This window comes from Acidobacterium sp. FHG110202_01 (assembly GCF_059115305.1).
The window spans coordinates 230,686-346,028 of the sequence record NZ_JBZYWJ010000005.1 but is presented as its reverse complement, the minus strand read 5'-3'; the positions used below and the strand labels follow the sequence as shown (position 1 = coordinate 346,028).

100 protein-coding genes, 1 tRNA gene and 1 pseudogene (1 of these 102 running past the window's edge) are annotated in these 115,343 nt (G+C 56.3%); 58 read left to right on the top strand and 44 right to left on the bottom strand.

All coding sequences use genetic code 11. From position 1 onward, the window contains the following. Window positions 1-189: 189 nt before the first annotated feature. Window positions 190-765: an RNA polymerase sigma factor gene (locus AC5S16_RS12980; RefSeq protein WP_493930495.1), complete on the bottom strand. Its 576-nt coding sequence runs from the start codon at window positions 763-765 to the stop codon at window positions 190-192. Window positions 766-983: 218 nt separating this feature from the next. Here AC5S16_RS12980 and ppk1 point away from each other — a divergent pair, with 218 nt between their 5' ends. Next, a complete protein-coding gene (gene ppk1, locus AC5S16_RS12975) occupies window positions 984-3,128 on the top strand; it encodes a polyphosphate kinase 1 (protein WP_493930494.1) in 2,145 nt (714 codons plus the stop codon). 1 nt (window position 3,129) lies between these two features. Here the strand turns inward: ppk1 and AC5S16_RS12970 are convergent, their stop codons facing one another. Together AC5S16_RS12970 and AC5S16_RS12965 are read right to left on the bottom strand one after the other, a co-directional pair. After that, window positions 3,130-3,540 carry a type II toxin-antitoxin system VapC family toxin gene (locus AC5S16_RS12970; RefSeq protein ID WP_493930493.1) on the bottom strand — a complete coding sequence of 137 codons (411 nt, stop codon included), beginning with the start codon at window positions 3,538-3,540 and terminating at the stop codon, window positions 3,130-3,132. Next, entirely contained in the window at window positions 3,540-3,794 is a 255-nt protein-coding gene (locus AC5S16_RS12965; protein ID WP_493930492.1) for a type II toxin-antitoxin system Phd/YefM family antitoxin, read from the bottom strand. Before AC5S16_RS12965 ends, AC5S16_RS12970 begins: the two co-directional genes overlap by 1 nt. A gap of 60 nt (window positions 3,795-3,854) precedes the next feature. Between AC5S16_RS12965 and AC5S16_RS12960 the strand changes: the two genes are divergently transcribed. The 10 genes from AC5S16_RS12960 to AC5S16_RS12915 all read left to right on the top strand — a co-directional run bounded on the left by AC5S16_RS12960 (window position 3,855) and on the right by AC5S16_RS12915 (window position 11,410). Beyond that, window positions 3,855-4,742 carry a hypothetical protein gene (locus AC5S16_RS12960; RefSeq protein ID WP_493930491.1) on the top strand — a complete coding sequence of 296 codons (888 nt, stop codon included), beginning with the start codon at window positions 3,855-3,857 and terminating at the stop codon, window positions 4,740-4,742. Next, a complete protein-coding gene (locus AC5S16_RS12955) occupies window positions 4,730-5,392 on the top strand; it encodes a class I SAM-dependent methyltransferase (RefSeq protein ID WP_493930490.1) in 663 nt (220 codons plus the stop codon). Before AC5S16_RS12960 ends, AC5S16_RS12955 begins: the two co-directional genes overlap by 13 nt. Window positions 5,393-5,441: 49 nt before the next feature. Further along, complete coding sequence (locus AC5S16_RS12950) at window positions 5,442-5,672, top strand: hypothetical protein (RefSeq protein ID WP_493930489.1); 231 nt, start codon at window positions 5,442-5,444, stop codon at window positions 5,670-5,672. A gap of 3 nt (window positions 5,673-5,675) precedes the next feature. Beyond that, window positions 5,676-6,101, top strand: a complete 426-nt coding sequence (locus tag AC5S16_RS12945; protein ID WP_493930488.1) for a type II toxin-antitoxin system VapC family toxin — start codon at window positions 5,676-5,678, stop codon at window positions 6,099-6,101. A 48-nt stretch (window positions 6,102-6,149) separates the two neighbouring features. Then, entirely contained in the window at window positions 6,150-6,920 is a 771-nt protein-coding gene (locus AC5S16_RS12940) for an electron transfer flavoprotein subunit beta/FixA family protein (RefSeq protein ID WP_493930487.1), read from the top strand. 60 nt (window positions 6,921-6,980) lie between these two features. Beyond that, window positions 6,981-7,265 carry a hypothetical protein gene (locus AC5S16_RS12935; RefSeq protein ID WP_493930486.1) on the top strand — a complete coding sequence of 95 codons (285 nt, stop codon included), beginning with the start codon at window positions 6,981-6,983 and terminating at the stop codon, window positions 7,263-7,265. 150 nt (window positions 7,266-7,415) lie between these two features. Further along, window positions 7,416-8,393 (top strand): electron transfer flavoprotein subunit alpha/FixB family protein, encoded by a 978-nt coding sequence (locus AC5S16_RS12930; RefSeq protein ID WP_493930485.1) that lies wholly within the window; start codon window positions 7,416-7,418, stop codon window positions 8,391-8,393. 2 nt (window positions 8,394-8,395) lie between these two features. Further along, entirely contained in the window at window positions 8,396-8,785 is a 390-nt protein-coding gene (locus AC5S16_RS12925; protein ID WP_493930484.1) for a DUF4288 domain-containing protein, read from the top strand. A gap of 131 nt (window positions 8,786-8,916) precedes the next feature. Further along, window positions 8,917-10,656, top strand: a complete 1,740-nt coding sequence (locus tag AC5S16_RS12920; RefSeq protein ID WP_493930483.1) for an electron transfer flavoprotein-ubiquinone oxidoreductase — start codon at window positions 8,917-8,919, stop codon at window positions 10,654-10,656. 202 nt (window positions 10,657-10,858) lie between these two features. Then, the gene (locus AC5S16_RS12915; RefSeq protein ID WP_493930482.1) at window positions 10,859-11,410 is read left to right on the top strand and encodes a GNAT family N-acetyltransferase; all 552 of its coding nucleotides are present in this window, start codon (window positions 10,859-10,861) and stop codon (window positions 11,408-11,410) included. A 237-nt stretch (window positions 11,411-11,647) separates the two neighbouring features. Here AC5S16_RS12915 and moaA read toward each other — a convergent pair whose 3' ends face one another. Continuing rightward, on the bottom strand, window positions 11,648-12,676 hold the full coding sequence (gene moaA / locus AC5S16_RS12910; protein ID WP_493930481.1) for a GTP 3',8-cyclase MoaA: 1,029 nt from the start codon (window positions 12,674-12,676) through the stop codon (window positions 11,648-11,650). An 87-nt stretch (window positions 12,677-12,763) separates the two neighbouring features. Further along, on the bottom strand, window positions 12,764-13,795 hold the full coding sequence (locus AC5S16_RS12905) for a hypothetical protein (RefSeq protein WP_493930480.1): 1,032 nt from the start codon (window positions 13,793-13,795) through the stop codon (window positions 12,764-12,766). A 145-nt stretch (window positions 13,796-13,940) separates the two neighbouring features. Between AC5S16_RS12905 and pyrG the strand changes: the two genes are divergently transcribed. Next, window positions 13,941-15,590: a CTP synthase gene (gene pyrG, locus AC5S16_RS12900; RefSeq protein ID WP_493930479.1), complete on the top strand. Its 1,650-nt coding sequence runs from the start codon at window positions 13,941-13,943 to the stop codon at window positions 15,588-15,590. Here the strand turns inward: pyrG and AC5S16_RS12895 are convergent, their stop codons facing one another. Continuing rightward, a complete protein-coding gene (locus AC5S16_RS12895) occupies window positions 15,591-16,046 on the bottom strand; it encodes a TA system VapC family ribonuclease toxin (RefSeq protein WP_493930478.1) in 456 nt (151 codons plus the stop codon). 242 nt (window positions 16,047-16,288) lie between these two features. Between AC5S16_RS12895 and AC5S16_RS12890 the strand changes: the two genes are divergently transcribed. The 3 genes from AC5S16_RS12890 to AC5S16_RS12880 all read left to right on the top strand — a co-directional run bounded on the left by AC5S16_RS12890 (window position 16,289) and on the right by AC5S16_RS12880 (window position 19,127). Further along, on the top strand, window positions 16,289-16,945 hold the full coding sequence (locus AC5S16_RS12890) for a DUF4230 domain-containing protein (protein WP_493930477.1): 657 nt from the start codon (window positions 16,289-16,291) through the stop codon (window positions 16,943-16,945). A gap of 69 nt (window positions 16,946-17,014) precedes the next feature. Next, a complete protein-coding gene (gene ffh, locus AC5S16_RS12885) occupies window positions 17,015-18,391 on the top strand; it encodes a signal recognition particle protein (RefSeq protein ID WP_493930476.1) in 1,377 nt (458 codons plus the stop codon). A 76-nt stretch (window positions 18,392-18,467) separates the two neighbouring features. Next, window positions 18,468-19,127: a peroxiredoxin family protein gene (locus AC5S16_RS12880; protein WP_493930475.1), complete on the top strand. Its 660-nt coding sequence runs from the start codon at window positions 18,468-18,470 to the stop codon at window positions 19,125-19,127. A 389-nt stretch (window positions 19,128-19,516) separates the two neighbouring features. Here the strand turns inward: AC5S16_RS12880 and AC5S16_RS12875 are convergent, their stop codons facing one another. From AC5S16_RS12875 to AC5S16_RS12855, 5 genes are read right to left on the bottom strand one after another with little or no spacing between them, the layout of a single operon-like run. Continuing rightward, on the bottom strand, window positions 19,517-20,311 hold the full coding sequence (locus AC5S16_RS12875; RefSeq protein ID WP_493930474.1) for a DUF899 domain-containing protein: 795 nt from the start codon (window positions 20,309-20,311) through the stop codon (window positions 19,517-19,519). Between the two features lie 22 nt (window positions 20,312-20,333). After that, window positions 20,334-21,062 carry a DUF899 domain-containing protein gene (locus tag AC5S16_RS12870; RefSeq protein WP_493930473.1) on the bottom strand — a complete coding sequence of 243 codons (729 nt, stop codon included), beginning with the start codon at window positions 21,060-21,062 and terminating at the stop codon, window positions 20,334-20,336. Continuing rightward, complete coding sequence (locus AC5S16_RS12865; protein WP_493930472.1) at window positions 21,059-21,526, bottom strand: SRPBCC family protein; 468 nt, start codon at window positions 21,524-21,526, stop codon at window positions 21,059-21,061. The genes AC5S16_RS12870 and AC5S16_RS12865 overlap by 4 nt, the downstream gene beginning before the upstream one ends. Window positions 21,527-21,530: 4 nt before the next feature. Then, window positions 21,531-22,001: an SRPBCC family protein gene (locus tag AC5S16_RS12860; protein ID WP_493930471.1), complete on the bottom strand. Its 471-nt coding sequence runs from the start codon at window positions 21,999-22,001 to the stop codon at window positions 21,531-21,533. Further along, window positions 21,998-22,372, bottom strand: a complete 375-nt coding sequence (locus AC5S16_RS12855) for an ArsR/SmtB family transcription factor (RefSeq protein ID WP_493930470.1) — start codon at window positions 22,370-22,372, stop codon at window positions 21,998-22,000. Before AC5S16_RS12855 ends, AC5S16_RS12860 begins: the two co-directional genes overlap by 4 nt. Before the next feature lie 180 nt (window positions 22,373-22,552). On the opposite strand from AC5S16_RS12855, the gene AC5S16_RS12850 reads away from it, so the two are divergent. Then, complete coding sequence (locus AC5S16_RS12850) at window positions 22,553-24,976, top strand: ABC transporter permease (protein ID WP_493930469.1); 2,424 nt, start codon at window positions 22,553-22,555, stop codon at window positions 24,974-24,976. A 3-nt stretch (window positions 24,977-24,979) separates the two neighbouring features. Here AC5S16_RS12850 and AC5S16_RS12845 read toward each other — a convergent pair whose 3' ends face one another. Next, window positions 24,980-25,783 (bottom strand): IclR family transcriptional regulator, encoded by an 804-nt coding sequence (locus AC5S16_RS12845; protein ID WP_493930468.1) that lies wholly within the window; start codon window positions 25,781-25,783, stop codon window positions 24,980-24,982. A 128-nt stretch (window positions 25,784-25,911) separates the two neighbouring features. Here AC5S16_RS12845 and AC5S16_RS12840 point away from each other — a divergent pair, with 128 nt between their 5' ends. The 8 genes from AC5S16_RS12840 to AC5S16_RS12805 all read left to right on the top strand — a co-directional run bounded on the left by AC5S16_RS12840 (window position 25,912) and on the right by AC5S16_RS12805 (window position 35,525). Further along, on the top strand, window positions 25,912-27,510 hold the full coding sequence (locus AC5S16_RS12840; RefSeq protein WP_493930467.1) for an alpha-L-fucosidase: 1,599 nt from the start codon (window positions 25,912-25,914) through the stop codon (window positions 27,508-27,510). Between the two features lie 112 nt (window positions 27,511-27,622). Continuing rightward, window positions 27,623-28,708, top strand: a complete 1,086-nt coding sequence (locus AC5S16_RS12835) for a Gfo/Idh/MocA family protein (protein ID WP_493930466.1) — start codon at window positions 27,623-27,625, stop codon at window positions 28,706-28,708. 3 nt (window positions 28,709-28,711) lie between these two features. Beyond that, on the top strand, window positions 28,712-29,947 hold the full coding sequence (locus AC5S16_RS12830) for an ABC transporter substrate-binding protein (protein WP_493930465.1): 1,236 nt from the start codon (window positions 28,712-28,714) through the stop codon (window positions 29,945-29,947). Continuing rightward, window positions 29,944-30,702 carry an SDR family NAD(P)-dependent oxidoreductase gene (locus tag AC5S16_RS12825; RefSeq protein ID WP_493930464.1) on the top strand — a complete coding sequence of 253 codons (759 nt, stop codon included), beginning with the start codon at window positions 29,944-29,946 and terminating at the stop codon, window positions 30,700-30,702. Before AC5S16_RS12830 ends, AC5S16_RS12825 begins: the two co-directional genes overlap by 4 nt. A gap of 20 nt (window positions 30,703-30,722) precedes the next feature. Further along, complete coding sequence (locus AC5S16_RS12820) at window positions 30,723-32,024, top strand: enolase C-terminal domain-like protein (RefSeq protein WP_493930463.1); 1,302 nt, start codon at window positions 30,723-30,725, stop codon at window positions 32,022-32,024. Further along, window positions 32,021-32,869 (top strand): fumarylacetoacetate hydrolase family protein, encoded by an 849-nt coding sequence (locus tag AC5S16_RS12815; protein WP_493930462.1) that lies wholly within the window; start codon window positions 32,021-32,023, stop codon window positions 32,867-32,869. Before AC5S16_RS12820 ends, AC5S16_RS12815 begins: the two co-directional genes overlap by 4 nt. A 9-nt stretch (window positions 32,870-32,878) precedes the next feature. Then, window positions 32,879-34,138: an L-fucose:H+ symporter permease gene (fucP, locus tag AC5S16_RS12810; RefSeq protein ID WP_493930461.1), complete on the top strand. Its 1,260-nt coding sequence runs from the start codon at window positions 32,879-32,881 to the stop codon at window positions 34,136-34,138. A 43-nt stretch (window positions 34,139-34,181) separates the two neighbouring features. Further along, window positions 34,182-35,525 (top strand): M20/M25/M40 family metallo-hydrolase, encoded by a 1,344-nt coding sequence (locus tag AC5S16_RS12805; protein ID WP_493930460.1) that lies wholly within the window; start codon window positions 34,182-34,184, stop codon window positions 35,523-35,525. On the opposite strand, the gene AC5S16_RS12800 is transcribed toward AC5S16_RS12805, so the two are convergent. Next, window positions 35,526-38,258, bottom strand: a complete 2,733-nt coding sequence (locus tag AC5S16_RS12800) for a glycosyl hydrolase (RefSeq protein ID WP_493930459.1) — start codon at window positions 38,256-38,258, stop codon at window positions 35,526-35,528. 38 nt (window positions 38,259-38,296) lie between these two features. After that, on the bottom strand, window positions 38,297-38,578 hold the full coding sequence (locus AC5S16_RS12795) for a hypothetical protein (RefSeq protein WP_493930458.1): 282 nt from the start codon (window positions 38,576-38,578) through the stop codon (window positions 38,297-38,299). Between the two features lie 56 nt (window positions 38,579-38,634). On the opposite strand from AC5S16_RS12795, the gene AC5S16_RS12790 reads away from it, so the two are divergent. Next, window positions 38,635-38,808 (top strand): hypothetical protein, encoded by a 174-nt coding sequence (locus AC5S16_RS12790; protein WP_493930457.1) that lies wholly within the window; start codon window positions 38,635-38,637, stop codon window positions 38,806-38,808. Between the two features lie 76 nt (window positions 38,809-38,884). After that, entirely contained in the window at window positions 38,885-39,700 is an 816-nt protein-coding gene (locus AC5S16_RS12785) for a phosphatase PAP2 family protein (RefSeq protein ID WP_493930456.1), read from the top strand. Window positions 39,701-39,939: 239 nt separating this feature from the next. Here AC5S16_RS12785 and AC5S16_RS12780 read toward each other — a convergent pair whose 3' ends face one another. Further along, on the bottom strand, window positions 39,940-40,617 hold the full coding sequence (locus AC5S16_RS12780) for an ankyrin repeat domain-containing protein (RefSeq protein ID WP_493930455.1): 678 nt from the start codon (window positions 40,615-40,617) through the stop codon (window positions 39,940-39,942). Between the two features lie 93 nt (window positions 40,618-40,710). On the opposite strand from AC5S16_RS12780, the gene AC5S16_RS12775 reads away from it, so the two are divergent. The 4 genes from AC5S16_RS12775 to AC5S16_RS12760 all read left to right on the top strand — a co-directional run bounded on the left by AC5S16_RS12775 (window position 40,711) and on the right by AC5S16_RS12760 (window position 47,875). After that, a complete protein-coding gene (locus tag AC5S16_RS12775) occupies window positions 40,711-41,724 on the top strand; it encodes an alcohol dehydrogenase (RefSeq protein ID WP_493930454.1) in 1,014 nt (337 codons plus the stop codon). 206 nt (window positions 41,725-41,930) lie between these two features. Next, window positions 41,931-42,632, top strand: a complete 702-nt coding sequence (gene pyrH, locus AC5S16_RS12770; protein ID WP_493930595.1) for a UMP kinase — start codon at window positions 41,931-41,933, stop codon at window positions 42,630-42,632. A 35-nt stretch (window positions 42,633-42,667) separates the two neighbouring features. Next, a complete protein-coding gene (locus AC5S16_RS12765; protein WP_493930453.1) occupies window positions 42,668-43,804 on the top strand; it encodes an acyltransferase family protein in 1,137 nt (378 codons plus the stop codon). Between the two features lie 519 nt (window positions 43,805-44,323). Then, window positions 44,324-47,875, top strand: coding sequence for a TonB-dependent receptor (locus tag AC5S16_RS12760; RefSeq protein ID WP_493930452.1), 3,552 nt, complete (start codon window positions 44,324-44,326; stop codon window positions 47,873-47,875). A 78-nt stretch (window positions 47,876-47,953) separates the two neighbouring features. Here AC5S16_RS12760 and AC5S16_RS12755 read toward each other — a convergent pair whose 3' ends face one another. Continuing rightward, complete coding sequence (locus AC5S16_RS12755) at window positions 47,954-49,648, bottom strand: diguanylate cyclase (protein WP_493930451.1); 1,695 nt, start codon at window positions 49,646-49,648, stop codon at window positions 47,954-47,956. Between the two features lie 167 nt (window positions 49,649-49,815). On the opposite strand from AC5S16_RS12755, the gene cysK reads away from it, so the two are divergent. From cysK to AC5S16_RS12740, 3 genes are all read left to right on the top strand, one after another. Continuing rightward, on the top strand, window positions 49,816-50,775 hold the full coding sequence (gene cysK / locus AC5S16_RS12750) for a cysteine synthase A (protein ID WP_493930450.1): 960 nt from the start codon (window positions 49,816-49,818) through the stop codon (window positions 50,773-50,775). A gap of 124 nt (window positions 50,776-50,899) precedes the next feature. Beyond that, window positions 50,900-52,054 carry a trans-sulfuration enzyme family protein gene (locus tag AC5S16_RS12745; RefSeq protein ID WP_493930449.1) on the top strand — a complete coding sequence of 385 codons (1,155 nt, stop codon included), beginning with the start codon at window positions 50,900-50,902 and terminating at the stop codon, window positions 52,052-52,054. Next, the gene (locus AC5S16_RS12740) at window positions 52,051-52,767 is read left to right on the top strand and encodes a Dph6-related ATP pyrophosphatase (protein WP_493930448.1); all 717 of its coding nucleotides are present in this window, start codon (window positions 52,051-52,053) and stop codon (window positions 52,765-52,767) included. Before AC5S16_RS12745 ends, AC5S16_RS12740 begins: the two co-directional genes overlap by 4 nt. Here AC5S16_RS12740 and AC5S16_RS12735 read toward each other — a convergent pair. Continuing rightward, window positions 52,752-53,096: a hypothetical protein gene (locus AC5S16_RS12735; protein ID WP_493930447.1), complete on the bottom strand. Its 345-nt coding sequence runs from the start codon at window positions 53,094-53,096 to the stop codon at window positions 52,752-52,754. The genes AC5S16_RS12740 and AC5S16_RS12735 overlap by 16 nt on opposite strands. A gap of 182 nt (window positions 53,097-53,278) precedes the next feature. On the opposite strand from AC5S16_RS12735, the gene murC reads away from it, so the two are divergent. Next, window positions 53,279-54,652: a UDP-N-acetylmuramate--L-alanine ligase gene (murC, locus tag AC5S16_RS12730; RefSeq protein WP_493930446.1), complete on the top strand. Its 1,374-nt coding sequence runs from the start codon at window positions 53,279-53,281 to the stop codon at window positions 54,650-54,652. Between the two features lie 265 nt (window positions 54,653-54,917). Further along, window positions 54,918-56,138 (top strand): bacteriohopanetetrol glucosamine biosynthesis glycosyltransferase HpnI, encoded by a 1,221-nt coding sequence (hpnI, locus tag AC5S16_RS12725; RefSeq protein WP_493930445.1) that lies wholly within the window; start codon window positions 54,918-54,920, stop codon window positions 56,136-56,138. 244 nt (window positions 56,139-56,382) lie between these two features. On the opposite strand, the gene AC5S16_RS12720 is transcribed toward hpnI, so the two are convergent. After that, a complete protein-coding gene (locus AC5S16_RS12720; protein ID WP_493930444.1) occupies window positions 56,383-58,344 on the bottom strand; it encodes an ArnT family glycosyltransferase in 1,962 nt (653 codons plus the stop codon). Window positions 58,345-58,407: 63 nt separating this feature from the next. Here AC5S16_RS12720 and AC5S16_RS12715 point away from each other — a divergent pair, with 63 nt between their 5' ends. Both AC5S16_RS12715 and AC5S16_RS12710 read left to right on the top strand, forming a co-directional pair. Then, complete coding sequence (locus AC5S16_RS12715) at window positions 58,408-59,346, top strand: CHAD domain-containing protein (RefSeq protein ID WP_493930443.1); 939 nt, start codon at window positions 58,408-58,410, stop codon at window positions 59,344-59,346. Between the two features lie 262 nt (window positions 59,347-59,608). Continuing rightward, window positions 59,609-61,138, top strand: coding sequence for a Ppx/GppA phosphatase family protein (locus AC5S16_RS12710; RefSeq protein ID WP_493930442.1), 1,530 nt, complete (start codon window positions 59,609-59,611; stop codon window positions 61,136-61,138). Here the strand turns inward: AC5S16_RS12710 and sixA are convergent. Continuing rightward, complete coding sequence (sixA, locus tag AC5S16_RS12705; protein WP_493930441.1) at window positions 61,090-61,617, bottom strand: phosphohistidine phosphatase SixA; 528 nt, start codon at window positions 61,615-61,617, stop codon at window positions 61,090-61,092. The two genes, AC5S16_RS12710 and sixA, sit on opposite strands and share 49 nt — an antisense overlap. 182 nt (window positions 61,618-61,799) lie before the next feature. On the opposite strand from sixA, the gene AC5S16_RS12700 reads away from it, so the two are divergent. Further along, window positions 61,800-62,645 (top strand): VOC family protein, encoded by an 846-nt coding sequence (locus AC5S16_RS12700; protein ID WP_493930440.1) that lies wholly within the window; start codon window positions 61,800-61,802, stop codon window positions 62,643-62,645. Next, entirely contained in the window at window positions 62,642-62,992 is a 351-nt protein-coding gene (locus AC5S16_RS12695; RefSeq protein WP_493930439.1) for a hypothetical protein, read from the top strand. The genes AC5S16_RS12700 and AC5S16_RS12695 overlap by 4 nt, the downstream gene beginning before the upstream one ends. On the opposite strand, the gene ggt is transcribed toward AC5S16_RS12695, so the two are convergent. From ggt to AC5S16_RS12675, 4 genes are all read right to left on the bottom strand, one after another. After that, the gene (gene ggt, locus AC5S16_RS12690; protein WP_493930438.1) at window positions 62,982-64,676 is read right to left on the bottom strand and encodes a gamma-glutamyltransferase; all 1,695 of its coding nucleotides are present in this window, start codon (window positions 64,674-64,676) and stop codon (window positions 62,982-62,984) included. The two genes, AC5S16_RS12695 and ggt, sit on opposite strands and share 11 nt — an antisense overlap. Before the next feature lie 157 nt (window positions 64,677-64,833). Beyond that, on the bottom strand, window positions 64,834-65,451 hold the full coding sequence (locus tag AC5S16_RS12685; RefSeq protein ID WP_493930437.1) for a LutC/YkgG family protein: 618 nt from the start codon (window positions 65,449-65,451) through the stop codon (window positions 64,834-64,836). Window positions 65,452-65,585: 134 nt separating this feature from the next. Continuing rightward, on the bottom strand, window positions 65,586-67,028 hold the full coding sequence (locus AC5S16_RS12680; protein ID WP_493930436.1) for a LutB/LldF family L-lactate oxidation iron-sulfur protein: 1,443 nt from the start codon (window positions 67,026-67,028) through the stop codon (window positions 65,586-65,588). After that, complete coding sequence (locus AC5S16_RS12675) at window positions 67,025-67,768, bottom strand: (Fe-S)-binding protein (RefSeq protein WP_493930435.1); 744 nt, start codon at window positions 67,766-67,768, stop codon at window positions 67,025-67,027. Before AC5S16_RS12675 ends, AC5S16_RS12680 begins: the two co-directional genes overlap by 4 nt. Window positions 67,769-67,875: 107 nt before the next feature. On the opposite strand from AC5S16_RS12675, the gene AC5S16_RS12670 reads away from it, so the two are divergent. The 9 genes from AC5S16_RS12670 to AC5S16_RS12630 all read left to right on the top strand — a co-directional run bounded on the left by AC5S16_RS12670 (window position 67,876) and on the right by AC5S16_RS12630 (window position 74,268). Beyond that, window positions 67,876-70,557, top strand: coding sequence for a glycoside hydrolase family 3 C-terminal domain-containing protein (locus AC5S16_RS12670; RefSeq protein ID WP_493930434.1), 2,682 nt, complete (start codon window positions 67,876-67,878; stop codon window positions 70,555-70,557). A 147-nt stretch (window positions 70,558-70,704) separates the two neighbouring features. Beyond that, window positions 70,705-70,781: transfer RNA gene (locus tag AC5S16_RS12665), tRNA-Met, on the top strand. A gap of 110 nt (window positions 70,782-70,891) precedes the next feature. Further along, complete coding sequence (locus AC5S16_RS12660; RefSeq protein WP_493930433.1) at window positions 70,892-72,034, top strand: RHS repeat-associated core domain-containing protein; 1,143 nt, start codon at window positions 70,892-70,894, stop codon at window positions 72,032-72,034. A gap of 194 nt (window positions 72,035-72,228) precedes the next feature. Beyond that, a complete protein-coding gene (locus AC5S16_RS12655) occupies window positions 72,229-72,528 on the top strand; it encodes a hypothetical protein (RefSeq protein ID WP_493930432.1) in 300 nt (99 codons plus the stop codon). 70 nt (window positions 72,529-72,598) lie between these two features. Then, entirely contained in the window at window positions 72,599-72,970 is a 372-nt protein-coding gene (locus tag AC5S16_RS12650) for a hypothetical protein (protein ID WP_493930431.1), read from the top strand. Further along, window positions 72,967-73,338 carry a hypothetical protein gene (locus AC5S16_RS12645; protein ID WP_493930430.1) on the top strand — a complete coding sequence of 124 codons (372 nt, stop codon included), beginning with the start codon at window positions 72,967-72,969 and terminating at the stop codon, window positions 73,336-73,338. The genes AC5S16_RS12650 and AC5S16_RS12645 overlap by 4 nt, the downstream gene beginning before the upstream one ends. An 86-nt stretch (window positions 73,339-73,424) precedes the next feature. After that, window positions 73,425-73,580, top strand: a complete 156-nt coding sequence (locus AC5S16_RS12640) for a hypothetical protein (protein ID WP_493930429.1) — start codon at window positions 73,425-73,427, stop codon at window positions 73,578-73,580. Window positions 73,581-73,651: 71 nt separating this feature from the next. Then, entirely contained in the window at window positions 73,652-73,909 is a 258-nt protein-coding gene (locus AC5S16_RS12635; protein ID WP_493930428.1) for a hypothetical protein, read from the top strand. Further along, window positions 73,906-74,268, top strand: coding sequence for a hypothetical protein (locus AC5S16_RS12630; protein WP_493930427.1), 363 nt, complete (start codon window positions 73,906-73,908; stop codon window positions 74,266-74,268). The genes AC5S16_RS12635 and AC5S16_RS12630 overlap by 4 nt, the downstream gene beginning before the upstream one ends. A 538-nt stretch (window positions 74,269-74,806) precedes the next feature. Here AC5S16_RS12630 and AC5S16_RS12625 read toward each other — a convergent pair. Next, window positions 74,807-74,995 (bottom strand): hypothetical protein, encoded by a 189-nt coding sequence (locus AC5S16_RS12625; RefSeq protein ID WP_493930599.1) that lies wholly within the window; start codon window positions 74,993-74,995, stop codon window positions 74,807-74,809. Between AC5S16_RS12625 and AC5S16_RS12620 the strand changes: the two are divergent. Beyond that, window positions 74,942-75,511, top strand: a pseudogene (locus tag AC5S16_RS12620) (RNA polymerase sigma factor); the annotation flags it as partial. The gene AC5S16_RS12625 and the pseudogene AC5S16_RS12620 sit on opposite strands and share 54 nt — an antisense overlap. 87 nt (window positions 75,512-75,598) lie before the next feature. On the opposite strand, the gene AC5S16_RS12615 reads toward AC5S16_RS12620, so the two are convergent. Together AC5S16_RS12615 and AC5S16_RS12610 are read right to left on the bottom strand one after the other, a co-directional pair. After that, window positions 75,599-76,162, bottom strand: a complete 564-nt coding sequence (locus AC5S16_RS12615) for a hypothetical protein (protein ID WP_493930426.1) — start codon at window positions 76,160-76,162, stop codon at window positions 75,599-75,601. Between the two features lie 282 nt (window positions 76,163-76,444). Beyond that, window positions 76,445-77,245, bottom strand: a complete 801-nt coding sequence (locus AC5S16_RS12610; RefSeq protein ID WP_493930425.1) for a hypothetical protein — start codon at window positions 77,243-77,245, stop codon at window positions 76,445-76,447. A gap of 116 nt (window positions 77,246-77,361) precedes the next feature. On the opposite strand from AC5S16_RS12610, the gene AC5S16_RS12605 reads away from it, so the two are divergent. The 3 genes from AC5S16_RS12605 (at window position 77,362) to AC5S16_RS12595 (ending at window position 80,681) form a co-directional block, all read left to right on the top strand. Continuing rightward, complete coding sequence (locus AC5S16_RS12605; protein ID WP_493930424.1) at window positions 77,362-78,621, top strand: sensor histidine kinase; 1,260 nt, start codon at window positions 77,362-77,364, stop codon at window positions 78,619-78,621. Further along, window positions 78,618-79,379, top strand: a complete 762-nt coding sequence (locus tag AC5S16_RS12600; protein ID WP_493930423.1) for a LytR/AlgR family response regulator transcription factor — start codon at window positions 78,618-78,620, stop codon at window positions 79,377-79,379. Before AC5S16_RS12605 ends, AC5S16_RS12600 begins: the two co-directional genes overlap by 4 nt. Before the next feature lie 432 nt (window positions 79,380-79,811). Continuing rightward, entirely contained in the window at window positions 79,812-80,681 is an 870-nt protein-coding gene (locus AC5S16_RS12595; protein ID WP_493930422.1) for a rhamnogalacturonan acetylesterase, read from the top strand. Window positions 80,682-80,703: 22 nt separating this feature from the next. Here the strand turns inward: AC5S16_RS12595 and AC5S16_RS12590 are convergent, their stop codons facing one another. From AC5S16_RS12590 to AC5S16_RS12570, 5 genes are all read right to left on the bottom strand, one after another. Further along, entirely contained in the window at window positions 80,704-81,885 is a 1,182-nt protein-coding gene (locus AC5S16_RS12590; protein ID WP_493930421.1) for a glycoside hydrolase family 88/105 protein, read from the bottom strand. Beyond that, window positions 81,875-83,101 (bottom strand): oligogalacturonate lyase family protein, encoded by a 1,227-nt coding sequence (locus AC5S16_RS12585; RefSeq protein WP_493930420.1) that lies wholly within the window; start codon window positions 83,099-83,101, stop codon window positions 81,875-81,877. Before AC5S16_RS12585 ends, AC5S16_RS12590 begins: the two co-directional genes overlap by 11 nt. 67 nt (window positions 83,102-83,168) lie before the next feature. Beyond that, window positions 83,169-87,020 (bottom strand): carboxypeptidase-like regulatory domain-containing protein, encoded by a 3,852-nt coding sequence (locus tag AC5S16_RS12580; protein ID WP_493930594.1) that lies wholly within the window; start codon window positions 87,018-87,020, stop codon window positions 83,169-83,171. 350 nt (window positions 87,021-87,370) lie between these two features. Continuing rightward, window positions 87,371-88,933, bottom strand: coding sequence for a M81 family metallopeptidase (locus AC5S16_RS12575; protein ID WP_493930419.1), 1,563 nt, complete (start codon window positions 88,931-88,933; stop codon window positions 87,371-87,373). Window positions 88,934-88,941: 8 nt separating this feature from the next. Next, entirely contained in the window at window positions 88,942-90,471 is a 1,530-nt protein-coding gene (locus AC5S16_RS12570; protein ID WP_493930418.1) for an outer membrane beta-barrel protein, read from the bottom strand. On the opposite strand from AC5S16_RS12570, the gene AC5S16_RS12565 reads away from it, so the two are divergent. After that, window positions 90,367-91,578, top strand: a complete 1,212-nt coding sequence (locus AC5S16_RS12565) for a TCR/Tet family MFS transporter (RefSeq protein ID WP_493930417.1) — start codon at window positions 90,367-90,369, stop codon at window positions 91,576-91,578. The two genes, AC5S16_RS12570 and AC5S16_RS12565, sit on opposite strands and share 105 nt — an antisense overlap. 34 nt (window positions 91,579-91,612) lie before the next feature. On the opposite strand, the gene AC5S16_RS12560 is transcribed toward AC5S16_RS12565, so the two are convergent. The 3 genes from AC5S16_RS12560 to AC5S16_RS12550 all read right to left on the bottom strand — a co-directional run bounded on the left by AC5S16_RS12560 (window position 91,613) and on the right by AC5S16_RS12550 (window position 98,596). Next, entirely contained in the window at window positions 91,613-92,950 is a 1,338-nt protein-coding gene (locus AC5S16_RS12560) for a ComEC/Rec2 family competence protein (RefSeq protein ID WP_493930416.1), read from the bottom strand. A 52-nt stretch (window positions 92,951-93,002) separates the two neighbouring features. Next, a complete protein-coding gene (locus tag AC5S16_RS12555; protein ID WP_493930415.1) occupies window positions 93,003-95,105 on the bottom strand; it encodes a prenyltransferase/squalene oxidase repeat-containing protein in 2,103 nt (700 codons plus the stop codon). Window positions 95,106-95,236: 131 nt separating this feature from the next. Further along, on the bottom strand, window positions 95,237-98,596 hold the full coding sequence (locus AC5S16_RS12550; RefSeq protein WP_493930414.1) for a TonB-dependent receptor: 3,360 nt from the start codon (window positions 98,594-98,596) through the stop codon (window positions 95,237-95,239). Window positions 98,597-98,970: 374 nt separating this feature from the next. On the opposite strand from AC5S16_RS12550, the gene AC5S16_RS12545 reads away from it, so the two are divergent. Beyond that, window positions 98,971-101,184 carry a TolB family protein gene (locus AC5S16_RS12545; protein WP_493930413.1) on the top strand — a complete coding sequence of 738 codons (2,214 nt, stop codon included), beginning with the start codon at window positions 98,971-98,973 and terminating at the stop codon, window positions 101,182-101,184. Window positions 101,185-101,210: 26 nt separating this feature from the next. Here the strand turns inward: AC5S16_RS12545 and AC5S16_RS12540 are convergent, their stop codons facing one another. From AC5S16_RS12540 to AC5S16_RS12510, 7 genes are all read right to left on the bottom strand, one after another. After that, window positions 101,211-103,604, bottom strand: a complete 2,394-nt coding sequence (locus AC5S16_RS12540) for a TonB-dependent receptor (RefSeq protein ID WP_493930412.1) — start codon at window positions 103,602-103,604, stop codon at window positions 101,211-101,213. Between the two features lie 195 nt (window positions 103,605-103,799). Further along, complete coding sequence (gene nikR / locus AC5S16_RS12535; RefSeq protein ID WP_493930411.1) at window positions 103,800-104,258, bottom strand: nickel-responsive transcriptional regulator NikR; 459 nt, start codon at window positions 104,256-104,258, stop codon at window positions 103,800-103,802. A gap of 11 nt (window positions 104,259-104,269) precedes the next feature. Next, window positions 104,270-105,667: a PepSY-associated TM helix domain-containing protein gene (locus AC5S16_RS12530; RefSeq protein ID WP_493930410.1), complete on the bottom strand. Its 1,398-nt coding sequence runs from the start codon at window positions 105,665-105,667 to the stop codon at window positions 104,270-104,272. An 82-nt stretch (window positions 105,668-105,749) separates the two neighbouring features. Beyond that, window positions 105,750-108,278, bottom strand: coding sequence for a TonB-dependent receptor domain-containing protein (locus AC5S16_RS12525; RefSeq protein ID WP_493930409.1), 2,529 nt, complete (start codon window positions 108,276-108,278; stop codon window positions 105,750-105,752). A gap of 56 nt (window positions 108,279-108,334) precedes the next feature. Further along, window positions 108,335-108,727 carry a DUF2946 family protein gene (locus AC5S16_RS12520; protein WP_493930408.1) on the bottom strand — a complete coding sequence of 131 codons (393 nt, stop codon included), beginning with the start codon at window positions 108,725-108,727 and terminating at the stop codon, window positions 108,335-108,337. Between the two features lie 191 nt (window positions 108,728-108,918). After that, a complete protein-coding gene (locus AC5S16_RS12515; protein ID WP_493930407.1) occupies window positions 108,919-109,305 on the bottom strand; it encodes a hypothetical protein in 387 nt (128 codons plus the stop codon). A 487-nt stretch (window positions 109,306-109,792) separates the two neighbouring features. Then, window positions 109,793-109,972, bottom strand: a complete 180-nt coding sequence (locus AC5S16_RS12510) for a hypothetical protein (protein WP_493930406.1) — start codon at window positions 109,970-109,972, stop codon at window positions 109,793-109,795. Between the two features lie 77 nt (window positions 109,973-110,049). On the opposite strand from AC5S16_RS12510, the gene AC5S16_RS12505 reads away from it, so the two are divergent. Next, complete coding sequence (locus tag AC5S16_RS12505; protein WP_493930405.1) at window positions 110,050-110,274, top strand: hypothetical protein; 225 nt, start codon at window positions 110,050-110,052, stop codon at window positions 110,272-110,274. A 214-nt stretch (window positions 110,275-110,488) separates the two neighbouring features. Here the strand turns inward: AC5S16_RS12505 and AC5S16_RS12500 are convergent, their stop codons facing one another. The 3 genes from AC5S16_RS12500 to AC5S16_RS12490 all read right to left on the bottom strand — a co-directional run bounded on the left by AC5S16_RS12500 (window position 110,489) and on the right by AC5S16_RS12490 (window position 112,149). After that, window positions 110,489-110,770 (bottom strand): dihydrofolate reductase family protein, encoded by a 282-nt coding sequence (locus AC5S16_RS12500; RefSeq protein WP_493930404.1) that lies wholly within the window; start codon window positions 110,768-110,770, stop codon window positions 110,489-110,491. Window positions 110,771-110,785: 15 nt separating this feature from the next. Continuing rightward, window positions 110,786-111,142, bottom strand: coding sequence for a YciI family protein (locus tag AC5S16_RS12495; protein ID WP_493930403.1), 357 nt, complete (start codon window positions 111,140-111,142; stop codon window positions 110,786-110,788). 149 nt (window positions 111,143-111,291) lie between these two features. Next, window positions 111,292-112,149, bottom strand: coding sequence for an alpha/beta fold hydrolase (locus AC5S16_RS12490; protein WP_493930402.1), 858 nt, complete (start codon window positions 112,147-112,149; stop codon window positions 111,292-111,294). A 61-nt stretch (window positions 112,150-112,210) separates the two neighbouring features. On the opposite strand from AC5S16_RS12490, the gene AC5S16_RS12485 reads away from it, so the two are divergent. The 3 genes from AC5S16_RS12485 to AC5S16_RS12475 all read left to right on the top strand — a co-directional run. Continuing rightward, window positions 112,211-112,684, top strand: a complete 474-nt coding sequence (locus AC5S16_RS12485; RefSeq protein WP_493930401.1) for a MarR family winged helix-turn-helix transcriptional regulator — start codon at window positions 112,211-112,213, stop codon at window positions 112,682-112,684. Between the two features lie 2 nt (window positions 112,685-112,686). Beyond that, window positions 112,687-114,324, top strand: a complete 1,638-nt coding sequence (locus AC5S16_RS12480) for a chloride channel protein (protein WP_493930400.1) — start codon at window positions 112,687-112,689, stop codon at window positions 114,322-114,324. 114 nt (window positions 114,325-114,438) lie between these two features. Beyond that, window positions 114,439-115,343: the beginning of a glycoside hydrolase family 31 protein gene (locus AC5S16_RS12475; RefSeq protein ID WP_493930399.1), read on the top strand. Its footprint extends 1,465 nt past the window's final position; 905 of the gene's 2,370 nt are visible here — the first part of the coding sequence; it begins with the start codon at window positions 114,439-114,441; the stop codon falls past the right edge of the window.

The following is a 115,343-nucleotide window of genomic DNA, read 5'->3' as shown; positions in this document are numbered from 1 at the left end:
TATGCCAGGAACAACATTATCCAAGTTATGAATTTTGATGCCTCGGTAGCAGAAAAAATTCAGAATATTGCAGGGAACAAAGAGTTTATAGAAGAAAGGATCATTGTATACTCCGGGCGGTTCCGGATCATGCGCACAACCGCCATGTCCGCCGCAGTGGAAAACAGCGGACAGACGACGAGGCACGTCTCAGGCCGGCTGAACAGCGCCTGCGTGAACGAGTGAAGTTGCCAGTGAGCAAAGAGCCTGGCGGAAGACCTCGCTGACCTTCTCCGGCGTCCAACCGGCGGCACCTTCTCCTGCTCCGGCGCGGAGGCTTCCGGCAATCGCGGCATTGTCCTGCCCAAGCATGGCGCGCTCTACGAAAACGGCACGCTGGGCGGCGGGCAGGTGCTCCAGCCAGTTGCGCAGCTGACCACGCCCTTCGCCTTCGAGCAGCCAGGTCAGCTGCTCCGGAGAAAGCCCGGCAGCGGAGATGTCGTCGTCCTGAATACAGCCGGCGGGGGTGCTCCCGGAAGCTGTAGAAACAGTGAAAGATTCAGGATCACGTTCGCTGAGCTTGCGAATGGCCGCGTGAACCAGCTGGTCTTGAACTACGGTCTTGGCACGGTCGCCATCAGCACAGGGATCGACTTCTGTCCCTGCGATGGCCTCTTCCACCAGGCTGACGGCTTCGGACTCGTTGCCCAGTAAAAGCGCTGCGGTCTGGAAAAGCCTGGCTGCGGTGTCCTGCACCAGCAGCTCACTACAACCCTGATCACCCATGGTTTTACCCCCGGCGGTTATTTTTATCCTCGTTGAGGAGCTGTATCTGCGTCAAATGCCGACCAGTACAGGCTGTTTTTGCAGCCTGTTCACAACATGGAACCCTGCCCTGGTGTATAGCAATTTGTGTACACTTTCCGGTCTGAGGCCGAACGAAACTTATGAATGCACGCGCAACACAGCCGCAAAGTCTTTTGATTGGGCGAGACGAGTCCTGGATGCAATTTAACCGGCGCGTGCTGGAAGAAGCCCAGGACGCGACGAATCCTCTGCTCGAACGGGTGAAGTTTCTGGCAATCACGGCGAGCAATCTCGACGAGTTTGTGGAAATTCGCGTGGCCGGCCTTTTGCAGCGCATTGAGGATGGCTATACAGAGGTTGGGCCCGAAGGACACACGCCGCAGCAGACGCTCGATGCCCTGAACGAGGATATGCACAGTTTTGTCGTCGAGCAGTATGGCTGCTGGAACCAGCAACTGCTGCCGGCGCTGCGCCAGGCCGGGGTACGCGTTCTGGGCTGGGACGAGATGGATCCCGCCGCACAGGCGTCGGCAACCGCTTTCTATCAGCGCGAAGTGGACCCGCTGTTGACGCCAATCACTATCGATCCTGCTCATCCTTTTCCGCGCGTGCTCAATAAGGCACTCTGCATTGCCCTGCTGCTCAGGCGCAAACGCAAGGGCACTCCGGGGCCGGTACTGGGCGTAGTAACGGTGCCGCGCGCTCTACCGCGGCTGGTGCATCTGCCTTCAAGCGAGGGCACGCACGACTTCATCTTTCTTCACGACCTGATCGAACGCCACGCCGCCGGAATGTACCGCGGCTACGAGATCCTTTCAAAAGCCGCCTTCCGCGTAACCCGCAACAGCAACCTCTACTTCCAGGAAGAAGAAGCGCGCTCGCTGCTCGAAACCGTGCGCTCAGAGCTGCACAACCGGCGCAAGGGCGATGCCGTGCGCCTGGAGATTGAACAGCGTGCCGATCCCGAGATTGTCGACCGGCTGCGCATCAATTTTGAGCTCGATGAATCGCAGGTCTTCCGCACGGACGGGCCTGTAAACCTGTCGCGCCTGATGAACCTCTACGGCGACACACCGCGGGCTGATCTGAAATATGCGTCCTTTGTGCCGCATGAGCTGCGGCTGAATCGCAAGTCAGTGGACCTGTTCGATGAACTGCGCCACCGGGATATCCTGCTGCATCATCCTTACGACTCCTATGATGCCGTGGTGGGCTTTATCGAGTCGGGGGCGAAAGACCCGAACGTTATCTCGATGAAGCAGACGCTCTACCGCACGAGCTCGGATTCGCCGATGTTCCGCGCGCTGACCGAGGCGGCGCAGAGCAAGGAAGTCACGGTGGTCGTTGAGCTGATGGCGCGCTTTGACGAAGCGTCGAACATCCGCTGGGCGCGCGAGATGGAAGATGCCGGGGTGCAGGTTTTCCACGGCATCGTAGGACTGAAAACGCACTGCAAACTGGCTCTGCTGGTTCGACGCGATCCCGATGGAGCGATCCGCCGCTATGCCCACCTGGGTACAGGCAATTACAACCCGAACACGGCGCGCTTCTATACCGACCTCAGCCTGCTGACCTCAGACCCCGCGATCACTGCGGGCGTGCACAGCGTCTTCAATTACCTTACGGCGCATTCGGAATCTGACGACTATGCTCCGCTGCTGGTCGCGCCGCTGACGCTGGCTGAGAGCTTCATCCGCATGATTGCGCGTGAGACCGAGCACGCAAAGGCCGGCCGCCCGGCCAGGATCATTGCCAAGATGAACTCTCTGCTTGAAGAGAGCGTCATCAACGCGCTCTATGAGGCCTCCAAGGCCGGCGTCGAAGTCGATATGATCGTGCGCGGCATTTGCGCGCTACGGCCCGGGTTGAAAGGCGTGAGCGAGAACATCCGCGTGCAGTCGATCGTCGGGCGGTTCCTCGAACACAGCCGCATCTTCTACTTCGAAAATGGCGGCGACGAGGAGTTCTACTGCGGCAGCGCCGACTGGATGCCGCGCAACCTCTTCGAGCGCTGCGAAGTGGTCTTCCCAGTAAAAGACCCACAGCTTCGTGGGCGCATACGCAATGAAATCCTGGCCGCATTTCTGGCGGATACCGCCAAGACCCGCATTCTGCTGGGCGATGGCAACTTCATGCGCGCATACGATACTCTGGCCGGCAAGTCGCAGCCGGGCTTCAGCTCACAGGACTTCTTTATGCAGGTGGCCGAAGGCAAGGCGACGGCGGATGATATTCCGAAACCGGAGGAGTCAGGCGATAAAGAGAAGGGTGTGGAGAAGGACAAGACTACAACTACCGTGAAGAAGGCGGTCTCGCGGAAGAAGATTGTAGCGGCTGACTGAATCAGGTCCGGGACTGGAAGGGATTCAGGGTCTCCACGCCGAGGTGCTGGAAGTCTTTGATGTTGCGTGTTACCACGATGAGCCGGTGAACGCGGGCTGTGGCGGCGATCATGGCGTCGCGGGAAATCTGATCGGATTTTTTGTTCATTAATCTTGTCCACTCACGAAACTCAACCGACTGCATCGGGATGACTTCAAAAGCTTCCTCCAGCTCGTTGATCCAACTCTCAATCTCCAAAGCTTTCCGAAGGTCCTGTTTCCTGATCTTTTCCACCCCTACTTGCAATTCACCAAAGACCACTGCGGACAAGTAGACTTTTTCATCTCTCTTGCTACGAAACCACGCCAGGACTCCGCCGTGCGGCTTCATTTTCCGTGTTTCAGAAATAACGTTGGTATCGAGCAGGTACATTATTCGAATTCCACATCCCTGCGCAAACGGAAGGCTTTACCCGACACCGGCTCCAATTCGAACCTCGGCTCAAGCGCAAGCAGCACGTCGCTCCAATGACGTCTGGGCTTCGCATGAAGCCGCTTCCATTCCTCGATAGGCACCAGAACAGCCGTCTCGACACCGCGGCGCGTGACGATCTGCGGACCCTTTTTCAGCGTGGCATCCAGAAATTCACTGAACCGGGCTTTGGCTTCCTGTACCTGCCATTTCATTCGTACACCTCATCAGACTAGTCAGCTGACTAGTCCGATCATAGCAAATTACACTGAACTGTGGCAGTCGTCGTTTCGCCCTCTTCTGAAATTACCCATAAAGCCAGCCTTCCGGCGTGGATTGGCGTTTATTGGCACCTGCTCAGCCTGGATGCGCCGACCGTTGCCGCTCTCTGGGCGTGGAGTTTTTCGCGGGCCGCGCATGTGAATCTACCTTTGCTTGCGCCGCTGCTGCTCGCTGTCGGGACATGGCTGGTTTATGTCGCCGACCGTATCCTCGATGGCCTAAATAGAACGAGGCATGAGGCCCTGCAGCAACGGCACTACTTCTATTCGCAACACAGAAGGGTCTTTCTGTGGGCAGCGGCAGCGGTCTGTCCGGTATTTGCCTGGGCGGTGCTGACGCGCATGTCTCCAACTGCGCGGATGGAAGATACGGCGGTCTTTGCCTTCGCTGCGCTTTATTTCATCCTTGTCCATCTGCGCAACCCTCGCACAGAGCAGTGGCTGCCGAAGGAACTCGCGGTCGGGGTGCTGTTTGCTGCGGCTACAACTGTTCCTACATGGTCGCGGGCTTCGTGGAGCACCAGGGTTTCACTGGTTCCGCTGTTAGCGATGTTTGCGCTCCTGTGCTGGCTGAATTGCGTGGCCATTGAGGTCTGGGAACGGCCTTCCGCCGCGCCGAAAGAATCCATCCATCGAACGACTTCCTGGGCTGGGTGGAATTTTCACTTTCTCTCCAAAGCAGCGGCATTCTTTGCACTCGTTCTCGCAGTGGCGTTCCACCGAGATACAGCACAATGCTGCCTGTATCTCGCTTCGGGATTCGCAGCTCTGCTGCTCGAAAGGCTCGCACGCTTCCGTCACTCTCTGACTACAATGCAGTTTCGGATTGCAGTAGATGCGGCGCTGCTGACGCCATTTCTTTTTCTCGCATGGATGCGGTGAACTTCGACCGGCTGGCGCGGCCGTACCGCTGGCTGGAGTATCTGACCTTCGGTAAGGCTCTGGAGCGCTGCCGCTTCCATTTCCTGCCTGCATTGGCCGAAGTGCGCAATGTCCTGGTGTTCGGTGATGGGGACGGACGATTTCTGTCGCGGCTTCTGCGGGCAAATCGAAATTTGATTGCTGATGTGGTGGATGTCAGCCCGGCCATGCTCCGTGTTCTGGATGAGCGGCTTTCCTCTGACGAACGTGCGCGTGTAATGCAGCATTGCGTGGATGCACGTGAGTTTGTCATTCCTGCCAGGACATACGACCTTGTGGTGACGCACTTCTTTCTCGACTGCTTGTTTGAGCCCGAGATTTCAGCTCTGGTGGATCGCATCAGGCCGCATCTTGAGCCGGGTGCGCTGTGGGTGGTGTCGGAATTTTCCCTTCCCCGTGGTCGCGCTGGATCGTTGCTGGGGAAGGCTATTATTTCCGGGCTCTATTGGGCCTTTGACTTGCTGACAGGATTAAAAGCGCGCACATTGCCAGATCATGCAGCGGTATTGAGAAAAGCAGGATTAGAGTTGGCGCAGGAACAGCCGCATCTTGGCGGATTGCTAATCAGCCAGCTCTGGCAGGTTCATCCTCAAATCCGTCGATGTTCATAAATCTAATTTTTGTACACATCATGCTAAACTGAACTTCGAGGTCCCTGCCATGGCAACCACCAAGACCCGTATCATCCATAAGCATTTCCGCCTTGATTCGGTGAAGCTCAAACGCGCGCAGAAAGTGCTCGAAGCCTCGACAGAAACTGAGACAGTAGAACGTGCCCTTGATCTGGCGATCTCAGAACACGAGCGCACCAAGCTGACAGCGGAAGCCAATCAGAAATTTCTGAGAAGCGGCGTCGTCATCCGCGATGTTTACGGAACGCTGGCAGAGTAGCGGATGCCGATCCTTTTTGATTCATCCATCTACATCGCGGCTTTGCGGGTGGGCGGCAATGCGACCTTGCTGGTGCAGCGCTGGGCGCAGGAGTCTCCGCTCTGGCTTAGTTCCGTAGTGCTGGAAGAACTGTACGCAGGAGCTGATCCGCACAGTCACCGGATTTTGGACAAACTGGAACGCGATTTCGAAAAAGCGAAAAGACTCCTTGTTCCCAATCTAAGCGACTGGATTCTGGCCGGAAAAATACTTGCCCGGCTGGGCCGAAAGTATGGCTACGAACAGATTGGCCGGGCGCGATTGACGAACGATGCTCTCATAGCAACAAGCGCAGCTCGCGCGGGCATCACTGTGCTTACGGCAAACCAGCGGGATTTCGTTCGTTTGGCAGAGTTTTGTCCTTTGCAGTGGCAAATGCGCGTGCTTTAGCGGCACAGCAAGGCATTAGCAAAATCCGATATACTGGCGCGTTCGCTTATGAAGATTCTGGTTTGCATCAAGCAGGTACCGCAAAAGGACGCTCCGCTCAAGCTGAATGAAGCTGGGACGTGGATTCGCGAAGACGTCTCCTACGAAGTCAATGAGCCGGACGCCTATGCTCTGGAAGAAGGGCTTCGCCAGAAGGAGAAACATGGCGGCGAAGTAGTCGTCATCACGGCGGGCCCGGCGCGCGCGCAGCAGGTTTTGCGCGAGGCCCTGGCCAAGGGTGCGGACCGCGCTATTCATCTGGAAGACGACAAGTTCGTTCATCTTGATTCGACTAACACGGCTCGCGCCATTGCCGCGGCAATTGCCGATGAGAATTTCGACCTGATCGTTACGGGTCTGCAATCGGATGATTTCGGCGCGGCGCAGACCGGTGTTCTATTGGCTGAGATTCTCGGGCTGCCGCATGCCACCATCATCATTGGTATTGAGAAGACCGATTCCGGCCTCCACCTGAAGCGCGAACTTGAAGCCGGGCACTACCAGTTCATCGATATGCCAACGCCTGCGGTGCTCACCATTCAGAGCGGCATCAACAAGCTGCGCTATGCCTCGCTTATCGGGATCAAGCAGGCTAAGAACAAGCCGCTGCGCAAGGTGACGTGGGCCGAAGTCGAACCCAAGTTGAGCAAAAACCTTCAGCAGATCGAACGGCTCTACATCCCGGTCAAGCAGAAGAAGACGGAAATGATTGATGGCCCGGCGGCGGAAGCGGCGCGCAGGGTAACTGAATATCTCAAAAACACCGCGCGCGTGATTTAATGTTGGCGTACGGATTTTCGGTGGTTTTTCCGCCGCGAAATTTTTGGAGACTGGAGCACGATGCCCAACCTGAACATTCCTGAAGAGGAACGCAACCTGACCCCTGACGATATCGAAGCGCTCGACAAGCGCCGCCAGTGGGGATTTACCTTCCAGATCATTGCCGGGCAGTTCGCAGTTTTCGCCGTGCTGCTTACGCTGTGGTCCGGGCAGGACGTGACCTATTCGCCCGGCTGGGTGCATCCGATGTTCTATTACAACGTCCTTGCCGTAGTGCTGGCGCTGGTGTTCGGCGGTTACGGGAGCTATCTGAAGCGCGGCCGGCCTGAGTTTTCGAGTCTGTAACTGCGGTGGTAGTGGAAGAAATTCCCTCAGCGGCTAAAGCCGCAAAAATAGTGATGTTTGCGGCACGGCTAAAAGCCGTGCCCTTTCAAAACAATTTCTTTTGTACAGTTTTGAACCAACAAGGGGAGCTGCGGCTCCCCTGAGGTGTGTATGGCAGACACCATTCTTGTTGTCGCAGAACAACGCGAAGGCAAACTCAATCGCGTCTCCTTTGAAACCATCGCTGCCGCGCAGGCCATTGGGAAAGAAACCGGCTGGCCGGTCGAAGTTGTTCTTGCGGGAAGCGGCATCGCCGCGCTTGCGCAGGAGCTCGCCGGAAAAGCCGTGGCCCGTGTCTATGCTCTCGAAGGCGCAGCACTTGCTGCATACACCTCCGACACTTATGTCTTTGCGCTGAAGCAGTTCATTCAGGAAAAGCAGCCGAAGCTGGTGCTCTTTCCGCATACTTATCAGGTGCGCGACTTCGCTCCACGCCTGGCTCTGGCGCTTGACCGCACGCTGATCTCGGATGCTATCGGCTATAAGTACGAGAATGGAAAGCTGCTCTTTACGCGGCAGATGTTTCAGGGAAAATTTGCTGCGGATGTTTCGTTTGCCGGAGATTCGCCGTGGCTGGCCACCTTCCAGATTGGCGCATTCCGGGGTGATCAGGCTGAAGCGGGTTCCGCTCCGGTAGAAAATGTTGCTGCGGCTGAGACCGCGCCGCGCATTACCCCGCATGAAGTCTTCCAGGAAGCGAAGCAGGCCGTTGATCTTTCGCAGGCTGAGGTCATCGTCGCTGTGGGGCGCGGCATCAAGGAGCAGAAGAACCTTGCGCTGGCTGAAGAACTGGCCAAAACGCTCGGCGGCGAGGTCGCGGCATCGCGTCCTATCTGTGACAATGGCTGGCTACCACTTGAACGGCAGATCGGCAGCTCCGGGCAGACGGTTGCGCCGAAGCTCTATTTCGCGCTGGGCATCAGCGGGGCCATTCAGCACATTGTCGGCATGAAGGGCTCACGCACGATCGTCGCTATCAATAAGGACCCTGAGGCTCCTATCTTTGAGATTGCGGATGTGGGCGTCGTCGGGAATTTATTCGATATTGTGCCTGCGCTGACGGAGGAGATTAAGAAGGCGAAAGTATAGCAATGGCACGGCTTCCTACGAGTACTGAGCGGTTTATCGCTATTCTTGTTCAGGAGTTACGAGTAATAGAAACCAGCAACAATGTTGTCTGGAAAAATTTTTACTTAATTCACGCAGACAGTCCTGAAACTGCTTACCAAAAAGCACTACAGATTGGTAATAACCTTCGGAGCGAATATAAGAATTCAGATGATCAAACGGTGAAATCTCTGTTTCGTGGCGTCGCAGAACTTCTGCCAATCTATGAAGAATTAGAAGGTGGAGCAGAAATCTTATTTGAATCCGAAGAAAACCTATCTGAGGAACGAATATTGAAAATGGTTAAATACAAAGAAGAACTAGCTGCATTTTCACCTTCAGAGGACAGCGATATTGCACCCAGTTTGGGCTAGTACTCGGCTTGGTTCGCACAGCGAACTGTTTGGATGATTTTGTAGCTGCCGAAACGAAAAGCAGATCCTTCGCTCCGCTCAGGATGACAGCATGAAACTGTTCCCTGCCTCTAGTAAGATGGTCGGTCGCTATGAGCATTCATTTCCGCAAACCACTTGAAGGAATCGACCGTCCGCAGATGGAAGCCGATGTTGTCATCGTCGGCGGAGGACCTGCCGGTATGGCCTGTGCGCTGCGGCTCTCGCAGCTGATCGATGAGCACAACCAGAGCCATCCTGATGCGCAGCTTTCAAAGGAGAACATCTACGTTCTTGAAAAAGCACGTGAGGTGGGCCAGCACTGTTTATCTGGAGCGCTGCTCGATCCGCGATCCATGCGCGAGCTTTTGCCAGGATTTGAAAGTGAAGCGCCGCTCGATGCAGAGGTTACGAAGGAATCTGTCTATTTCTTCACCAATGACAAGGCACGCAGACTGCCTATCGTTCCTCCGCCGTTGCGCGACCATGGAAACTACGTCATCTCGATCAACAAATTCGTGAAGTGGCTGGGCGAGAAGGTCGAAGCTGCGGGCATCACTGTTTTTACCGGATTTGCAGGGTCTGAATTGCTGTTTGAAGATGAAAGCCGCAATGTAGAAACTGCGTGTGTCGCGGGCGTTCGCACCGATGACAAGGGCGTCGATAAAAACGGCCAGCAGAAAGCAAATTTCGAGCCGGGATATGACCTGCGCGCGAAGATCACGATTCTCGCCGAGGGCACGCGCGGCAGTTGTGCGAAACAGCTTATTCAACAGCTCAATCTGGAAGACCCTGATCATGCGCAGACCTACGGTGTCGGCATCAAGGAGCTCTGGGAAATTCCCGCGGGCCGCGTCGCCAAAGGCGAAGTTATCTATACGCTGGGTTATCCGCTGACGGCGAAGGAATACGGCGGCGCCTGGATTTACGGTATTTCAGATACGGAAATCTCGATTGGCTACGTTACCGGGCTCGACTACGAAGACCCGCGCACTGATCCGCACCACGTTTTCCAGACCTACAAAGAGCATCGTTTTACGCGCAGCCTGCTTGAGGGCGGAAAGATGGTCCGCTATGGCGCGAAATCGCTGCCCTATGGCGGATGGCTCACGATGCCGCGCATCTATGGCAATGGTTGGATGATTCTTGGCGACTCGGCCAGCTTTCTTAACTCGCAGCGCCTTAAAGGCATTCATCTTGCGATCAAGAGCGGCATGCTGGCAGCGGAGACGGCATTTGATGCGCTGCTCTCCGGCGACACTTCTGCTGATACGTTGAGCGAATACAAGGCCTCGGTCGATACGAGCTGGATCCGTGAAGAACTTTATCCTGTGCGGAATTTTCATCAGGCCTTTGAGCATGGCCGGACGGAAGGCCTTCTCAAAGCCGGCATCCAGTTTTTCCTGCGCGGCAGCAATCTTGGGCCAGACGCGAAGAACCATGCGGGTTATCTGCGCATGAAGCAGCTCGATGAGCTGGGCCAGTGGGCGGGCGAGCGCGAGCCGTTTCTTGGCAATGCGAAGGGCGACGGCAAGCTGACCTTTGACCGCCTGACGGATGTCTACCACTCGGGCACGCGGCATGATGACGACCAGCCGACGCACCTCGTTGTCGAGGACCTGAACATCTGCAGCACTCGCTGCGTGAAGGAGTTCGGCAATCCCTGTCAATATTTCTGTCCGGCGGCGGTGTATGAGATGGTTGAGTCGGGCGAATCGCCTTCAGGCAAAGAGCTGCACATCAATTTTGCCAACTGCGTGCACTGCAAGACCTGCGACATCATGGACCCTTATCAGATCATCAACTGGGTGCCTCCGGAGGGTGGCGGTGGACCGAACTACGACAGAATGTAAATTGGTCGATGGTATTGCTCTCCCACCCTTTCGCAAAAGCGCGAAAGGATGGGGCACCCAGATTTCAAGCCACTCTTAGTAGGGGGCAGTTGGAATTTTCCCTCAGGGGCTGAAGCCCCATTTTCATGGCACGGCTGAAGCCGTGCCCCTTCAAAACAGATCAAACTGATCCACTACCCCACTCTGCGGTAGATTGAATTTCATGGCTGCCATCTACATTCGTATTGCAACTCGTGATGATATTTCGGCGCTCAAGGAGCTGATTGAGCGCTCGGTGCGCGAGCTGCAGTCGGGGTGGTACACGCAGCAGCAGATTGAGGCTGCGGTGCATTCTGTCTTCGGGGTGGATACGCAGCTCATTGATGATGGCACGTATTATGTCGCCGAGATTGATGGAAAGATGGCCGGGTGCGGTGGATGGAGCAAGCGCAACACGCTCTATGGGGCCAGCCATTTCGATCACTCCCGCAACGATGTTCTGCTCAATCCGGAATATGAGCCTGCCCGCATTCGCGCCTTCTTCACGCATCCGGAATTTGCGCGCCATGGAGTCGGCACTGCCCTGCTCAAACATTGCGAAAAAGCAGCGCTTCAGGCTGGGTTCCAGAGCATGGAAATGGCAGCGACGCTTCCCGGAGTCCCTTTGTACCGGGCTTATGGTTATGAGGTCCAGGGAGAGTTCGACGTGCCGCTTCCGGAGGGCGAGTCCATCCAGGTAAAGCGCATGGCGAAGCAGCTTTGCGAGCCTACATAATCAATATGTTGGCAAAACGGTTGCGTAACCGTCCGACTCGTGAGAAAGTACCAGCACAGTTCCAGTGTCAAACGTTCGATACCAGAGTTTTCTATGGCTCAACTTCTGTGTCCCTGGTGCAACGAGGCAACGACCGTCCGACGGTCGCATATGCGCTGGTACGACCTGCCTTTATTCCTGATCGGGAAGAAGCCTTATCGCTGCCGGACGTGCAACCGCCGCTTCTATTTCCGGTAACTATCCGCCGATGTGGACCATGCTGCGCGAAGGCTTGAGGAAGCCGGGTTCGCCGATGTGATGGCGGGCTTCTTTCTGATCGACTGTCAGACGGATGAAGTCGGCCATCTCTTCGTCGGTGGCTCCGCGCTGCATTCTGCCGTACAGGTCGTGGTCAAACTGCGAAAAGAGGCAGGTGCGAATCTTGCCGTCGGAAGTGAGGCGAACGCGGCTGCAGTGCCCGCAGAAGGCCTGTGAGACGGGCGCGATAATGCCTAGCTCTCCGATGCCGTCATCGAAGGTGTAGCGCCTGGCCGTTTCGCTGGGCGCGTTAGCTTCGAGCGGCACTACCGGACGGAAGGTCTTCAGCTTGTCCAGCAATTCCCGGGCAGAGATTACAACTTCGGGCGTCCAGAGGCGGTCTTCCTCGAGCGGCATGAATTCGATGAAGCGGACGATGACACCTTCATCACGGGCAAATTTTGCGAAAGGGATGATCTGGTCTTCGTTAAATCCGCGGAGGAGGACGCAGTTGACCTTTACCGGGCCGAGTCCGACGCGCTGCGCTGCGCGAATGCCTGCCAGCACTTTGTGGAAGCTTCCGGGAACGCGAGTGATGCGCGCAAAGGTCTCGGGATCGACCGCATCCATGCTGACGGTCACGCGGCTCAGGCCGGCATCCTTGAGCGGCTGCGCCATTTCTTCGAGCAAGTGGCCGTTGGTAGTCAACGCAAGATCGAGAGGCTCGCCTTCGACTGTACGTAATTTTGCCAGTTGCGTGATCAGCCCCGTCAGGCCCTTGCGCAGCAGCGGCTCTCCACCAGTCAGGCGGACCTTTTCAATGCCCAGGCTCACGAAGACTCGCACGATGCGCAGATAATCGGGCAGCGGAAGATCGGCGTATTGCGCGCCGTCATTGCCGGTGCGGCAATACACGCATTTGTAGTTACAGCGGTCAGTAACGGAGACACGCAGATCGGTGATAGCCCGGCCATGCTTGTCGATCAGGCGCAATTGGGTTTCGCCCGGAATGGTCAACGATACCGCCATGTTCTCCTTCTACTTTATTTGATGTGGGCGCAGCAGGATAGGTGCAATGGCAAGCGACCAACGGAGGCGGCGGGGACCATGCAAAACCTACTGTGGCTGGGATGGCGTCGCAGACGCGGCTGCTCCATGCAATGGCTGAATGGGGGTGAGGGCGTTCTTGTTCTCGGGAGAGGTCGGATCGACGCCAAAATCCCACACGTCGAGGTTCACTTCCTGCGGGGAAAGCACTTCCATCAACGCATATTCACCGAAACTCAGCGGCTCTTTGGGAACTACCTTCATCCAGTGGCCGCCGGGCAGGATTTGAGTCGTGGTTTCAACCGTGTCTTCAGAGTGCGACATTTTGCCTACCATGCTGATGTTCATGGCAGCCACCACGCGCAGGTTGCGGCGCGACTGCACGCGCACGATGACATAGCGGCTGGTGGGCGAGCTGTAGTTGTTCTTGTCTTTGGTGGAACTGGCGCCGTGGGTATCGACCTTTAATGCGTTATCAGGAGCTTCCTGGTCATCGCTGGCATCGAGGCTGACGTAGAGCTCCGGCTGGTTGACGTGAAGCTGGACCTTCGAGCGCGCGCCTTCGATCTGGATGAGCTGCTTTGTGCCTCCCAGAGGATTGATGGTGGCCCTGAGCACGTTGTGGCCAAGGTTCTTGTTCAGGTCGCCGTTACTCTGCTGCATCTTGACCAGCTCCGGAGTTCCCTGAAAAGTATCGAGCACCCATACGCCGCTCTCATCCGGTACCCGCAGCCCCGGAGAAACTGTGGGCATGCGCGACTTCTCGGCCTCGCGTTCGGCTGCGGCTTCTTTATCGATTTCCGCGGCTTCGTTCTGCTCCTGTTTTTCGCGGGCTGCCTCAGCAGCGGCGAGAGCTCCGGGGGCGTGTTCCTTGTTCCACTTGTCGGTTGCCGGCCAGTCGATCAGGTCTTTGGGGATTTCTTCCCATTCACCTCCGCGCTCGGCGCTTTTGTAGCGGACGCGGTCGCCCTTGATCTGGTAATCCGTAATGACCTGATAGGAGCCGTCTTTAAGAATGAGACGCTTGTTGCCCGACTGGCCCAGCGCAGGCAGGGTGCAGGCAAGGATCACAGCAATCAGGGCACAGACAAAGCGTTTCATAGACCGTTGTTTAGACGGATTCGTCTCCGGTTACGTCTCGGGAGAGCGTTCCTCTCCTGTCTTTTATTTTCGCTCGATTTCGGATAGAATCAATTGTGCCTACCTGGTACGCCAATCAAAACCACAAGAAAAAGGTGAAGCAGCGATGTCCGCAAAGTACATCTTTGTGACCGGCGGAGTTGTATCCAGCTTAGGAAAGGGGTTAGCCGCCGCATCGATCGGCTGCCTGCTGGAAGCACGGGGCCTGAAGGTCAACCTGATGAAGTTTGACCCTTACCTCAACGTCGATCCCGGAACCATGTCCCCCTTCCAGCATGGCGAGGTCTTTGTCACCGACGACGGCGCCGAAACCGATCTCGATCTTGGCCACTACGAACGCTTCACCCACGCCCGACTTACCCGCGACAATAATCTCACCACCGGACGCATCTACGAACAGATCATCACCAAGGAACGCCGCGGCGACTATCTTGGAAAGACCGTCCAGGTTATCCCTCACGTCACCAATGAAATCAAGAATGCCATGCGCAAGGTCGCGACTGACTCCGATGTAACTATCGTTGAGATCGGCGGCACGGTGGGCGATATTGAATCGCTTCCCTTTCTTGAAGCCATTCGCCAGATGCGCCAGGAGCTTGGCCGCGAGAACACGGTTTTTGTTCATGTCACGCTCGTTCCCTGGATCAGCGCAGCTCAGGAGCTGAAGACCAAGCCGACGCAGCATTCGGTCAAGGAGATGCTTTCTATTGGAATTCAGCCCGATATCCTGCTTTGCCGCAGCGACCGCGCGCTTTCGCGCGAGATCAAGGGCAAGATTGCGCTCTTCTGCAACCTCGAAGAGCAGGCTGTGATTACGGCCAAGGATGTTGATTCCATTTACGAAGTACCTCTGTGCTTTGCGCAGGAAGGCGTCGATGCGCTGGCTCTCAAGTACCTGCATCTTGAAACGCGCCAGCCTGACCTCAGCCGATGGAAGGACCTTGTCGATCGCTGCTACAACCCGAAGGACGAAGTTTCGATCGCGATTGTCGGCAAGTACGTTGAGTATGAGGACAGCTACAAGTCACTCAAGGAAGCGCTGGTGCATGGCTCGCTCGCGCACAATCTGAAGCTGCGCGTCACCTGGATTGAAGCTGAAGGCCTCGAAACACCGAACTACGAAGAGCAGCTCAAGGGCTTTGACGGAATTCTCGTTCCCGGAGGCTTCGGTAAGCGCGGCATTGAAGGCATGCTGAACGCCATCCGTTATGCGCGCGAAAATAAGATTCCCTACTTCGGCATCTGCCTGGGCATGCAGACCGCCTGCATTGAGTTTGCTCGCAACGTCTGCGGTTTGAATGGCGCGAACTCAAGCGAGTTCGATCCGGCAACGCCGCACCGCGTTATCTACAAGCTGCGCGAACTGACTGGCGTTGAGGAAATGGGCGGCACGATGCGCCTGGGCGCATGGACCTGCATCCTGCAGCCTGATTCGCTGGCTTACAAGAGCTACAAGTCAACCGAGATCAGCGAGCGCCATCGCCATCGCTACGAATTCAACCGCGAATATGAGGCGCTGCTGACCGGCGGCGGATTGCGCATCACGGGAACCACACCCGACGCGACGTACGTCGAGATTGTCGAGATTCCTGAACATCCATTTTTTCTGGGCTGCCAGTTCCATCCCGAATTCAAGTCGAAGCCACTCGAGCCGCATCCGCTGTTCAGCTCGTTTATCAAGGCGAGTTACAAGAACCGGACTGGGAGTGACGAACTCAGCACATTGACAGAAGAAAAAGTTTCGCAGGCTTCATAATTAGTTCGCAATCTGAGGCAATAGAATCAGTCCGTGAAGTCTCCCGCGAAAGCCGTGATCGAATGTAACCAAGCTCATCCCTGAAGCAAGGGCAAATGCAGCAAGATAAGCATCGGCCCAAGACTTGGCCGAGGGATGTGCAGATTGGGCAAATTTGCGGAATACGGGTTCAACGCCTGCTGGTTCCTCTGCCAGAAATATCCGTTGGTCCGCAAGCCATTTATCATAAATATCCCAAGCTTGTTTCTGGTTCATCACATCGCGCTTCATGACTGCTTGCGTAGTCAGAAGCCTCAGCAGGCCAAGCTGTGTAAAGCGTGAAAAACAGATAGCATCAAAGTCACTTAGACCATCAAACCATGACCGGGCTGCATTGTAGTGCTCATGCCGCTCATAGCTCAATGCAAGCCATACATTCACATCAGGGAAAAGGAATGATCTTGTAGATGGTTTCATTGTCTAGCTTGAGAGTTCCTGGCTCTTTCGACGGAATCAGCGGTAGCTTTATCTTCTTTTTCACTCGTCGGGACTGGCTATGAAGCTCCGCCTCGACTCCACGAAGGATAATCTCCTTTACAGTGCTGCCTTCTCTGGCGGCTTTGCTTTTCAGCTCTCGATAAAGTTGATCGGGAATGTCGACGGTCGTCCTCATATCCCTCAGGCTACCATATTTATGGCAGCCTGAATCTCATAAAACTATGGATACACAGTCGCTGACTCCAGCTTCGAAGCGCACTCGCATTCCAACCATCTTGCTCGCGCTTTTTCTCGGCCTTATTGTCGGGGTCATTGCGCTCGCGCTCTTTGTTCGCAATGCTACGCAAGGCGTCTGGAACGAAATTGCGGCCAAGGTCACCGGGCGCAGCCTTTCGATCGAAACTTCCCTGCCGACGGTCGTCAACAAGATCCAGCAGCTTCAGCGTCTTGAAACCGTTGTCTACACCATGGACAAAGTCGTTGAAGGCTCACGCGAAAATGCCTACCTGCCCAATTTCCTTACCGGCGACAAGCTCCTGCTGGTCGTCCATGGACAGGCTATCGCGGGCATTGATCTGAGCCACCTGCAAACCAGTGACATAAGGATTCAGGGACGCATGATTCAGGTCCATCTGCCGAAGCCTGAAATCTTTACCACCACGCTCGATAATTCCAAGACCCGCGTCTATTCGCGCGAGACGGGTCTGTTTGTCGCTGCTGATCCGAACCTCGAAAGCGAAGTCCGCGCCAAAGCCCAGCAGGATTTGCAGCAGGCGGCTCTCAAAGACGGCATCCTCGAAACGGCACGCAAAAATGCTGCCGCTACCGTCACCACGATGCTGCTCGGGCTTGGGTTTGAGCAGGTCGAAGTCAAGTAAGTTTTAACCGCAGAGAATTTCTTCCCGAACCGAACGGCCTGCTCCGGCTGGTAAACTTGAAGAGCAACCATGTTTGAAAACCTCTCAGAAAAGCTGCAGCGGGCGTTTAAGAATCTCCGCGGACAGGGCACGATCTCCGAAGAAAACATCGGCGAGGCCCTGCGTGAAATTCGCGTCGCCCTGCTCGAAGCCGACGTCAATCTCAACGTCGTCAAGGAACTGATCGAACACATCCGCGCCAAGGCCGTTGGGCAGGAAGTGATGACGGCGCTGTCGCCCACTGAACAGGTCATCAAGATCGTCCGCGATGAGCTGGTCACGCTGCTGGGCAAAGATACGGCTCGCTTCAACTTCGCCTCGCGTCCCCCGACGGTCATCCTGATGGCCGGACTGCAGGGCTCCGGTAAAACGACCACCTCGGGCAAGCTGGCCGCGTGGCTGCAGAAGGGCGGGCATCGCCCCATGCTGGTCTCGGTCGACGTCTACCGCCCGGCGGCGCGCGAACAGCTGAAGGTTGTCGCCAAATCGATCAAGGCCAATATCTATGAAGGCGACACCAAAGGCGAAGCTGCAGGCACGGCGCTTGTCGAGCGGCTGGCCAAGGAAGCGAAACGCGAGGCTGTCATTACGGGCTGCGATACGCTGATCGTGGACACTGCAGGCCGCCTGCACATTGACGAAGACCTGATGGGCGAGATGGAGTCGCTCAAGAAGCTGCTCACGCCGCAGGAGATTCTCTTCGTCGCCGACTCGATGACCGGGCAGGACGCCGTCAATTCCGCGGACCAGTTCCACAAGCGGCTTGGGCTGACGGGCATCATTCTCACCAAGATGGACGGCGATGCCCGCGGCGGTGCGGCGCTTTCGATCCGCCATGTCACAGGGCAGCCGGTGAAGTTCATCGGCGTGGGTGAAAAGCCGGACGCCTTCGAGCCTTTTCATCCGGACCGCATCGTGAGCCGCATTCTCGGCATGGGCGACATCATGACGCTCATCGAGAAGGCGGAAGAAAAGCTTGACCGCAAAAAGTCCGAAGAGTTCGCGCGCAAGGCGCTCTCGGGCGACGGCTTCTCGCTTGAAGACTTCCGGGATCAGCTGCGCCAGATTCGCAAGCTCGGATCGCTGCAGAGCATCATGAAGATGCTGCCCTCGGTTGGGCCGATGGCCGGGATCCAGCAGATGGCCGACCAGGTGGATGAAAAACAGTTCGTCCGCGTTGAGGCGATCATCAATTCCATGACGCAGAAGGAACGCAATCACCACGAGATCATCTCCGGCAGCAGGCGCAAGCGCATCGCTTCCGGCTCAGGAACGACGGTGCAGGAAGTCAACCAGCTCCTGCGCCAGTATGCGCAGATGCGGAAGATGTTCAAGAATGTCGGCAAAGGCGGAATGCTGCAGCGCCGTGCCATGGGGATGCTGGGCGGTATGCGCGGCGGACGGTAAATCTACCGCCAAGACGCTAAGGACGCCAAGTTTCGCAAAGACTTTTTAGCAAGAGGCAATAGAGTTCTCCTTTCCTATGATCGATCTCGACCATCGCCTGCAGGACCAGCTTGACGACATCACTGCGAACACGCGCAAACTGGTGCAGCCGGAGAGACTGGCCATCAGCGAGCAGGCGGTGGCTGATCTTTTTGCGAGCGGGATCGAGCAGAAGATTCTTCCCGTAGGCGCAAAGGCACCTGAGTTTACTCTGCCCGATGCTTCAGGACGAGTGGTTCGCTCGTCAGACCTGCTGGCTCTTGCGCCTCTCGTCGTCAACTTTTTCCGAGGGCGCTGGTGTCCTTACTGCGTCACGGAACTCGAAGCATGGCGCGATCTTTATGAGGTTGTTCGCGAAATGGGGGCCTTGCTGGTTGGCGTTTCGCCGCAGACTGTCAGGCAGAGCGACTTCGCCGCTGGTCAGCACAAAATTCCCTTCCCTCTGCTGCATGATTCGCATTGCGATGTGGCGCAGCAGTTCGGACTGGCTTACAAGGTTCCGCCTTTTCACCAGAACTACTATCGCAGCATCCTGGTGAATATTCCCTTCGTAAACGGCGATGAGAGCTGGATGCTGCCGCTGCCTGCAACATATGTTCTTGCTCAGGATGGAACGGTGCTCTTTGCTGAAGCCTATGCTGATTTCAGAGTGCGTCCCGAGCCCGGCGAGGTCTTAAAGTATCTGCCGAAGCGGTAGCGGCACTCCCCCTAGAATTATCATCCTGAGCGAAGTGACCGAAGGGAACACAGTCGAAGGATCTGCTTTTCTCTGTTTCACCCTCGAGAACAGTAAGAGAAACATCCCCAGGTTAGCTTCGCGAACCTGGGGCACCCGTTATCTTGCAAACCGGAAAGTATATTTCGCTATTAAGCAGAGCAGCGATATGGAACAAAAAATTATCAGCGACTCGCGCAAATATGTTGCTGTCGAAACGGAAATTCCCAGTCCTGTCGCAACGGCAATATAACCGACCAGACATGCGGGGCACTTCGGGAGCAGCACCAGAATTGTTCCTGGGACCGCTCCCTCCGTTGCTTTGCGCAGCCAGTGTGATTTGCGAGTTACACTGCAGCACTGATGCGCGTTCATGAGTGGCTCTCGCATCCGCAGGGAGATTTCGTCGTCGCCACATATCGTCCCTGTTCGTTCACTGTGCCGCTGGCCTCGTAACGGTCGTGGTGACGCACCCAGTCGGTCAGGTTGTGGCGCGGACCAGTCTCATTGCGGCCCTTGGGCGTGATGTCGAGATACATGTAGGTCGCGACGAACTGCTCATCGCCGCGTCCGTGCGTCGAATAGGTGTGGAAGATGTCGCCGTTCGCGTCTTTGTAGAAGACGCTGTCGCCGGAAAGCTCTTCGCTTACGAAGTCCTGCATGGCATAGTTGTAGAACACTTTGCCGTCTTTCATGTCTTCCGGGCGGTACGAGACGTGGAAGTCATAGTTGAAGTCGCTGTTGTAGGACGACACCCAACTGAACTTCCATCCCATGCGCTTTTTGAAGGCTTCGATCTCTTCCAGCGGCGCGCGCGATACTGACACGAGCGACACATCGTGATGCTCCAGATGCGCCAGTGTTCCGTCGATGTGGTCGGACTTGAAGGAGCAGCCCACGCAGCCTTCCTTCCAGCCCGGGCCAAGCATGAAATGCTGCACGATGAGCTGGCTGCGTCCGTCGAAGAGATCGGACAGCGTTACCTTGCCTTCGGGCGCGTCGAAGGCATAGTTCTTTTCGATCTTGATCCATGGCAGTTCGCGCCGCTGGCGGTTCAGTTCATCCCGCAGACGGGTTAGTTCCTTCTCTCTGGCCAGAAGCGCTTTGCGCGCTTCCAGCCACTGCTTAGCTGAGACTACTTCATGATTCACGGTTGCTGTGCTCATGATTCTTCTCCAGAGTATGTATTTACTTGCTGTAGCGGTCGTGGTGCCGCACCCATGCCATGGCATCAGGTCCAAACTCTTCTTCATTGCGGCCTTTTGGCGCCATGTCGAGGAAGTGGTAGGGTAACAGCATCCCTTCCCCGCCGCGAGCGTAAGACGAATAGGTATGAAAGACGTTGTTATCCGAGTCCTTGTAAAAAGCGCTCGTGCCGGTCGCTTCTTCGGAAGGAAATCCGATCTTGTCGTTGTAGTTATAGTTGAAATTTTTCTGTGCCATCTCTTCCTTCGTGAAGGAGACGCGATAGTCATAGTTGAAATCGCTGCCAAAGGATGACACCCACCGGAACTGCCATCCCATGCGCTTCTTGAAGGCTTCAATTTCTGCCAGAGGCGCGCGGGAGACGGCAATCAGGGTCACGTCACGTTGTGCGAGATGAATGACGCTGCGATCAAAGTGATCCGCAGCCATCGAGCACCGCGGGCAGCCCTCTCCCCATCCCGGGCCCATCATGAAGTGATAGATGACAAGCTGGCTGCGGCCATCGAAAAGGCCTGCCAGTGTTTCTCTGCCTTCCGGCGTGTCGAAGATATAGTTCTTCTTCACCTTGACCCATGGCAACTCGCGCCGCTTGCGGCTTACTTCATCGCGCAGCCGGGTGAACGCCTTTTCTTCAGCGAGAAGCGCTTTGCGTGCTTCCAGCCATTTCTCTTCAGATACAACCGCATGCGGTTCGATTGCTATGCTGCTCATGATTTTTTCTCCCTACTGGTTTTGGCCAGCACATCTGCCTTGAGATTGTCGGCGAAGCGCGACCAGCCGATGTTCATCTCGACGCCGTCGCGCACGTTCTCCGGAATCTGTCCGATGGCGCGGTGCGAGAACTTCAGGTGCGTGATGCCACCCTCTTCCTTCAGGCGAAAAATGATGTGCGATATGGCAGGCGCGGACATGAATACTGGGCCGTGAAGCTCGATCAGTGTGGGCGGCTCGATAGCCTGCACATGTCCCCAGCAATGGCCGGTGTTGTTGCCGAAATCGCGGTACCAGCGGCCGCCGGGCCATGGCTCGAGCTTCAGCCGATGGATCTCGCCGGTGGGCGATTCATTGAGCGGACCGATGTGTTCGAGCATCGTTTCCCAGACGATGTCGATCGTGGCCGCAATCTCGACCTCTTTTGTGACTTCCACTGTCAGGATGGTTTCTGTTCCTGCCATCGTTTCAGACTCCCTTCACTACTTTCTGCTGCGCTCTTCTGCCAGCCTTGGCGAAGAAGTTGTCCCAGCCCTTGTTGGCCTGTGCGCCGTCGATGTGTTCCGGAGGGATTTGCCCGATGGCGCGGTGCGAGAACTGGATGCGTGTCGCGCCATTTTCTTCGCTCAGACGGAAAAGCACATGAGAAATGGCGGGCGATGACATGAACATGGGCCCGTGGATCTCCAGCAGATCGTGAGGGCGGATGGACTGCACGAATCCCCAGCAATGGCCGGTGTTGTTGCCAAAATCGCGGTACCAGCGGCCGCCGGGCCACGCTTCGAGCTTGAATGGCATGGGCTGTCCGTCAGGGTCTTCGTCGAGCGGACCGAGCTGTTCGAGAACCGTTTCGAACACAATGTCGATGGGGGCGGCGATTTCTATATCGCGCACGATTTCGATGGCCTGGATCGCCTGTTCCGGCGCCTTCTGGGTCATTTCTGCTCCTTGTCTCTGCGCTGATTTTCAGCGGTGATGCGTTCCATCATCTTTTGCTCGGCCCTTGTCTTGATGCGGTCGAGATTATGCGTCCAGTAGCGTTCATAAATTTTCACCCAGTCATGCACAGGTTTCAGTTCCTTTGCATTCAGGCGGTACAAGCGCATTTGCCCGCGTTTGCTTACGGTCACCACTCCAACTTTGCGCAGCACTCCCAGATGCTTGGATACGGCCGGCTGGGGGATGCGCAGCCTCAGCACAACATCGCCGACGGCGTGTTCTTTTCCGTCGCCGAGCATGTCGATAATTTCGCGACGGCGCGGCTCGGCGACTGCGTTGAAGACATCGGTGGTGGTAGCGGCCCTTGGCATGAACATTAACGTATATTCCTATATGGGAATATGTCAAGCGTTGATTCAACTTTTTTGGGGAGATTTCTGGCAGGCGACAACAATATCCCCAGGCCGAATCGACCAATTTTCTTGATTTCACAAAGGAAACGGGGTTTGATGATTGACACCACATCCCCATTTGCGAGGAGGGGTTTTCCTATGCAGGCGTTCCTGCAGGACCTTCGCTATGCCATTCGCCAGTTGCAGAAATCGCCTGGGTTTGGCGTCACGGTCATCACCACCCTGGCATTGAGTATTGGAATTACGGCTGCGGTCTTCAGCGTGCTGTATGCCATGTTGATCCGGCCCTTGCCTTATCAACAGCCTGACAGAATTGTGGCCCTGCAAACCTACTCGCCAGAGGGATACACGCAGCCTGCCTCCTATCCGGAATATCTGGACTGGAAGCGGATGAACCATACTCTTTCTGCGTTGATTGGACGCAGCGGCTTTGGCGGAACTGTGAACTTCGAAGGTCCTACTGGCCCTACCGCCTTGCACTCTGCACAAGTAACCGACAATTTCTTCGATGCATTTGGCGTCAGTCCGATTCTTGGCCGCACCTTTGCCCCTGGCGAAGACCAGGACGGCAAGAATGATGTCGTTGTGCTGAGTTACGAAGTCTGGCAGCAGATGTTTGGCGGGAACAAATCAGCTATTGGACAGCAAGTGAAGCTGGATGGGCGCTCGTACACCATCATTGGCGTCATGCCTGCAGGGTTTCGCTTTCCAATCAGTCTCACCAATGCCGTCTATGTTCCTCTGCACCTTACCAAACAGCTGCATGACAATCGGGGCAATCATTTCATGCCTGCATTCGCACGCCTGAAACCAGGCGTAACGATAAAACAGGCAGAAGCAGATTTGAATGCTGTATTTGCTGATCTGGGGCGCGACTATCCCGATACAAAAGGCCGCAGGGTAAAGCTGATTGATATTGGTACTTTCATCCTGGGGAAAACCGACAGCTCTCTGCGCTTGCTGATCTATGCAGTACTTGCGCTTCTGGCAATTGGCTGCGTGAATATTGCCGGTCTGCTGCTTGCGCGAGGCGTGAAGCGCGAGCGCGAGATGGCATTGCGCTCGGCGATTGGAGCAGCCCGTACTCGAATCGTGCGGCAAATTTTAACTGAAGCTCTGCTTTTCGCTGTTTGCGGAGCAACGGGTGGAATTCTGCTTGCCTATGGACTACTGCACGTCATCCGCATGCTGTTGATTTCCGCACTTGCGAGAGGCGCCGAGGTCCAGGTGAATGTGCCGGTGCTGCTGGCCGCTTTATTCACCTCTGTGATTGTTACGATCCTGGCTGCGCTCACGCCAGCCTTGCGCCTTTCCGGTACGTCTCCAATTCTCGCACTTCGCGCAGGTGGAAGCGCCGGAACATCGCGCGGTCAGCACCGCCTGCGTGCTGTCTTTGTGATTACCCAAATGGCTCTGGCGCTGTCATTGCTGATTGTCTCGGGTCTGCTGATGCACATGCTTGGCAGTCTCAGGAATACGGAGCTCGGATTTTCTCCGGACAACATCCTGACAGCAGAAATTGATCTTTCACCCGGGCGCTATGACGGCCGCGATGTCATGACCGATTTCTATCAGCCATTGTTTGACAAAATACATGCCATTCCTGGAGTACAGGCCGTCGGAATGATTCAGCTTTTGCCGATACAAGGCTATGGCTGGAATTCTGAGGTACACGTTGCCGGAACCCCGCCTCCGCCGCCGAATGAAGAGACCCTGGCTGAGTACCGCATTGTGTCGCCGGGATATTTCGACGTCTTTCAAAACCAGTTGGTTCGTGGACGACTGCTTGACCCGAAACTTGATACGGCAACATCGAAGCCTGTCATGATTGTGAATGAAGCTTTCGTGAAGAAGTTCATTCCACCAGGCCGTGACCCGATCGGCATGCAACTCGACAACGAAGACAAACCGGTCATTGTCGGCGTGGTAAAGAATATCCGCCAAAACATCTACGAGCCGCCGTTGGCTGAGACAGATTACGTCTCATCTCAAGTCCCAAAAGATGAAAGTTTTCGCAATCTCGGGAACATGACACTGGTCATTCGTACTGCGGTCCCTCCGGGAAGCATCATTCCCAGCCTGCGTCGCGCTTATCATGACGTTGATCCGACACTTCCATTCCGCACTCCGGAGACGATGGACTCGGTTGTTGCCGATACTCTGATCTTCGAGCGGCTGGAAAACTGGCTATTTGGCGCGTTTGCCGGACTCGCTGTTCTGTTAGCTGTTGTCGGCCTCTACGGGCTGATCAGTCACGAGGTGGAGCTTTCCACACGCGATATCGGTGTACGCATGGCGCTTGGCGCTTCACGCGGACGGATTCTGGCCGGCATTTATGGCCGCGTGGGCTGGATGCTTGCTCTGGGCGTAATGACAGGCCTTGCGCTTACATGGGCAGCGCGGAAGTACATTAGTTCCGTGGTCGCCATGCACATGGACAAGGATGCCGTCAGAATCCTGACGCTTACTCTGGCTTTGATCGGAGCAGGACTGCTTGCTGCCCTGATTCCGGCACAAAGGGCCTCCTCGATTGAGCCGGTTGAGGCCCTGCGCGAGGAATGACGGTTATTTCTTCGCAGCCTTCTTCTCGCCCTGGGTTGCAGGATGCGCTACGCCGCCGATCGCTTCCGACAGCTTCACACTGGCGTCACGCAGCGCAGCGCGGACGTTTTTCGTGCCGGTTGTTTCTTCAATGCGCGCAAGATACGGCACGGTGAGAGCAGCTACGGCATTTCCCCGCTCGTCCAGCACGGGATAACTTATGTTTACGACGCCACGTATCTCGTAACTGTCCCGCTCTTCGTAGCCCTGTTCCCGGATCTTTTTGAGGTGCTCGTCAAGGTCTTTGGGAATGCGGCTGCCGGTACGATGCTGCCAGGTTTCGACGGCGCGGTAACGAACATCCTGCGGAATGTGTGCGAGGATAACGTGTCCTGTCGCTGCATGCATGAGGTCGACAATGGCTCCGGCTTTGACATAGAAGCCCGGACTTATGGGTGAGTCGGCCTGAGCGACGATCACCACATGGCCCGCTTCGAGCACGCCGAGGTGACAGGACTGGTTGAGCTGGTGCACTACATCCTGCATGATGGGCAGCGCTTCTGAAACAAGCCGCTTGGTTGGCGGATATTCAAGCGACATACGGAACATCTTGAGTGTCAGGCGAAAACGCTCGTCTTCATCTGAACGCGCAATATAGCCGCGCTCTTCGAGACACAGCAACATGCGGAAGATTTCCGAAACTGTTCGGTTCAGGCGGCGGGCGACTTCGCTTTTCGTGAGTCCGGAAGGCTCATGCGCGAACAGCTCCAGAATGTCGAGCCCTTTTTCAAGAGCAGGCGTGGGATAGCGGCGTTTTACCGTCTTCAAAATAGATACCCTGCAGTGGTCTGGTTTTTTATTAGCAGAAATTGTAACGCGAAGGTGACATTCCCATTGTTCATCAAAATGTTTTTTAGCGTATAAAAATAGGAGCTAAAATTTCCCCGGAGTGGACGATGAGGATTTCCTGCCTGGCAAGACCGCTGGCCATTGGCTTTCTGCTTGCAACCGTATCATTGACAGCCCCGGCACAGCAGCCGAATCAACAGCTGAACCAGGATGACCTGACCTGGCAGCAATCGGTTCACAAGTATGACAAAGAGCGCCAGGCAGTGCTCTCGTCGGTGGATAAAGCCGTGAACGAAGGGCCGTTTCAACCGGACTGGGATTCGCTGAAGGGCTACAAGATTCCCGGGTGGTATCAGGATGCGAAGTTCGGCATATTCATTCACTGGGGCGTGTATTCAGTACCCGCCTTCAGCAGCGAGTGGTATCCGCGCTACATGTATCTGCAGGATTCGAAGGAATTCAAACACCAGGTCGAGACTCACGGGCCGCAGACCAAGTTCGGATACAAGGACTACATTCCGATGTTCCGCGCGCAGGACTTTGATCCCAAGGCATGGGCCGCGCTCTTCAAGGAATCCGGCGCGCAGTACATCATTCCTGTCGCCGAGCACCATGACGGCTTCCAGATGTACCGCTCTGACTTGAGCGACTGGACAGCAGTGAAGATGGGGCCGAAGCGCGATGTTCTGGGCGAGCTGCGGACGGCGATTCTGGCTGAGGGATTGCACTTCGGCGCTTCATCGCACCGTGCCGAGCACTACTGGTTCATGAATGGCGGACGCCAATTCCCCTCTGACGTGCAGGACCCGAAATATGCTTCGCTCTATGGACCGGCACATTCCGGTATCAATCCCAGCAAGGATGGAACCGGGCACCCGGACAAGGCTTACCTGGATGACTGGCTTGCGCGCAGCGGCGAACTGGTGGAGCGGTATCATCCTGAGCTTATTTATTTCGACTGGTGGGTGGAGCAGGATACTTTCCAGCCTTACTTGAAGCGCTTCGCCGCGTTCTACTACAACCAGGGGGCGAAGAATGGCCAGCAGGTTGTGCTCTTCCGCAAGAACAATGCATTTCCTGACGGCACCACAGTCCTCGATATCGAGCGCGGGCTGCTCGATGCGATTCGTCCGCAGCACTGGCAGACCGATACATCGATCAGCGACAAGTCATGGGGATACATCAGCGGCGATACTTATAAATCTCCAGAGAGCCTGGTGTGGCAGCTCATCGATATTGTGAGCAAAAACGGAAACCTGCTGCTGAATATCGGGCCGAAGTCCGATGGCACGATTCCGCAGGAAGCGCAGAACATTCTGCGCAAGATGGGCGCGTGGCTCAAGGTAAATGGCGAGGCCATCTACGGTACCCGTTCGTGGACGACTTATGGAGAGGGGCCGACGAAGGTAGTGACTGGATCGTTCCACGACTCTTCGGTAAAGCCGTACACAGCGCAGGACATCCGCTTTACGACGAAAGGCAAGACGCTGTATGCCATTGCGATGGGGTGGCCGGCTGACGGTCATCTGCTGATTCACTCGCTCGGCACCGGCAGCGGCTTCAAACCAGCCTCCGTCTCGCTGCTCGGCTCGGGCGCAGCCATCCATTTCACGCAGAAGGATGATGGGCTGCGACTCGATCTTCCAGCGCAGGCGCCTGGCGAATATGCGTACAGCTTTAAGATTGTTCCGGCAATAGGAGTATGAAGCGTGATGTTTTCACAAATTAACTGATTTTATTGACAAACAGTTAATTTTACTTATAGAACATTGATTGCAGGCGCAGCAGTTCCGTTACTGCTGCGCCATGTGTTTCACGATGGGCGCTGATTTTGAATCCCGTTTGCGGCAGGCCTTGCAGAAGGCTGCGCCGCCATTGCCGAAGACGCCTCTTCCGGTTGTCATTATCGGAGCCGGCGGCATTGTGCATGATGCGCATCTGCCTGCTTACAGGAAGGCCGGTTTTCCTGTAGTTGCACTGGTCGACGCGAACCAGGAAAAAGCGGCAGCGCTGGCGCAGAAATTCTCGGTGCCCCTGGCTACCAGCTCAATCGCTGAAGCTATCAGCAAATCACCCAAAAACAGCGTCTTTGATGTAGCCGTTCCGGCGGGCGCAATTCTGGATGTGCTGCCGCATCTGCCGGACGGATCTGCGGCTCTGCTTCAGAAACCGATGGGCAACACGCTTGAAGAGGCTGAACAGATTCTGGCATTGTCCCGCAAGAAGGGACTGACGGCTGCGGTGAACTTTCAGCTGCGTTATGCTCCAGTGATGCTGGCGGCGAAACGCATCACCGATTCAGGACTGCTCGGCGATGTGCACGACATGGAAGTGGTGGTGAATGTCTACATGCCATGGGAACTGTGGACATTTCTTGCCACGGCGCCACGGCTTGAGATCCTGTACCACAGCATTCATTATGTCGATCTCGTGCGCTCATGGTTCGGCAATCCGGAGCGCGTGCTGGCAAAGACCGTGCGGAACCCGCTTACTGCCAGCCTGGCGGCGACGAAGAGCGTCATCATGCTGGATTATGGCAATTGGAAGCGTGTCTACATCGCGACGAATCATGAACACCGCTATCAGGGTTCGCAACGCAGCTATGCGCAGTGGGAAGGCACGGAAGGCGCGCTGCGCGCGGTGATGGGCGTGAACCTTGATTATCCCAAGGGCAAGCCGGACACACTCAGCATTGCCAGACGTGAAGAAGACTGGCAGACGCTACCCACGGAAGGCAACTGGTTTCCGGATGCGTTTATCGGATCGATGGGATCGCTGCAGGCTTACGTTTCAGGCGATGCAAAGACCCTGCCGACCGGCGTAGAAGATGCGATCGACACCATGCGCACGGTGGAAGCCGCCTACATTTCCAGCGAGCGCGATGGAGTTCCGCTGAAGAGATAGCCTATGCCAAAGACACGCCTGCGCATCGCCGTTCGTGAGTTCACCGATTTTGAAAATGCTCTGGATGAGCAGATTGCGCTTTATCGCGTGCAGCATCCTGATGTGGAATTCGAAGCTGTTCAGCTTGATCTCGACAAGCTGCGCGCGGAGATGTTTGAGAATAGCGGGCTTCGCAACGGCACGTGGGACATTGGCTATATCGTGACTGACTGGCTGGCAGAGGCGGTGGAAGAAGGCGTGATCGATGAACTGACGCCTTATTTACAGCAGAAGCCGGTTCCTGACTGGCCGCAGGGATGGGCGCAATCGCTTGTCGAGCCTCTCTATTTCGATGACAAGCTCTACGCGCTGCCCTGGCACGATGGGCCAGAATGCCTGATCTACCGGCGCGATCTTTTTGAGGATGCCGGGGAGCAGAAAGCATTTCGTAATCAATACGGTTACGATTTGAAACCGCCGGTTACCTGGAAGCAGTTCACGGACATTGCGCGCTTCTTTACCCGGCCTGAGAAAAATCTTTATGGGACGCTGTTCGCGGCGTTTCCGGATGGGCATAACACGCTCTACGACTTTGCGCTGCAGCTCTGGAGCCGCGGCGGCGAACTGGAAGATAAGGACGGCAACGCACTTCTGGACACTCCCGAGGCTATAGCTGCGCTCGACTTCTACCGCAACACTATCCGCGATGCTTCGATGAGCTATCCGGGAGCAGAGAAGCTCGATTCGACGCGTTCCGGCGATGTGTTTCTTTCAGGCGCAGCTGCAATGATGGTGAACTGGTTCGGATTCGCCGCGCGCTGCGACCGTCCCGGCTCTCCACTGCGCGGCAAGGTTGCAATTGCGCCGGTCCCCGCTGATGAAGGCAAGCCTACGGCGTCTCTCTCCGTGTTCTGGACGCTGGGCATCGGCTCCGGTTCGAAACATAAGCAGGCGGCTTATGACTTCATCCACTTCGTCACGCAGCCGGAGCTTGACCTCGGCATTGTAAAGCACGGCACCGTCGGCGTACGGCTTTCTACCTGGAGAAATCCGGAAGTACAAAAGCAGGCGCCTGCTTACAGCAAGATTGAAGAGGTTTCGCTTGGCGCGCGCAGGCTGCCGCGCAGCCGAAGCCTGCCGGCATTTGCAGCCATCCTGAACGACGTAGCGACGCAGGCGCTTACTACGCAGGAGCCTTCAGCGGAAATCCTGAAAAAAGCACAGCAGCGCATTGAAGAGCAGGGGATTAATTTTCGATGACACAGAGTACAGACGCATTTCGTCTTGACGGCAAACACGCTCTCGTAACCGGAGGCGCAAGCGGCATTGGCGAAGCCGCATGCAGAGAGCTGGCGCGCGCCGGAGCATTTGTAACAGTCGCTGATATCAATCTGGAAAAAGCGCAGAAGCTGGCAAAGGAACTGCCCCATGCCCGGGCAGCGCTTGTCGATGTGACGAAACGCGAATCCATCGAAGCTGCTGCAGCGCAGCTGGAACAACTGGACATCCTGGTAAACAACGCGGGCATTGCTCACGTTGGCGATATTGCTCAGGTTGAGGAAGAGGATTTCGACCGCCTGATGGAAGTGAACGTGAAGTCGGTTTACCTCGTCACACGCGGACTGCTTCCCCTGCTGCTCAAGAGCCGCGGTTCTATTGTGAACATCGGTTCTGTCGCAGGATTGGTCGGCATCAGGCAGCGCTTCGCCTACTGCACAACAAAGGGCGCAGTCATAGCTATGACGCGGCAGTTAGCGGTTGAATATCCCAAGCAGCTGCGCGTGAACTGTATCTGTCCGGGAACCGTGCATACGCCGTTTGTCGAAGGCTATCTCGAAAAGTACCACGCACATGAGAAAGACAAAGTCCGCGCAGAACTGGATGCGCGGCAGCCGATGGGGCGGATGGGCAAGCCTGAAGAGATAGCGTCGATGGTGCGCTATATCTGCTCCGATGAAGCGGAATTTATGACTGGCTCGGTTGTGACCATCGACGGCGGGTGGACCGCTGCTTAACTTAAGGAGAACAATTCCGATTGAGTGATCTGAAGATTATCAACGCACGAGTGATTGACCTGCGCTTCCCTACATCGCGGGAGAGTATCGGCTCGGACGCTGTCAATGTCGATCCCGATTACTCGGCTGCCTACTGCATTCTCGAAACAGACCACGGTCCTAGCGGGTATGGTCTCACCTTCACGCTGGGCCGCGGCAATGAGCTCTGCGTCGAGGCGCTCAAGTATCTCTTGCGCTATGTTGTGGGGCGCACTTTCTCATCGCTTACGGATGACCTCGGCGCTTTTTACCGGCAGCTGACATCGGACAGCCAGTTTCGCTGGCTTGGGCCCGAAAAAGGCGTCATCCATCTGGCAACCGGAGCACTCATCAATGCAGTCTGGGACCTCTATGCTCGCGTGGAAGAAAAGCCTCTCTGGAAATTGCTGTCCGACATGGATGCGGAGGATATTGTCCGCGCCATCGATTTCCGTTACATCACCGATGCGCTGACTCGTGAAGAGGCCAAGAGCATTCTCTGCGAGCGCAAAGCGGGCATGGACGCGCGGCTTGCGCACCTGCAGCAGAAAGGATATCCCGCTTATACAACTTCTGTGGGCTGGTTCGGCTTCAGCGACGAAAAGATTGCGCGGCTGTGCGATGAGGCTCTGGCTGCAGGCTGGACACATTTCAAGCTGAAGGTCGGCGGCACTCCAGAAGACGATCTGCGCCGGGCGCGACTGGTGCGCAGCAAAATCGGGCCTGACCATAAGCTGATGATGGACGCCAACCAGAAATGGGATGTTGAAGAGGCCATCAAGCGCACGCAAGCTTTAGCGGAAGTGAATCCGTGGTGGATGGAAGAGCCTACCAGTCCGGATGACATTCTCGGCCACGCGCGCATCCGTCGCGAAGTGCCGAAGGTGCGTATTGCCACAGGCGAGCACTGCCACAACCGCGTAATGTTCAAGCAACTGATGCAGGCCAACGCCATTGATGTGTGCCAGATTGACAGCTGCCGCCTCGCCGGCGTGAATGAGAATCTTGCGGTGATTCTGCTTGCAGCAAAATTTAATATTCCTGTATGCCCTCATGCCGGAGGCGTGGGGTTATGCGAATACGTGCAGCATCTTTCGGCATTTGATTATCTGCGTGTCTCAACATCGCTCGAAAATCGAGTAACTGAGTTTGTCGATCACCTGCACGAGCACTTTACCAATCCGGTCAGAATCCGTGATGCTCATTATGTGCTGCCGGAGAAACCTGGCTACAGCGCGGAGATTTATCCGGAGACATTGCGCGATTACAGTTATCCTGATGGGCGTGTCTGGAGAAATGCATGAAATTTGTAACTTTTTCTGAAGCAGATGGAATCCCGCGCGCCGGCGCTCTTGTTGATGGCTCGGTTATTGACCTTTCGTCGGGTTTTCGCAGCGTACTTTCGGTCATCCTGGGAGGCACGGAGGCTATTCATGCCGCACAAGAATTGGTTGCCGACACAGATGTGCGCCTGGATCCCGATAAGATAAAGCTGCTTACTCCGATACAGAATCCGCCGCGCATTTTTTGCATCGGACTGAATTACCGCGATCACGCCGTCGAATCGAAGATGGAGATCCCGAAGGTACCTACGGTTTTTCTGAAACTGCCTTCCGCTCTGATCGGGCCTGGAGCAGCCATCAAGCTTCCTTCCATTTCTTCGCAGCCGGATTATGAAGCGGAATTTGCCTGCGTGATCGGCAGAGGCGGCAGCCGCATCGCACGGGAGAAATGGCAGGATTATATCTTCGGCTATACGATCCTCAATGATGTAAGTGCGCGCGATGTGCAGCTGGCTACTTCACAGTGGACCCTGGGCAAAAGCTTCGATACATTTGCGCCGCTCGGTCCCGCCATCGTAACGAAAGACGAGATTGCTGATCCGCATACGCTGGATGTAAAGCTTTCGATCGACGGCGAAGAACTGCAGCACTCGAACACGCGCGAGCTGATCTTCAAGCTGCCTGATCTGGTTGCTTATATCTCTTCGATTGTTCCATTGCAGCCCGGAGACATCATCAGCACAGGCACTCCTGCGGGCGTCGGCCTCGGGCGCACACCGCAACGCTGGCTGCGCGCGGGTGAAACCATTACGGCCGAAGTGACAGGATTGGGCCAGCTTGTAAATCCGGTTGTAGCCGGAGAGTAATCTTCTTCTATGGCCGTCACGCGCATTTCGTCGTCTACTACTCCGCAGACCGGCGGCCCGATTACCGAGCGGCGGTTTGTGCTGCCGCTCATCCTCATCACCAGCCTCTTTTTTCTGTGGGCGGTGGGCGTCAACCTGAATGACATTCTGATTCCGCATCTGAAGGGCGCGTTTCATCTCACCGATTTCGAATCATCGTTCGTGCAGGTGGCCTTCTTCGGCGGGTATTTCCTGGGCGCGTGGCCGGCAGGCAGACTGATGGAGAAAATCGGCTACCAGCGCGGCATTGTCTGCGGGTTGCTCATCTGCGCGGCAGGCGCTTTTCTGTTTATCCCTGCAGCCTCCATTCGCGAATATTCCGTTTTTCTGCTGGGCCTTTTCATCATGGCGTGCGGACAGTCCTTTCTTGAGGTCTCTGCGAACCCTTACGTCACATTTCTTGGGCCTCCGGGAACTTCAGAACAGCGGCTGAACCTGTCGCAGTCCTTCAATGCAGTGGGCGCTGTGGTCACGCCGATCTTTGGATCGGCGCTGATTCTTTCGCGAGCGCATGCTGCAGCTGCGGGGTCAGAGGCAGATGTGGTTCGGCTGCCTTATATGCTGATCGTCGCCATTTTCCTGGCGATGGCGCTGCTTATCTCTTCGGTAAAGCTGCCTGTCATTCAGGAGGAGAAAGCTGAGGAAGAGTCGCCGCGCTTTTCCGGAATTTTTGCCTTTCCGCACCTGCTCAAAGGCGTGCTGGCGCAGTTCTTCTACATCGGCGCGCAGGTCGGAGTCGCGAGCTTCGTGATTCGCTTTGTGCAGCACACGCATCCCGGCACGCTCGATACGCAGGCGGCAAATTATCTCAAGCTGCATCTGCTGGGCTTCATGATCGGACGCTTTGCCGGATCTGCATTGATGAAGAAGATTCAACCGGCGCACATGCTCGCAGCCTTTGCCGTGGGTTCGGTGGTATCGGTGCTGCTGGTGATTTTTACGGAAGGTGCTGCAGCGCTTGCGGGCATTGTTCTGCTTGGATTCTTCCACTCGATCATGTTCCCGACGATCTTTGCGTTGAGCATCCGGCATCTCGGCCCTTATACCAAGCGTGGATCATCACTGGTGGTGATGGCCATTCTCGGCGGCGGGGTCTTCCCTGCCCTGATGGGCCGCATCTCAGATCTCTCCAACATTCAACGCGCATTTTTCATTCCGCTGGTCTGCTATGTGGTTGTGCTCTACTTTGCAGTGAGCGGGTACAAGGTGAAGGCGCAGAAGCTCTCGTAATTTCCATCTGACCTGATTCGTTTGCTGTTATTCTCCAGCCAATATGCAAAAACTGATCTGGTGTCTTTGTGGGCTGGCGGCAATGTCTGCTTCGGCGCAGCAGTTATCTACTCCTGAGCGGGCGATGGTCACTTATATCCAGGCAAATGAGCAGGCATCGAATAATCTGCTGCACAAGCTGGTTGAGATCAACAGCGGCACGCACAATCTGGAAGGCGTGCGCGCTGTCGGCAAGATTCTGATGCCGCAGCTTGAAGAACTGGGATTTAAAGTGCAGTGGGTTCCGATGGATGAAGTAAAGCGCACCGGCACACTGGTGGCTGAGCATCCATGCCCGGAGCCGGGCAAATGCGGCAAGCGCATGCTGCTGATCGGACACATGGATACCGTCTTCGAAAAAGACAGCCCCTTCCAGCACTACACCGTTGATGGAAACATCGCTACCGGTCCGGGCGTGAATGACATGAAGGGCGGGCTGGTCATCATGCTGTATGCGCTCAAGGCCATGCAGTCTGCCGGAGTGCTCAAGCAATCCGACATTACGATTGTGCTGAGCGGCGATGAAGAAGCGCACGGTGAGCCTGCAACTATCTCGCGGCGCGATATGATGGCAGCGGCGCAGCACAGCGATGTGGCACTCGAGTTTGAAGGCACGCCACGCGCAGATGGCGTCTTCTACGGGAGCGTGAGCCGCCGCAGTTCCATCACCTGGCGGATTCATACGACGGGCGAGACGGGGCATTCGTCGGCCATCTTTTCGGAAGGCAAAGGTTATGGCGCTATCTATGAGTTGACGCGCATCCTCGATGCGTTTCGCACTCAGCTTCCGGAAAAGTATCTTACTTACAACGTAGGCCTGATCCTTGGCGGCTCGACTGTTTCCATCGATGCGAACAGCATTTCCGGCAATGCTGCAGGAAAAGACAATGTGATCTCTCCTGCGGCTTATGCCAGCGGCGACATTCGCACTATTTCCAATGAGCAGACGGAACGCGTTGAGCAGAAGATGCAGTCCATCGTTGCTGCGCACCTGCCGAAGACAAATGCGACGATCGAATTTGGAGAAGGATATCCGGCCATGGCCCCTACGGAGGACAGCCGCGCGTTGCTGCGCATGCTGAATGGCGCAAACAAGAGCCTGGGGTTTACCGAAATGCCGGAGCTTGACCCGATGAAGCGAGGCGCTGGCGATATTGCCTTTGTTGCACAGTATTTGCCAGGACTGGCGGGCATTGGCGCGACTGGAGATGGAGCGCATGCTCCGGGCGAAACGATTGATCTTGCCACGCAACCTATCAACACCGAGCGCGCTGCAGCGCTGATGTACCGCCTGAGCAAGATCGATGCGAAGGCGAGCCTTACGTCTCTCTATCCAGCAGCGAAATAATTATTGTCTGGAAGATGTTTCGGGCACGAGCGTGATCGTGCCCAGAATGCCTGAAGGCAATGACTCCAAGTGGTCCATGTCCTGCGGCACGAATTTTTGCCCATAGAGCAGGTTGAGCAGGCGGTAATCGGGGCGCGCCTGTCCGGCAAGCGAATTGATGGCTGTATTGGCCACATCGATTTCGATATGGTTCCTGCCGGCGTGGAGGAATGGCGTGACATCAAGCCGGTACGGAGGCATCCAGATGGAGCCTGCCTTTTGTCCGTTCACGCGAATCATCGCAACCTCGCGAATCGGGCTTTCGAGCAATGCGTGCGTGCCAGGCTTATTAGGATCGGACGGTGGCAATGACTTGCCTTCGCCAAAGTCAAGGAAGAGATGGCGGTCCTGTGACAGTGTTTTCCGGGGCAGGTCGAAATCGCGGGTGTAGGTCGCTGTTCCGGAGTAAAAGCGGGTCGCTTCCTCTTCTGTCCACGATGTAAGACTCGGCTTTGCTTCATCGCGATGGGTTTTCGTAAACGCTACATGCCAGTCGTGGCTTAGGTCGATTTTTTCTGCGGTAATGGGCTGGCCGCGCCATGGTTCCGGCAGTGGTGAACTTCCATCATGAAAGATGAGCACGTGTGATTCGTAGGGAGCAAGCGACAGATCGACGCTGCGAGCATCGGCGCGGTAGCTCTTGCCGGAAAACGCGTCCCACTGCTCGGCGCTCTTTCGCGCAGTGCGGAAATGCGCCTGTGTTGTCACGGCATGATTGCTGGTGTTGGCGACAAAATAGATATCGGCGTCGGGAAGCTTGCGATGGATAAAGCCGATCTCAGGCGCTGGAGACGACAGCTTCATATCAGGCTCAACGAATTTTCGAATGAGGCTGCCTGTTTCCGCATCGTCCGAAGCATAGGAGGTATCTGTGTTCTGCGATCGGAAGAGCTTCTGCGAGAGAGCAGAAATTTGCGGCGAGTCGCTCTCAGCTTCACGCAGGCCGGGCGCATGAGCGGGCAGCTTTTCAACAGCAATGACTTTTCCGCCCTTCTGTATATAGGCTTCGATGGCGCGGTAGGTCTTCAGCGAAATGCGATCTACGTGCGGGAGCACAAGCACCGGATGGTGAATTCCCAGCTTGTCGATGGCTGCGGCATCGATGTAGTCGAGGTTATAGCCCGCATCCAGAATGCTTGCCGTCAGTGCTGGAGTGGCATACTGGCGCATATCGTCAGCGAGGTCCACGTGTCCTGGGGTGAACGCTGACTGAGCATCCTCCGTGGGCAGGTAAACGGCAACGTCATTCGACGGCTCACCCTGCCGCAGAAGAAAGCTGATGCGCTGGAGATACCGTGTCACCTCGGGCATGACAGGCCACCACGGGTTGTGGTTGTTGAAGACTGCGGCAGCGTAGAAGGAATATCCAGGATCGCCCGCATATGCCGGCGAATAGGGCCATCCATGACCGATGAACTGGTTGATCCCTTCAAGAAAGAAGAGATCGGCTTCGGCCTTCATGTCGAGCGGCACGGCGCGAAACGGCGGCGAATGAAGCCACGTCCAGGCTTCGGCAGAGGTTACCGGACGTCCATAGAGATGACTGGCTGAGGTCGCCCATCTTGTGTAGGAAAAACTGCGCCACTGCGGGCCTTCGCCTTCCGGAAGATCAACGAGCACGTTGCTCGACAAAGTCACGGCAGGCGCGCCGTAGGTCTGCGAGCGGAAGAGTGTGTGATGCTGATGCGCCCACGCGGTGAGCGGCTCGAGATAATTTTCGTCGACAAGCTCGCAGAGAGTTTCACCCCAATCATGACGCACTGCCTTGGCAACTTCATCCTTGCCGGAAAAGAGCTCCGGCAGGTAAGGCGTCAGATCGTAACCGCGGCGCTTCTTGAACTGTTCGAGAAAATCCGGAGTCCAGTCAGAGGCGTAGACCTCAAGGCTGTCGCTGAAGACCGAATACGGCGGTTGCTCGCCAAACGCTGTTATCAAGCGATTGGCTACGTGCTCAAGGTGGTTGTCGATTGCAGTACGGTCAAAATGGTTGAGGACGAAACCCTCTGCTCCGACCGCCGCGCGTTTTACCTGCTGTCCGGTGCGACTCGACACAAAGAAAAGCACCGTGCGGTCTTTACCGGCAGGATCGATGGCGAACGACGTTCCCTGAGAAGGCAAAGCAATCTGTTTTGAGTTGGAGGGGTCGAAGCTGTCGCTTTGCCCGGCAGCAATGAACGCCGCAATCAGCGTCTCGCCATTTTCGAGACTGGGCAGCGGGACCCGCCCTGCTCCTGCAGGCAATGGAAATTTGACCATCCGCAGCTTTCCGGCGGCCTGCGTGACAGAAGTGTGAGGACCTCCATAAGGCCAGCCGCTTCCGAGCGTGATGCTTACGCGCATGCCGAGCTGCCGCGCGGTCTGGTTCGCAAAGCTTACGTGCTTAAGGAAGGCATCGGAAAGGTATGGGTCATTGTGGATTCCCTCCTGTGGATCATCGAGCGCCAGGGCATAGACAGGCTGAATTTCTACTCCGCCAATTCCGCCTTCCTTCATTGTCTGAAGCTCGCGCGCCAGCTCGTCGTTTTCGACGGCGGGGCCAAACCACCACCAGCGCATCATGACGCGTGCATCGTCAGGAGGGTTGAGAAACTGCTGGCGCAGCGAAGTGATGGAACCAGATTGCGCCTTCGCGGAAGAGGGAAGAAAAATAAACAGAGCGGCCAGCAGAACGGAACCACAGCAGGTGCGATTCATCTGGAATTTACTCGCCTCAGAAGTAAATAGCCTGAATATCAGGCCGACTGCAGGAACGCGACGGATTGAATACCGGCTACTTCAAACCGCTTGCGGCAGCGGATATTCCTGCAGGCCACCATATCGTCTTTGCGCACCATGTAGGACTGCGCCTTGGCAAAGCGCGCGCGGTCACGCTCGTCGGCATGGCGCGGCAGCGATGCTTTTTTCTGGCGTACGATCCAGCCGAGCTGGTACTCATCTGCCTTGCCGCAATGTGGACAAGTGAGGGTATGGGCACGCTGCTCCTGTTTTTCATTGAAAAATTCGCGTTCATCCATAGCCAACCCTCCAAGCAACCATAAAAGTATTTCATACTAAGAACCTGAGAGATACCATGGCCAGGAAAAAGGCGAAGAAATTCTCCGCAGTGAAGGCCGTAAAAGCCAATGCGCGGGAACGTGTCGGCCAGCCCAAAGCGGAGCGCGTGATCGAAGAAAAGCCGCGCAAGGAATTGCGCAAACCGAAGCACAAACCGACGCTCGGAGAGATACTGGGCGGCAAGGAGTAAGAATCATGGCGAAGGCAACCGGGCAATCGCGTTGCGCTATGGCTGCCTAAGCCTGCGTGATAGTCTCAAGTTTTCTATGCTTTTCAAGCTGATTGTTTTTCTTGCAGGTCTCTTTTGGGTTTGTGGGCTATACGCGCAGGACGATGACTGTTCTCTGCACAACGTGAAACCTTGCGTTGTCCATGTAGCGCAGGATGAAGCCGGCATTGTCACCAGCCCTTTGCGGATTACCGGCAAAGATCTGTTATGGATTGCGCCGTTCGGAGTGGCTACGGGGCTCTTCATCGACTATGACGCGCACATCATGCGCGACATCGGGGTCCATCCCAACCGCGAGGACAAGTTCAAGAAGTTCTCAGACTATGGCGGATTGTATGGGCCCACCGTGGCGCCGGTCATCGGTTATTTCGTAGGCGCGGGAACTCATAACGATTATCTGCGCGAGTCCTCTGTGCTGGCGGGCGAAGCTACGCTTGATGCTCTCATCGTAAACGAGGGGTTGAAGTATGCCATTGACCGCGAACGGCCAAACCAGGGCGATGGCACGGGGCGCTTCTGGCCGCATGGGCCAAAGACCTGGCCTGATGGGCAATCGATGCCATCGAACCATTGCATGATCGTGTGGTCATTCGCGCGCGTCGTTGCCGGCCAGTACGATGCCCCCGGCACAAAGATTGCCATCTATTCGCTGGCGACAGCGGTGTCGGCTTCGCGTGTTCTGTCGCGCGAGCACTTCCCTTCCGACGTGGTTGTGGGCAGCACCCTTGGCTATCTGATCGGCGATTATGTCTTTCGGCACCGGTCGCGCGAGGCGAGCCTCTTCTCGATTTCAGCGGTAAATACTCTGAATGGCCGTGGCGCTCAGCTGAATATCAACCTTGGGCGGCGGTAGTGATTCGAGTGGCGGCCGGGGCTGAAGTCTCCTGTGTTTTCGGTTGGTATTCACCGGCCTGAAGAGGGTGCTTAAATCCATTGCAGTTCAAAAGCAATCCCTCAACGGCTAAAGCCGCGCTGATTTAAGTCATTTACGGCACGACTAAAGTCGTGCCCCTTCAAAACTATGAGTTTTTCGGCATCCTCTTTAGCCTGGTTCTTCTACCTGCCTATTTCAGGCAGACACTGCCTATCTTCTTAAGCCTGCGTCATGGATTTAGCGGCGTACGATTCGAGCAGTCCTACCAGCTCGGCGTGTCCACGCTCGCGGGCGTAGTCGAGTGCGGTCTTTCCCTGATCGCAGGGGCAGTCAGCGCGCGCTCCATGTTCCAGCAGAACACAGGCTATCTCTTTCTTTCCTGCAGCCGCAGCCTGAATCAGCGGCGTATATCCGCCGTGCTGAGCGGCATTCACATCGGCTCCGGCCTCGATGAGAGCACGGACCGAATCCACTGAATTGTTCAGCGCGATGCAGGAGTGCAGCGGCTGATTGCGCAGCGGATTATGCGACGGCTGGTGCGCATGCGCTCCATGTTCCAGCAGAAGCGTTACGGCTTCAGAGCTGGCAAAGGCAGCCGCCAAATGCAGAGGCGTCCAGCCATCGGGAGAGATAGCGCGGGCCTGCATGGCGTCGGCGGAGATCAGGCCGTGGAGACGGCTGCAATCGCCGACAGCAGCGGCCTCGAATACATCGAGTTCGCGATGGCGCGACAGCAGGAAGTCGCGGATCACCGGCTGCTGCGTGTACACCGACAGCATGACAGCCGAGATTCCCTGCGCATCACGCGAGCGGGCCAGATCCGGCTGCGATTCGACGGCCTCAGCGATCTCGGTGGTCTGCCCTTTACGTATGAGTTCAAAGAAATGCTGGCTCATGGGGCGAGTATAGCTCTGAATGGCGTATTCTTTGTGTCGTTCATCATCCATTGTCATCAGATCGAGTACGCTTCATCGAAAAAGGAGGCAACTATGCAGGCAAGATATGTGCCGGTAACCAAACCAGGAGCTCCACTTGAAGTCGTGACAAGGGATGTGCCTGAGCCCAAGGCGGGCGAAGTGCGCGTGCGCGTCCAGGCATGTGGTGTGTGTCACAGCGATTCGGTAACCAAAGAAGGCATTTTTCCCATTCAGTACCCGAGAGTTCCTGGGCATGAAGTTGTCGGTCTCATCGATGCTGTCGGCGAAGGCGTTCCGCAGTGGCAGAAGGGCCAGCGCGTCGGCATTGGCTGGTATGGCGGGAACTGCGGGCGCTGCGAGCCCTGCAGGCGCGGTGACCTGGTCGCCTGCCAGAATCTGCTGATTCCCGGCATAAGCTACGACGGCGGATATGCAGACTACATCGTCGTTCCTGCGATGGCGCTGGCCGCGGTCCCTGATTCGTTGAAGAGCGCGGATGCCGCTCCGCTACTGTGCGCGGGAATCACAACCTTCAACTCGCTGCGCAATACAGGCGCGCGGCCGCCTGATGTGGTTGCAGTGCTCGGCATGGGCGGGCTCGGACACCTCGGCGTTCAGTTTGCGGCCAAGATGGGCTTCACCACGGTGGCCATTGCGCGCGGGGCGGACAAGGCCAAGTTTGCCCATGAGCTCGGGGCGCATCACTACATCGACAACACTTCCGAAAACGTCGCTGAATCCCTGAAGAAGCTTGGTGGCGCGCGAGTAATTCTATCTACGGTCACCGATGCCGATGCAATGTCGGCAGCGATCGGAGGCCTGGGGTATGCGGGTGAATTCGTGCTTCTTGGAGTCTCGCCAAAGCCGTTGCAGGTTCCCATGATCCCGATGATCATGCAACGCCAATCGGTACATGGCTGGCCCAGCGGAACGTCCATTGAATCCGAGGACACGCTGAAATTCAGCTCGCTGACCGGCGTGCTTCCGCTGATTGAGAAATATCCGCTCGAACGCGCGGCTGAGGCCTATGAGCGCATGATCAGCGGCAAGGCGCGCTTCCGTGTGGTGATTGAGACCGGGGCTTAGTGGCTTCATAGTGTTGTGGTCTCCCATCCTATCGCAAGAAAACGCGATAGGATGGGGCACCCGGCATTGTGGTGTAACCATTCTTTCCCCAGTTTCGTCTCGCTGTGCGATGAAAGGGTGAGACATACAAAATCCTACAAATTACCGATCTACAAACAGACGCATGGCTTCGTTTCCAGTCCGAAGCCATGCGATACTCAAAGAGCATGTACAATCGCGTCGTTCTCAAGCTCTCAGGTGAAGCGCTGGCCGCTGGTCGCGGTTTTGGCGTGGACGGTCCCCGTGTTCACGAAATTGCCGGCGAAATTGCCGAAGTGCGTGAAATGGGCGTGGACGTTGGCGTGGTTGTCGGCGGCGGCAACTTTTTCCGCGGCGTAACCCAGGCCAAGGAAATGGACCGCGTCTCGGCTGACCACATGGGCATGCTGGCGACGGTGATCAATTCGCTCGCCATCCAGGATGCCCTGGAGAAGCAGAATGTTCATGCCCGCGTCATGTCGGCCATCGAGATGCCGCAGGTCTGCGAGCCTTACATCCGCCGCCGGGCCATCCGGCACCTGGAAAAGGGCCGCGTGGTGATTTTTGCCGCCGGGACCGGAAATCCATACTTTTCCACAGATACGGCGGCTTCCCTGCGCGCCATGGAGATCAAAGCTGACGTCTTACTTAAGGCGACCAAGGTCGAAGGCATCTATGATGCCGACCCTGTCATCAAAACGGACGCAGTGAAATTTGAGCAGATTACATACATGGAAATTCTGCGGCTGGGGTTAAAGGTAATGGACACTACCGCGGTAAGCCTGTGTAAGGACAATAACCTGCCCATGATTATCTTCAATATGAATCAGCCGGGGAACATCCGCCGCGTGATCAGCGGGGAGAAAGTCGGCTCACTGGTGACTGCCTGAGCGCACAACCGCAAATCGCCTATTCGCGGGCTGCGGTGCTTGATCCACCTGAAGCCTCGGAGCAGCCGTCTCTCAGAGTTCCGAAAAAAGTCAGTAAGCCAAGACTGCCGGCGCTCTCCGGGCTGCGCGCCTTTGCCGCGCTGAACATCGTTTTTTTTCATTTCTCCAACCCCAAGTGGTTCGGGCCGTTCGCTCCTATTGTGGACAACGGCTATACCTCAGTCAGCTTCTTTCTGCTGATGTCTGGCTTCATTCTGGCCTACAACTATAGCGACCGCGCCCAGAGGGGCCAACTGAAGGCCACGCGCTTCTGGATGGCCCGGCTCTCCCGGCTCTACCCGGTCTATATCTTTGCCCTGCTGATCTCGCTCGGCATGCTGATTGCCGAATGGGGAGTGCGCACGCATGGCGAGTTTGCGCTGGGTGTGGTGCTGACACCGCTCCTGCTGCAGGCATGGATTCCGAAGATTGCGACCTTCTGGAACACTCCGGCATGGACGATGTGCACGGAGGCGTTCTTCTACCTCATCTTTCCTGTAGTCATTCTCTGGAAGAGGCCAAAACACTGGCGCGGGCTGCTCGGCCTGCTGGCGGTGCTGTGGGCCGCCGGGATGCTGCTGCCTACGCTGTACACGGTGTTTCACCCGGATGGGCCCAATCCCGGCCGCTATACAGACGGCTTCTGGATGCGGGCGCTCAAGTTCTCCCCGCCGCCGCATGTGCCCTCGTTTCTGTTCGGCATTGTGCTGGCGGACATTGATGCGCGGATAACGCGCGGGGCCCGCATTCGCCTGCTGCTGGGGGTCCTGGGCATTGCCGGCCTGTATACGGTCCTTTATTTCGGGGATCGTATGCCGTATGCGCTAATGCATGACGGGCTGCTGATGCCGCTCTTCGGACTTGCGATCCTGGGCCTGGCCGGACGGAACATCATTGCCCATTTCTTCGGATTCGCCCCCTTTGTCGCGATAGGCCAGGCGAGCTACTGCCTCTACCTGCTGCACTTCAACCTGTGGGACATCATTCACCGGTCTGGGGTCCTGGAGGCCAGTCATCTTGCCGCCCTCGATCCCTGGATCAGTTACGTGCTTCTGATTTCGGCGGCCCTGCTCACCATGAAGCTGATCGAAAAGCCGGCGCAGGCGTGGATCCGGCGGCGTATTCCTGAATAGGAGCGGGTACCCCCCTCCCCCTATGTAGCAGTTGGTTCTATTTATTTTCAATGACTTACAAGAGGATTACCCTCTGCTATCTTATTGATTCTTCTATTGCTTGTGCACTACTACAGTGTTTTCAATAATTTAGTGGGTAATCTGTTTTGGGTATTACCCCTTACTCCCCTCACTCAAGCCAAAAAGAAGGCTTGAATGGGCCACCGATCCGCTCAGAGATGCGAAAGCCCGCTTTTTGCGGGCTTCTTCAGAAATTTCTCCCCTATTTTCAGGATAGCAAATTCGACGAAACAATATGCCAGGTTTCCTTGGCTTGTAAGTCTTTTGGATGGTGATAGTTACCCAGAACAAGACTGCTTCAGGGGCTTGACAAGGAATCTTTTATTGTAGGGATCGGCTTGAGCTGTTTTCAGGTTCTTATTTCATTCGTTTCAACGAAGGTTATCTTTTTAGTTAATGCATAAACAAGCAACTGACTGTATTGCCCCGCATCGACTTTAGTTGGAGGCAGTTCATTCCATGAAACAGCAGGTTGTTTGTTCTGCTGTGGCCGGGAGAAAAAACCGGCGCACGGCTTCGATGTCTACCCTTAACCTTCTCAGCCTTGTTCTTATCGCAATCCTTGCCTTTTATTCATTTCTACCTGCGAGTGCACAGGCGGTCTTCGGATCCATTGTGGGAACAGTCACCGACACTTCAGGCGCAGTTGTGCCAAGCGCTACTGTTACAGTCACAGATATCGCCAAAGGGACTTCGCAGCAGGTTCAGACAAACGCGAGCGGTAACTACACAGTTAACAGGCTTATTCCTGATGCCTACAAGATCACGGTAACGGCACCGGGTTTTGCGCAGGCTGAGGCAGATAACGTTTCCGTCGCCGCCGATACCTCGCCGCAAATCAACCTGACACTTCAGGCTGCCGGGTCGTCGCAGACGGTTACCGTTACAACGGAGGCTCCACCGCTCAAGACAGACCGCGCCGATGTAGCGCAGGTGCTGGACAGCCAGCAGGTGCAGAACCTTCCTAACCTGAACCGGAACTTCAGCCAGTTCACGCTGCTTACGCCCGGGGTGCAGCGCGCGAGTTTCAGCATCGCTCCAACGGAAAACCCGCAGGGCACAGTCGCGACGGAAAGCAACGGCAGCAACTATGGAACGGTGGGCTGGATGCTTGACGGCACGGACAACCGCGAGCCGGTGCTGGGCCTGATTGTGATCAACCCGACACTGGATTCCATCAGCGAGATGAAAGTGACTTCACAAAACTATCCGGCCGAGTTTGGCGGCGCAGTGGGTGGAGTCGTGACGGCGCAGACGCGTTCCGGCGGAAATGAGTTTCACGGCGATGTTTTTGAATTCCGACGCAGCGATGCACAGGAGGCGCGCGATCCTTTCACGCAGTTCCAGCGCGACCCGGTAACGGGCAAATTCATTCCCAGCTCCGTATACAACCAGTTTGGCGGATCGCTGGGCGGCCCGATCATCAAGGACAAGGCATTCTTTTTCCTGGATTATCAGGGGCTCCGGCAGAAGGTGGGAACCTCAGTACAGCAGAGCGTGCCGAGCCAGACGGTGCGCAACAGCTGCCTGAGCGGAACAGGGACGTGCGACCTGAGTGAATATGCTTCGCAGATCTATAATCCGCAAACCGGGCAGACCTATGCCGCGAATGCTGTGCCGGCATCGGCGCTTTCGCCGCAGGCGATTGCGTTATTGAGACAACTGCCGGCTCCGCAGTCGCCGGGAATCACCAATAACTATGTTGCTTCCGGCAACGGCAGCAACAATGGCGACCAGGCCGATGTTCGACTCGATCATCAGGTTACGGCGAACCTGCATGCCTTTGGCCGCTATGACTATTCGAACTACCGGCTCTTTGGCGCTCCCGTATTTGGCGCTGCCGGTGGAACCGGTTTCGGCATCGGCAATACGACGGGCAACGACCAGGTGCAAAACCAGAGCGCTGCAGTCGGTTTTGACTGGGCGATTCATCAGAACCTGCTAACGGACTTTCGTTTCGGATTCCTCAACTACCATGTTTCGGAGAACAAATACGATGCAGGCACCACTCCGGCAGCGAATATCGGCATCGCGAACCTGAATACCAGCAATCCTGATACTTCCGGCTCACCCTCCTATAACTTTGTAAACGGCACGATTTCCAACTTCGGCACGCAGGGCTGCAACTGCCCGCTGCTTGAAAGCGAGCAGGTCTTCCAGCTGGCAAATAACTGGACAAAGATCATCGGGAACCACTCCATTCGCTTCGGCGGCGATATTCGCTACGCTTTCAACCTGCGCAATGCGAGCGATTCCAACCGGTCGGGACTGCTTACCTTCAGTCAGCAATCCACTGTGGTTGCTGACCCTGCAACGGGAGCGGTTGTGCCGGGGACGGGATCTGATCTGGCATCGCTGCTGCTTGGCGATGTGGGCCAGTTCCAGCGCTTCGATGTATACAGCAACACGGCAGCGAACCGGCAGAAGCGCGGCGCGTTCTATGCGCAGGATGACTGGCGCATCACACCGACGTTTACTTTGAACTATGGGCTGCGCTGGGACATTGTCTTTCCTGAAACAGTCAACAGTCCCGGGATGGGCGGATTCACGGACATGAGCACGGGCAATATCCGTGTCGCCGGTTTTGGCCCTTACGGCACGAACGCGAATGAAAACCTCGACCTGACAAATCTGGGCGGACGCATCGGTTTTGCGTGGCAGGCCAAGCCGGGAACGGTCTTCCGTGGCGCTGCGGCGCAGATTTACGATGACGTGGGCTTCTTCGGAACTATTTTCGGCAGCGTGCTGTCGCACAATATTCCGGTAGTAAATTCGGAGAACAATAACCAGTCGCAGGCCGTGAACGGTGTCGCCTACACGCTCACTTCCCTGCCGGCAAAGCCGGCGCCATTCGTGATTCCATCGAATGGGCTGATTCCGATCCCGGCGAACGTGAGCCCGCAGGTGCGACCGAATACACTGATACTGCCTAAAGTAGACCAGTGGAACCTGAGCCTGCAGCAGCAGATCACAAACAACATGTCGCTTACACTGGCTTATGTAGGCAATGTCGCTGAGCGCATCTACCCGGGCGAGACTTACGGTTTCAACATCAACGTGCCTGTCCTGCCCAGCACCCCGTCGCAACTTGATGATCGCGATGCGCGGCGGCCATACAATAACCGCTTTACAAATACCTATCTTGGGCAGACGGTGACTTGCTGCAGCCAGGACATCACGTCGGTTGCGCCTTCAGCACGCGCCAGCTACAACGCGTTGCAGACAACGCTGGAGAAGCGCTTCTCGAACGGGCTGCAGTTCGTGGCCAACTACACCTGGTCCAAGGCAATGAACTATGGCACGACATACTTTGCGCAGGATCCGCGCGTAGAGTACGGGCCAAACGATACAAACCGCAATCACGTTTTTGTGCTGAGCGGGCTGTATCAGTTGCCCTTTGGTCAAGGAAAGAAATTCTTCGATACGAGCAATCGCTGGATCAACTATGCCATCGGCGGGTGGCAGCTTGCCGGCACCACAACCTGGGAGAGCGGCCTGCCCTTTACTCCAACCTATGCGGAATGCGGACAGGATCAGGACATCGATACCAACTCCGGCAGCCCTGGCACATCGAGCGATTGCCGTCCGGACAAGATTCCCGGCGGATCACTGGGAATGAGCGTCGGCTCGCTTGATCCGGTAACGCATAGCCGCGGCTATTTTGCTCCAGTGGCTGCGCTCACTCCGGGAGCGGTTTCCGGTCCCTTTGCACGGCCTGCCTTTGGCACGATCGGCAATGTCGGGCGCAACTCCTTCCGTGGTCCGAATGACTACTTTGCTGACGCTTCGCTCTTCAAAGACTTCGGCATCACGGAACGGGTGAAGGGGCAGTTCCAATTCCAGGCGTTCAATGTGTTTAACCACGTTCCTCTCGGGTTGCCGAGTGCGGCGAATGCTCGCTGCGTCGACTGCTCCACAGGAGGGGTGATTACCAGCGTGGACAGCGCCGTATCCGGCAGTGGCCAGCCCTATATGCGTCAACTGCAATTCGGGGCTCGCATTCAGTTCTGATGAGCCTCTGATTGGAAAGAGGGCCGCTCTCACGAGCGGCCCTTTCTTTTTGCGATCCCTGGCGGCTGGGCTGCAGGATTAAACAGGGACGCCGGCGTCTGAGACCACGACGCGGTTACGGCCGCGATTCTTGGCGGAGTACAGGGCGCGGTCGGAATTGCGCAGCAGCTCTTCCATCGTGGTTCCCATCAAAGGGTAGACCGCCACACCTACGGAGATGGTGATTTCGCGCAAGGTTTCGCCACGGAAGCGCGGGTGCAGGCCCTGGATGCGCCCACGCAGTTCTTCGGCGCGAGTTACGGCCGCATCAGTCCCTGTTTCGGGGAGAATCATGGTGAATTCCTCTCCGCCATAGCGGCAAACCATGTCTTCTGCCCGCACGATAGAACGGAAGACCTCCGCCACTTCGCGCAGAACATAGTCTCCGGCTTCATGGCCGAAGGTGTCATTGAATTGCTTGAAATGGTCGACATCAATCATCATGACAGCTAGCTCAGTGTTGCTTCTGGCGGCGCGGCGGATCTCCCGATCGAGAGAAATTTCCATGAAATGCCGGTTGAAGAGATTGGTCAAGCCATCGCGAATCGACTGATGTTCGAGACGCGCGCGCAAGTTGAGGCTGCCGATGAAGACTCCGGCCATTTTGGCCAGGCTCTTCAGGGACTCGATGCGTTCTTCAAGCTGATCGGATGCCTGCACGGTAGGGCACTCGACATACAGGATGCCCAATGTATCGCCATGCGCGGTGAGCGGCTCGCAAAGGTAATTGGGCGGCGGGGCTCCCTGGAAATGGGTGCAGTCGATTTCCGAGCAGCCGGGTTTGCGCCAGCGTGTGTGGCCGCCGCGCAGCCCGCAGCATGCTTCGAGCTGGAATCCATCACGAATCTGCGGCTCCCCTCCTGCAGTGGCGGCGACTTCGACCATCTGCCGCGAGTTGTTGATAATAAGCAGCGCGATATTGGCTAGAGGCAGCAGTTGAGAACAAAAACGCACCGCAGCCTGGTGCGCCTGCGCAGCATGGACACAAAGCTGCATCTCCTCGCGCGCCGTGATCTGCAACCGCGCTTCCATGGCTTTGCGTTCGAGAACCCCGACGGTATCGCCTAGTCTGGCGTTGGTGCGAGAGACTTCCGCTTCAATTTCGCCCCTGCGCCGGGCATCACGCACCAGGATGCCGAAGAGGATGAGCACGATGGCCAGAGAAAGAATGAGAAAAACGACGCCAGCTGAGAAGCTGTTGTAGGTGCGGCGCTCGGATTCACTGGCGCGCAGCTTCAGCAGAGTATTCTCTTCCGCCTGCATCTGGCTTATGATTTCGCGGCATTGGCGGATTTGCCGGCCCATGTCTGTTCCAGCCACTGCAGTCCCTTGTATCAACTCACCTTCCGCCAGTTGCCGCAGATTCTGGCTGCAGGCATCTGCGTCGCGTGCATGGGCCTGCTGCGAAGCATTATCACGTATCAGGCTGGCCAGATGGTCCAAGCCTGTGTCCAGGGTGACGGCTGCTGACTGGACGCTGCGCAAATCGGCATCGTTTTTTCCTGTGAGATAGAGCCTGCTGGTGAGGTCGATGCGGTCGAGGCGTTGTGAGGCCAGCTGCAGCGCATTCAGCACCTCCTGCGAGTGCTCTTCCCAGTCGTGGGCAGCGAGCAGATGCTGGGTATTCCTATAGACAAAGAACGCAGCCAGGCAGATAGACAGAACTGTGGCAAAGGCGCCCAGGATAAGCAAGGGCGCGGTTGCATTCTTTTTATTCAGGCGCGATGGACTCATTCTGGCCGCTGGGGCTGGCGACTGCGTTCAGTTTATAGCACAGCTATCTCTGACTGCGGCAGTTTAATGCCGGTGAATTGCCTATTTCGGCTTACGAAGGATTGCAGATCCCGGGCAGAAAAGGGCCTGTTTGCATGAGTCGTCCTGCTACACTGAGAAGTTTTGTTATGAACGACTCGACTGCTCTTCAAACTACGCGGCCTCTGCGTGTCGCGGAAAACATTACGGAGCTGATGGGCCAGACGCCCATGCTGCGCATCAGCCGCCTTGTAACCTCTGAAACTGCTGATATTTACGCCAAGCTCGAATTCCTGAACCCGGGCGGAAGCGTCAAGGACCGGGCGGCGCTGGGGATGATTCTGGATGCCGAGGCGCGCGGGATTCTGAAACCCGGCTCGACCATTGTGGAGGCCACGGCGGGAAATACGGGCGTGGGGCTGGCGCTGGTTGGAGTGAATCGCGGATACAAGGTCATCCTTTTTGTTCCGGAAGGCTATGCCGAGGAGAAATGCATGCTGATGCGCGGCTTTGGCGCGACGGTGGTGCGCACTCCGGAGGCGGAGGGGATGAGCGGGGCGATCCGCGAGGCGCGGGCGGTGGCAGCGTCTGATCCGAATGCGTTTCCGGCGCTGCAGTTTGAGAATCAGGCTAATCCGCAATTTCATTACGAGACCACGGCGCAGGAGATCTGGGAGCAGATGGAGGGGCGCATTGATGCCTTTGTCTCCGGAGTGGGGACGGGCGGGACGTTCTCGGGCGTGGCGCGGTTGCTGAAGGAAAAGAATCCGGCAGTTCTTACCGTGGCGGTCGAAACCGAAGGCTCGGTGCTGCAGGGCGGCGAGCCCGGGCCGCATAAGGTGGAAGGCATCGGCGTCTCGTTTATTCCGAAGACCTTTGACCCGGGCGTAGCGGATGAAATTGTTCGGGTGACGGATGCAGAGGCCTTTGCCATGGTCAAGCGCCTGGTGGCGGAAGAAGGCGTGCTTGCGGGATCGAGCGCCGGGGCGATGATGCATGCTGCGATTGGTATTGCAAAGCGGCTTGGGCCGGGCAAGCGTGTGGTGACGATTGTTCCGGATTCGGCGGAACGATATTTGTCGAAAAGGATTTTTGAGGGCGGGGAATAGCTAAAATCTTTAACCGCAGAGGACGCAAAGTACCGCCAAGGTCCGCAGAGAAAAAATCTTTCACCACAGAGTTCACAGAGAGCACGGAGTAAAAACCTGCCAGTATTCAGGAGTTATGTGACTAATGACTAAAACTACTCATGGCTTCTCGACTCGCTCCATTCACGATGGACAGGCGCCTGATCCGCTGACGGGCGCGGTGAATGTGCCCATCTATCTCTCGTCGACATACGCGCAGGAGGAGATCGGCAAGAACAAGGGCTATGAGTATGCGCGCGTGTCGAACCCCACGCGCGATGCGCTTGAGACCAGCCTGGCTTCGCTTGAGGGCGGAACGAGCGCGCATGTCTTTGCGAGCGGCATGGCGGCCATCTCGGCACTGGTGACGATGTTCAAGACCGGCGACCACGTCATCTGTGGAGAGAATGTTTATGGCGGGACGGCGCGGCTCTTCGACAAGATCGTTGTGAACTACGGCATCGAGTTTACTTACGTGGATACTTCGGATGCTGAGGCGGTGCGGCGCGCGATCCGTCCGCAGACGAAGCTTGTGCATGTGGAGACGCCGACCAATCCGCTGATGACGCTGACCGATATTCGCGCGGTCGCCGATATCTGCCATGAGCGCGGCGTGGAGCTGAGCGTCGACAACACATTTATGTCGCCTTACTTTCAGCGGCCGATTGAGCTGGGCGCGGACATCGTAATGCACTCGACGACGAAGTTTCTGAATGGACACAGCGATGGACTGGGCGGCGTTCTGGTGGGAACGAAGCCGCAGCACAAGGAGCAGTTTGCTTTTGTGCAGAAATGCACGGGAGGCATTCTTTCTCCGTTTGAGAGCTGGCTGATTCTGCGCGGCGTGAAGACGCTGGCTGTGCGCATGAAGCAGCATGACGAGAATGGCCGCAGGGTTGCGGAGTTCCTCGCGCAGCATAAAAAAGTGAAGAAGGTCTTCTATCCGGGACTCGCCGGACATCCGCAGCATGAGCTGGCGAAAAAGCAGATGTCGGGGTTCGGATCGATGATCGCGTTTGAGACCGGTTCGCTCGAGAATGCGAACAACCTGCTCAAGAGCGTGCGCGTGTGCACGCTGGGCGAGTCGCTGGGCGGCGTGGAGACGCTGATCTCGCATCCGGCAACCATGACGCACGCTGCGGTAGGCGCAGAGGGGCGCACGAAGCTCGGCATCACGGATGGGCTGGTGCGGATTTCTGTCGGGATTGAAGATGTGGAAGATCTGATTGCCGATCTCGATCAGGCACTGGCGCGGGTGTGAAGAAGATACTCGTCTCCTGGAGCAGCGGCAAGGACAGCGCGTGGACTCTGCATGTGCTGCGCCAATCCGGCGAATACGAAATTGCCGGACTGCTGACGACTGTGAACATGGCCTTTGACCGCGTGGCCATGCACAGCACGCGCCGCGAGGTGCTGGAAGCGCAGGCGGCTGCGGCCGGCTTGCCGCTGTGGACTGTTCCGCTGCCATGGCCGTGCTCGAACAAACAGTATGAGGCTGCGATGCAGGCTGCATGCGAGCGCGCTGTGGATGCTGGTATCGAGGCTCTTGCTTTCGGGGACCTGTTTCTTGAAGATGTGCGGCGGTATCGTGAAGAGCGGCTCGCCGGCACTGGTCTTGCGCCGATCTTTCCTCTCTGGGGACTGGACACGCTTCAGCTGGCGCGTGAAATGATTCGCGCGGGAATGAAGACGCGCATCGTGTGTGTCGATCCGAAGAAGCTGCCAAAAGAATTTGCAGGCCGCGACTTCGATGAAGATTTTCTCGACGAGCTTCCTGCCGGAGTTGATCCATGTGGAGAGAATGGTGAATTTCACACCTGTGTCTATGCAGGCCCGATGTTCCAGAGCAGACTAGCTATAAAGGGTGGAGAGATTGTAGAGCGGGATGGTTTTATTTTTGCGGATGTGAAGATATCTCCGGATGCCGGATGGCATCCGGAGATGGACGTTAAGCAGGCTTACCTGCGGCCATAGTGGCCATACGAGTGACCATAAGAGTGGCCGTAATAATGGCCATAGTTGTGACCATAATAGTGGCCATAGTATCCGCCATAGTACGGATGATGGTAGTAGCCATAACCGTAGCCGTAACCATAACCGCGATAGACCCAGCGTGCAGGCACCCAGACCGCGCCGGCGTAGTATCCAGGAGTCCAGACATATCCATCGCCGGGGTAAGCCTGACCGTATACAACCGCAGCAGGTCCCACACCAACCGCAATACCAACCTGCGCGTTCGCCTTATGGGCGGGGATCATCAGTGCAGCAGCGGCCAGTACGAGTGTAAGAAGTGCGCGTTTCATGTAATTCCTCCTTGTGCTTCGGCGTTCTTTCTCTTTATTGCCTCAGCGTCCTTCCATACGTGTAAACAGCAATTCGCAGGGAATGTTGCGATTTAATTCGCGCATGTATGTGCAAGAAAGGTGCATCGATTTCGCAGTTTTGCGCATCGCGCTGCTACAGTAAAAAAAGCTTTTTTATAGATATGTTTGTTAAGGCACAACGCGTACATTTCATCGGGATCGGCGGCATCGGCATGAGCGGCATTGCCGAGATTCTGCTCAACCTTGGCTATGCGGTTTCAGGCTCTGACCTGCGGCGCTCTCCCATCACAGAGAGGCTGACATCGCTCGGAGCGATTGTCTTTGAAGGCCATGCTGCAGCGAATGTGGTCGGCTCTGGCGTTGTCGTCACCAGTTCTGCGGTGAATGAGCACAATCCGGAAGTGGTGGAAGCACGCGCACGCAAGATTCCTGTGATCCAGCGCGCGGAGATGCTGGCGGAACTGATGCGTCTGAAATACGGCATCGCCGTGGCCGGCATGCATGGCAAGACTACGACGACTTCCATGATCGCAACGGTGCTGGCTGCGGGCGGGCTTGATCCTACGGTTGTGGTTGGCGGGCGCGTGGATGCGCTGGGATCGAATGCGAGGCTGGGCAAGTCGCAATATCTCGTAGCTGAGGCTGATGAGAGCGACCGCTCATTCCTGAAGCTCTCACCAATTCTTGCGGTGGTGACGAATCTCGATCGCGAGCACATGGACTGCTATCGCGATATGGCTGATGTGGAACATGCCTTCATCGAATTCATGGACCGCGTTCCGTTCTATGGAAGCTGCGTAGCGTGTATCGACAACGAGCAGCTTGCGGGAATTCTGCCACGCGTGAGACGGCGCATCTTTACTTATGGCATGAGCCCGAGGGCGGATTTTGTGACGCGCATGCTTGCTCCTGCAAATGGAGCGCATACGCGTTTTGAAGTTGCTGCGGACGGAGCGGTCTTCGGGCCGTTTGAACTGCATGTGCCGGGACGGCATAACGTTCTGAATGCCACGGCGGCCATCGCGATTGCCGCGCAGCTCGAGATCAAGCCGGAAGCCATGATCGAAGGGCTGAATACTTTTCGCGGCGTCGACCGGCGCTTCCAGGTCAAGGGCTGCGAGCGGGGCGTAACTGTGGTGGATGATTATGGGCATCATCCCACGGAGATTTGCGCCACTCTGCAGGCAGCGAAGGAATGTGGATACCGCAAGGTGCATGTCATCTTTCAGCCGCACCGCTATTCGCGCACGCGCGACCTGATGCAGGAGTTCCTTACAGCGTTCACGGATGCGGATACGCTGGAGGTGCTCGATATCTATGCGGCCAGCGAAGAGCCGATTGCCGGGATCACGGCCAAGGCGCTTGTCGATGGCATGAAGCATGATCATGCTCACTATGCAGCCACGACGCAAGAAGCCATCAGCCGTGTTGTTGCGAATACGCAGGAAGGCGACGTGATCCTGACGCTGGGTGCGGGCAATGTCTCGCAGCTGGCTCCGCAGGTGCTTGAGAAGCTTAAGACGCCTTTTAAATAAGCTCCGTCAGGAGCATTGAAATTGCGCTCAGGATGACATGGGATGCCAGGATATTCATGGCTGAAAGCTGCTGGATGTTGTGGCGCTCGATACTTATGCATGGATCCTTCGCTACGCTCAGGATGACAGCTTTGTGGGGCACTCGTTTTCGTGGCTGCCGAGGCGAAAGACAGATCTTTCCCCCTCACTCCGTTCGGCGTCAGGCTGACAGCGCGGGGATGCTTTTTAAGGGTAATTCGCTGGCTTTTCCTGTAGGCTTGAAAGAGTGATTTTTCTCCGTATACTCGGTCTGCTGTTGGGTCTGGGTGTGCTTGGCCTCATCAGCTCAACAGTGTTTCAAGGAATGGTCTTTGCCGGCGCGTATCGCTTTGTGATGGCGCGACAGAAGCGCCGCAGGACCACACAGGAAGATTTTTTTCCTCCGGTGAGTCTGCTCAAGCCGCTGCATGGCGAAGAGCCGAATCTTGAAGCGCACATTGCGAGCTTCTTTGAGCAGGATTACCGCGACTACGAGATTCTTTTTTGCGCACGCCATGCGGACGATCCAGGTCTTACGATTGCCCGGCGGGTGGCTGCGCGCTATCCATCCATTCCGGTAAAGTTTCTCACGACGGGCGAACAGACTTATATCAACGCGAAGGTGTCGTCGCTTGAAAAGATGGCCGCGGCGGCGAACACGGATATCTTCATCATCAGCGACAGCGATGTGCGCGTGACGCCTAACTATATTCGCGAGGTGGTAGCTCCGTTTGCGCGCAGGAATGTTGGCGCGGTCACCTGTCTTTATCGCGGCGTTGCGGACGAGGGTCTGTGGTCAAAGCTTGAAGCCTCGGGCATGTCGATTGAGATGACTTCAGGCGTGCTTGCAGCCAACCTGATGGAGGGCATGAAGTTCACGTTGGGGCCTACGATGGCGGTGCGACGCAGTTGCATCGATGAGATGGGCGGCTTCGCTTATCTTGGGCCTTTTTGCGCGGATGATTTTGTGCTGGGCAATAAGGTGGCGGAGCATGGACATGAAGTAGTGCTCTCAGATCATGTCATCGATCACGTTGTCCTAAATCTCAGTTTTGCGGCTTCAGTGAAGCATCAGGTTCGCTGGATGAAGTCGACGCGCTTCTCGCGGCCCAAGGGACACTTCGGCACATCACTGACTTTTTCTGTTCCATTTGGATTGCTGGCTTGCTTTGCTGCCTGGGCGCTGGGTCTGCCCTACCTGGGAGTAACTCTGCTGGGATACAGCGTTGCCGTACGTGCCATCATGGCTTCGGTGGTGGGATTCTTCGTCGTCGAGGAGCGCCACCTGCTGCGGACTACGCTGCTCTATCCTTTGCGCGACCTGATGGGCTTCTTCTACTGGGCCGCCAGTTACACGGACAGCCATGTTGTATGGCGCGGGAAGATTTACCGCCTTACCGAGGGCGGCCTCATGCTGGCTGCTGCGGGCAGCGCTGAGCCGGAGCATGAGCCGGTAGTAACGGCGTGATTGGCTGAAAAGCGAAGAAGCGGTCAGCGATAGAGCAGCTAAAAGTCGGTCAGCGAAAAGGCAGCTAAAAAGCGGTTAGCGATAAAGCTGTCAGCACCCTTCAGCGCAAGCTAAAGCAATACCAGAGATAGTGGAATGTCGTGTTACGTAGTTCAGTTTTTGCATGAGCTGATATGCGAATCGCTGGCCGCTTTATAGCTGACCGACTTTTAGCTGCCCTATCGCTGACTGCTTCTTAGCTGCTTCACAGCGGCCTGTCGGTGTACAGCGTGTTCCGCGCGAGTTCCTGCAGCTTGTAGAGTTTCCCCTCGAGCAGAGTTTCTACGTGCTCGTGATGGTCTCCTGGTACAAAGAGAAACTTTCGCGGGCCGGTGCCCCATGCGGCGAGCAGGTCTTTGTCTTCAAGGAAGATGGGCGGAACGTCGGGATAGCATGAGCCCCAGATCATGGACGACGACCGACCGTTTACAAGCAGCGCCTGCTTCTGCGTGTAGAAGATGACGGATGAGCCATCGGCCTGGTCGCCGTAAAGAACCAGCTGGTCGCCGGGCGCAGCGAGCCGGTTGATGGTGTCCGCAATGGCGCGCGATGAGAGCATGGGCTCGAAGCGGACGAAAGCGATGTGCGCCGCGATGAGGAACACCGCAGCAGTAAAGGCAACGGAGACTGTCGATTCGAATGCGTGCCCGCGTTTGCGCAAGGCCCATGCCACCAGTGGTCCGAGCAGAAGCGCTACTGCGGCCAAACCTGCGGGCAAGCGCAGCGCGGCGAACGATGGGCCGGTGAGATCGAAGAGATGCGATGTGGCGAGCGAGTAATCGCCGACACCTCGATGTGCCAGCACTGTGCCTATATCTGACACATAAGGCAGGTTACGGCTGCTCCAGAGCCCGGCAGCCAACGCAACGGCAGCAGCGATGCCCACTACTGCAAAGGCGGCGTGCGCGCCGGTGAGCCACTTGCTCTTGTTGTTGATCCAGCGTCCGGCTTCGGGAGCTTCTTCGATCGATGCGAGCGCGCCAGCAGTTAGCACCAGCAGCGGAAAGTAAGCGGGCCAGGTGTAGTATTCCTGGTTGGTTGAGAGCGAAAAGAAGAGCAGGATGAACACGGCATAGATAGATAGGAGCAGTCCGGAGCGCGCGCGGAAGCGGACACGCGCCGCCATTTTTGCGGCCTCATATGCAGTGCTTTTCGCATCGAGGAAGTGAAGCGTGTTCGATGCGTCGTAGCGCACGTCAGCCCAGGCCAGTCTGCGATTGCGCCATGCGCGCCGCAGCACAACGGGAATATAGAGGCTCCAGGGAAAGAGCCAGGCCAGCTGGCCGATCCAGAATATCCAGAAGGGCTGCTTGTTGTAGTCATGCGGATAGCGCTTGCCCAGGAAGCGCAGAACGTGCTCGTTGATGAAGTAGAAGTAGAAGAATCCGTGGACGTGTCCGGGGGTGGGGACATTGCCTACAGGATTGCCGTGGTCAGGATTGCGGATTCCAGCGAGGATGTGCCACGGCGCGGCAATCACGAGGAAAACCAGAAGTCCGGTGAATAAGCGGAACTGGCGCCATTTGCGCCATTCTCCGGTAATGACGAGGTACGGAATCACCGCAGCCAGAAAAAAGACGGGAGCGATGAGGCCTTTCGCCAGCACAGCGATGGCCAGAGCCGCGTACATGACATACATGCGCACAGGGTTTCGCTCTTCGAGTCCGGTGAGAAAACAATAGAGCGCGAGCGCAATGAAGAATGTGAGAATCGATTCAGGGATGAAGAAGCGCGTCCAGAGAAAGACGCCGAGGCTGGTCAGGATGCCGAGAGCCGCATAAAAAGCCGCGCGGTCGCCATAAGCACGACGAGCCCACAGCCATGCGAGAATGGCGCAGGCGAGCACACCCAGCGTCATGGGCAGGTGCGTAGCGAAAACGTTGTAGCCGAAGATGTGATAATCGACTGCAGCCAGCCAGTACGGCAGCGGAGGCTTCTCGAGATAGCGCACGCCGTTGACGTAGAGCGTGACCCAGTCGCCACTCTGTGCCATGTGCTGCGCGGCATTGGCGTGGGTGGCATCGGCATCGTCGAGCAGCGAAGGCGAGAAGAGCGCGACGAAATGCACGGCGAGAAAGACCAGCAGAAGCAGGGTCCAGCTTTTGACCGGAGACGAAAGAAGCGCAGGTTTGCGAGGATTATTTCCAGGCAAGATTGATTCAGCCATGATTGTTCTGAAAAACTTTCCGAACCTTTAGGATATCAGCGAAGGGCCCTTTTCCTGACCGCCATGGACGCTACTCTCGAACATCTGCGGCAACTGACTGCGACTCTGCGCAGCAATATGGAGAAGTGCGCTGCCGATCCTGATGAGGATCCGGTGCATGATCTGCGTACGGGAACGCGCCGTGTGCAGGCAATGGTCGAGGCGATGCTGCGCGAGCGGGGAGACGATGCGCTCAACGAAGCGGCTGACCGCTGGCTAAGGCTGCTTAAGAAACTGCGGCGCGCTGCTGCCCCGGCTCGCGATCTTGACGTGCATCGCAAACTGCTGCACAAGCTGGTGAAATTCGGAAGCAAAAATAAAGGCGCCGGCCTGGTTGCGAAAGGCAATGGCTCCGGTGTCGTTGTCGGTTCTGCTCCGAATGTGATGGAAGCCCCGGCAACCGCGCTGCCAACAACTCCAGTAGAGCACCAGGCAGACCATCTCGATGCATGGCTGCGTCACGCGCGGCAGCACCAGGCTGCCGGGCTCAAGAAAAAAGCTGCGAAGTGGCTGGCGAAGTTTGATGAAGAAGCTGCCGCCTTTGAAGCTGCTGTGCTTCAAGTGGGACGGACACGTCGGCGTCCACGCAGCGCCGCAATTGTTGCACTGGAGTCCTTTGTTCGCCTCGCTCATGAAATGCAGCAGCTGGATGCCGGCAACCTGCACGACTTCCGCAAGGGCGCGAAGAAGGCCCGCTACATTGCCGAGTCGGCCGCTGAAGATGCTCACGCGCTAGCGGTGGGCAAAGCGCTCAAGAAACTGCAGGATGATATCGGCGACTGGCATGACTGGTTTGTGCTTTCTGATGAAGCACGGGCTGCTCTGGATACCGGCGCAAGCGATCTGATTACACTGCTCGATGCCGAACGAGATCGCCATTATGTGCTGGCTATGAAGACCGTGAATCGTCTGCGAGGAAGGCTGATGGGTGAGTGGCAGGCAGCGTCAAGGCGAGGGAGATAGGGAAGCAGGGAAATAGATTTCGCCTTGATTGGAGCAATTCACCTGCGTCAAGGGAAAAGCAGGTCCTTCAACGGAGCCTGCCCTGAGCGAAGCCGAAGGGCTCAGGATGACATCTCCATGATTTGTACGATGCGAAAGCCTTAACGGTAAATTCACCTCCTCAGTTCACTACTTCCCTATTCCCTATCTTCCTACTCCCCTCATCTTTCTCGTGTATCTTTCTTTTCAGAGCAAAGATTTTTCCAAAGCACACCACTAAAAAATGCAGACATTTGCCGCGATCGACATAGGTTCCAACTCCTGCCGTCTGAAAATTGCACGGGATGTGCAGCACCGTTTGAAAGTCCTGCATGAAGACCGCGAAGTGACGCGGTTAGGCGGGAGCGTTTTTGAGACGGGACTGGTTTCTCCTGAGGCCATGTCGGAGACGCTCAGCGCGCTCAAGCGCTTCCAGCGCGCGGTGCAACTGCACGGGGCAGACAAGGTCCGCGCCGTGGCCACGGCAGCCATGCGCGACGCCCGCAATGCGCGCGCCTTTCTTGCCTGGGTACGCGATGAGACGGGATGGGATGTTGAGATCATCTCGGGACTGGAGGAAGGCCGCCTCATTCATCGCGGCATCATGAACAATGAGCCGGGCGTTGCCGGGCGCTGCCTTCTGATCGATGTGGGAGGCGGCAGCTGCGAGATTTCGCTCTCGGAGCGCAAGCGCATCAAGGAGACAATCAGCATTCCGCTCGGCGCTGTACGCCTGACGGAAGAATTCCTGCACAGCGATCCTCCTTCGAAGGAAGACGTTGCGCGGCTCAAGCAGTTCATTGCGCGCGAGCTGCGCCGCGCTGAGCGCCGCGTGATGCCGACGCGCGTGCAGACGGTGATTGCAACATCGGGCACGGCAGCCGCGCTGGCTGAGGCGAGCCGGGTGATCGTCAAACAGAGAACGAGCGCGAAGGATAGTATCACTTCTACGCGGAGCGTACGCAAGCTTACGGAAAAGCTTACGAAGATGAACAATGCCGACCGGATGAGCGTTCAAGGCATCGGGCCGCGGCGCTCGGAGATCATTGTTGCGGGAGCGCACGTCTACGCACAGCTGCTTGAAGCCTATTCGCTGCCCGGTTTCCGCTATTCGCCAATGGGTTTGCGCGACGGCATTCTGGCGCAGATGCTGGCGGAGCAGGATCCGCGCGCCATGGCACACCAGCAGTTCGAGCGTGAGCGCTGGGAGGCCGTGCTTGAAACCTGCCGCAAGTATGGAAGCGATCCACGGCAGTCGGAGCCCGTGCGCCAGCACGCGGCGCAACTGTTTCGCGACCTGGCGCCGGTACACAGGCTGCCGGATGAATATCTCACCTGGCTTGAAGCGGCGGCCATGCTGCGCGACATCGGCAAGTTCATGAACTACCAGGGATATCACCGGCACGCGCAGTACATCATTGCCAATTCGGAAATGTTCGGCTTTACACCGGCGCAGCGCGTGATTACATCGGCCATTGCGCGCTACCTGGGCAAGAGCCGCCCGGAGCCGGCCGGACGTACGATGCGGGAGGTTCCTCCGGAGGAGCATGAGCACGTGCGGCGCGCTGTGGTGCTGCTGCGCCTGGCTGTTGCTCTCAACCAGGACCGCGCCAGCGATGTTCTCAGGGTGAAGATACGCGTCTATCCCAAGCAGGTGCTGCTGGAGATTTTTCCCGGACGCACAGGAGCCGAGCTGGAGATGTGGTCGCTGCGCAAGGAAGCGGCTTACTTCCGCGAGGTCTTCCGCAAAGACCTTTTCGTCACGTTGGCGTAGACGCCGCGCAGGATGCGTGGATCTACCAGCCAGTTGAGAATGCCGGGACGTCTGGTGCAGTCCACGCGCGCGATGGCGCCCTTGCGCATGCGGAGACTGGCGCGTCCGGGATTGGTGATGATCGTGCCAAGAAACTGCGGCAGGTTCGGATTGTGGCCTACAATCAGCACATTTTCGTACCTGGCAAGGCCGGCGACAAACTGCTGAAAGGCAGCGACAGTTGCTCCCGGGGCCAGGGCTTCGATCACCTGGATCTTCTGGTCATATCCGACCTCTGTTCCAACGAGCGACGCTGTCTGGAGAGAGCGCTTGAGCGGGCTTGAGGCAATGAAGTCAAACTGCAGGTTCAGCGAATTCAAGAAACTGCCTACCAGCAGGCACTGCTGCTTCCCTTCCTTGTCGAGAGGACGCTTTTGATCGATCAGGGGGTTTTCACGGCTTGTGCCGGCGCTGGCATGGCGCATTACATAAAGATTCATGGAGAAACAACTCTTTCTGAGAAGAAACTATGCCGGAATTCGGCACCGAAGTCATTAATGAATTAACACAATTGTAACAATTCAAGAGGGGTCATGTCCGTTGGCTTAGGCTGACCTTTTTTTGCAACACAAACGTCACTGGCTTGCTTATCGTAGGTACTGAAAAAGGGGGGATACGGCCAGTGATCTCCAATCGTTCTGTACCGACGGATACGGTGCTTCCTCATGTGATGTATCAGGATGTAGAGGAAGCTGTTGCGTGGCTCAGCAAGGCATTCGGTTTTGTTGAGCATTACCGTTACGGCAAGCCGGTCAGCGGGGCGCAGGTGCGCGCGGGCAATGCCTGGATCATGCTGAAGGAGGCGCAGGATGATGGCGCAACTCCGAAGCAGGCTGGCTTTAATACGCAAAGCCTGACTATTTTCATTGAAGACATCGAGGCGCATTTTGCACGCGCGAAAGCTGCGGGCGTCACGCTTGTCGAAGATCTGCACGAGACTGAATACGGTGAGCTGCAGTATGCTGCGCTCGATCTTGACGGCCACCACTGGCTCTTCTCCCGTCACACGCGCGATTTAAGCCCTGGCGAGTGGGGCGCGACGGTCACGAATACCGTTGTGTTGACGCCGCAGATCTCACCCATGCTGGCCGTGAGCGATGCGAATGCCGCAATCGAGTTCTATAAGGCTGCCTTCGATGCGGAGGTTCTGTGGCATCTCGGCGGCAGCGAACATGCGGTCGCCGGTCTTGCTGTACATGGCGCACAGTTCTTTCTTGCGACCGAATCGCCTGAGTATGGCACGCGCGGGCCTGCCGCTCAGGGATTTACGACAGTCAGGATCGAGTTGTTTGTGGATGATCAGGAAGCCGTGCAGCGAAAAGCAGTGGCTGCAGGCGGTGTAGCGAAAGACCCTGTGATAGAGCACGTTTATCCTACTGTCGGCCCGCGGCCTATACGGCGCATGCTGCAGGGCACTGTTATCGATCCCTTCGGACACAAGTGGCTTATCGGGAAGATTCTCGAATGAAGCGTCCACTTACGGTTACGGTCATCGCCTGGGTGCTGATTGCGGCTGGAGTGGTCGGTATCGCTTACCACATAACGGAGATCAAACTGCAGCAGCCGTTTCCAGTTGAGAATGTTCTGATTCTTCTGCTTCGCCTTTTGGCCATTGTCTGCGGAGCGTTCATGCTGCGGGCAAGCAACTGGGCGCGGTGGGTTGCGGTGGCGTGGATTGCGCTCCACGTGGTGATCAGCTTCTACCATTCGCGGGAGCAGGTGCTGGCGCACGCGATTATCTTCGCGCTGATTACCTATGCGCTTTTCCGTGCGGATGCGAACGCGTATTTTCGTCCTGCCGGCTCTACTTCGTAGGCGGCTCCTGCGGGATGGCCTCGCCGTCTGATCGTGGATCGGCGCCTGCGAAGTTCACATTCCGCTTTGTGTCTCTCACCACGGCTTCGCCCTGCCCTACCGAAAAGGAAAACGGTTCGAGCAACTGAATCTGGTGGCCGCGTTTCGTGAGCTCTGCTCGTATGTCGGCTGGAATGGTGTTTTCCATCTCTACATCGCAGCCGGCAAATGTTCCTTTGGTGAAGCGCGACTGTTCGAGCGCGGCCTGCACGTTCATTCCGTAGTCGACAACATTAGCCACAAACTGCGCGTGGGCCTGCGCCTGGTTCCAGCCGCCCATGATGCCGAAACCGATGTGGATGTCGCCCTTTTCCATGAAAGCGGGAATGATGGTGTGCAGCGGGCGCTTGTGTCCGGCGAGAGAGTTGGGTAGTCCCGGCGTTAGCTGGAAGCCAGCGCCGCGATTGTGGAAAGAGAAGCCGAGTCCGGGAGCCACCATGCCGGTTCCGTAGCCGGAAAAATTGCTCTGGATCAGGGAGACGATGTTGCCGTCCTTATCGATGGTCGAGAGATAGATCGTCGTCTTGCCGTGGGCGTCGAGCGCTGTCTCAATGTCGGAAGGAACAACTTCGCATGCAGCCTTGCTTGTATCGATCAGCTTGGCGCGTTTCTGCGCCAGTTCCTTTGAGACCATCGCCTTGACCGGCACCGGCGTAAACCGCGGGTCGCCGACGTATTTGTACATGTCGGCATAGGCAAGCTTCTTCGCTTCGATCATGACATGCAGCGCGTCGACGGAGTTGTGGCCGTATTGCCCCATCGGAAACTGCTCCATGATATTCAGCATGGAAAGCGCGGCAATTCCCTGCCCGTTCGGAGGCAGTTCGTACACGGTCCAGCCGCGATAGGTAGTGGAGATGGGCTCTACCCACTCAGGTTGAAAATCGCGGAAGTCTTCCAATGTGTGCGTGCCGCCTTGCGCCTGGAGAAACTTGACCATGGTCCCGGTCATAGGGCCGTTGTAGTATGCGTCCCTTCCGTGCTCGGCGATCTGGCGCAGCGAGTTCGCCAGCGCGGGATTTTTGAACTCATCGCCGACCTTCGGAGCCACGCCGTTCGGCAGATAGGTTTCTTTATATCCCGGCTGCTTCAGGAGGCCCTTGCTCACCCAGTAGCGCGCATTTCTTTCCGCGAGAGGAAAGCCATTGTCTGCGTAGTAAATTGCCGGAGCGAGCAGCTTGTTGAAAGGCAGAGTGCCGAAGCGGCTGCGCAGAGCGTCCCATCCGGCGACTGCGCCTGGGATGTCTATCGTTTCGACTCCGATGGGATTGATGCGGTCTACGCCGTGCGATTTCAAATAGTCGATGTTGAGCGCTTTCGGCGTCCATCCGCTGGAGTTCAATCCGTAGAGCTTTCCAGTCTTCGCCTCGTACACAACGGCAAACAGGTCGCCGCCGATTCCGTTCACGTAAGGCTGCACCACACCCATGACAGCATTCGCCGCAATGGCCGCATCGATGGCGTTACCGCCTTCTTCCAGAATATGCGCGCCAGCCTGCGCGGCAAGAAACTGCGGAGCGGCCACGATGCCGAGCTTCGTGACCACCATCGACCGGCCCTGCCCGGGAACAGAAGAAAACTGCTGTGCTATGGCTGTGGGACAAATCGAAAGAACAAGCGCAGACACGAGAGCGAGAATCTTCATGGTCTTCCTTTCGCGAACCATCATTGCACACGGCAGCTCGAAAGCTGCGACAAATTGCGCTTCTTTACTGCAAGGTGAGGCTGATGGTGTTAGAGACGGATGATCCTGGATTCTGGCTGCTTACGTGTTTTCGAAACGAGTCCGGATAATGTACTGCCTACGTTTTTACCAGAACCACATCGAGAAAACGCGGGCCGTGGACGCCGCGGATGCGCGTCATTTCGATGTCGGCTGTTGCCGACGGGCCGGAGATGAAGGTCAGTGGCTCCGCGGCAAATTGCTCGAGACGCGCGAAGGCTTCGGGCACAGTTTCTACGACCTGATGGTCGTAGACAACGCACAACAGGCGGTCGGGCAGCAGAGTGAGTTTGCGCGCGTCTTTGATGATGATGGTTCCGGTATGCGCAATGGCCACCTCGCATGCGCAGACTGCGCCTGCGGCGGTGTTGAGCTCGTCGGTGGATGCGGAGGATTCCTGTTGCCAGAGAAATCCTTCGGGGAGATATTCGCGGGGAAATACGCTTGCTACGACTGCGGATTTCTGGCTGTTGTGATGGAGAATCTCGGCGATGGTTGCAGCCAGCGTCTCCGGCGTTGCTTCATAGACGTGGGCATCGTATTCGTGCAGGCGGTCGGCGAAGGTCTTCAGGATTTCTGCACGGGCCATGCTCGCGGCTTGCTGGTAGTTGCGCGTAATTTCCTGTGTATCAGCAATGGCTTGTTCATTAGCTTTTCGGATTCGGCCCAGAATTGTTTCGCGTGTTGTTTCAGGCATCGATCGTGCCTCTTCCGATTTGAGCATGCGGCATGACGGATAAAAAGCAGGTCCTTCGTTCCGCTACGCTCCACTCAGGATGACAACCTGAAATTTGCTGCTCAGGATGACAAATTATTTTCAGCCAGACATATTTATGAAGCGGCATCGGAGTTTCCTTTCCCGCGATCGCGCCACCAGCTGCGGAAGGTCTGCTTCGGCATGGGGCGGAGGTCGCGCACTGACGTCCAGTTACCGAGCATGCCAGGCAGATGCTTGACCCATCCTTCAGAGACGAAGGGCCACTGGCCGATCTGGCCCAGGCGCTGTGCGGCTTCAAAACTGCGGCGGCTGGAAAAAATGCGCGCCATGGCTTTCATGCCGATAGATTCCACGTTTGCACTGCTCTGCTGCTCGCGAACGACGCGCCCGCGGAGGTGGATCAGCACCTCGGGGATGTTGATCTCGACCGGGCAGACTTCGTAGCACGCTCCACAGAGCGACGACGCGTAAGGCAAGGACTGCGAATGGTGCATATCAAAGAGCTGCGGCGTGAGGATGGCGCCGATGGGGCCGGCGTAGATCGATCCGTAGGCATGGCCACCGGTCTGGCGATAGACGGGGCAGGTGTTCTGGCATGCTCCACAGCGGATGCAGCGCAGCGTCTGCCGCGCCTCGCGATCAGCAAGGATGCGCGTGCGACCGTTATCGAGCAGAACAACGTGGAAGTTCTGCGGGCCTTCGCCTTTGTGGATACCTGTCCAGAGCGAGTTGTATGGGTTCATGCGCTCTCCCGTAGCCGAGCGCGGGAGCAGCTGCAGGAAGACTTCGAGATCGCGGAATGCAGGGATGACTTTCTCGATGCCCGCTACGGTGATGAGCGTGTCAGGCAGAGTGAGACACATGCGTCCATTGCCTTCGGACTCGACGACGCAGACGCCTCCGGTTTCGGCAATGAGATAGTTGGCGCCGCTGACGCCGATCTTGACCTTGAGGAATTTTTCGCGCAGGTAGTGGCGCGCAGCGTTTGTCAGGTCTTCGGGCTTGTCGCCGAGTTCTTTGAGGCCCATGGCCTGCATGAAGATTTCGCGCACCTGCTGGCGGTTCTTGTGCAAGGCCGGCACGACGATGTGCGAAGGCTTGTCATGGCCGAGTTGGATGATCATGTCGGCGAGATCGGTCTCGTGGGGATGGATGCCGCTGGCTTCGAGCGCCTTGTTCAAGCCGATTTCATCGGAGGTCATGGTCTTGACCTTGATGACCTCTTTGCCGCCTTGCTGTTTGATGAGATCGACGATGATGCGATTGGCTTCGTCGGCATCTGCGGCCCAGTGGACATGGCCTCCAGCGGCCGTGCAGTTTTTCTCGAACTGCTCGAGATAGGAATCGAGACGCCCCAGTGTGTGCTCCTTGATGGCGCTGGCCGCTGAGCGCAGCTGCTGCCAGTCATGCTGCTCGCCCACAACCACAGCCCGCTTGCGCGTGATGACATTGGTGGCGTGGCGCACGTTTTTGCGCAGCTGCGTGTCATCCAGCAGCATGAAGGCTGCTTTCTGAAACGATGGAGCCTGGGCTGCTTCTCCTACGCGAATACTCATTGGCCGCTTCCCTCTTCAGTAGATGCCAGGATTTCGGCGAGATGGACTGTCTTTACTCCTGCGCGCAGGCGGTGCAGTCCGCCGAAGATGTGCATGAGGCAGGAGTTGTCGACTGCAGTGCAGATTTCGGCGCGCGTGTCTTCAACGCAGCGCAGTTTGTCGGTAAGCATGGCGGCGGAGACATCGCCATTCTTGACGGCGAAGGTTCCGCCGAAGCCGCAGCACTGGTCAACGTCCTGAAGCTCCACAAGGTCGATGCCGCGCACTTTTCGTAACAGGCGCAGTGGCAAATCGCCGAGGTGCAGGCTGCGCAGCGAGTGGCAGCTCGCGTGATAAGTGACGCGGTGCGGATAGTAGGCTCCGACATCTTCAAGGCCGAGCCTGTTCACCAGAAGCTCTGAGAGTTCGTAGATGCGGGGCAGCAGGTCCTCGACAGCCTTTACGAGTTCGGGCTCGCCTGTGGCTTCCGCCATCTTCGGATAGTGCTCGCGCACCATGGCAACACAGGAGGACGACGGGATGCAGACCACTTCCGCACCTTTGAAGATTTCAACGAAGCGGTGCATCAGCGGCATGGCTTCCGCCTGGTAGCCGGTGTTGTAGTGCATCTGGCCGCAGCAGGTCTGCTCGAACGGAAAGTCGACTTCGTGGCCGAGGCGTTCGAGCAGGCGCACGACGCTTTTTCCTGTCTCCGGAAAGAGGGTGTCGTTATAACAGGTGATGAAAAGCGAAATCCGCACTACAATTCCCTTCGGTTGCGATCCGTTCCGATGATTGACTGTGACATGGAAAATCGGTTTACTTATTCTGTTTCACAAGTACACTGTTGCGGGAAGTCTTTCCAACTATGACTATGCGTTCGTTTCTTGCTTCGTGCTTTGCGTCGGCTTTGCTCTCGTCTGCAATTTCCGGTTTTTGCCAGTCTACCCCAGAGAAGGCTGTTTATCTTGATCCGTCACAGCCAACGGAACGCCGCGTGGCCGACCTGGTTTCGCGCATGACGCTCGAAGAAAAAGTTTCGCAGATGCAGAACCATGCTGTCGCGATTCCGCGTCTGAATGTGCCGGAATATGACTGGTGGAGCGAGGCCCTGCACGGCGTAGCACGCGCGGGCTATGCCACGGTCTTTCCGCAGGCCATTGGGCTGGCCGCAACCTGGGACACCGATCTTGAGCATCGGATTGCAGACACGATCTCAACCGAAGCGCGGGCAAAGTATAACGAGGCGCAGGCCGCGGGCGACCGCAGCATCTATCGCGGGCTCGATTTCTGGTCGCCGAACATCAATATCTTTCGCGATCCGCGCTGGGGGCGCGGGCAGGAGACCTACGGCGAAGATCCTTTTTTGACCGGGCAGATGGGCGCTGCATTCATCAAGGGCCTGCAGGGTGACGATCCGAAAATTTTCAAGACCATTGCCACAGCAAAGCACTACGCAGTGCACAGCGGACCGGAATCGACGCGCCACAAGGCGAACATCGACCCTTCGCCGCATGATCTTGAAGACACTTATCTGCCTGCGTTCCGCGCGGCCATGGTTGATGCCAAGGCCGATTCGATCATGTGCGCCTACAACAGTGTGAACGGATCGCCTGCATGCACGAATCATGATCTGCTCGAAAAAACGCTGCGCCAGAAGTGGGGCTTCCGCGGGTACGTTGTTTCCGATTGCGGCGCCATCGATGATTTCTACAGCGAGCATGGGCACCACTTTTCTCCGGATGCCGCGCACGCTTCGGCTTCCGCTGTAAAAGCAGGAGATGATCTGAGTTGCGGCACCGAATACGCAGCACTAGTGGACGCTGTGCATCAGGGGTTGATCGACGAAAAGGAAATCAACCAGGCTGTGGGCCGCCTGTTTACGGCGCGCTTCCAGCTTGGACTGTTTGACCCGCCGGGATCGAATGCCTATGCGCGCATCGCTCCGAGTGAAAATGCCACTCCTGCGAACGCGGAGCTGGCGCTTGAGGCGGCGCGCAAAGCGATCGTGCTGCTCAAGAACGATCACAACACGCTGCCTCTGGCCAGCACCGTCAAGACGGTTGCTGTTGTCGGCCCGAATGCCGAATCATTGATCGCGCTTGAGGGGAACTATAACGGTGCGCCGATGCACCCGGTCACTCCGCTGGCTGGCCTGCAGATAAAGTTCGCGGGCAAAGACACGAAGGTGCTCTATGCGCAGGGCTCGCCGCTGGTGGAAGAGCTGCCGGTCGTTGTTCCGAGCTACGTCTTCCTCGACAAGGACGGGAAGCAGGGTGGATTGACGGCTGAGTATTTTGCCAACTCCGATTTCAGCGGAACGGCCACGACCCAGCGTGATGCGCAGATCGACTTTGACTGGAGCCGCGTTGCTCCTGTGCCGGTCGAGGGTGCGAAGAGCTACAGCGTGCGCTGGAGCGGCAGCTTTCAGCCGCCTGCCGCCGGCGATGTGACGTTCACGGTGCATCAGGCAGCTTGCGAGCATCGCTGCAGCACGAGCTATTCCTACAGCGTTTCTTTCGACGGCAAAGAAGTGGCCAGCGAGTCGAGCACCGATGCCCGCAAGCAGGGCAAGTCGCTCCCGTTCACAGTGCATTTCCATGACACCAAGCCACATCCGTTTGAGCTGAAGTATTCGCGCAGCGGACCGGATTTCAGCGCGGGAGTGAGGCTTGAATGGAAACCCAGCGTAGAGCAGCTACGTGAGCAGGCCCTGCAGGTCGCGAATCAGGCCGATGTTGTGGTCGCGTTTGTCGGGTTGTCGTCCGAGATTGAAGGCGAGGAGATGCCGGTGCATATTCCCGGCTTCGCGGGCGGCGACCGGATCGACATTGCTCTGCCTAAAACGCAGCGAGAACTGCTGGAATCGCTTGCCGCTACGGGCAAGCCTCTGGTGGTCGTCCTGCTGAACGGCAGCGCTCTTGCGGTGGACTGGTCGCAGCAGCATGCGGCGGCGATCCTTGAAGCGTGGTACCCGGGACAGGCGGGCGGCGCGGCGATTGCCGATGTTCTTACCGGCGCAGCGAACCCTGCGGGACGCTTGCCGGTGACGTTCTACCAGTCTGTCGATCAGCTGCCACCATTCGATGATTACAAGATGGAAGGCCGCACCTATCGCTACTTCCGGCAGAAGCCGCTCTATGGCTTCGGTTACGGTCTGAGCTACTCGAAGTTCGCTTACAAGAACCTGCGGCTCTCAACGGCAAAGCTGAATGCCGGCGCGCCGCTGCACGTAACGGTCGACGTGGAGAACACCAGCGAGTTGGCTGGTGATGAGGTTGCCGAGCTTTACATTACGCCGCCTGTTGCTCCGGGCGCTCCCAACCACTGGCTTGCCGGATTCAAGCGCGTGCACATCGAGCCAAACCAAGTGGCGCATGTCGTGTTTGATCTCGATGCGCGTGATTTGAGCCTCGTCGACCAGCAGGGGCAGCGAGCTGTCACCGCGGGCAATTACAAGGTGTTTGTCGGCGGAGCGCAGCCCGGAGATACCGAGTCCGGCCAGGAGCAGAGGCTGACGATTGCAGGCACGAAGAAAATTAATGACTAACCGGATCCGCAGGGCCATTCATATTTAGCAGAAACAGTGCTTTCCCCCTGATTTTGCGCCGGATGATAGTTTTGCCATCATCAGCGAGCTTTAAAGAGAATCTGTGGCTGGTTTGACCCACTTCGTTAACGATTGTTAATATTGAAGTGCGGGGTGGAGCAGCCTGGTAGCTCGTTGGGCTCATAACCCAAAGGTCGTAGGTTCAAATCCTACCCCCGCAACCATTCGAATTTGCGCAGGGATGGCTTCTGAGTCATCCCTTTCGTTTCCAAGCAGATGCCAGCTTCTTCGGCTGGGGAACGGTGCAGAATCTCGTCGCTACTATGACAACCGGATGAGACTCTCTGCGTTCCGACTCGCGACTGCTCCAGGGTCATTTGGATACCTGGACGGATGGAACGTTACCTACGATACGAACGGAAATGTCAACGCTGGAGGGAACAACAACTATCCGGAAGGCGGTTGGACCTACACTTACGACAACCTGAACCGGTTGGTGACGGCAACCAGTAACCGGGGGACAGGATGCCAGTATTCCTACGACACATTCGGCAACCGCTTGAGCGAAGCTCCTTATCAGTCAGGCACATGTTTCAATTCAAGTATAACATACAGCGGCAACCGCATCTCCGCACCAGGCTACCTCTATGACGCGGCGGGGAATCTTCAGTTCGACGGGACGAACACGTACACTTACGATGCTGAGAGTCGCCTGAGTTCTATCACGAACAATAACGGCACTGTCAGTTATCAATACGGATCGGACGGAAACCGTACCGGAAAAACCATTGGTGGTGTTCTGACAAAACTCGGCTATGATCCATTCGGGCGGTTCATGTGGACGAATTATGGCAGTGAAACGCCACAAGATGTCTACTTTAATGGACGGCATCTAGGTTACATGTACGTCAATTATGGCCCTGGAACTCCCATAGATGAGACATTGAAGAGCTTTACCTACTCCGACGTAAACTGGCTGGGATCAGAGATTGCCCGATTCGATGGTGACCAGAAGACTGTTGGGTGGTTCTATCAATTCCCGTTTGGCGACAACCTGACGACAGTCAGCGGTACCGACGACGACACGCTGCACTTCACCGGCAAAGAACGGGACGTTGAATCAGGCAACGACTACTTCGGGGCAAGATACTACAGCAGCAGCATGGGTCGTTTCATGTCTCCGGATATTGTCGGTGGCGATTTGTCGAATCCCCAAACCTTAAATTTGTACGCATATGTACTAAACAACCCGTTGAAGTTTACCGATTGGTTCGGATTTAGGTTTCAAGACGTAGTATGCACGGGAACGGTTGGTAACAGTGGGCAGGAAACTACTTCTGTTGAATCCGCAAGTGGTTGTGGTTACACCCCGACCGTTGATATAGCAGGATTCATGGCAGCGAATCAAGGATCATATCGCACGATTTGGACCAGGGGCGATTCACGATGCCGAAAACCTCGTTCGCGTACCGCGTGATATACATTGGCAAATTAGCGGACACTATTCTTCCATTCTTCCCGGTGAGAACCAAACAGTACGTGCGTGGCTGAGTACTCAATCGTTTGAGGCACAGCGTGACTATGGTTTACAAATTTTGAAGATGTACGGGATAATCCCATGAAAAAAAGACAACCACCGATAAATTGTTAACTGAATTCAAGGAGGCATCTATGGCATTCGGTGAGGCGTTTGAAGGAGGTGACCACAACCATGCCAATGCAAATACTCATCGAATAAATGAGCTTAAGAAAAAAATAGTGGCGAGCGGAAAACCGGCTGTTAAGGGGCTTCTCGATCTTTTGAACCATGCAGATCCTTGGATTCGGTATGCGACTGCGGCAAGTACACGTGATATTGATCCAGAAAATGCGTTCCGAACGCTAACCGAGTTGCGCGCCTTTCCGAAGGCGCTCGGAGTCGCAGCTTTCACGACCCTTCGTATGTGGGAAACCGGTGCTCGCCGGTCTTAATTTTAATTCTGTTGTGAGCATCATTTAATACAGTCACAGTTACAGTTACAGATCATGCATAGTCTTGACCTTGGCAGCGGCACTTTCGCCGGCCTTTGCCACACCTCTTGTTGGTCAACTAGGAGAAGATGCTCTTGAGGGATATCGGTCCTTCAGAGCCTTTAAGCGAGTGTATGGAGCAGCTGGCGAATTTGCCGAGTGGCACCACATCGTAGAACAAACTCCAGGAAATATAGCCCGATTTGGTCCAGGGGCTATCCACGATGCCGAAAACCTCGTTCGGGTACCACGCGATATACACTGGCAAATCAGCGGTGAATACAGCTCTAAACCACTAAACTTAGGTGGACAAACTGTGCGCCAATGGCTTGCTTCTCAATCTTTTGAAGCACAACGCGATTATGGCCTTCAAGTATTAAAGAGATATGGAATTATTCCATGAAGAAACTTTCACTAGAGGAAATGAACCTGGAAGACTTAATTGCCGCATTCGAAGGAGCAGCAATCTCATACGGAGAGGCTCACGATAAAGGCAATCCAAAACTTACAAACAAAGAGCATGATAATGTTGAAGCTATTTATAGACAAATTCAGAAACGAGGAGTTTCGGCAATGGAACTATTCATCCCACTACTGAATGCCAAAAACCCTTGGGTTTGTTATGCTGCTGCTGCTTATGCAATTGACTTTGTTCCTGAGTATGCCCAACCAATTCTTGCAAATCTAGCAAACGCGCCAAAGGCTCTTGGCATGATGGCCTACACAACCTTACGTAACTGGGAAATGAAAAAGAATCAAAGTATCCATTAGATATTGAGTATCCATTAGATATTGGTCTGATGGAATGGACTCGGCCCGGCAAGAGCAGTGGTAGTGTCGAGCGAGGAGGTAGTTCCATGGCCAATCAAGCAAGTATCATCGGGCTGGATATAGCGAAGCATGTGTTTCAGCTACATGGGTTGGATCGCCGAGTTGCCGGTTCGGTGCTCACTTTCGCTCGCACCGGGTTGACCTGCGACACGCTTTCGCTGTTCCTGTTGTTGGTCAATTAGGAGAAGATGCCGTTAAAGGCTACAGGACATTCGATGCCTTTAAAGCGGCCTATGGATTAGCAGGAGAGGGAATGCAATGGCATCATATTGTAGGACAAACACCGGCCAATATCGCCCGATTTGGGCCAGAGGCAATTCACAATATCGAAAATCTAATTCAGGTGCCAACAGACATTCACATTGGTAAAGGAAGTATTAGTGCTTATTACAATGGAAAAGACATCTTCACCGGTGGTCTGAGAGTTCGTGAATGGCTGGCCCCACAATCATTTGAAGAACAACGCGATTTCGGCCTAGAGATACTACGTGCCCGCGGAATTATTCCATGAACAAAGATGAGATACAATCTGCAGCTAATCAAGAACTAATTAGGCGATTCGAAGAAACTGCCATTATTCATCGCGAATTGAGAACGACTGAAGAGTCCAATCAAGCCTTTGATGAAGGGGTAGCCATTTGGGCAGAATTGAAACATCGCGGAAAAGAAGCGATTGAACTCTTTTTGTCATTATTACACTCGTTGAATCCCGCAGTAAGACTAAATTCCGCTGGTTTGTCGTTATTTGACGCGCCAGAACAAGCAGAACCTGTGCTTGAACAATTGACAAGACAACCGGGTCTTATCGGATTTTCAGCCAAAATCACGTTGAAGGAATGGCGAGCGGGAAGACTGAAGGCGTTAGTCTAGAAAACCCGGAAGTGTCCAGCTTCTGCGAGAAGCGTCTTTTCTTCCGGATCTGGAAAGTTTGAGGAGGATCAATCTTGAGATTGAAGCCGTGACATAAACGTGACATGCAAGGTCAAATCTTGCCGTCTTTCTCCAGCGTTTTCCAGCGCTCCTTTGTTTCCATCCATGCGGGCTGCGGTTGAAATAAGTGATGTGTTTGCAGCTGCGTACTCAGGATGACCGCCAAATGCTACGGTAACTTATTCTTTTTATATAAGAGGTAAAAATGCAAGCCAATTGGAGCCCACTTTTTCCCCACAATAAGTATGCCCTCTCGTTGCATTCCACTACTTTTGGCTGCCAGTCGCGCTGAATGATGCCTTTTAATTACAATAAGTTAACGCCTCATAACCCAAAGGTCGCAGGTTCAAATCCTGCCCCCGCAACCATTCGAATTTGCGCAGGGATGACTTCTGAGCCATCCCTTTCGTTTCCAAGCAGATGCCAGCTTCTTCGGCGACAAAGTGGGACTTCCTGTTCCCCGCCTGCCGCACTCGTCTTAAACTGTGTACTTGTAGCCAGTCGCAGCGGCCGTAGCCGTCACCGCTGCGTTGGGAATCACCGCGCCATGCTGCGTCGAGACCGTCGCCGGCGCACCGCCATCTTCGCAGCTGCCCGCGAAAACGGCCTTGCCGTGCAATCCGTTGCTGAATTGAGCCCTCGCCGTCTCCGGCAATGCCGAGGCCATCGCCATTCTTTACCGTACCGGCCAATCCCTCGGTCTCTCCGTCGCCCATCTAATCCAAGGCAACGACCCTTGCATGGTTATCTTCGCACTCTCAGCTTTCTGGTCAGCCAGGAGCTTGACCCGGCGGAAGCACAGGAATTGACGCAGGATGTCTTCTTCCGATTTTTCATCGCCGTGGAAAAGGGGACCGAAATCGAGTTGGAACAGAGGTGGCTCTTCCGAGTCGCGTCCAAGCTCGCGGTCGATTACTGGCGGCGAGAGGGTCTCCCCATGTGGGTCGAACTCGATGCCATCCCTGACATCGCCGATAGCCTCCAGTCGCAGGAGCCTACGCCGGAAACCGCAGTTTTGAGGGCGCAGAGACTGAAGCGGGTGGCCGCAACCATGGCTCGTCTCCCGAAAAATCAAAGATTAGGTATTCATCTGAGGATGCAAGGTTTGCGGTATCGGGAAATCGCCCAGATTTTGAATGTCAATGTGACGGCGGTGAGCGATCTTTTGTCCACAGCGGTAGAGCGTTTACGGAGTACTGCCAATGAAGCCCGGGCCTCCGGTTGTATCGCGAAAGAATCAGGGGGCATCGCTTCGACAGCAATGCCGAATCTAATGACTCATCGACGAAACTTCCAGGCACTTGACGTCGGGGTTCCAGGCAGCAAAAAGACCGCTTGGACTCGGCTTCCAGGTCCAGACGTGAAGGTACCAGAAGCCGATCGAATCCGCTTTCGTGAGGGCTTGCCCCATGATGCGCGGCGGCTCGTTTGATTTCCAGGCGGAGATCGGCACAAGGAATTCGACGCCATTCAATTGAAAGGTGCCGTCGGGCATCTTCTCGTAGACCAGTACCTCCGGATGCTCCAGGTCGAGCGTCGTGTCTAGAAGGGCGTTGTTCTGATAGTGATAACCCATCGCACCTGCCGGTTGATGTTGGACGCAGCCGGTGACGCGCTTGTAGCCGGCCGCTTCGGCAGCCTCAGTCGTCTTGAACCTGGCGGTCGCATCTCGAACCGTCATGATGTCGCGATCCACTGCCTCGCCAAAGCCGCTTGGAAGAATGCCCAGCGCCGCGCCCATGTCTTTTGCAGGGGTTTGCGCCGCGGTTCCGCTTGCCAATGCCAATACCGCTACCATCACTCCGAACATCCACGCTCTCAATGGAGTCCTCATTGTTCCTGCTCCATCCTTGCTTCAGATTTGGTTCTTGCCTTTCCCAATGCAGCCATCGTAGGGGCGCTGCGGAGGAAGCGGACACGTGTTTTTGACAAACGGTCCTGCCGGGATGACGAACTGGATTGAGATCCTTGCAAGCACGGTTGGTCATCGCGGCAGGCCGCTCCATCAAAAGCCTGCTAAAGCGGAGAGTCAGTCGAGGCAGAATGAAGCAGTATGTCGCCTCTGATGCGTCAACGGATAGAGTGCAGGCCGAAAAGAGAAGATGAAGCTTGCTCCTTAGACGGAGATACCGGCTTCTTTGGCGGATTCGATATGAAAGGGCGCTGGTTTCACGGCCTGACAGATGGAGTCGGATGCTACCCACGCTGCGCCGGCAATGGCAATAGTGATAGCGTTGCCTCCCCAATTGATGTGTTTGCCCGGTTCGGCGAAAACCCTCGGGACCCAGAAGAGCAGCTCGAAGATTACGATCTCCGCGGTGAGGAGGCGCGCGGCAAGCGGCGCCATGATGCCAGTGAGGATGGCAACTGCGGCCCCGAAAAAGCCCATAGTGGTGGCATAGGCCCAGAACATTCTGCCCGGCGGCAGCCAACCCGGGATTCCGTTCAACAGCCCGGGCATCATAACGATGTGGACGATGCCAAAGGAAATGGGGCAAATGCCGAAGAGAAGCACGAAGAAAGGCCGGCGGCGCGCAATGGATGAATCCGGAGACGAGAAGGCTGCGAGGAGGACCAGACCTGCAGCGACCATGGGTAACTCCTCAAAAACATTGCCGTCGTAATTACCGAGATTCTCAAAAAACTTGGGCACCCACACGAGAGTGAAAACAGAGTAGACGACGGTGAGCATCAGGGCGCCGGTGCGCGCAGTCCGGCGCCAGAGAAGGGCGAGTCCGGCGGCGAGCTCGATCAGGGCGGCGAGATAAGCGAGGGGCGTGCGAAAGTGTGCGCCCAGTTCGATGTGCTGCCATGGAGTGGCAAAATCACCCGAGACCAGGCCGAGAAGACCGAGGAAGACGGCGCCGGCGGCATAGACGTAAATCCCGAGATTGGATGTGATGCTGCGGCTCTGCACGATGCGTTGCCTCCGGTTTCCGAAAGTGGTCTTGGCGGAGCGCCCATTCTTGCTTTGGATGGTTCTTGCCTTTCGCTCCGCAGCCATCCTAGGAGCCCTGCGGAGGAGGCGGACACGTGTTTTTGACAAACGGTCCTGCCGGGATGTCGAACTGGATTGAGGTGCTTGCGAGCGCAGTTGGTCATCGCGGCAGGCCGCTCCATCAAAAGCCCGCTAAAGCGGAGAGTCAGCCGTGGCAGAATGAAGCAGTAATGTCGCCTCTGATGCGTCAACGGATACGGCTGATCGCGGGAGTCTGGCTCGGCTGGACGATCGCCGGGCTTTTCTACATCATCCAGGAGACGGTGCCGCGACTCTATCGAGGCGGCGCCGTGCCATGGAAATATGTGTTCGTCGGCTGGATGACCGGCATGTATGTTTGCGCCGCGCTCACGCCGGCGCTCCTTTGGCTTGGCAACCGGTGGCCGATCGAACGCCGGGTCACCTACGCCGCATTGCACCTCTGTTTCAGCGTGGTTTTCTCGATCTTAGCCACGGTGATCGAAGTCCCGATACTGTTGCTGCTTGGCGTCTTCCCCGCGCCGCCTCCTCCTCCGTCGATCGCCGCGGGAGTCCGCATCATGTTGGCGTTCGGCATCCAGGGCGGTGTCATCCGCTATTGGGCCGTGATCGCGCTTCATGCGGTGTACCGGTCGCAGAAAAACGCCAAGACTCGCGAGCGGGAGGCCTTCGAGCTGAAGGTGCAGGCATCCGAACTCGCCCAGCAGGTTACAACAGCGCAGCTGAGTTCCCTGAAGATGCAGTTGCAGCCGCATTTTCTGTTCAATACGCTTGGTGCCATCATGGTCCTGATCCAGCAGCAGAAGACAGCGCAGGCCGAAGGCATGGTTGAGAAATTAGGGGATCTCCTCCGCCTCACGCTCGATGACGTGGAGGCCCAGGAAGTCCCGCTCTGGCGCGAGCTCGAATTCCTGCGGTTATACCTCTCGATTGAACAGGTACGGTTCGAGGACCGGCTGCGGGTGCGCATTGCCCCGACCGCGCTGTCCGAAGTTCTGGTGCCGCATATGGTGCTGCAGCCGATCGTTGAGAACGCGGTTCGCCATGGTCTTGGTCAGAGCGAGGAGGCGGTGACAATCGAAGTGGTGGCGACCAGCTCGAATGGGTCACTTAACCTCATCGTGTCCGATGATGGACCTGGACTTCTTTTGCCCGGCCGCTCCGGAATCGGACTGACGAATACCAGAAACCGGTTGGCACGGCTCTATGGCGATAACGCGCATCTCGTCATCGAGCAGGCAGCGGGCCGAGGTGTGCGGGTTACCATCACGCTGCCGATCCGGACGGTTCCGCCCGAGGGCTCACGGTGCGATTGAGCGTCCTCGTTGTGGATGATGAGCCCATCGCGCGCGAAGGGCTGAAGCTGTTGCTCGGCCGTCAGCCCCAGGTCGAGTCTGTCTCGGAAGCGCGAAACGGACGAGAGGCGATCGCTCTTATTCGTGAGCAGAAACCGGATCTCGTACTTCTTGACGTGCAGATGCCGCGGATCGATGGCTTTGCGGTGGTCCATGCCGTTGGAACAGAGCGCATGCCGCCGATTATCTTCGTGACCGCGCACGACCAGTATGCGATCCGGGCATTCGAAATCGCAGCGATCGACTATCTCCTCAAACCGGTAACCGAGGAACGCTTTGACCTCGCGTTCAAGCGGGCCATTGGCAGGCTGCGAGACGCGCCGCACGAGGATGCCACAAAACAATTGATGGCGATGCTCGATGCCATGGCGAATCCGCCGCGGCAACTTGAGCGATTCGCGGTTCGATCCGGTGAGAACACCCTTTTCGTGTCAATCAACGAGGTGGATTGGATCGAAGCCTTCCAGAACTACGTCCGGCTTCACGCGGGTCCGGCAACTTACCTATTGCACGTACCGATGAACACCATTGAGGGCGTGCTCGATTCCAACCGCTTCCTGCGTATCCATCGATCGTACATCGTCAACGTCCGGCGTATCGCGCAGCTGTGGTCGATCGCGCACGGTCAGTATGCGGTCGAACTCAAGTCGGGGCAACGTCTGCAATCGGGGCGCACTTACAACGAGCGCATCCGCCGCGCGCTTGCAAATCCATTTTGACTGATCGCGGATTTCCATGGAGGGACCTTGGCGGGTTGCGAGTGCACTAAAGCGTAAAAAGTGCTCCTACAACGTTTGATCAATTCGCTGCATGGCTTCGTCAGTATTGACATGTATCTGTTCGCGAGACAATCATGCGCGAAACTCTCTGCGTCTCCCGGAGGATCACGATGAATGTGTCACCTTGCCAACCAACATTATTATTACTGGATTCGGCGTACTGCATATCGCCTTTTATTCGGCACACGGCGGCTTTGCAGAGTACAACTTCCTGCTGATTTGGTCAGACCACATAAGATGCGCATCGCTATCTTCGCCAAGACAAATACCAGCTCGCAACAAGCTTCTCATGTGAATTACACACGCATCTGTAATCGATCTTGACAGCCAGGTTTGCTCTCCAATACCTTACAGTGGACTGACCACATATCTATGCTCATGCGCTGTCTGACGATTGCTGGAATTGCACTACTTCTTTCCACAGCAGCAGGATTTACTCAATTCCCTCCGACGGTCACTCCTCCCGGCCACGCCAACCTGCCTGTTCCGCAGAACCCTGCTTTGCCTACGCTCTTTCTTATTGGCGATTCCACCGTGCGCAACGGCAGCGGTGCTGGAGCGGACAGCCTCTGGGGATGGGGAGAGCCGCTCGTCGCCTACTTCGATACTTCAAAGATCAATGTAGTCAATCGGGCGCGCGGCGGGCGCAGCAGCCGCACCTATATTACCGAGGGGCTCTGGGATGAGACCCTCGCTCTTGTCAAACCAGGCGATTATGTTCTGATGCAGTTCGGTCATAACGACGGGGCGCCGCTCGATGACTCAGCGCGAGCGCGCGGAACGATTTCCGGCGTAGGCGATGAAGCGCGCGATATCTGGAATCCAATCATGAAAAAACAGGAAACAGTGCATACATATGGCTGGTATATGCGCAGGTATGCAGGAGACACGCAGGCGAAAGGCGCTATTCCGATCATCTGCTCCCCGATTCCACGGAACATGTGGAAGGACGGCAAAACCGTCCGCAACGGAGACAACTATGGAGGATGGGCGCGGCAGATTGCTTCGGAGTCTCACATCGCGTTTGTGAACCTGAATGAAATCATCGCCCAACAGTACGACACCATGGGTGAAGCGGAGGTCGTGCCGCTCTTCCCTTCCGACCATACGCACACATCGCGGGCCGGCGCAGAGATCAATGCTGCTGCGGTCGTCTCCGGGCTGAAAGCACTTCCAGGCGATCCATTTGAAAAGTACTTTTCTCCGAAGGCGACCTCCATCTCCGCGTGGAATGGCAAGTAATCAGCGGCCATAAGGAGCAGGCCTAGTGTTTCGCCATGCGCGCTACTTCGGAGCCTGCCAGCAGGAACGCGCCTGTGCCATAGTCATAGCTTGCGCTCGGTCTGTACCAGGCCGGAGCGGCTCCGGTTTGCTGAATGCAGCCCAGGCGGCCATCCGCATAGATGTGCACGAGCATGCCCTTCCAGGCGCGAGCCACGACCGGACGGTAAATCTTCCGGTCGAGGATTCCCTCATTCACTCCCCAGGCCATAGCATAGGCGAACAGCGCCGAGCCGGAAACCTCCGGCAACGGATAATCCTGCGCATCGAGCAGGGAGGCATGCCACAGGCCGTCCTCGCTCTGCAGCTCCTTGACGCGCTCGGCCATCTCTTTGAGCAGCGCAATATATTTGCCGCGCCGTGGGTCGTTCTTTGGCATGTATTGAAGCACGCGGACAATACCGCCCATCACCCAACCATTGCCGCGCGACCAGAAAATCTTCTGCCCATTAATTTCGCGCTTGTCGAGAAAGGTAGCATCGCGGGCGAAAAGATGCTCCTGCTTGTCATAGAGCAGCGCCTGCGTGTCTGCCCAGTGCTTGTCGATGTAGTCGAGATACTTGCCGTCCTTCGTGACGGAATACATGCGCGCCCATACTGGAGGCGCCATGAAGAGCGCGTCGCACCACCACCAGGGGATGCGCCCCTGCGGGTCCTTTTCCAACGGATATACCGCGTCCAGCTCAGTGCGTGTCGGCGCTATCTCTGCAGGGTCATGGTCGAAAAAATATAACTCGAGAAATGACTGGGCCACGCTCTGGTCGTCGGCGTTTGGAAGATGCGAGCGTAGCTGCCAGTTGAACTTCTTCCCCATCTCGCGCATGGCATCGCGATAACGAGGATCGCCCGTGGAATCGGATGCGGCCATAAAGCCGGCGTACATGACGCTGAAGGTCCAGATGCGGTCGAAGTAAGGCTGGGAGCGCGCCAACTCCCAGTCCGCTACTTTGCGCATGGCTTTGTGGATGGTCTCCGGCTTGAGCGCAGGCGAAAGATCGGTTGCCAGCGGGCCGGGGTTTTCCGGATCGTCGCCGAAGTGGCGGGCATTGTCCTTATCAATGCCCGCGCGCTGCCCGGGAGTGGGCTGATGCGCCTGTGCTGCGCAGAGCAAAGCAGAACAGACGAGAATGCCGCTGATGGCCCAGTGCGTCAGCCTAGTTTGCACGACCCGGCTCCTTCGCGACTTCCACGGCATACACCTGCTCGGAGCCTGACATATTCGAGCGAAAGACGAGCCACTTTCCATCGGGAGTAAAGTTCACATTCGGCTCAAGTGCGTAATCATGCTTCGACATATTAACCAGTTTCTCTGATTCAAATGCACCCGTCTCGATCAAATCTTTATCGTCAACGCCTGCGTTGGGATTGAGCCTGGGGTGGAAAAGATAGATCCATTTGCCGTCAGGGGCATGCGCTACCATCCTGTTGTCGCCGCCGTCTCCGGCAAAGAGCGTTCCATCGGGAGAAACGTTGAAGTGCACCGACCACTCGTTGCGCTGCAGGTGCCACCAGGTGCGGTGGCCATCATAGACGTTGTATCCGGCGACCCAGAAATCTTCGCCGCGCGGAGTCTGGAGGTCGTACCAGATGGTCTTGCCGTCTCTGGCCCAGAACTCGTGTCCGGCAATCTCCATCTGCATGCGCCGCTTATGGACGAGCATCAGCCCTGAGCCGTCGGTGTGGATCAGCCATAGACGGTCTACTTTGTGCCATGGGCCTTCGTGGCAGAACATCAGCAGGCTGGGATCCGTCGGCGAAAAGAGCAGGTGGTTCAACCATTCGGTGCTGCGGTTCAGGACTTTCTGCTCGCCTGTTTTGATGTTGAGCGTGAACAGCGCCATGGGCAGATGCGCGGAGTAGCGATCCTCAAGCATGCGGCCGCGGCCATCGCGCGTTTGCGATGTAGGAGCCATCTGCTGCATCTTCTCTACGCCCTGCGGCTCGATATAGGTACCGGCCAGCAGAGTTTCATCAGCATTCACAGTCGCGAGGCTGCCGTGCGCGGGCATATCGGCAATCTTCGTTTCCTTATGCGTGGCGGGATCGAGAAACCAGGCTGCATTGTCGCGAACGAAGTAAACGCGCCCTGTTTTTTTTCCCACCATGATCGGATGCGCGTGCGTGTCTGAGCTGAGAGGCTCGATCTTGTGCGTGCGCAGATCTACATTCGCCAATCCATGGGGCGTGGTGATGAGCACCTGGTTGCCGTCGGGGCTGTAGCCGTTGAGGTTGAAATAGAGGCTGCCGCTGTGGTCTTCATCTGAGAGGCGCACGATGCGGTGCCCGGTATCGGGATCCACCCATTCTTTAGGCTGCTGTGCAACTGCGATGCAAGCGCAAGTTGAAACCAGGAGCAGAGTAAGCTGTCTCGCGAAGAGCATGTTGTTTTTTCCTCGAAAAAAGATGCGGGACCCACGCTCTTCTGCGAGCCCCGCTTTTAGCGGGAGGCTAAAAGTTAATGCGTCCGGCAAACTGCCAGTCACGATTGCCGCTGGCCGATCCAACAGTTCCAAATGTAGTGGAGCCCGGGCCCCACGCAGTGTTAATGCCGCCTTTGGTGTTGTGGTTTGCCACGTTCAGGCAGTCCGCTTCAACAATGAACTGCATGCGTTCGCGTGTGATCGGAAAAGAGCGCCGCACGCTGGCATCCACGTTCCATGTGCTCGGCCCCCACAGGTTCCAAGGAGCCGTGCGCTGCGCATCGCCGATTTTGTAGACAGGCGTCTTGGTTGCATTTCCGAAAGTGCCCGGCTGCGTGAATGCGTTCGGGTCGATGTACTGGATTGTGGAACCAAGCTGCGCCGCGGTAATTCCCTTGCCCCAGCTTCCGTTCTTACGCGCGGAGCCATGGCCAAAGAAACTCGGGTTCAGGTCAGGCATGCACTGGCCTTGCCCGGGAGCAGTGCAGCCGCCCCAGGTAATCGCGAGCGGCGTGCCTGAGTGGTAGGTGTAGATACTGGACAATTGCCATCCGCCGGCCAGTGCACGCACCAGGAAATTGTCATTGCCGATGCCTCCTTTTCCGAAAGGCAGCTGGTACACACCGAAAGCGGATAGTGTCTGCGGCATAGCGATGGTCGTATACGAACGCTCGATGCGGTCCATGCTGTATGCCTTGCCGTTCGACATGGCGCCAGCGGGTATGGCAAAGCCGCTGCGGAAAGTGCCGTCGTCGCCAAGGTTTTTCGAGTACGTGTAGTTCACCGTGTACGTGAGCCCGTGCCATGGCCGCTGCTGCAACGAGAACTGCAGCGAATGGTAGCTGATGTTTGCGCTGTTCTGTCCCCAGGTATCAGTCACACCGCTGTATTGCGGAAACGCCGTGAGCATCTGCGCAATGGTGACGCTTTTATTCTGGGCCGCGGCTGCTGTGAATCCCGGATAAGGCACACTGATGCCGGGCATGGCCTGCTGTGCGATGGCAACATTGGCCGCAGTGGCAGGAGCGCTCAGGATCGGCGTGCCGTCAGCCGCTGCTACGCCGCCGAGTCCGGTGAGGTACACAGGATTCAACTGGTTGGACCAGTACCCGCGAACGTTCGAGCCACTGGCGGCAACGAAGTGGCTCTCCGTGCCGACATAGTCTGCGCTTGCCGTCAGGTTCTCCGTAATCGAATGCTGGATGCCGAAGCTGAAGAAGACGAATTCAGGCGCGCGTCCGGAGAGATAAGGATCGGCATAACCGGGAGCACTGGATGCAGAGACAAACTTGCCGCTGCTGTTCAGATAATTTCCTGTGCTCAGAATGAGGCTTGCGGTGCTGGGAGCCTGCGGCGTCGGCAACGTGTAGCCGGGGCCGCCGAATGCGGTATTCGACAATCCGATGGACTGGAAATAAGCGCTGTTATTCAGATAGAAAGACGGACCCGCGCTTGTTCCTGTCGTTACTTCGGCAGGCGCTGTGGCGTTCACGTTGAAGCCGAGCTGTCCGGTGCCGTTGCCAGCGCCTGCGCGTCCTCCGGTTCCTCCGGCATGAGAATAAGCCACGGCAAAACCACCGCGCACAACGGATTTCGGATCCGGCTGATAGGCAAATCCAATGCGCGGGCCGAAGTTCTTCCAGTAGGTGCTGACCGGTGTACGGCAATTGCAGCTGATATCCGCGCCGCGATTCCCGGCGAATTCGAGAACTCCGGGATTGCCTGTCGCCGGATTGATGCCCGCCGGATTCAGGAAGCTCCAGCGGTCGAGCACTTCTTCAAATGGCGGGAAGTAATCCCAACGCAGGCCCAGATTCAACGTGAGGTTCTTCGTCACCTTCCAGTCATCCTGGAAGTAAGGCGAGATGGGATGGTAGCGCCCGCCGGTTGTGCTGAAGGGCTGGATGGCAATGCTCGGCGAGCCGCCTACCGCGCCCAGCAGATAGCTCGCATACGAATAGCCGCCCCTGGTGAGGTCGAGGCTTTGCGCGCCTGAGGCAAAGTCAGCGGTGGAGTTCGCGTTATACGTCATGGCGAGGATGCCGGAGGGTCCAAGCTGCGAAGCAACATTGTCCTGGAGCCATTGCAGCTGTGCGCCGAAGGTCATCGAATGCGCGCCCTTCACCCATTGCAAGTTGTCCACGAGAGTGAAGGCGTTTGGCACCGTTGTCTGCGTCGCGCCTGATGCTCCGTTTGCTGTCCATGCAGACTGCACCTGCGGGAAGAGCGTACTGCTGCTGAAGGTCGCTCCGGGTAATTCAGTCGAAGCCTGCCCCTGCGGCAGATTCGTAATACCTGCTGAGGTTGCCATGTACTGTTGAACGCCGTCGGTGATTGCCTGTATCGGCTGCGCAAATCGCGTGTATCCAAACTTGAATTGGTTCACAAGATAAGGCGTGATCACGATCGAGTGCTCGACGTCCATAAACACAGGCTTGATCACTGCGATTCCGCCATTGGTATAAGGCACAGGAAGCACGATGCCGTTGTTGCCGACGGTAAACGGCACATTCGTGCGGCTTCCCAGGGCCAGCACATAGGAAAGCTTCTGGCTTTTTGTCAGGTCGAAGTCAATGCGCGTGACAAACTGCCAGTTGTCATATCCGGAAGGCACGCCGCCGAGAAAATTGTTCGTCGTTTGCGAGTTCGTTGGATCAGGCAGAAACTTCTGCATGTATTGCGCGATGGGAGAAAGCTCGGATTGCGGGATCACGTTCGGCGATCCTGCAGGCACAGGATTTCCGTTCGGCCCGGGAATGCCTCCGTAGCCATAGCCGAACTGATAGCGGCATGGAGTGCCATTGGTATTGTTGGCGGTGCAGGTTGCTTCTGACGTGGGATCGTAAATCTGGCCGATTGTGTTTCCGTTGCTGTCTGTCGTCAGCAGCTCACTGAAATCGCCTTGCCGCATTTTGGCAGTAGGAACGGTCAGCGTGTTGGGATTGACTCCGAAGCGCCCGTGATAGCGGTCATAAGTCACAAAGAAGAAGCCCTTGTGCTTTGTAAACGGAATGGGGCCGCCGGCAGTTCCTACCAATTCATTCTGGTGTTCATCCGGTTTGGGGGCCGGGACTGTCTGTCCCTCTGCGTTCTTGACGGTAAGAGCCTTCGTTGAGAATCCCCAGGTGTCGAACATCCTTGCGCGCACATAGTCAGCGACCGTGCCGTGGTACTCGCTTCCACCGGACTTCACGGTGAAGTTCATCAGCCCGGCGCCCTGATACTCCGCTCCCGGAACACTGGTCACTACCTGAAACTGGTCGACTGCATCCACAGGAACGGCATTGAAGATGACACGATTGTCACCCTGCTGGTTGATGGTCGTCGTGGGCATTCCGTCCAGATACACTTCGGCCAGATAATTCCCAGTTCCTCCAATCACCGGCGCGCGCGTTCCTGTCTGGGTTCCCGGCATCAGCGTGGCAAATGCGGTCGGGTCGCGCTGCTGGCCATTCATCTGAATGGGCAGGTTCTGGTATTCCTTGTTCTCCATCACTCCGCCGAGAGTGGAGCTGCTGGTTTCAAGCGCGGGCGGCGTGGCCGTCACGGTCACCTGTTGCGTCTGCACGCCAACGCTCAACGCAATATTGAGCGGTGTGACCGTCAGCGCATTGACCGTCAGGTTCTCCTGCCTGTAAGACTGAAACCCCTGTGCCGTCACTGTAACCGTGTAGGTCCCGGGCAGAACCGGCGATATGGCATAGAGTCCATCAGATGAAGTAGTGCGGGTATAAGGCACACTGGTCGCCGTATTTATAGCAGTGACGGTTGCATTTGCCACAGCCGCACCGCTTGCATCTGTAACGGTTCCGCGGATCGCGCCTTCGCCCGCTGTCTGTGCCCACGCGGAAGCACAGGCTAACAGCGACACCAATATCATCAGGACACACACACCGAACCATTGGTCAGACCGCAAACTACTGATATGCCTCATAATCAGCCTCGACAAAAGGGTTGATGCGGATTGTGCATTCACATGCCTTGTTTGGCGCGGGCATGCCTGGAATCAAAGCGAGAAATTACGTCCTGTAGATTTTGATTGTCAATAAGAAAATAAATTCTCATTTGATTAACAGCGAAAATGGATGAAAATCGAGACCCGTCGTACCGCTATGTGGTCCGACCTCATTCTGTTCGCCTGGATCGGCATCATGGTGTTCGCGATATCACTTATCGTGACGGTCCTTCGTCTGGACGCGTAGAAGAAGTCTCCCGGTGATCAGGATGCGCTCAAGCTGGATGATAAAAATGCCCAGTGGTGCTACTTAAAAGCCCACTGCGTGCCGAGACGTACACCTCAGGCTTGAATTGAAGATCGTCTACGAAAGGATAGGTCGGCTTCCTGTAGCGATTGGCAGGCAGATGCACGATGTCCTGATTGATAGCCCCATCTGTTAGCGCCATCAGGCTTGGATTCGCAATCGGCTCCAGTTCCGGCGACAAGTAGCCCGACTTCACCACAATAATCTTGAATGACTTCGGCTGAAGGCCAAGCCGTGTAAAGTCCACAATGTCGTGATAAGGACGCCGCCTCGCGCTGACGACCAGCGTCACTCCCTCAATCTGCATCACGGCCTCGCGCAGCGCAGGATTGTCGGCAGGCAGCAGATACTTAACCGTTGCCTTCACCTTGACCGGGCGGCTCGCCTGAGGATCTAGTGTCGCGCCGATCGAGAGAGGCAGCGTCGCGCCAACGCCCGCGCGATAACATGCATCGGTTGCAGGCCTGTCGGTGATGCCGGCAAAGACCACGTTCTGCGCCTTCAGTCGTAACAGTGCTTCGAGCATCGTCGCCTGGTCGCTGTTTCCGCCGCCGGTTGGATTATCGCCCGAGTCGGCAAGGATGGCAGGCTGCGTCTTTGCTGCCATGGCCTTCTTGATGCATTCATCGGCCGAGCATGTCTCCGTGCCAAACTGAAATTCCTTGCGCGCATCCCAGTATTGTTTCGCCAGGTCGAGCGCGATCTTCTTCTCCGTATCGAGCGCCGTGCCTGTCACCACCGCCGAAGCGGTCGACCGCGGCTCGTCGGCCCAGACATAACCCACCAGCAGCGATACATCCAGTACTCCCGGCTCGCGGTTCAGGGCCGGAAGCTGCGCCCACAGGCGTTTTCCCGGCTCCCACTCCGTGCTGCTGCGCTCGCCCGGCATCAGCACCGGAATCGGGGCCCATACCAGCGTCGGCCGTATACGCTCACGGATGCAATGAACCAGCATGTCGCACGCGCGAATCATGGTCTCTTCGCGGTCGATATGCGGCGCCGTGCGAAAGGCTGAGAATGCGTCGATGTTGTCCACCACGCGCTTGCTGACGTTGCCGTGCAGATCGTAGCTCGCTGACATCAGGCAATCCGGCCCCACCACAGCGCGCGCCGATTCCATCCAGTCACCCTCGGCATCCTGCATTCCATCCACAAACATCGCACCGTGCATAGGCAGAAACAAACCGTCGAGTGGCAGCAAAGCTTTCAGTCGCGCGAGGAAGTCAGCCTTGATTGCTTCGTAGGTGTCCCGCGTTACCGGGCCGCCCGGAGTTGCTGTCGCCACCAGCGTCGGCAGAAAGGGAACGTTGTACCGCTTGAGAAATGCAAAACGCTGGTTCGATACCAGAGCCTGCTCCCGCAGAACGTCGAAATCCTCAAGCCGCGCCCGGATGCGGCTGTACGTACTGCACTCAATCCCGATGCCGCCAAAGGCAATGCGGGGCGCCGCCGGCGATGCCCACCCGCCGCGCCCCGCGATCGCTGCCAGTGCTGCCGCAGAACCTGTCTTCAGAAATTCTCTTCGCCGCATGTCGTTCCTCAGAACTTCAATCTTGCGGCGAATTGAATGATGCGCGGATTATAAGCATTTGCAGTGCTGGTAATGATGCCGTTGGAGGCGTTGCCGAGCACAGATGTGGGAAAGGCGAACTGCGCCGTGTTCAAGACATTGAACGCCTCTGTCCGAAATTCGAGGTTCAGCCGATCGAGAAGCTGAAAGTTCTTGAACAACGACAGGTCGACGCGCTGCAGCCCCGGCCCGTAAAGCTGGTTGCGGCGCTGGTTGCCTACTGTTCCCACTTTCTGAAATTGAAAAGCACTGGTGTCAAACCACTTTTCAATCGTGGGGTGATTGACTCTGCCGGAAGCCACCATGTTCGGACGGTCCGAGCTGCCCGCCCCCGGCCGCGTTCCGCTGCGGTTCACCAGGTTCACTTCGGAAAACGGCATGCCCGTGTTCCAAACGACAAGACCATTTGCCTGCCAGCCTTTCGCGAGCGCTCCGGTTAAGCCATGCAGGTTCTGCCCGAAGGGCAGCGTGTAGTTGAAAGTACCTGTGACGCGTTGGCGCACATCAAGATTGGAGTTGCCGTACTCGAGCGTCGGAATCAGTGACGGTACCGAACCAAAACCATTGCCGCCATCGTTGCTGATCGCCTCGGCATCATCCAGGCCGCGCGCCCATGTATAGCTCACCTGCATGTCCAACCCTTTGCTCAGGCGGCGTTTCAACAGCGCCTGCAATCCGTGGTAGCTGGCCATCGCCGTGCCCGTCCAGTATGGAATTGATGTAACATTCGGCTGCTCCGCATAAAAGCGCCGCAGCGTGTTGTAGTTGAATGTTGAGAGCTTCGGAGTCGGGCTGGTGGTGTCGTTTGGATTCGCGAAGCTCTGGCTGTTGGGAATTGCCTCGTTGTAATCCGATACATAGAAGGCGACACGCCGACCCAGCTCGCCTACATAGGAAAGACTGGCTACGTTCCCCCCGAACTCGCGTTCAACCGTCAGGTTGAATTGCTCGATGTAAGTGGATTTGAGATGAGGATCGACCGCTGCGCTCACGCTTCCACTTGGATTGGCCGCACTGTTCGGAACCGGAGTCGGAAGGCCGTTGGCAAACTTCGAAAAACCGGCAGGCGCAGTGGACTGTGTCACCGGGCCATAAGTAGCCGTAAACGGCTGGTTCACCAGCGCCGCTCCAGAAGTCATGTTCTCCGGCACGAATGTCATCCCGAAACCGCCGCGAATCACCGTGCGCTGTATTGGCGTATAGGCAAAGCCGATGCGTGGCGCAAGATTCGAGTAGTCCGTCCGGATATTGCCTGTGCTGCCGATGCCGTTCTGACCGGCAACGACAATCCGCGCCAGATCGGTATCGAAGTTGGAAAGTATATTGTTGATCTCGGTATAGGGCGTAAATAAGTCATAGCGCATGCCAAGATTCAGCGTCAGGTTGGCGGCCACATGGTAGTCATCCTGAAAGAAACCATGCGGCTCCCAGCTGCGGTTGTGAGGCTGATCGGCCTGATATTTCCGATCCTGCCGCGACTGATCGAGGACGTAACCCACGCCCGGAACGTTGCGTCCTATATCGGCATCCTTACAGCGCTCTATGCTGCGATGCAATTCGCATTTGCGCCGGTCCTGGGCTCATTGAGCGACCGGTTGGGCCGCCGGCCGGTGTTGCTGATTTCGCTCGGCGGCGCGGCTATTGACTATGGGCTGATGGCCTTCGCGCTATCGCTCGCATTCCTGATCGCTGGCCGCGCTATCGCGGGACTGACAAGCGCTAATATCTCCGTAGCGACAGCCTACATCACGGACATCTCGCCAGAGGAAACACGAGCAAAGCGCTTTGGCTTGTTCAATGCCATGTTCGGTATCGGCTTCATCCTCGGCCCTGTGCTTGGTGGCGTCCTGGGCGACCATTGGCTGCGTCTGCCATTCATCGCTGCAGCCGTGCTGAACGCAGGGAACCTCCTTCTTGCGGTCCTCGTTCTGCCAGAGTCCCATACGCCCGGCCACGAAAAAATAGATCTCCGGGCGCTCAATCCGCTCCGCCCTTTGCAGTGGGCATTCTCTATGAAGACTTTGCTGCCAATGATCGCGACCTTTTTCCTATTGAGTGCTACGGGCGAGGTCTACGGGACGTGTTGGGCTCTTTGGGGCAACGACGTGTTCCGGTGGAACGGTCTATGGATTGGCTTGTCACTAGGAGCTTTTGGCGTTTGCCAGTCATTGGCACAGGCGTTCCTGCCAGGCCCGGCCGTTAGTCTGGTCGGCGAGCGGTGGACCGTCCTGACCGGCATTGCCGGAGCCTGTGCCGCGCTACTTGTATTGGCTTTCATCAAGGAAAGCTGGATGGTATTCGCGATTATGCCCGTTGTTGCGCTCGCCGGCATAGGAACTCCGGCCTTGCAATCACTCGCAACCCGGCTGGTTGACGAGAGCCGACAAGGCCAGTTTCAGGGAGTGCTGGCCTCTGCGATGAGTATGGCATCCATCGCAGGGCCACTCGTGTTCTCGACTTTCTACTTCGTCGTCAGGGACCGATGGCCCGGTGCGATCTGGCTATCTGCACTGGTTGTCAACGCAATGGCGGTTCCCCTGGTACTCAGCCTTCGCTTTCAGTCTGTGACAAAGCCGGAGTCTTATAAAGCTGAGCTGCCTTCGTGAAGACCGAGCGACTATCAGCGGGATCAGTGCATTGCTACTTGATCAGTGACATCGTTTTGTACGGCCCGAACATGCCGATTGTTCTGTCACTTTCCTCTAAGTTAGTAGTGATAGCTACCTCAAAGGAATGTCCGCCCGGAGCAACACGTACTACGACGTGACCATTTCTACTCTGAATCTCTTTCAATCGTTTGGTGGCGATGATGTTCTCCGGTTTAAGGGCGGTCGAGTATATATCGCGTGGACCGGCATAAAGGTCCTGGCTCAACATGTTGTCCAGCGAAGGGATTGTCGGGTGAGCTGAGTCCCACGCACTCACGATGAATGCTCTGGGGCGCAGCGATCTGACCCACTCCGGTCCACACGCATTCACATAGCCATGATGGTTTGCGACGGCTACATCCACAGGGCCTGCCGCTCTCGCTACTGCTGCCTCAATATCTCCCCACGGTAACCGTGCAAAGGATGTATCGTGATCCATGTCGCCGGCCGAGAAATAGCGGAAGCCTCCGAAAGTCAGCCGCAATGCAACCGAGCACTTATTTTCGGTCGGATAGTCACTTGCTGCCAGGGTCTTCAACGGAGGGAACGTCTCAATCGCGTCGTCTTCTCTTCCAGTCCAGACCTTTCCGTTAGCGGCCAAATTCTGCACTGTAAATGTCGGATAGGCCTCTGGACTCGAGTGGCGAAGTTTTATCTGTCTTGAGGAACCGGGTACAAAACGTTCTACGGTTCCGCCGTTATGCACGAAAGAAGAGATGAACTTCCGATAGTTGAGTTGATGAGGATCGTTTAACTCGACGGGATAGTTGTAATCGGGATAAGCCCTGTCGAGAATGATCTTGATAGGAACCTGTTCGTGAACGTCCATGACTCCAGTCAGCGCATAGGGACCTAGACGGGACATGACCTTTCTGGGCGACAGAAGATCAAGCCCACCCATGTGGTCGGGGTGGAGGTGGGTCAGAACGAAGTAGTCAATCTCGGGCTGTCGGCCAGTTGGCATGTGGCGGGAGATGTAGCGAGCAATCCATTCTCCTGGTCTGCGAGATGCGTTCGGAAGCGGTGAGATTCGATACTTCTCATCGCTATTCCAATCGGGCGAGGACTGCAGAGCACCAGCGTCAATCAAGATCGTCGTCCCGTCGGGGCAGACAGCAAATGCGACGTTGCCCCGGCCGGTGGAGATGTGATGAATATCCAAAGTGCCAAGCGTCCAAGGCTGCAGCTTTGCACCAGCGACTGGATAAACCTGCGATGGGCTCGGTACGTTCTGGACGGTACTGTCGGAGGGTATCAGGAAAACAATACCGGATACAGCGAGGTTCTGCAGGGCTGCGCGACGCGTGATGGTTGGTAGTTTGTCTGGCACAGTAGCCACCTTTCCAGTGATATTCGGTCGTCAAAGCTTGCGGAGTGGAGTGCTATTTGAGATCGGCAAGAATAGTCTCAGTGCGGCGGCTTGTCAGATCGCGAACTACTATGGCGGCCGTTCTCGGTCCAGCTTCTGGCACATGATGGATGAGGTATCGGTCATGGGCCAGGATGACTTCTTCTGGAGATACCTCCTGACCGTCGATTTGCATGGACATTAGTTCGCTTTGCCGTTCTTGTAGAACTGCCTTGTTTGGGCTATCACCCAACCCGAAGCGCAAACGCACGCGAATGCTTAGCCCCTCTTTTGGAGCGCCAACCTCAAAAGGCATGTCCGGCCTAAGTACCGTCAGCATGGCTAGCGGCCGACTGGAGTGACTCGCATCCCACCATGACCAGTTCTGCTCTCGATCGGCGACGAACTGACGGACCTCAGGCAATGCACCACCCCATTCGATCTGGTGGTTTGTGGACGCATCTCGTCGAACGGATAAGACCCATTTGTTGTCGATTGCCTTGACGAAGCTGTCCCAAGAGGGATCTTCCGCAAGATAGAGCGTTCGGAAGCCTTCGAGTTGATCAGCCCACCACCAGCTCTCTCCACCGTGAGAGTCCTGAAGCCCGACCATGCCAATCCGCCCCTCCCACTCCATCAGGAAGGGTTCGAAATCGAGAAAATCATCGAGCCCAAAATGAAAGCTGCTGATTACGCCATAGTCGCCCGTACGGCAGGCCTCGTCCAGCAGAACGCGCGTCAATTCCTCATTCTCATTGAATTGCCACACCATACGTCCCTTGCCTTCACGGATGGTCTTGATGCGTGTATCGCGGAACTCTGTCCAGGGCAATGCAACGTCCTTCTGCGGAGGATATAGTCCGAGCTGTGCGCCACCAGGAGCGACCAGGTCGTCCAGATGGCTGTATATCCCGAAACCGCGGATGCTTGTGTAGGTTCCGTATTCCTCATCTCCCCGAGCGAACTGAACACTGACACGATGCAAGCTGGCAATCCTTTGTGCCTCGGCGATCCATTCGCGCGAAGCGTTCTTTGCTGTCCAGAGTTGGATATTCAACTTTTTGGCCAGTTCGACCGCCTCGCTTGGGCTACCATTACCCGGGGCTTCAATCTGCGCGCTATAGATCTTGGGCGTGGAAGGTAACGTGTGGCTCTTGCGAAAAGGCGGTCGACGAGTCGTACCCGACACCGAAGCGCCAAGCATCCCTAACGCGTCGAGCGCGTAGTAGGTTGCCGTGAGATTTGGGTTGGCTTCCGGCGAGCTTCGAAAGCCACCTTCGGTGGTGAACTGTTCGTTGATCCAGCGAACACAGCCATCCCAATCCATTGGCTTTGCCCCGACCTGAGAGAGCAAAGAAACTGCGGCCCATGTGTAGATCATGTTTTCGCACCGTCCGATCTGTGCAGACGGGCTCCAGGTAAATCCGCCAGTGGCGAGCTGACAATTCTTTATCCAGCCGATTCCATTGGCCGGTAGCTCTACTTGTTGTTGAAGGTCTTGCAGGGCCCCCATGCCCCAAAGCGTATTGACGATGTGACCATCAGAGCCGTCAGCTGCAACAGAATTGTTGAATGTGCCATTTGATCTTCTGCGCAGTTTGAAATAGCGCTCCCACGCTGTTGAAGAGTGATTCTCGTCAGCGCCGATCATCTTTCTCAGGCGGACAGCCATTGCCTGATGCTGAAGTGTTGGATACGCGTTCTGTTCAAAGTAGGTGTTGTAGACAAATGGCTCCTGCAACATCGCACGCTTGTCTGATGCGATGGCACGACCAAGCCAGTTCAATATCTGAGCCTGTTCATAGTCGATCCTCCATAGCGGCTGTTGTGACAGCCCTTCAGGGACCGGGTAGTGCGAACGCGCAAAATCAGCCAGAACTTCAGTCTCGGGAATCGGCGACTGCAGCAGGCGGTAGCACCCGACAGCAGCAAAGGTCGGCGTGATATGCGCTTTAGTTCTCGATAGCCATCCGTAGCCCCCGCTGGATTTGCGATGACGGGCTATAAAGGCAAGGATCATATCGTGGTTGAGGAGTGCCGAACCTGTGGTTCCGAACGACGGCAGGCAAGCCGCAAGTGGTAGCGAAGTGATTGCACGAGCGAACGCTCGCCTTGATATTGTTCTGCGATTGATCAATGGATTGGTTCCTGGTCTTAAATTCGAGCGTCTGGCCCGTAAATAGTGTTCGAGAAGCCATGACGAGAACGGTGGTGCCGACTAAGATTGCATAGCCGGCACCAGCAACTGCTTTGAGCAAACTGAAGAACTTAGAAATTCAGCTTGCCCGTAAATCGAATGACCCTCGAATCTGCGGCACTTCCAAACGTTGAAGTGATCTGACCGAAGTTGCTGTTGGAGACATTGTTTGCTGGAACCGCGAAGTTCGGCGTGTTGGTGAGATTGAAGGCTTCTCCTCGCAGCTCAAAATGGAGCCACTCCCTGATTGGGAACTCCCTGGATAGTCCCAGATCAAGATCCGCATCGCCGGGGCCGCGCAGCGAGTTACGGCTTGCCGTGCCAAAGCTGGCTGTCGTGACGGGAGCGAACGCAGTTGTATCAAACCATGTAGAAAATTTCCCGATCCCATGCAGTGTTGCGACTTGAGGTTTGAGTTGATTCGCGACCTGCGTATTGAACGCTGCGTTGAGCGAGGTTGCAGAGGCTACGGGCGTGAATGACAGACCGGTGTATTTTGAGATCACGGCATTCACCTTCCATCCCCCGGCGAGCGCACTGGCTAAGCCAGGCTCACGCAGGAACGCATGCCCTTTTCCGAAAGGAAGCTCGGCAGTGAAGCCCATGTCAAATACATGCTTGCGATCAAAGTCGCTGACTGCGCGGTTGCGATATTGATAGGCCGCTGCATTGAAGAGCGGCACACTGTCGTCGTCTGTGGCCTCATCAATCGACTTGCTGAAGGTGTACGAAGCTGTTAACAGCACGCCATCTTTGAAGGGATGCTTGAGGCTAAACTGCAATCCATCGTAGTGGGCTGTGTTGTAAGGAAGGATGACCTGGGTTTCTGCGTTGCGTCCGAATGCCGTGTAGAGGGGCTGGCCCGCTGCACCGAGTCCAGGAGTCTGTCCTGCGTTGGCTTCGAAGTATGTAGTCTGCCGGATGGTTTGCGTTCCCACGTAGCTCGCGGTGAGGTTGAAACCAGCAGGGAGCGAGCGCTCAACTGTCAAGTTCATCGACTCTACATAGCCTCGACGGAAGGTACCTGCGGGCAGAGTTTTTGTGTATGCGCTGAGCGGGAGTGCGACTGTGCCGTCAGTATCAATTACCGGCGCAACGGTCGCAAATCCAGGGATACCGGTCATGAAGTTGCCGGCGGCCACATAAGAGTTGTTTGCATTGACGGTCTGCGCGATGGTCACCGGATAGGGATCGCGCATGGCGCGGGTGAAGGGATAAGGATCGATGCTGATTCCGTATCCGCCTCGAATGACAGTCTTGTCATTGACGCGATAAGCAAATCCAAGCCGAGGACCGAACTGAAGCTTGCTGGAGTTCGATCCGGCGCCGGTTGGTTGACCATTGGTGCCACCAAGAATCATGCGGTTCGTTGTGAAATCGTAGCGATCCATGCCCGTCATAATGGGATACAACTCCCAGCGGAGTCCGTAGGTCAGGGTCAGGCGGTGCGAAGCTTGCCATTGATCCTGTGCATAGAAGCCATACTGCCACTCGGTTTCTTTGATGGGGTTCTCAAACTGGTAGCTCTTTCCAAGTGAGTCCGGAAGCCCTAGCAGGAACTGCGCGAACGCGTTGGCGGAGGTCGGAGACGCTCCACCTTTGACAGCGGTCACGCCGCCGGTAAAGGTAAAGCCACCGCGTGGGCCAAACCCTCTCTGCGGTTGATACTGGTTCAGATGATTGTTGAGCATCTGTGTTCCAAAACGAAGCGTATGCGAACCAACCGCCCATGTCAGATTGCCAACGTATGTATAGGTAAAGTCGTTTTTTAACTCCGGGGTATAAGCGTCAGGATTGCCAAACGTCTCAAGCCCGGTAATCGCAAAGGAAGGCAAGCCTGCCTGGTTGGGATCGGCGCCGTAGCTGCCATTGCCGTCGCTGTTGGTTCCTGGTATTCCAAGGCCTGGCCCGAGGTTCCTGGCAAAATCAGCCTCATACCATGTGAGACCATTATGTCCTACGCCGAAGTTCGCATCGACCAACAGGTTTTGCGAAAGAGTACGTGTATAGCCGATACCGCCGATGAAAATGCGGGTTTGGCTATAGCCGGAGCCCGAGTTGCTGCCTCCGGGGCTGAGACCTGTGCCTCCACCGATTCCCAGCGTGCTCGGAGACATAACGTCTGCTCTGAGGTAGCTCAGCTTGGCAAACATCGAAGATTTCGGATCGATCTGCCAGTTCACCTTTTCGTCAAAGGAGAAGCGGTCCAGACTGTATGTGCCTGCGACGGAGAGATTGTTTGAAGTTCCGGCAAGATTGGCGTGTGGGATGAGAGCGAGAACTCGCAGTGCCGCAGGACTCATGCCACTCTCGATCGCATTTCGTCCATCCGCATTCTCGCTGGCTATGGTTGCACGTCCCGTTCCATCAGAGTTACCGGTATTGGGATCGTACAGCGCCGCCAGGCCCGTGAAGTCTCCGTTTCGCTCAGCATCCGTTGGTACCGAGACGATTTCGGGGTAGAGCTGGCGTTGAGACACACCCTCGAAACCGGAGAAGAAGAAGAGTCTGTCGTGAAGTATTGGACCACCGATGTTTGCTCCGAACTGATTGAGGATGTTCTTCGGTGCCGAACTGCCCGCACCCGAGAAATAGGTCTTGTTGTAGAAATAGTTTCGTGCGGCAAGTGCCGAGTTTGTATTTTCCTCCCAGAACGTTCCGTGAAATTGATTTGTTCCGGACTTAGTGATGACGGACACCACTGCACCTCCAGCCAATCCCTGTTCGGCGGTGAAACTATTGGTCACAATGTCGACAGATTGGATGTCTTCGGTTGGCGGGTTATAGAGAGTGTGGTGCGGAAGATAGACCTGTTGGATAGCTGCACCATCCACGGAGGTCTCATTGTTATTGCGGGATGATCCGTTGATGTTGGTGGTCAACGACCGGGATGGAGTGTCCATTACAGAGTTCTGATATCGCGATGGAGTGGCGCCCGGCAGCAGGCTCAGAAGGCTCTGGTAGTTGTTGAATCCCCCGATTGGAATGTTGCTAAGTTCTTTGCTTGTGAGCTCGCCATGAATTGTTCCGCTGTCGGTTTGCAGTTCGGTGTTCGCTGCACTGACCTCGACTGTCTGCGAGGATCCTGCGACACTCAGCTTCTCATCGGCGCGCAAAATGAGGTTCGCTCGAACATTGAGGCCGGTCTGCTCGGCTTGCGAGAATCCACTGGCCGTTACTTGAACTTTGTAAACACCAGGTAAAAGGTCGCGAAGATCATAACCGCCTTCATTGTTTGTCGTTTGCCGGTGCTCTGTTCCGGTCTGGATCTCGGTCGCAATGACGGTTGCACCAGGGACCGATTTTCCGTTTGGGTCGGTCACTGTTCCGACAAGAGTGCCGTACAAAACCTGAGCATGCGCGAGGCAGCTGAACGCGGTCGGCGAGAGTATGAGTACCGCGGCTCCAATCATTCGCAGAATGGATTTCATTTGGATCGTCTCCTCAAAAGTATTGCGTCTGCTGGGCAGAAGTTTCGTGAATTTCGGGATCCCTGCTCGCGCGGAGGCAGGCCCTTTGGGGAAAATCACCATGCCGGTTCGGAGAAGGGATACAGAGCGAATCTCTGCCGACCGCAGATGAGTGAACAAGTGGGTATGGGGGTGGGAACTCGCTGATCTACGGCTCATCAAGGGAGTGGGAACGTCGTTCCCACTCTGGCGTATGTGACAGATATGCAGTCGATTGCTGTTGCCGCAACTGAGCGAGCGGCGCTTTGTTAATTTACTGTTACCTTGCTATTTGGCTGAGCAGTCACGCTGCCCAATTTCATCATTCCGGCGAGTTTCCGAATGTAAGATTTCAAATGGACTGCATCGTCCATCGATCCATGGAGATTTTTCACGACAAAGTACGCAAGCAACTCGAGCGTCTTGCCGTCAGCGCGGAGTTTGGGCGAACTGATCGCATGGTGCGCTTCTTGCGCTTTGTTGTGGAACGGTCCTTGCATGATGATGCAGACGCATTGAGGGAGAGGCAGATAGGCATCGAGGTGTTCGATCGTCCCTCTGATTGGGACCCGAAACTCGACAACGTAGTTCGGAGCGAAGCGAGGCGACTCAGAGCAAAGCTCGATGCATACGCCGCCAGTAATAATCCGGATGAGACAATCCGGATTACGATTCCCAAAGGAGGATATGTTGCGGAGTTTGTCGAGCTCTCCTCCAGCCGCCCGGCCCCAGAGGTCTTGACTCAGTCCCTAAAACCGGTTACTCCGGTTGAAGGGTTTTGGCGTCGCTTTCGAAGGCTGGCAACAATTGCAGTAGCAATCCTCCTTGTACTTCTGACCGCGGCAGGTGTTTTGTCGCTCATCTCTCTACACAGGGCCGTTCAGGCAAAATCCGACAGCTTCGATGTTGTGCCTTTTTCGAACGAAATCGGACAGCAATTCAGCCCCTCGATAGCCCCTGATGGAACCCGAGTGGCTTATGTTTGGGATGGAAGCGCGGACAATTACGATATCTATATAAAGGACCTCAAGACGAGCGGCGTTGTCCGCTTGACGGACAACAAACAGCCTGACATTCATCCCGCATGGTCGCCCGATGGGAGGGAAATCGCATTTCTTCGACCATCCCAGTCAGGCACCGAAGTGTTTGTGAAGCCCGCGGCTGGCGGCTCCGAACGAGCGGTTGGCACCATCCAAGGCACAAGTGGTCTATGGGCCTCCGAGAATCCTTTCTCCGGTTGCCAGAGCCCTGCCTGGACGCCGGACGGTCGGCAATTGCTCCTGACTGACGGTCTCGGCAAGGACTACGGAGCAGGCCTCGTTCTCATGTCTGTCGATTCGGGCGCAGGAAAACCACTCACTTCGCCTCGTCCGCAGGATGAGGATTGCTATCCACGGTTCTCCCCGGACGGCAAGCGCATCGCATTTGTACGCTATATCAGCCACGGCGCCGGAGAAATCTTCACCATGGCTGCCGACGGCACAGGCCTCAAGCAGCTGACGACGGACCACAGGAACGTTCGGGGAGTTGATTGGGCTTCGGATGGGCGGCATCTCGTCTTTGCGTCCAATCGGCGAGGATCATACGAACTCCGTGAGATAGACATGAATGGAGGCGAATCGCAACCTCTCCCTTCGGATACGGCTTCCGCATCGGATCCTGCGATTTCACGCACAGGCGACTGGATGGCGTTCGTCGAGAGCGATGAAAACTGGAACATATGGCGAGTGCCCATCGAGAACGGTCGCATTGGGGCTCCTGCCCGCTTTCTGGCTTCCCAGGGCCACAACCACTCTCCGAGTTTCTCGCCTGACGGTCAGACGGTTGCCTTCGTATCGGATCGGTCCGGAACTCCCGAGGTCTGGTTTGCCAATGCCGACGGGACCAGCATCAGGCAGATGACCCACTTTGGGGGGCCGTGGCTTGGAACAATTCGCTGGTCTCCTGATAGTAAGACGATCGTTTTTGACGCAAGGCCAAACGGTAACTCTGAGATTTATACGATGCCGGCCTTGGGAGGGAAACCAACACTGTTCGAGCATGAGCAATTTGAAGTACGCAGGCCCGGGTGGTCACGCGATGGGAAATCGATATACTTCGATACTACCCGGGGCGGTATGCCTCAACTGTGGAGACGGAGCTTATCTACCGGTGCTGCTCAGCCAATCGCTCCGCCGGATACGTTGTTTCCCGCTGAATCCATGGACGGTCAAATGTTATTTTTCTTCGATGGAAATGGACGAGGAGAGCATAATATCGCGTCTGAGAGAACCGATGGGAGTGAACTGAAGCAACTAGTGGGAGTTCATCCTGATCCGGACCTGGATTGGGCTGTGAGCAAAGATGGGCTCTACTTCGCAGTAGGCGATGCAGCGGCGGCGAGGCTTGATTTTTATTCCTTCCGGGATGGCCGAATCATGGCGGCTGGAAAGCTCAAGCAGGCGCTGTCATTAGGTACACCAAGCCTGGTCGTGTCCCCTGACGGCAAGTGGCTCCTATATGCCTGCATCGACAGTACAAAAAGCACCATCAAGATTCGTCATGAATCTGCTCTGTCGAGCAACCGGTAAGAGCATCGCCATGATTCTCTTATTTGTTAAAAAGTTCTTCCCAACCAGAATCGCACCTGAAAGGGCTCGACGGGGTGGAAGACGTCTGTGAATGCCGGCATGGCTGTCGGCGTTATCTGGGACTCATAGGCATAGTCGATGTCGTGGTCGCGGCGATTCAGCAAATTCAAAAATTCGGCCGAAACACGCCATGTCTCACCAATTCGATAACCGACCTCTCCATTGAGCAACGCCGTAGCGTTGGAGTGATAGATTCCGTCAGATGTCAGATCACGCGGGCCGAAGTAGCGCAGGCGCAGACTGCCCGAAAAGTTATTGAGATCGTGCAATGTGACGCCCGAGGCAATCACCAATCCAACCGATTCTGGAACGCGTCTGCCGCCGGGGCTGTCCGGCGCCGCATCGTCACCGTCTACATCAGCAAACAGCGCCTTCGAGTTCGCCAGATCGAAATCAATGGCCCAGTGTTCCGCCGGTGTCCAGTAGTTCGCTAATTCGAAGCCGTAGCGGTCGCTCGGCTGCGAGGAAGCCGTTGTGCCTCCAGTGTCGCCGGATTGCTGCAGCTCGGATTTGCTGTGCAGATACCAGAACGAAAGTGTGCTGTTGAGATGCGGCACGGCCGTGGTGCGGACGCCAAACTCCGCGCCTTTGGTTGGAATCAGGGGAGGAATCTTATCGCCAGGCACATTTGGATAAGGATTATCCCCGGAAACCGGTTCAATCGTCAGCGTTGTGCCGCGCGCGTCGTTCGAGTGATAACTGGAGCCTCCTTCGAGATAGAACTCGATCTTTGCCCACGGACCAAAGATCAAACTTGCCTTCGGGCTGGGGATCGCCTTGGTGACCGTGCCGGAGTTGGCCGAAGTCACAAGGCTCGTCACGTCCAGATGGGTAATGTCGCCACGCAACGCCACGACGGTGCGAAATTTTTCCGCCCACTGGATTCGATTCTCCCCATAAAGGCCGATCAGCGTATCCGTAAAGTTGTCCCTTTGGGTGGTTGCAGGCAGGATGTTGCCTGTTCCTGAATCCGTCTTGTCCATGCGCACGCGATGCGATGACTGGTAAAGGCCGTTGCCGATCCAGTCGTTGCGCAACTGGAAGCCGAAGGTGTTTTGCACCTTGTGGCCGCCCCATTCACTGAAAACCGTGTGGTGCGCACCTACCCCGGCCACCCAGCGCCTGTCGTTCTGATTGAACTGGTCGCCGCGAACCGGGTCCGTCAAGTAGTAGATGAAATTCGAATAGAGATTGAGGTCGTAATAAAACAGGTAGGGCGTGATTTTGGTCAGGGAGCTTGCGTCCTGACGATGCCACTCTCCCTGCAGGCTGTACCGCTCTGACCTGCCGCCATCCGTCGGATCCACAGTGCCGAAGAAGCCCACGAGCGGAACGGCGTTTTCGGAGATCTGATCGCTCGAGCTCCATTTCCCGTGGTAGCCGCGCGCCGTGATGCTGAAGCCATTGGCCTCCGAGCCCTGGCTGTATGTCAGCAATCCGTTGTATTTGAAGTAGTCGTCCGGGTGCTTCCATGGGCCGTCATCGTGATACACCTCGCCGCCAAACAGCAGATTGCCCATGCCGAGCTTTTGCGATACGCCGAAAACCATTCGCCCATAGCCGTACATTCCGCCTTCCACCTGGATGAAATTCCGGGGAAGAGTCTTGAAAAATTCCAGATGAGCCGAGCCAGCCGAGCCATAGTTGCCGACATCGGCGTAATAAGGCCCTTTCTCATAATTGACTCGCCTTACAAACTCCGGGATGACGGTGTTCATGTCCGAGTACCCTTCACCGTGCGCGTGCGACGGCAGATTGAGCGGCATATCGTCGATGAAAATGGCGAAATCCGTGCCGTGGTCCAGGTTGAATCCGTGGAGAAAATACTGATTGGCCTTTCCGCCGCCGGCGTGCTGCGTGATGATGACGCCGGGAACCGTCTCCAGAATTTCTCCCGAACGAAGAATCGGACGATCCTGGATTTCCTTCGCGCCCACCATTCCCTGGGTGGCTGAATTGGCGATTCCAATGAGGTCATTTTCCCGGCCCTGCACGTTCAGAGTGGTGCTCACAGAGCCCACTGCCAGAGAGATGCGCAACGGGGCCGGCGCCTCTGTGGTCCCAATGGTGACGGGGATTTCTTTGATTTCAAAATCAGGATTCGATACGACGAGCCGATAATTACCCGCCGGAAGTCCAGAAAGAATGAAGGATCCGTTCCTGTCCGACTGTGTCGTTTTCAGTACGGCACCGTTCGCGTTTCGAACCTGCACGGTAGCCCCGGTAATCACCGCGCCGGACGCGTCGACGACAGTTCCTGACAACTGATAAGCCTGTTCACTCGTGGCGGATGGATGATCCTGCGGATCGAGCACTGTGTCTTCAACTCTGGCTGCATGGGATTGGACAGGTGCGGTCATTGCGGACGCCATTATCCATAAAATTGGTAACACTATTTTAATTTTTGTGTTACTAAATAACCATGATGACTCCCCGACTTCAATGTTCAACCTAGATCAGGTCCTCGCAATGAATTTCAATGACTCATCATTAATAACACGATTTTAAGAATGGTAATATGACAAGAATTTGCTACCGGCGGGGAGAGGTGGGTGCTATTTCGCCGTCTTGAGCGCAGCGCCCGAGTTGGTCAGCACCAGCTTGCCTAGCTCCACTCCGCGTGTTGCCAGAATGCGGTCAGCCATCTCCTGAATATCCTTGCTCTTGCCCTTCATGATGATGACCTCAAGACAGTAGTGATGATCGAGATGGACATGTGTTGCCGCAAGCACCATCGTGCCGGCGTGGTGCTGCATTTCGGTCAGCTTCTGCGACAGATTAGGCACATGATGATCGTAGACCAGCGTCAGCGTACCGACTACAGGTTTGTTGGAGTCGATCACTTCTGAGAGAAGCGCGTCACGAATCATGTCACGCAACGCCTCGGAACGATTCTTATATCCCCTTCGCGCAATGAGTTTGTCGAATCCCGCCAACAAATCCTGTTCGAGAGAAATCCCTGTCCTGCTTAGTTCTGCCATCGTGTCGAGCCTCGGGTTTGATTCTAAAGCCAAGGCGCTCCTATTCAGGAAACCGGCTGTAATCCGAGCCAGTGACTTACTGGCTTCAGCCGCCGCAGCACAAATTTTTCCGTAAGGAGAACGATCATCATTGATCCTCCGAGGAACGGCATGTAGATGCCAAAAATTATGATGAAAGCAATGAGTCCCCAAGAAAAACGGATGCGACGTATAGGGACCGGAGTTCCCAAGACCCCTTCGGGGCGCCGACGCCACCACATGATGAAGCCGCTGAGACTGAGCGCAATCAACCCAACCGCAGTAAATAGACTGAGCATCTGATTCGCCACGCCAAAAAGTTGTCCTTCGTGGGCAGCGATTCCTGTACCAATGACTCGATCCAGCCACGGTCTGGAATGGAAATCGGTGCGCTTGAGAATAGCTCCCGTTGTTGGATCGAGAACAAGATCGACGCGCAGAGGCCGGTCCTGCGTATCGGATTTGGCAGTCCAGTTCCCCCCCTGGCTCGTCGGCGGAAAAATCAGGACCGGATTAGCGAGTTGAAGCGGAGCGACCACTGCGATCATTTGATCCAGAGGCTTGTAGGCGTCGGGACCGCCAGCCATGTGGTGACCATGAGACACATGTTCGGAGACACTCATCCCCGGCATGTTCTGCATACTGCCTCCAGTACGAGCCGCGCGGGCGGCGAGTTCTTCCGATGTGCTGGTTGTCCAGTCCTGATGAACGGCGTGGCCATTGGACAGATGACGCCAGGCTTTGAGGTAGCTCCCCCAACTCTTCGCCCAGGGTAGACCCGTAAAGAGCAGAAAAAGCGCGAAGAAAGAAACGTAGATGCCCGTGACAGCGTGAATATCCCGCCAGAAGATGCGTTGTCCTTGCCGGAGACGCGGGTAGAGCACGCCGCTGAGACCTTGGGCGTTACGCGGCCACCAGAGGTAGAGGCCGGTGGCGATCATAATCACGGCCCACGATGCAGCAAGTTCCACAATCGCGGAGCCGAAGTTCCCCATGAGCAATTCACCATGCAGGCGGAAGATCACCTTTTCAAGGCGCATATCTTCGTTGACGACATGCAGAACCTGTGAGGTCTGCGGATGGACATAGACACGAAACTGCTGCGTGCCCTTATCTACAAGAATCTGTGCAGCGGAGGTGGGTGTGTGAGGCAGCTCATAGGCATCGAGCGTAGAACCCGGCACGGCGGCGAGCCCCGCCTGCACTTGCTGATTGGCCGAAGCACGTTCTCCAATGGAAAGATGATCGTAGGGGCGATCAAGAAACCGCTCAATTTGTGGCTTGAAGAGAAAGATGGTTCCAGTGGTTGCAAGCCATAGAATGAATGGAATGCAGAAGAGTCCTGCATAGAAGTGCCAGCGCCAAACGGTGCGATAGTCCAATCTCTTGGAAGTATCGGATGATGCCAACGATACGGTAGCCATAGTGATCTCCTGTGTCGGTGATTGAGGTACGGCATTTGTCGTGAGCCAACCGAGAAAGATTGGCCAACGAGTTTATCCAGCGTCAGAACTTGATACGAAATCCTCCAATCGACAGTCGAGGTGCGCCCGCATAGATCGAGCCCGTAGCCGAGGCCAGAGTCGATGCGCCATTCTGCTCTCCCGTCGTTGAACTGATGGTGTTGGTGATATTGCTTGCCGATCCGACATACAAGCGGTTGGCAAGGTTCTGTAGATCGAAGTAGAAGTGTGTTCGTGACCAGAACCCGTGACCGGGAGCGGGATCGTAGTGGACATCAAAGTTGAACACTGTGGCCGACGGTGCGGCGAGTAGGTTGGCATTATCCAGCCAGTAGTCGGAGCGATAGTTGGTTTCGAGGTATGTGCCGAAGTTGCCGTATCGGCTGGATGACTTGTCGTAGATCAGCCGTGCATTGAGGTTGTTGGGGACAACGCCGGGGATGCGGTTCCCATTACGCACAAATGAGGTAGTAAAATTTCCCGCGCTTAGTTGCTCGGTGTAATCGCGGTAGACCTGGGCATCGTATTGATACGCAGCGCGGAAGCGCAGACCACTGACCGACTCTGGCAATGGATGCCAGTTCAGACCTGCGACCAATCCACGGTGCGCTGAGGATGGGGCGTTGAAGGTATAGCTCAGAAGCCCCGCGCCGGGGGATTGGTTCACGTTCTCATTGGCGAAACGCTCATAGAATCCGGTCACGCTCAACTCAATGTTTCGAGCTACGAACCAGTCCGCACCAAGATCGATGCCGACATTGGTTTGAGCTTTGAGCTGCGTGTTGTTGCCATAAGTTCCTTGCGGCGTCACAAAGAATGATGTGTTGGTTGGTGTTCCGTAGCCCGTCCCGAGCCGCGCATGAATCCGCAGAGAATCCGAAACCCTCAAGAGGATGGCTGCCTCCGGCGCAATGTTGTCGAAGGTGCGATTTGCAGTGACAACCTGAGTCGATGGCGTGCCTGTAGCGGAGTAATTGTAGAGAGTTTGCTTGGCCGAAAGATTCGTGTGCTCGTACCCGAGCCCGCCGACGACAGTGACACGCTCTCCAAGCGAGAGTTCTTCACGGATGCGGCCTCCTGCACCGAGGATCGTTCCAACAGAGCCAGAGATATATGCGCCAAGCGTCGCATCTCCTCCAGGCATCACGTTATAGCTGTTTGAGTTGGTATCCTCGTACTTGAAGAACCCTCCACCATAGGTGGTAGAACGATGGCCGAAGAGAAGTCCTTTACGGGTGCCATCGCTCAGGAAGATGAAAGACGGTGTCGCTCCGCGGGCACTGGTTGTCCCTGTGGGTTGATCGATGTCTTTGACATCCCACACTCCCTGCGTGCGCCAGGTGGTATTGTCGGTCAGATCATGCTCCCATCGCGCGCCAACCACGGTGCGGCGGTCATGGCGTCCAAGGCCGGCCTGATCCGCACTCAATGACACCTTGTTGCCTGTAAAGCCGTTGATGTACAGGCTGACTGTGGCGCATCCCTGGCTCGATGGCGTGCTGGAGGTGTAGTTGGCACAGCCCTGCTGGAACGGATTCAGCTTGTATTGATTGAGAGAAAGACGGATCGGAAGATCAGTATCAAGATTGTTATTGATGAACTTGAAGGCGATGCGATCCTGCTTGCTTAAGGAGACGGTTGTAAGAATGTTAGCCGTCACCGTGTTGAAGGCGAAGTGATCCTGATAGCTCTGCTTGCCTCGTGTATTGCTCAGAAAGACGGAGTAATCGTAGATGTCACCTGCATTGCCGATGGTGACATAGTTGTTGAGGAACTGATAGCTTCCAACATCCGTTCCGAAGTCGATGCCGTGAACGTCCGCGCCCGGTCGCGTATGAAAGAAGATTGCGCCATCATTGGCGTTGTTCCCGTACATCGTGGAAGATGGCCCCTGCACGGCGTCGATGGACTCGTAAGCGTGCGGGTCGATGAGATCAGCGCGGCCAAGGCCGTCCGGTTGCGTCACTTGAAAGCCGTCATCAAAGAGAATTGCGTTTCGGATGCCGTAACTCTGCCGGTCGTTGGAACCACGGAGCGAGATGGAAATGTCACGCGGCCCGTTGCCGGTGATGGCCGTAATGCCGGGAACCAACGCAAGACTTTCCTGAATCGTGAAGTCCGCGGAGTCTTTAGTATCCTGCCGGTCCACCGATGTGATGGTTTGAGCGGTTGGGGCCTCGGTCACAGCGGCAGTCTGTGCCGTCACCGTGACGTTTTGGCTGACAAGGTTGATCGTGAGCGGAAGTGAAATCTCAGTGGTTTGACCGGCTGAGAGAATGACAGTGCGATAGATGCGGTTGAAGCCGAGCTGTTCCGCACTGACCTCATAGGCGCCGGGGACGAGATTGGGGACTGAGAACTGCCCCTCGCGGTTGGTAACGGCTGTGAAGGCAGTTTCGTTGCCCGTGGGTTTCACGGTAATCGTCACGCCGGAGATCAGCACCCCCGTCGAATCGGTGACTACTCCGTGCAGACTGGCATGATTGCGGGCTTCTTGTGCCCACGATGGGATCGAGAAGACCCAAAAAGAAATAAGAGTCAGGAGAATAGTAGGTCGAGCAGATCGAAACATTATCGTCTCCAGCGTTGTGGCAGCTCCATGCGGCTGCAAGCCAAAAGATCGTTGTCTTAGGCGATTTCGCTGAAGCTGGGTGGACCTCGTTTGGGATTGGCGCGATCCGTGGGACTGACGTGCTCGACATTTGCGATCCGGATTGGAGTGCTGCGATCTTCGTCACGAAATTGAGCCAACCCGTTCGGTTGATTCCATAACGGGTTGCTATGCGCCGACAGTGCTAATCCAGGGGCATAGGGACATTTCTCCGTGAGTTGGGCAATCTGTGGAGTTGAGGAGGATTGCTCAGACTGTCCTTCTGCGTGCATCACGATGCGCATCGCGCACTTGTGCTTGCCATGCGTTCGGCAGCACGCGGGTAATGTTGCGTCCAGAGCCTGCGAAGAACTGAATCCGACCTGTGCGAAAGGCAAAAGAAGGCTGAGGATCAGGAGCCATGCGCTCATCTGGCCACTCCATCTCTGCTTCCTTTGCTGTAAAGCTGTGTGCACGGTCTCGTCTTCGATTGCAATAGGTTCTGGCTGGCCGTAGATGCAGCACGGCCTTTATGCAACTCAGAGGGATGGGCGGACAAACGCTCATGCGCATGGAAACTCACGAGGAGAGCCAATCTTCGGAGCTGCTTATAGGAGAAGAACTAGAGCGAGAAAGAGGAGGGAGGGCCCCGCTTTTGGCGCGAGCGGCCACGGGAGATGCGGAGCTTGGATTCGGTTTGTGCTGTGCCTGCGGGGTGGGAAATCAGTTCCGCAAAGACCGCCTGCGTTGTCGGCGGAACAAAGGCGTCGTCATGAACTACGGCTACACTTGCCGGGCGATAGGGGCACTTCTCGGCGGGTGCCTGGAACTGCGGATCGCGGCTTGCCAGTTGGCTGCGCTCCGCCATACCCGACATGCAGTGATGCTTACCGTTCCTGCGGCAGCACGCAGGCAGATTCGCCTCGCTCTTAGGCGTCAATGCCAGGAGCGGTTGGACGAGTGGCAGACCCAGTAGGGCCAGCAACGTGATGGCAAGAAGTTTCCGCAATGCTGCTATTGAAGCATTCCACTTCGTTTTGCGCAAACTGTATACGGCAATCGAATTCTCTGGTTTCCACTCCGCTCGTGAACCGAAATAACCGAATTTTCACACCTGACTTTAGAGAGCTGCCGCAATACCAGTTCTAACGGAGGTTCATTAGGCAAAGAACTCGCTCGCAACTCCCGAAAACGAAACAGTTCTGAATGAATGGTTCGGGGCCTACCTTAACGACCTTTCCAATTCCCGAGACGCCCCAGATGCTATGGACGCGTCGTCCGAAGGACGGGGGCGTAGCTCGTTCCAGAAAAAATTTGTCGCCAGGATTGATCTCGCAAGACTCCATCTGGATGATTAAGTGCCCGTCTGCTGGACGCTCGGGTAGCGGCACGTCTCTAATGTCCACCTCTCCGCTTTCACCTGCACAGATTGCTTTCATAGAACTTCTTCGTTCGACGAGATTTTTTCTCCCGCCGACCAGCATGCACATTTGCCGTCAGCGGAGCCGCTCAACAAGGTGGAGATTTATGGCTGAAAGAGGCCCTCCAAGTTGTTGCAAAGCTCCGCCTGTGCGCAATGAGCCCAAGTCAATTCCGGCAAAACCAATTTCTTCAAGAAGCGAGACCACTTTGTCTTTTGCTGCTTGATCGTCACCGGACACAAAGATGACCGTCATCGGCTTGTCTTTGGAGAAATCGCTGATCCATCGCGGCGGCCTTTCTGAAGAATCATATGCCGCTGGATAGATATCAAATGGCGGAGCATTTTCAGACCGGCGTCAACCTGACAAAGGCCCGCGTGGGATATATGTTCCTTCCATCCTCTGCAAACGACTTTGTTCCTGATGGGGTCGTGCTGCGAACTCCAGGTTTTTCTATCGGGCCGCTGGACACGTTTGCTCTATGGTCTCGTAGCAATGTAGACCCCCTTGTTCACCGCATGATCAGCCTCCTCAAGGAAATCAAAAGGGAGTCATAAGGACGAAGGGAAAGAAGTGCGGAGTCTGCCAATGCGGCATGTCTTCGCAGCTCTGGCTGGTTCGTCGGCAACCCGGAAACTACGCTCTAAGGTCAAGATTCTTTTGCCCGCCTTATGCGGAGCAGTGGAAAAACTCGCTGTGGAATAGGATGCACAAACTGTCTAAATTCGGTACGTATCGGGCCCCCCGCAACCATTCGAATTTTCCGGTGCACTATCCGGTCTTCAAAGGCCCGGCAATGTATTTCGTCGCCGCATTGAGGCCGTCCGCCATCGGACTGCTCGGCGCCTTTGGCCAGAAACCCGACCAGAGATCGTATGTGCGACGGCCAAGCAGCAGATCGAAGCTCCCGCCATACGCGGCGAGGATCGCATCTCTGCCAGCGGGGATCCGATAGGGCGCGGTCCAGTCGCCGTAGGGGAAATCTCCGTCATCGGCTGTGTGCTGGATCACGCCGTCCAGCGAGATGTGTTCGAAAATTCTGAGCTTTCTCATTGCGAGTCTCCTCTCCTAAGTCTGGCCATCATTCGCTGGTTGGAAGAATATCTCTCGCACCTCGACCTGCCCCCGAGTAGCGACGACGCCTTTGCGCGCCCACGCCAGCGCCTCGTCCATGCCAGCGCATTCCAATATCCAAAAACCGCCGATGTGTTCCTTGGTCTCAAGGTACGGCCCGTCGGTGATGAGGACTCCGCCATCGGTCTGCGGTCGCAGCGATTTCGCGGCCCCAAGGCCGCAAGCGAATTTCCTGACGCCGGCAGCAATCATCTCTTTGTTGAGCGCGTGGATCTCGCGGCCCAGCGCTTCGTCCATCTGGGACGGGTCGAAGTCGTCGGGGAGGTAACCAGCAACTAAATATTGCGGCATTGTCTTCTCCTGTAAAGTCGTGCAGGCGGGGTTCTCTGCCGGGCCTGCACTACAACGACAAATGGCCAGACCGGAATTCGACAAGCTGTCGGGAAAATTTATTTCTGGGAATTTTTTGAGGCTGGCACTGCCATTTCACCTGATAAGTTCTAGTTACTGCCAAGGAACGCAAGTATAGCGGAGTTGAACTGCTTCGGCTTTTGTAGCGGCGCGAAATGGCTTACGCCGGGGAGAACGATGAACCGAGCATGCGGAATGCTCCGCGCGAGATATTCTGCATGTTCACGCCTGATAAATTCATCGTGCTCACTCTGCACAATCATCACTGGCACGGAGATCTTTGCGAGATCGCCCACTGAGTAGTTGGGCTGTGTTCTCTGCATCAGAGAAACGTCTTCGACCAGATGCCTGAAGTTATCCGGCGTGGGCGACAGTTGCGCATAGTCCTTTGTGTGGCGGGCGAAACAGCGGTTCAAAGCTGGAGTGGCTTCGAATGGCTTTACGCCGCTCGGATCCATATTGCAGGCAAAGAAGAATACTCCCGATACGCGCATAGGGGCTCTTGCCGCAAGGACTAATGCGATACAGGCACCGTCACTCCAGCCAACGAAGCTGGCCTTTTCCATGTGCAGTGCATCCATCACTGCCAGAACATCGGATGCCATCAATTCATAAGAAAACGGACGCGCATCGCGAGTACTGCGCCCATGACCTCGGCTGTCGATCACCACGGCACGGTAGCCGCTCCTGATGAGAGCGGGAACCTGGTAACCCCAGTTGCCGCTGTGACCGAGCCCGCCATGCAGCAGAATGACGGGCGAGCCCGAGCCAAAAGCGGCATACCAGATGCGGGCGCCGTCATGTTCGACATAACCTTGATCGTTTGTGTCCGGCAGCGGCAAAGCACCGTCTGCCTCGAATTTTGTGAGGCCGTCGTCAAATGCTTCCATCCTGCCCAGCATACATTCAGGAACTTGTGCGTGCTTCGGCCTCTGCGAGCCAGCCATTGCAAAAATCCGGCGATGGAGGAACATATCGCAATACGATTTATCGTGTTACGATATAAATATGCCATCCACCGCAGAGGCCCTCCGAGCCATAGATCAGCCGACGTTCACCCGCAGCCAGGTGCAGCGGCTGGCCGAGTTTCGCTTCCAGCTCCGCCGCTTCCTGCACTTCAGCCAAGCCGCTGCGGAAGGCGCCGGGATTCGCCCTCAGCAATACCAGCTTCTGCAATGCGTCTATGGCATACCTGACGGGCTTGATCCCACCATCGCGAATGTGGCTGCGCGCATGCTGCTCAAGCACAACAGCGCTGTCGAGCTTGTAGACCGCACCGTCGAACAGGGCCTGCTGCGGCGCATTCCGGATGCGACCGATCATCGCCGCATCCTGCTGCGTGTCACCACACAGGGCGAACGCCTGCTGAACTCGCTCGCCGCCTACCATTTGAAAGAACTCGAAGAGGCTGGCCCCGAGCTCATTCGCGCTCTTCGCCGAGTTTTACTGATGAAGAGCGAACCGCAGAGAAAGAGAGCCTGATCTTGCCGCCGCTGACTTCCGCCTTCCGCTCGCATCTGCGCGATTTCACTGCCGATCCACGCATGCTGCTTTTAAGCGGCCTGGCGTTGATTCTTGGCGCTGCCGGAGCGGGACTTGCCTATCTTCTGCTGCACCTTATTTACGCTGCGACCAACATCTTTTACTATCACCGGCTGGGCTGGCAGTTCGTCTCGCCTGCGCAGAACCATCTGCATTGGCTTGCCGTCTTCATCCCGATCATTGGCGGCATCATCATCGGCTTTATGGCGCGCTATGGATCGAGCAAGATTCGCGGCCATGGAATGCCTGAGGCCATTGAAGCGATTCTCATCCACGGCGCAAAAGTCGATGCACGCGTGGCCTTCTTCAAGCCGCTTTCTGCAGCTATCGCAATTGGTTCCGGCGGTCCATTCGGCGCGGAAGGCCCCATCATCATGACTGCAGGTTCGGTGGGCTCACTCTTCGGACAGATGTTTCGCTTAAGCGACGCCGAGCGCACAACCATGCTGGTTGCCGGAGCAGCGGCAGGCATGGCTGGAGTCTTTGCTACTCCGCTCTCTGCTGTTCTGCTTGCCGTTGAGCTGCTGCTCTTCGAGTGGCGTCCGCGAAGCCTCGTGCCGGTTGCCGTTGCTGCAACCACTGCGGGCGCACTGCGCCATTATCTGCTCGGCAATGGTCCTCTCTTCCCCATGGCAGAGATGATGGGCACAGTCACGCCGCGCTCGGTTCTTGCCGCGCTTCTGGTGGGCGTGATTGGCGGTCTGCTGGCGCTTCTGTTAAGCCGCGCCGTTTATGCAAGCGAAGACCTCTTTGAAAATCATCTTCCTTTGCACTGGATGTGGTGGCCGGCCATCGGCGGCATCGTGATCGGTCTTGGCGGACTCATCTTCCCGCGCGCGCTGGGCACCGGATACGATGTGATCGCATCACTGATCGGCGGCAATCAGACATGGCAGCTGATTGCTGGAGTGCTCATCGTGAAAAGCATTATCTGGGCTTTCTCGCTCGGCTCCGGGACCTCCGGCGGCATTCTTGCGCCGCTGCTCATGATCGGCGGAGCGCTCGGCGCGCTGTTGTCGCCGGCTCTGCCATTTCTCCAAACCGGCGCATGGCCGCTGATTGGAATGGCTGCAGTTCTTTCAGGAGCAATCGGCTGCCCTCTTACCGCAGCGGTACTCGCCATGGAACTGACTCATAATTACAGCCTGATGCTGCCTCTTCTCGGCAGCTCCGTTGCGGCGCACGCATTCACGGTGCTCTTCCAGCGGCGCTCGATCCTGACAGAACGCCTCAGTCGCCGTGGATATCACCTGAGCCGCGAATACTCCGTCGATCCTTTGGAGATCATGACCGTCTCTCAGGCGATGCGTGAGTGCAGTGACACTGATCCTGCACAGTACCCGGCAGAACATGTCGCCTACGCAGACGAAACTCTGCGCGCGGTGGCAGAACGGATGGCAGCCGCGCACATCAGCGAGATGCCGGTTGTTGAAGCCGGCACCGGAAACCTTGCCGGCCTCATCAACCTCCAGGATCTTCTGCAGGCGCGTTTCCGCTCTTATGAGAGAGAAAAGAAGCAGCAGAGGATACGGCAGCTCCGCATCCCCTTTGGCAATTTACGCGTAACGGAGAGCGAGTAGGACTTCAAATATCTGCGTTTGTTGTGCTCTCCGCGCCTGGAGCGCTTTTATTTCGCCACAATAAATAAAACGATTTAGACTCATACGCGGAGACAAGGGGAGTCTGAAACGCGGATGATTCGCAAGTTTTCTCTGGCAGTTCTTCTTTCGGCCATATCTCTTTTCGCACAGGCACAGGCAACAGACCAGCGTGTCGTTATCGAGCGCGGGCCTTCCACGATTGTGCTCGAGCCTTATGCACCGAACATCATCCGCGTCACGCTCAGCCTGCAGAAAGAACCGGCTCTCGCCGCTGCCGGCTACGGCGTGATTGCTACTCCTGCTGCGGAAGGCTGGCATCATGAGAAGAAAGATGTGGATGAGGTGTATCAATCCTCGCAGCTGGTTGTGACGCTGAAAGGGTGGCGCCAGGGCAAGACTCGTCCGCCGCAATCCATCATGGATCCGGGAAAATACTTCAGCGGTTCAACTCCCGGAGCGGACATTACCTTCGCCACAACTGACGGCAAGCTGCTTGCTGAGATGAGCGGCTGGTCCATGTCCGAGCTCAATCATAAAGACGGCAATTCGCAGGCCCTCTATGATCGCCGCTCCACTGATCCGGAGTTTTATCAGGTTGGCGCGAGCTTCGTTTCGCCTGAGGACGAGCGCTACTATGGCCTCGGCCAGAATCAGGAAGGCTTTCTCGATCATCGCGGCCATGTCGTCCGCTGCTGGCATGATTACAATGCAGCCGGCGGCCAGAGCGTATGTGTGCCTTTCATGGTTACAAATTACGGCTATGGCATCCTGTGGGACAATCCATCGAAGACCACCATCGCTCCCGGATTCAATGAGCGCACTGCCTGGACATCAGAGACAGGCAATCGCATCTCATTCTTTCTGATCGCGGGCAAGACTACGGATGAGATTTATGCCGGGTATCGCCTGCTCACCGGACCTACTCCGTTGCTCCCCAAAGCTGCTTATGGATATATCCAGTGCAAGCAGCGCTATCGCTCACAGGATGAGGTCCTGGC

What these genes read in the sequence shown, in the direction of transcription:
- AC5S16_RS12980 (WP_493930495.1), bottom strand. Translation starts at nt 765, where the DNA reads ATGGGTGATCAGGGTTGTAGTGAGCTGCTGGTGCAGGACACCGCAGCC.
- ppk1 (WP_493930494.1), top strand. Translation starts at nt 984, where the DNA reads ATGCAATTTAACCGGCGCGTGCTGGAAGAAGCCCAGGACGCGACGAAT.
- AC5S16_RS12970 (WP_493930493.1), bottom strand. Translation starts at nt 3,540, where the DNA reads ATGTACCTGCTCGATACCAACGTTATTTCTGAAACACGGAAAATGAAG.
- AC5S16_RS12965 (WP_493930492.1), bottom strand. Translation starts at nt 3,794, where the DNA reads ATGAAATGGCAGGTACAGGAAGCCAAAGCCCGGTTCAGTGAATTTCTG.
- AC5S16_RS12955 (WP_493930490.1), top strand. Translation starts at nt 4,730, where the DNA reads ATGGATGCGGTGAACTTCGACCGGCTGGCGCGGCCGTACCGCTGGCTG.
- AC5S16_RS12950 (WP_493930489.1), top strand. Translation starts at nt 5,442, where the DNA reads ATGGCAACCACCAAGACCCGTATCATCCATAAGCATTTCCGCCTTGAT.
- AC5S16_RS12945 (WP_493930488.1), top strand. Translation starts at nt 5,676, where the DNA reads ATGCCGATCCTTTTTGATTCATCCATCTACATCGCGGCTTTGCGGGTG.
- AC5S16_RS12940 (WP_493930487.1), top strand. Translation starts at nt 6,150, where the DNA reads ATGAAGATTCTGGTTTGCATCAAGCAGGTACCGCAAAAGGACGCTCCG.
- AC5S16_RS12935 (WP_493930486.1), top strand. Translation starts at nt 6,981, where the DNA reads ATGCCCAACCTGAACATTCCTGAAGAGGAACGCAACCTGACCCCTGAC.
- AC5S16_RS12930 (WP_493930485.1), top strand. Translation starts at nt 7,416, where the DNA reads ATGGCAGACACCATTCTTGTTGTCGCAGAACAACGCGAAGGCAAACTC.
- AC5S16_RS12925 (WP_493930484.1), top strand. Translation starts at nt 8,396, where the DNA reads ATGGCACGGCTTCCTACGAGTACTGAGCGGTTTATCGCTATTCTTGTT.
- AC5S16_RS12920 (WP_493930483.1), top strand. Translation starts at nt 8,917, where the DNA reads ATGAGCATTCATTTCCGCAAACCACTTGAAGGAATCGACCGTCCGCAG.
- AC5S16_RS12915 (WP_493930482.1), top strand. Translation starts at nt 10,859, where the DNA reads ATGGCTGCCATCTACATTCGTATTGCAACTCGTGATGATATTTCGGCG.
- moaA (WP_493930481.1), bottom strand. Translation starts at nt 12,676, where the DNA reads ATGGCGGTATCGTTGACCATTCCGGGCGAAACCCAATTGCGCCTGATC.
- AC5S16_RS12905 (WP_493930480.1), bottom strand. Translation starts at nt 13,795, where the DNA reads ATGAAACGCTTTGTCTGTGCCCTGATTGCTGTGATCCTTGCCTGCACC.
- pyrG (WP_493930479.1), top strand. Translation starts at nt 13,941, where the DNA reads ATGTCCGCAAAGTACATCTTTGTGACCGGCGGAGTTGTATCCAGCTTA.
- AC5S16_RS12895 (WP_493930478.1), bottom strand. Translation starts at nt 16,046, where the DNA reads ATGAAACCATCTACAAGATCATTCCTTTTCCCTGATGTGAATGTATGG.
- AC5S16_RS12890 (WP_493930477.1), top strand. Translation starts at nt 16,289, where the DNA reads ATGGATACACAGTCGCTGACTCCAGCTTCGAAGCGCACTCGCATTCCA.
- ffh (WP_493930476.1), top strand. Translation starts at nt 17,015, where the DNA reads ATGTTTGAAAACCTCTCAGAAAAGCTGCAGCGGGCGTTTAAGAATCTC.
- AC5S16_RS12880 (WP_493930475.1), top strand. Translation starts at nt 18,468, where the DNA reads ATGATCGATCTCGACCATCGCCTGCAGGACCAGCTTGACGACATCACT.
- AC5S16_RS12875 (WP_493930474.1), bottom strand. Translation starts at nt 20,311, where the DNA reads ATGAGCACAGCAACCGTGAATCATGAAGTAGTCTCAGCTAAGCAGTGG.
- AC5S16_RS12870 (WP_493930473.1), bottom strand. Translation starts at nt 21,062, where the DNA reads ATGAGCAGCATAGCAATCGAACCGCATGCGGTTGTATCTGAAGAGAAA.
- AC5S16_RS12865 (WP_493930472.1), bottom strand. Translation starts at nt 21,526, where the DNA reads ATGGCAGGAACAGAAACCATCCTGACAGTGGAAGTCACAAAAGAGGTC.
- AC5S16_RS12860 (WP_493930471.1), bottom strand. Translation starts at nt 22,001, where the DNA reads ATGACCCAGAAGGCGCCGGAACAGGCGATCCAGGCCATCGAAATCGTG.
- AC5S16_RS12855 (WP_493930470.1), bottom strand. Translation starts at nt 22,372, where the DNA reads ATGCCAAGGGCCGCTACCACCACCGATGTCTTCAACGCAGTCGCCGAG.
- AC5S16_RS12850 (WP_493930469.1), top strand. Translation starts at nt 22,553, where the DNA reads ATGCAGGCGTTCCTGCAGGACCTTCGCTATGCCATTCGCCAGTTGCAG.
- AC5S16_RS12840 (WP_493930467.1), top strand. Translation starts at nt 25,912, where the DNA reads ATGAGGATTTCCTGCCTGGCAAGACCGCTGGCCATTGGCTTTCTGCTT.
- AC5S16_RS12835 (WP_493930466.1), top strand. Translation starts at nt 27,623, where the DNA reads ATGGGCGCTGATTTTGAATCCCGTTTGCGGCAGGCCTTGCAGAAGGCT.
- AC5S16_RS12830 (WP_493930465.1), top strand. Translation starts at nt 28,712, where the DNA reads ATGCCAAAGACACGCCTGCGCATCGCCGTTCGTGAGTTCACCGATTTT.
- AC5S16_RS12825 (WP_493930464.1), top strand. Translation starts at nt 29,944, where the DNA reads ATGACACAGAGTACAGACGCATTTCGTCTTGACGGCAAACACGCTCTC.
- AC5S16_RS12815 (WP_493930462.1), top strand. Translation starts at nt 32,021, where the DNA reads ATGAAATTTGTAACTTTTTCTGAAGCAGATGGAATCCCGCGCGCCGGC.
- fucP (WP_493930461.1), top strand. Translation starts at nt 32,879, where the DNA reads ATGGCCGTCACGCGCATTTCGTCGTCTACTACTCCGCAGACCGGCGGC.
- AC5S16_RS12805 (WP_493930460.1), top strand. Translation starts at nt 34,182, where the DNA reads ATGCAAAAACTGATCTGGTGTCTTTGTGGGCTGGCGGCAATGTCTGCT.
- AC5S16_RS12800 (WP_493930459.1), bottom strand. Translation starts at nt 38,258, where the DNA reads ATGAATCGCACCTGCTGTGGTTCCGTTCTGCTGGCCGCTCTGTTTATT.
- AC5S16_RS12795 (WP_493930458.1), bottom strand. Translation starts at nt 38,578, where the DNA reads ATGGATGAACGCGAATTTTTCAATGAAAAACAGGAGCAGCGTGCCCAT.
- AC5S16_RS12790 (WP_493930457.1), top strand. Translation starts at nt 38,635, where the DNA reads ATGGCCAGGAAAAAGGCGAAGAAATTCTCCGCAGTGAAGGCCGTAAAA.
- AC5S16_RS12785 (WP_493930456.1), top strand. Translation starts at nt 38,885, where the DNA reads ATGCTTTTCAAGCTGATTGTTTTTCTTGCAGGTCTCTTTTGGGTTTGT.
- AC5S16_RS12780 (WP_493930455.1), bottom strand. Translation starts at nt 40,617, where the DNA reads ATGAGCCAGCATTTCTTTGAACTCATACGTAAAGGGCAGACCACCGAG.
- AC5S16_RS12775 (WP_493930454.1), top strand. Translation starts at nt 40,711, where the DNA reads ATGCAGGCAAGATATGTGCCGGTAACCAAACCAGGAGCTCCACTTGAA.
- pyrH (WP_493930595.1), top strand. Translation starts at nt 41,931, where the DNA reads ATGTACAATCGCGTCGTTCTCAAGCTCTCAGGTGAAGCGCTGGCCGCT.
- AC5S16_RS12760 (WP_493930452.1), top strand. Translation starts at nt 44,324, where the DNA reads ATGAAACAGCAGGTTGTTTGTTCTGCTGTGGCCGGGAGAAAAAACCGG.
- AC5S16_RS12755 (WP_493930451.1), bottom strand. Translation starts at nt 49,648, where the DNA reads ATGAGTCCATCGCGCCTGAATAAAAAGAATGCAACCGCGCCCTTGCTT.
- cysK (WP_493930450.1), top strand. Translation starts at nt 49,816, where the DNA reads ATGAACGACTCGACTGCTCTTCAAACTACGCGGCCTCTGCGTGTCGCG.
- AC5S16_RS12745 (WP_493930449.1), top strand. Translation starts at nt 50,900, where the DNA reads ATGACTAAAACTACTCATGGCTTCTCGACTCGCTCCATTCACGATGGA.
- AC5S16_RS12735 (WP_493930447.1), bottom strand. Translation starts at nt 53,096, where the DNA reads ATGAAACGCGCACTTCTTACACTCGTACTGGCCGCTGCTGCACTGATG.
- murC (WP_493930446.1), top strand. Translation starts at nt 53,279, where the DNA reads ATGTTTGTTAAGGCACAACGCGTACATTTCATCGGGATCGGCGGCATC.
- AC5S16_RS12720 (WP_493930444.1), bottom strand. Translation starts at nt 58,344, where the DNA reads ATGGCTGAATCAATCTTGCCTGGAAATAATCCTCGCAAACCTGCGCTT.
- AC5S16_RS12715 (WP_493930443.1), top strand. Translation starts at nt 58,408, where the DNA reads ATGGACGCTACTCTCGAACATCTGCGGCAACTGACTGCGACTCTGCGC.
- AC5S16_RS12710 (WP_493930442.1), top strand. Translation starts at nt 59,609, where the DNA reads ATGCAGACATTTGCCGCGATCGACATAGGTTCCAACTCCTGCCGTCTG.
- sixA (WP_493930441.1), bottom strand. Translation starts at nt 61,617, where the DNA reads ATGAATCTTTATGTAATGCGCCATGCCAGCGCCGGCACAAGCCGTGAA.
- AC5S16_RS12695 (WP_493930439.1), top strand. Translation starts at nt 62,642, where the DNA reads ATGAAGCGTCCACTTACGGTTACGGTCATCGCCTGGGTGCTGATTGCG.
- ggt (WP_493930438.1), bottom strand. Translation starts at nt 64,676, where the DNA reads ATGAAGATTCTCGCTCTCGTGTCTGCGCTTGTTCTTTCGATTTGTCCC.
- AC5S16_RS12685 (WP_493930437.1), bottom strand. Translation starts at nt 65,451, where the DNA reads ATGCCTGAAACAACACGCGAAACAATTCTGGGCCGAATCCGAAAAGCT.
- AC5S16_RS12680 (WP_493930436.1), bottom strand. Translation starts at nt 67,028, where the DNA reads ATGAGTATTCGCGTAGGAGAAGCAGCCCAGGCTCCATCGTTTCAGAAA.
- AC5S16_RS12670 (WP_493930434.1), top strand. Translation starts at nt 67,876, where the DNA reads ATGACTATGCGTTCGTTTCTTGCTTCGTGCTTTGCGTCGGCTTTGCTC.
- AC5S16_RS12660 (WP_493930433.1), top strand. Translation starts at nt 70,892, where the DNA reads ATGAGACTCTCTGCGTTCCGACTCGCGACTGCTCCAGGGTCATTTGGA.
- AC5S16_RS12655 (WP_493930432.1), top strand. Translation starts at nt 72,229, where the DNA reads ATGGCATTCGGTGAGGCGTTTGAAGGAGGTGACCACAACCATGCCAAT.
- AC5S16_RS12645 (WP_493930430.1), top strand. Translation starts at nt 72,967, where the DNA reads ATGAAGAAACTTTCACTAGAGGAAATGAACCTGGAAGACTTAATTGCC.
- AC5S16_RS12640 (WP_493930429.1), top strand. Translation starts at nt 73,425, where the DNA reads ATGGCCAATCAAGCAAGTATCATCGGGCTGGATATAGCGAAGCATGTG.
- AC5S16_RS12635 (WP_493930428.1), top strand. Translation starts at nt 73,652, where the DNA reads ATGCAATGGCATCATATTGTAGGACAAACACCGGCCAATATCGCCCGA.
- AC5S16_RS12630 (WP_493930427.1), top strand. Translation starts at nt 73,906, where the DNA reads ATGAACAAAGATGAGATACAATCTGCAGCTAATCAAGAACTAATTAGG.
- AC5S16_RS12625 (WP_493930599.1), bottom strand. Translation starts at nt 74,995, where the DNA reads ATGGCCTCGGCATTGCCGGAGACGGCGAGGGCTCAATTCAGCAACGGA.
- AC5S16_RS12615 (WP_493930426.1), bottom strand. Translation starts at nt 76,162, where the DNA reads ATGAGGACTCCATTGAGAGCGTGGATGTTCGGAGTGATGGTAGCGGTA.
- AC5S16_RS12595 (WP_493930422.1), top strand. Translation starts at nt 79,812, where the DNA reads ATGCTCATGCGCTGTCTGACGATTGCTGGAATTGCACTACTTCTTTCC.
- AC5S16_RS12585 (WP_493930420.1), bottom strand. Translation starts at nt 83,101, where the DNA reads ATGCTCTTCGCGAGACAGCTTACTCTGCTCCTGGTTTCAACTTGCGCT.
- AC5S16_RS12580 (WP_493930594.1), bottom strand. Translation starts at nt 87,020, where the DNA reads ATGATATTGGTGTCGCTGTTAGCCTGTGCTTCCGCGTGGGCACAGACA.
- AC5S16_RS12575 (WP_493930419.1), bottom strand. Translation starts at nt 88,933, where the DNA reads ATGCGGCGAAGAGAATTTCTGAAGACAGGTTCTGCGGCAGCACTGGCA.
- AC5S16_RS12565 (WP_493930417.1), top strand. Translation starts at nt 90,367, where the DNA reads ATGGTAGTCATCCTGAAAGAAACCATGCGGCTCCCAGCTGCGGTTGTG.
- AC5S16_RS12550 (WP_493930414.1), bottom strand. Translation starts at nt 98,596, where the DNA reads ATGAAATCCATTCTGCGAATGATTGGAGCCGCGGTACTCATACTCTCG.
- AC5S16_RS12545 (WP_493930413.1), top strand. Translation starts at nt 98,971, where the DNA reads ATGGACTGCATCGTCCATCGATCCATGGAGATTTTTCACGACAAAGTA.
- AC5S16_RS12540 (WP_493930412.1), bottom strand. Translation starts at nt 103,604, where the DNA reads ATGACCGCACCTGTCCAATCCCATGCAGCCAGAGTTGAAGACACAGTG.
- AC5S16_RS12530 (WP_493930410.1), bottom strand. Translation starts at nt 105,667, where the DNA reads ATGGCTACCGTATCGTTGGCATCATCCGATACTTCCAAGAGATTGGAC.
- AC5S16_RS12525 (WP_493930409.1), bottom strand. Translation starts at nt 108,278, where the DNA reads ATGTTTCGATCTGCTCGACCTACTATTCTCCTGACTCTTATTTCTTTT.
- AC5S16_RS12520 (WP_493930408.1), bottom strand. Translation starts at nt 108,727, where the DNA reads ATGAGCGCATGGCTCCTGATCCTCAGCCTTCTTTTGCCTTTCGCACAG.
- AC5S16_RS12510 (WP_493930406.1), bottom strand. Translation starts at nt 109,972, where the DNA reads ATGACGGTCATCTTTGTGTCCGGTGACGATCAAGCAGCAAAAGACAAA.
- AC5S16_RS12505 (WP_493930405.1), top strand. Translation starts at nt 110,050, where the DNA reads ATGGCGGAGCATTTTCAGACCGGCGTCAACCTGACAAAGGCCCGCGTG.
- AC5S16_RS12500 (WP_493930404.1), bottom strand. Translation starts at nt 110,770, where the DNA reads ATGAGAAAGCTCAGAATTTTCGAACACATCTCGCTGGACGGCGTGATC.
- AC5S16_RS12495 (WP_493930403.1), bottom strand. Translation starts at nt 111,142, where the DNA reads ATGCCGCAATATTTAGTTGCTGGTTACCTCCCCGACGACTTCGACCCG.
- AC5S16_RS12490 (WP_493930402.1), bottom strand. Translation starts at nt 112,149, where the DNA reads ATGGCTGGCTCGCAGAGGCCGAAGCACGCACAAGTTCCTGAATGTATG.
- AC5S16_RS12485 (WP_493930401.1), top strand. Translation starts at nt 112,211, where the DNA reads ATGCCATCCACCGCAGAGGCCCTCCGAGCCATAGATCAGCCGACGTTC.